This window comes from Pseudoalteromonas sp. J010, from assembly GCF_003934235.1.
GTDB classification, from domain to species: Bacteria; Pseudomonadota; Gammaproteobacteria; order Enterobacterales; family Alteromonadaceae; genus Pseudoalteromonas; species Pseudoalteromonas peptidolytica.
The window spans coordinates 1-82,266 of sequence record NZ_RDBW01000022.1 but is presented as its reverse complement, the minus strand read 5'-3'; the positions used below and the strand labels follow the sequence as shown (position 1 = coordinate 82,266).

65 protein-coding genes and 5 tRNA genes are annotated in these 82,266 nt (G+C 42.4%); 22 read left to right on the top strand and 48 right to left on the bottom strand.

Annotated features, from left to right (window positions below):
- From EAG18_RS13415 to nhaR, 10 genes are all read right to left on the bottom strand, one after another.
- Positions 1-2,634 (bottom strand): proton-conducting transporter membrane subunit (locus EAG18_RS13415; protein WP_125252887.1); only part of this gene is annotated, 2,634 nt, incomplete at its 3' end.
- Entirely contained in the window at positions 2,631-4,124 is a 1,494-nt protein-coding gene (locus EAG18_RS13410) for a proton-conducting transporter membrane subunit (RefSeq protein WP_125252886.1), read from the bottom strand. The genes EAG18_RS13410 and EAG18_RS13415, both read right to left, overlap by 4 nt.
- A gap of 2 nt (positions 4,125-4,126) precedes the next feature.
- Positions 4,127-4,414 carry an NADH-quinone oxidoreductase subunit K gene (locus tag EAG18_RS13405; RefSeq protein ID WP_125252885.1) on the bottom strand — a complete coding sequence of 96 codons (288 nt, stop codon included), beginning with the start codon at positions 4,412-4,414 and terminating at the stop codon, positions 4,127-4,129.
- The gene (mbhE, locus tag EAG18_RS13400; RefSeq protein ID WP_125252884.1) at positions 4,411-5,163 is read right to left on the bottom strand and encodes a hydrogen gas-evolving membrane-bound hydrogenase subunit E; all 753 of its coding nucleotides are present in this window, start codon (positions 5,161-5,163) and stop codon (positions 4,411-4,413) included. The genes EAG18_RS13405 and mbhE overlap by 4 nt, the downstream gene beginning before the upstream one ends.
- Before the next feature lie 53 nt (positions 5,164-5,216).
- The gene (locus EAG18_RS13395) at positions 5,217-5,447 is read right to left on the bottom strand and encodes a hydrogenase subunit MbhD domain-containing protein (protein WP_275557294.1); all 231 of its coding nucleotides are present in this window, start codon (positions 5,445-5,447) and stop codon (positions 5,217-5,219) included.
- Positions 5,448-5,469: 22 nt separating this feature from the next.
- The gene (gene mnhG / locus EAG18_RS13390; protein ID WP_275557293.1) at positions 5,470-5,811 is read right to left on the bottom strand and encodes a monovalent cation/H(+) antiporter subunit G; all 342 of its coding nucleotides are present in this window, start codon (positions 5,809-5,811) and stop codon (positions 5,470-5,472) included.
- A complete protein-coding gene (locus EAG18_RS13385; RefSeq protein ID WP_125252882.1) occupies positions 5,795-6,061 on the bottom strand; it encodes an MrpF/PhaF family protein in 267 nt (88 codons plus the stop codon). The genes mnhG and EAG18_RS13385 overlap by 17 nt, the downstream gene beginning before the upstream one ends.
- A gap of 2 nt (positions 6,062-6,063) precedes the next feature.
- Positions 6,064-6,621 (bottom strand): Na+/H+ antiporter subunit E, encoded by a 558-nt coding sequence (locus tag EAG18_RS13380; protein WP_125252881.1) that lies wholly within the window; start codon positions 6,619-6,621, stop codon positions 6,064-6,066.
- 10 nt (positions 6,622-6,631) lie between these two features.
- Entirely contained in the window at positions 6,632-9,385 is a 2,754-nt protein-coding gene (locus tag EAG18_RS13375) for a cation-transporting P-type ATPase (RefSeq protein WP_125252880.1), read from the bottom strand.
- 123 nt (positions 9,386-9,508) lie between these two features.
- Positions 9,509-10,414: a transcriptional activator NhaR gene (gene nhaR / locus EAG18_RS13370; RefSeq protein WP_125252879.1), complete on the bottom strand. Its 906-nt coding sequence runs from the start codon at positions 10,412-10,414 to the stop codon at positions 9,509-9,511.
- Positions 10,415-10,792: 378 nt separating this feature from the next.
- Here nhaR and EAG18_RS13365 point away from each other — a divergent pair, with 378 nt between their 5' ends.
- Positions 10,793-11,128 (top strand): hypothetical protein, encoded by a 336-nt coding sequence (locus tag EAG18_RS13365; protein WP_125252878.1) that lies wholly within the window; start codon positions 10,793-10,795, stop codon positions 11,126-11,128.
- 9 nt (positions 11,129-11,137) lie between these two features.
- Here the strand turns inward: EAG18_RS13365 and EAG18_RS13360 are convergent, their stop codons facing one another.
- Together EAG18_RS13360 and EAG18_RS13355 are read right to left on the bottom strand one after the other, a co-directional pair.
- Positions 11,138-11,422, bottom strand: coding sequence for a hypothetical protein (locus EAG18_RS13360; protein WP_125252877.1), 285 nt, complete (start codon positions 11,420-11,422; stop codon positions 11,138-11,140).
- A 378-nt stretch (positions 11,423-11,800) separates the two neighbouring features.
- On the bottom strand, positions 11,801-13,321 hold the full coding sequence (locus EAG18_RS13355) for an aldehyde dehydrogenase family protein (RefSeq protein WP_125252876.1): 1,521 nt from the start codon (positions 13,319-13,321) through the stop codon (positions 11,801-11,803).
- Positions 13,322-13,476: 155 nt separating this feature from the next.
- On the opposite strand from EAG18_RS13355, the gene EAG18_RS13350 reads away from it, so the two are divergent.
- Positions 13,477-14,376, top strand: coding sequence for a helix-turn-helix domain-containing protein (locus tag EAG18_RS13350; RefSeq protein ID WP_125252875.1), 900 nt, complete (start codon positions 13,477-13,479; stop codon positions 14,374-14,376).
- Between the two features lie 41 nt (positions 14,377-14,417).
- On the opposite strand, the gene EAG18_RS13345 is transcribed toward EAG18_RS13350, so the two are convergent.
- From EAG18_RS13345 to EAG18_RS13335, 3 genes are all read right to left on the bottom strand, one after another.
- Positions 14,418-15,935, bottom strand: a complete 1,518-nt coding sequence (locus EAG18_RS13345) for a trehalase family glycosidase (RefSeq protein ID WP_125252874.1) — start codon at positions 15,933-15,935, stop codon at positions 14,418-14,420.
- 8 nt (positions 15,936-15,943) lie between these two features.
- Entirely contained in the window at positions 15,944-17,206 is a 1,263-nt protein-coding gene (locus tag EAG18_RS13340; RefSeq protein ID WP_125252873.1) for an MFS transporter, read from the bottom strand.
- 291 nt (positions 17,207-17,497) lie between these two features.
- Positions 17,498-18,499, bottom strand: coding sequence for a LacI family DNA-binding transcriptional regulator (locus EAG18_RS13335; protein WP_125252872.1), 1,002 nt, complete (start codon positions 18,497-18,499; stop codon positions 17,498-17,500).
- A gap of 253 nt (positions 18,500-18,752) precedes the next feature.
- Here EAG18_RS13335 and EAG18_RS13330 point away from each other — a divergent pair, with 253 nt between their 5' ends.
- Positions 18,753-21,005: a TonB-dependent receptor gene (locus EAG18_RS13330; RefSeq protein ID WP_125252871.1), complete on the top strand. Its 2,253-nt coding sequence runs from the start codon at positions 18,753-18,755 to the stop codon at positions 21,003-21,005.
- A gap of 350 nt (positions 21,006-21,355) precedes the next feature.
- Here EAG18_RS13330 and EAG18_RS13320 read toward each other — a convergent pair whose 3' ends face one another.
- From EAG18_RS13320 to rlmE, 8 genes are all read right to left on the bottom strand, one after another.
- Entirely contained in the window at positions 21,356-23,599 is a 2,244-nt protein-coding gene (locus EAG18_RS13320; RefSeq protein WP_125252870.1) for a TonB-dependent receptor, read from the bottom strand.
- A gap of 787 nt (positions 23,600-24,386) precedes the next feature.
- Positions 24,387-24,471, bottom strand: a tRNA-Leu gene (locus tag EAG18_RS13315).
- Positions 24,472-24,493: 22 nt separating this feature from the next.
- Positions 24,494-24,838 (bottom strand): preprotein translocase subunit SecG, encoded by a 345-nt coding sequence (gene secG, locus EAG18_RS13310; RefSeq protein ID WP_125252869.1) that lies wholly within the window; start codon positions 24,836-24,838, stop codon positions 24,494-24,496.
- A 4-nt stretch (positions 24,839-24,842) separates the two neighbouring features.
- Positions 24,843-25,583, bottom strand: a complete 741-nt coding sequence (tpiA, locus tag EAG18_RS13305; RefSeq protein ID WP_125252868.1) for a triose-phosphate isomerase — start codon at positions 25,581-25,583, stop codon at positions 24,843-24,845.
- A gap of 80 nt (positions 25,584-25,663) precedes the next feature.
- Positions 25,664-27,004, bottom strand: a complete 1,341-nt coding sequence (glmM, locus tag EAG18_RS13300; RefSeq protein ID WP_125252867.1) for a phosphoglucosamine mutase — start codon at positions 27,002-27,004, stop codon at positions 25,664-25,666.
- On the bottom strand, positions 27,001-27,846 hold the full coding sequence (gene folP, locus EAG18_RS13295; protein ID WP_125252866.1) for a dihydropteroate synthase: 846 nt from the start codon (positions 27,844-27,846) through the stop codon (positions 27,001-27,003). The genes glmM and folP overlap by 4 nt, the downstream gene beginning before the upstream one ends.
- Positions 27,847-28,180: 334 nt before the next feature.
- Positions 28,181-30,139 (bottom strand): ATP-dependent zinc metalloprotease FtsH, encoded by a 1,959-nt coding sequence (gene ftsH, locus EAG18_RS13290; protein WP_125252865.1) that lies wholly within the window; start codon positions 30,137-30,139, stop codon positions 28,181-28,183.
- Positions 30,140-30,206: 67 nt separating this feature from the next.
- Positions 30,207-30,836, bottom strand: a complete 630-nt coding sequence (gene rlmE, locus EAG18_RS13285; RefSeq protein WP_099028807.1) for a 23S rRNA (uridine(2552)-2'-O)-methyltransferase RlmE — start codon at positions 30,834-30,836, stop codon at positions 30,207-30,209.
- Positions 30,837-30,922: 86 nt separating this feature from the next.
- Here rlmE and yhbY point away from each other — a divergent pair, with 86 nt between their 5' ends.
- Positions 30,923-31,219 (top strand): ribosome assembly RNA-binding protein YhbY, encoded by a 297-nt coding sequence (gene yhbY, locus EAG18_RS13280; RefSeq protein ID WP_099640497.1) that lies wholly within the window; start codon positions 30,923-30,925, stop codon positions 31,217-31,219.
- On the opposite strand, the gene EAG18_RS13275 is transcribed toward yhbY, so the two are convergent.
- Positions 31,216-32,463, bottom strand: a complete 1,248-nt coding sequence (locus EAG18_RS13275) for a serine hydrolase domain-containing protein (protein WP_125252864.1) — start codon at positions 32,461-32,463, stop codon at positions 31,216-31,218. The genes yhbY and EAG18_RS13275 overlap by 4 nt on opposite strands.
- A gap of 98 nt (positions 32,464-32,561) precedes the next feature.
- Between EAG18_RS13275 and EAG18_RS13270 the strand changes: the two genes are divergently transcribed.
- From EAG18_RS13270 to EAG18_RS13255, 4 genes are all read left to right on the top strand, one after another.
- The gene (locus EAG18_RS13270) at positions 32,562-33,365 is read left to right on the top strand and encodes a hypothetical protein (protein WP_125252863.1); all 804 of its coding nucleotides are present in this window, start codon (positions 32,562-32,564) and stop codon (positions 33,363-33,365) included.
- Positions 33,366-33,700: 335 nt separating this feature from the next.
- Positions 33,701-34,408: a response regulator gene (locus tag EAG18_RS13265; RefSeq protein ID WP_125252862.1), complete on the top strand. Its 708-nt coding sequence runs from the start codon at positions 33,701-33,703 to the stop codon at positions 34,406-34,408.
- Between the two features lie 21 nt (positions 34,409-34,429).
- Positions 34,430-35,716: an ATP-binding protein gene (locus EAG18_RS13260; RefSeq protein WP_125252861.1), complete on the top strand. Its 1,287-nt coding sequence runs from the start codon at positions 34,430-34,432 to the stop codon at positions 35,714-35,716.
- Positions 35,717-35,938: 222 nt separating this feature from the next.
- Entirely contained in the window at positions 35,939-37,285 is a 1,347-nt protein-coding gene (locus tag EAG18_RS13255) for a sodium-dependent transporter (RefSeq protein ID WP_125252860.1), read from the top strand.
- 228 nt (positions 37,286-37,513) lie between these two features.
- On the opposite strand, the gene EAG18_RS13250 is transcribed toward EAG18_RS13255, so the two are convergent.
- Positions 37,514-37,969: a GNAT family N-acetyltransferase gene (locus EAG18_RS13250; protein WP_125252859.1), complete on the bottom strand. Its 456-nt coding sequence runs from the start codon at positions 37,967-37,969 to the stop codon at positions 37,514-37,516.
- Between the two features lie 225 nt (positions 37,970-38,194).
- Entirely contained in the window at positions 38,195-38,938 is a 744-nt protein-coding gene (locus EAG18_RS13245; protein WP_125252858.1) for a sporulation protein, read from the bottom strand.
- 131 nt (positions 38,939-39,069) lie between these two features.
- Here EAG18_RS13245 and EAG18_RS13240 point away from each other — a divergent pair, with 131 nt between their 5' ends.
- Entirely contained in the window at positions 39,070-40,641 is a 1,572-nt protein-coding gene (locus tag EAG18_RS13240; RefSeq protein ID WP_125252857.1) for a cation:proton antiporter family protein, read from the top strand.
- Positions 40,642-40,918: 277 nt separating this feature from the next.
- Positions 40,919-41,206 carry a hypothetical protein gene (locus EAG18_RS13235; protein WP_125252856.1) on the top strand — a complete coding sequence of 96 codons (288 nt, stop codon included), beginning with the start codon at positions 40,919-40,921 and terminating at the stop codon, positions 41,204-41,206.
- Positions 41,207-41,317: 111 nt separating this feature from the next.
- Here the strand turns inward: EAG18_RS13235 and EAG18_RS13230 are convergent, their stop codons facing one another.
- From EAG18_RS13230 to ilvY, 6 genes are all read right to left on the bottom strand, one after another.
- Entirely contained in the window at positions 41,318-42,298 is a 981-nt protein-coding gene (locus EAG18_RS13230; protein WP_125252855.1) for a sterol desaturase family protein, read from the bottom strand.
- A 71-nt stretch (positions 42,299-42,369) separates the two neighbouring features.
- On the bottom strand, positions 42,370-44,577 hold the full coding sequence (locus EAG18_RS13225; RefSeq protein WP_125252854.1) for a TonB-dependent receptor: 2,208 nt from the start codon (positions 44,575-44,577) through the stop codon (positions 42,370-42,372).
- Complete coding sequence (locus EAG18_RS13220; RefSeq protein WP_125252853.1) at positions 44,570-45,841, bottom strand: imelysin family protein; 1,272 nt, start codon at positions 45,839-45,841, stop codon at positions 44,570-44,572. The genes EAG18_RS13225 and EAG18_RS13220 overlap by 8 nt, the downstream gene beginning before the upstream one ends.
- An 82-nt stretch (positions 45,842-45,923) precedes the next feature.
- Positions 45,924-47,753, bottom strand: a complete 1,830-nt coding sequence (locus EAG18_RS13215) for a DUF4856 domain-containing protein (RefSeq protein ID WP_125252852.1) — start codon at positions 47,751-47,753, stop codon at positions 45,924-45,926.
- 312 nt (positions 47,754-48,065) lie between these two features.
- Positions 48,066-48,761, bottom strand: a complete 696-nt coding sequence (locus tag EAG18_RS13210) for a response regulator transcription factor (protein ID WP_125252851.1) — start codon at positions 48,759-48,761, stop codon at positions 48,066-48,068.
- Between the two features lie 63 nt (positions 48,762-48,824).
- On the bottom strand, positions 48,825-49,718 hold the full coding sequence (gene ilvY / locus EAG18_RS13205) for an HTH-type transcriptional activator IlvY (protein ID WP_125252850.1): 894 nt from the start codon (positions 49,716-49,718) through the stop codon (positions 48,825-48,827).
- Between the two features lie 107 nt (positions 49,719-49,825).
- Between ilvY and ilvC the strand changes: the two genes are divergently transcribed.
- The 4 genes from ilvC to EAG18_RS13185 all read left to right on the top strand — a co-directional run bounded on the left by ilvC (position 49,826) and on the right by EAG18_RS13185 (position 55,938).
- The gene (ilvC, locus tag EAG18_RS13200; RefSeq protein WP_125252849.1) at positions 49,826-51,298 is read left to right on the top strand and encodes a ketol-acid reductoisomerase; all 1,473 of its coding nucleotides are present in this window, start codon (positions 49,826-49,828) and stop codon (positions 51,296-51,298) included.
- A 260-nt stretch (positions 51,299-51,558) separates the two neighbouring features.
- Positions 51,559-53,460: a methyl-accepting chemotaxis protein gene (locus EAG18_RS13195; RefSeq protein ID WP_125252848.1), complete on the top strand. Its 1,902-nt coding sequence runs from the start codon at positions 51,559-51,561 to the stop codon at positions 53,458-53,460.
- Positions 53,461-53,816: 356 nt separating this feature from the next.
- Positions 53,817-55,016 carry a tetratricopeptide repeat protein gene (locus EAG18_RS13190; RefSeq protein WP_125252847.1) on the top strand — a complete coding sequence of 400 codons (1,200 nt, stop codon included), beginning with the start codon at positions 53,817-53,819 and terminating at the stop codon, positions 55,014-55,016.
- A 7-nt stretch (positions 55,017-55,023) separates the two neighbouring features.
- Positions 55,024-55,938, top strand: a complete 915-nt coding sequence (locus EAG18_RS13185) for a M20/M25/M40 family metallo-hydrolase (RefSeq protein ID WP_125252846.1) — start codon at positions 55,024-55,026, stop codon at positions 55,936-55,938.
- Here the strand turns inward: EAG18_RS13185 and EAG18_RS13180 are convergent.
- Positions 55,866-56,210, bottom strand: coding sequence for a GIY-YIG nuclease family protein (locus EAG18_RS13180; RefSeq protein ID WP_343327578.1), 345 nt, complete (start codon positions 56,208-56,210; stop codon positions 55,866-55,868). The two genes, EAG18_RS13185 and EAG18_RS13180, sit on opposite strands and share 73 nt — an antisense overlap.
- Before the next feature lie 162 nt (positions 56,211-56,372).
- Here EAG18_RS13180 and bamE point away from each other — a divergent pair, with 162 nt between their 5' ends.
- The gene (gene bamE / locus EAG18_RS13175; protein ID WP_125252845.1) at positions 56,373-56,732 is read left to right on the top strand and encodes an outer membrane protein assembly factor BamE; all 360 of its coding nucleotides are present in this window, start codon (positions 56,373-56,375) and stop codon (positions 56,730-56,732) included.
- Between the two features lie 167 nt (positions 56,733-56,899).
- Here bamE and EAG18_RS13170 read toward each other — a convergent pair whose 3' ends face one another.
- Together EAG18_RS13170 and EAG18_RS13165 are read right to left on the bottom strand one after the other, a co-directional pair.
- Positions 56,900-57,238 (bottom strand): RnfH family protein, encoded by a 339-nt coding sequence (locus tag EAG18_RS13170; RefSeq protein ID WP_125252844.1) that lies wholly within the window; start codon positions 57,236-57,238, stop codon positions 56,900-56,902.
- Entirely contained in the window at positions 57,235-57,672 is a 438-nt protein-coding gene (locus tag EAG18_RS13165; protein WP_125252843.1) for a type II toxin-antitoxin system RatA family toxin, read from the bottom strand. The genes EAG18_RS13170 and EAG18_RS13165 overlap by 4 nt, the downstream gene beginning before the upstream one ends.
- Positions 57,673-57,813: 141 nt before the next feature.
- Between EAG18_RS13165 and smpB the strand changes: the two genes are divergently transcribed.
- Entirely contained in the window at positions 57,814-58,296 is a 483-nt protein-coding gene (smpB, locus tag EAG18_RS13160; protein ID WP_099640520.1) for an SsrA-binding protein SmpB, read from the top strand.
- 65 nt (positions 58,297-58,361) lie between these two features.
- Here the strand turns inward: smpB and fabB are convergent, their stop codons facing one another.
- Entirely contained in the window at positions 58,362-59,576 is a 1,215-nt protein-coding gene (fabB, locus tag EAG18_RS13155) for a beta-ketoacyl-ACP synthase I (protein ID WP_125252842.1), read from the bottom strand.
- A gap of 176 nt (positions 59,577-59,752) precedes the next feature.
- Here fabB and mnmC point away from each other — a divergent pair, with 176 nt between their 5' ends.
- The gene (gene mnmC, locus EAG18_RS13150; protein WP_125252841.1) at positions 59,753-61,738 is read left to right on the top strand and encodes a bifunctional tRNA (5-methylaminomethyl-2-thiouridine)(34)-methyltransferase MnmD/FAD-dependent 5-carboxymethylaminomethyl-2-thiouridine(34) oxidoreductase MnmC; all 1,986 of its coding nucleotides are present in this window, start codon (positions 59,753-59,755) and stop codon (positions 61,736-61,738) included.
- Between the two features lie 127 nt (positions 61,739-61,865).
- Here the strand turns inward: mnmC and EAG18_RS13145 are convergent, their stop codons facing one another.
- Together EAG18_RS13145 and EAG18_RS13140 are read right to left on the bottom strand one after the other, a co-directional pair.
- A complete protein-coding gene (locus tag EAG18_RS13145) occupies positions 61,866-62,321 on the bottom strand; it encodes a GNAT family N-acetyltransferase (protein ID WP_125252840.1) in 456 nt (151 codons plus the stop codon).
- A gap of 125 nt (positions 62,322-62,446) precedes the next feature.
- A complete protein-coding gene (locus EAG18_RS13140; RefSeq protein ID WP_125252839.1) occupies positions 62,447-63,943 on the bottom strand; it encodes a DUF3612 domain-containing protein in 1,497 nt (498 codons plus the stop codon).
- A 144-nt stretch (positions 63,944-64,087) separates the two neighbouring features.
- On the opposite strand from EAG18_RS13140, the gene EAG18_RS13135 reads away from it, so the two are divergent.
- The 3 genes from EAG18_RS13135 (at position 64,088) to EAG18_RS13125 (ending at position 67,602) form a co-directional block, all read left to right on the top strand.
- Positions 64,088-64,576 (top strand): malate synthase, encoded by a 489-nt coding sequence (locus EAG18_RS13135; protein ID WP_125252838.1) that lies wholly within the window; start codon positions 64,088-64,090, stop codon positions 64,574-64,576.
- 94 nt (positions 64,577-64,670) lie between these two features.
- Positions 64,671-66,857 (top strand): cation:dicarboxylase symporter family transporter, encoded by a 2,187-nt coding sequence (locus EAG18_RS13130; protein ID WP_125252837.1) that lies wholly within the window; start codon positions 64,671-64,673, stop codon positions 66,855-66,857.
- Positions 66,858-67,077: 220 nt separating this feature from the next.
- Complete coding sequence (locus tag EAG18_RS13125; protein ID WP_125252836.1) at positions 67,078-67,602, top strand: hypothetical protein; 525 nt, start codon at positions 67,078-67,080, stop codon at positions 67,600-67,602.
- An 18-nt stretch (positions 67,603-67,620) separates the two neighbouring features.
- Here EAG18_RS13125 and recD read toward each other — a convergent pair whose 3' ends face one another.
- From recD to EAG18_RS13100, 5 genes are all read right to left on the bottom strand, one after another.
- On the bottom strand, positions 67,621-69,510 hold the full coding sequence (gene recD / locus EAG18_RS13120) for an exodeoxyribonuclease V subunit alpha (RefSeq protein ID WP_125252835.1): 1,890 nt from the start codon (positions 69,508-69,510) through the stop codon (positions 67,621-67,623).
- On the bottom strand, positions 69,507-73,043 hold the full coding sequence (gene recB / locus EAG18_RS13115; RefSeq protein WP_125252834.1) for an exodeoxyribonuclease V subunit beta: 3,537 nt from the start codon (positions 73,041-73,043) through the stop codon (positions 69,507-69,509). The genes recD and recB overlap by 4 nt, the downstream gene beginning before the upstream one ends.
- Positions 73,030-76,290, bottom strand: coding sequence for an exodeoxyribonuclease V subunit gamma (recC, locus tag EAG18_RS13110; RefSeq protein ID WP_185745598.1), 3,261 nt, complete (start codon positions 76,288-76,290; stop codon positions 73,030-73,032). The genes recB and recC overlap by 14 nt, the downstream gene beginning before the upstream one ends.
- Positions 76,291-76,422: 132 nt before the next feature.
- The gene (locus tag EAG18_RS13105) at positions 76,423-77,448 is read right to left on the bottom strand and encodes a GGDEF domain-containing protein (protein WP_125252888.1); all 1,026 of its coding nucleotides are present in this window, start codon (positions 77,446-77,448) and stop codon (positions 76,423-76,425) included.
- A 305-nt stretch (positions 77,449-77,753) separates the two neighbouring features.
- Positions 77,754-78,794: an alkene reductase gene (locus EAG18_RS13100; protein ID WP_125252832.1), complete on the bottom strand. Its 1,041-nt coding sequence runs from the start codon at positions 78,792-78,794 to the stop codon at positions 77,754-77,756.
- A 155-nt stretch (positions 78,795-78,949) separates the two neighbouring features.
- Here EAG18_RS13100 and EAG18_RS13095 point away from each other — a divergent pair, with 155 nt between their 5' ends.
- Positions 78,950-79,534 (top strand): TetR/AcrR family transcriptional regulator, encoded by a 585-nt coding sequence (locus EAG18_RS13095; protein ID WP_125252831.1) that lies wholly within the window; start codon positions 78,950-78,952, stop codon positions 79,532-79,534.
- Positions 79,535-79,977: 443 nt separating this feature from the next.
- The gene (locus EAG18_RS13090) at positions 79,978-80,148 is read left to right on the top strand and encodes a DUF2986 domain-containing protein (RefSeq protein WP_125252830.1); all 171 of its coding nucleotides are present in this window, start codon (positions 79,978-79,980) and stop codon (positions 80,146-80,148) included.
- Positions 80,149-80,433: 285 nt separating this feature from the next.
- Here the strand turns inward: EAG18_RS13090 and EAG18_RS13085 are convergent.
- From EAG18_RS13085 to EAG18_RS13065, 5 genes are all read right to left on the bottom strand, one after another.
- A tRNA-Ser gene (locus EAG18_RS13085) sits at positions 80,434-80,524 on the bottom strand.
- Positions 80,525-80,613: 89 nt separating this feature from the next.
- Positions 80,614-81,657 carry a quinolinate synthase NadA gene (gene nadA, locus EAG18_RS13080; RefSeq protein WP_125252829.1) on the bottom strand — a complete coding sequence of 348 codons (1,044 nt, stop codon included), beginning with the start codon at positions 81,655-81,657 and terminating at the stop codon, positions 80,614-80,616.
- Positions 81,658-81,790: 133 nt separating this feature from the next.
- Positions 81,791-81,866 (bottom strand) — tRNA-Lys (locus tag EAG18_RS13075).
- Between the two features lie 95 nt (positions 81,867-81,961).
- A tRNA-Lys gene (locus EAG18_RS13070) sits at positions 81,962-82,037 on the bottom strand.
- A gap of 153 nt (positions 82,038-82,190) precedes the next feature.
- Positions 82,191-82,266 (bottom strand) — tRNA-Lys (locus tag EAG18_RS13065).

Genomic DNA, 82,266 nt, shown 5'->3' with positions numbered 1-82,266 from the left:
TTTTGATACAGCACCACTCGTAAACGGTAGTCCAGCCAAGGCTGCGGCTGGAAGTGAAATGACCAACCAACACAACGCCTTGTAGTTCTGCCATGGCATTTTTCCTACGATCCCCACCGATAAAAAAAGCGTAGCTTTTGCGATACCATGATGTAAGCTATATAAAATGATACAAGGTAAAAGAACAACCCAAGACTCAGGATATTTCAACCCAACGCCTATTGCTGCGATTAAAATGCCCATTTGACTGATGGTAGAATAAGCAAGAAGTGTCTTTGCATCTTTTTGCGAAACACCAATAAACACCCCATAGAATGATCCTAGTAAACCAGCCATTATCATCATTGATCCGAGCTCAGGAAAAGGTATTAAGCCTAAAGGAATAAATTTCAGCCATCCCAATAAACCTGCTTTTACCATAATCCCGCTCAGTAGTGCACTAGCAGCTACAGGAGCAACGGGGTGAGCCATCGGTAACCACACATGACACGAAAATAGTCCAGCTTTGATACCAAAACCAATTAGTAATAGTGTGATAGCCCACTTGGGGTAGCTAATAATCAGCTCATTTTCTTGTGCACTCAATGAACCATAAGCCAATCCAGCAAAAGCAGTAAATAGTAATAACTCTCCTAGAATAGCCCACTGCATGTAAGACTTTCCTGCTTTGATCGCTTTTGGCGTCCCGCTATGAACAACTAAACCATACGCTGATAAGCTCATCAAAGTAAAAAAGCTAATAAAGCCAGAAATATCTTGAGACAATATCAAACCGAAATTACCGCTCATTGCGAGGAGAAAAAAGAAACAAAAGCGTCCTTTATTTTTTTCATTTTTGATAGTATCAACAGCATATATAGATGCAGCAAGCCAAAGCACTGAAGCAAGCAAAAAGAAAGGTGAGGTAACATCATTTAACTCTAAGACGCTTCCGAAAAATAGCCACGGGGTAATATTTAAGCCTTGAGGAGAGACAAAGTAAGCCACAAAAGCGAATAGCGAAACTAAAACTGGTAACCAGTGGCTTTCTCGTTGTACTTTTTTATTAGCAATAAAACAACTTGCAATCAAAGGTAAAACTACCGCAATCCACATTAGGGGGACCTGTGTCACACCAACCTGAATGACAGAAATAAATTCCTCACCATATTCCCTCGCAGCAATCAGCTTGACCCAATTAATAGGACTAAATTGAGCATCTGCAAACAAACCTGCAGCAAGTGCTAGGCTAGCCGTGACAACTGGGGGGAATAACAACATCCAGTGGGTTTCAAATCGTCTACGAGGTTTCTCTGAGGGCCACTTYTCTTTTCGGTTTGTAAACCAAGCTGAGTATAATATTGGTAAGAAGTACATCGCATTTAGCAAGCTACTAACAACCAAAACCCCTAACACCCAATAAAAGCCCGATTCTAAAGCGCCTGTCCCCAAATACCATTTAGATACAAACCCAGCAGCAGGCGGTATGCCTATCATACCTAATACAGCCAAGCTAAAAGCAGCCATGGTTAGAGGCATTCGTTTTCCAATACCATCCATTTGTTTAACTTGAGTAACCCCAAGAGTTTCAGCAAAACTACCAGCGCAAAAGAACATCGTAATTTTCATTAGCCCTTGATGTACTAAATGTGCAATACCACCAATAGTGGCAATAGGTCCTGCAATTGCGGTACCCAACGCTATGTAAGATACTTGGCTAACGGTCGAATAAGCCAAACGTTTTTTTAAATCATTTTGAAATAGCGCCCGTATCGAGCCATAAACAATCGTTATTGAGGCCATGCCAGCAAGTAGCATAGTGAGCCCTAAGTCTCTAGCGAACTCGATTCCATATACATCATAAACAACTCTAACAATTCCAAATGCACCTGCTTTTACCACAGCAACAGCGTGTAAGAGTGCGCTAACAGGTGCAGGCGCCGCCATCGCGGATGGTAACCATCCATGAAGAGGAACAAGTGCAGCTTTGACCCCCAACCCCATAATAATGAGCACGAAAATAATTTTTAAAATATCAGGATCTAAGTCAGGCATGACAGCTAAAATGCCTGTTGCCGTAAAGTCAAGAGAGCCAGCAAGAGATTTAAGCCATACTACGCCCGCCAATAAACTAGCCCCACCCAGCATTGTATAGATGAGATACTTTCTTCCTGCAGCCATAGAAGCTTGGTTACCCTTGTGCACAACCAAAGGGTATGTGGTAAGCGTAAGTAGCTCGTAAAAGATAAGAAATGTGATTAAGTTACCAGCTAAAGCGACACCAATCGTTGCAAAAACACACAAACTAAAAAAGCCAAAAAATCGGTTTCTGTTTGGTGAGTTTTCAAGATAGCCAATTGCATAAATAGTAGTTAACAGCCATAACGCCACTGATAGCGCAACAAATAACAAAGAGAGCGCATCAGCATGTAAAACCAAATCAATATCGGGCAACAAAGGTAAACGTGATTCAAATACCTGCCCTTGATATACCCCAGTAATCAACAAGATGATCAGAATGATACAGATACCTGAGCCACCAAAATTCAGGATTTTTCTTAAGTTTGGCTTACTCTCATCGACAAAGAATATCGCTATTCCCGGGATCAATGCGCTCAAGAGAATCATGATGGGTAAAGTTGATTGCCAAATCATTCTCCACCTCCAGATAGTACTAGGTCAATTATCAGTTCAGCGTTAAAACCCAGCGCTATGGTGCAAAGCGCTAAAAATAACCCTGAATACAGCATATATGGCGATATTTTATGACTGTTTATCACGCTCGCGGGTTCTACCTTGCTTTCTTTTTTGATAAATGCCAAATCCAACACTCTGAATAAGGCTAGTGCAGCTAGCAAACCGCCCACAACCACGATAACGATCCACCACCACTGCCCCGTGTCAATTGCTGAGTTAAGCAAGAGCCATTTAGCAATAAAACCAGCACTTGGAGGCAATCCAATTAAGCTGCACCCAGCAATTGCAAAGGTAAACAAGCTGATGGGTATATATTTAGCCATTCCTTGAAGCTGTGAGATATTGTCATGTCCTAATACGGTAATAATATTGCCAGCTGCGATAAACATCGCTGATTTAGCGCACGCATGAGCGACAATAAAATAGGCTATCGCAGCTAGAACTTCTTGATGAATCTCTTTCGTGTCTGTCGCCAAAGTAGAAGTCGCAAGCATCGGAAACAATAAGAATAAATACCCAATTTGAGCAACAGTGGAGTACGCAATCATAATTTTCAGCCGCTTTGCTTTCAAAGCTTTGAAGCAACCCCAAAAAATTGCACCTGCACCAAGAAGTCCCATCAAATATAATGCCGAATTTGATGCTATGGGAGACAAAATTTCCATCCAAAACCGTATCAATAAATAGAAGGATGCCTTAACAACAAGACCTGAGAGGATTGCACTAACTGGAGCGGGAGCATTACTATGGGCATATGGGAGCCAAAAATGTAAAGGCACGATCGCAGTTTTTAAAGCAAGCCCCAATGACACCAGTACTAAAGAAATTTGATTTAGTGAGCTTTTTTCAACCTGCTCTGATAGTGCTGAAAACTCAAGTGTACCGTAGCTGTAGTAAATCAAAGCGACCCCTGCCAAGTAGAGCAGCGAACCAAGTAACCCAACAAAAAGATAACGCAATGCGGCAATTAACCCTTCTTTGCTCTCGCTCAATGCAACCAAAGCGACAGAAGCCAACCCAATGATTTCCAAAGTCACATATATATTAAAAAGATCTGACGATATAAATAACGCATTAATCCCTGATACTAATAACCACCATAGCGGCCAAAACTTACGTTCAGTGGGTTTATTTTTAAAATAAAAAGTACCGTAAAATGACAGGATGGCAATTAAAAAAGCACATAATGTAACCATTAAGATTGATAAACCATCCAATGAAAATTCAATCCCTAAAGGGGCTGCCCAGCCACCAACAACATATTTAAGCGCCTCAATGTTTTCAACTGTATCAATATGAAGTTGCGCTACCGTTAGGCACAAACCGAAAACAGTCAAAAAACAAATGACGGTTTGTATCAAATGCGTACGACACAAAAAAGAACACAATGAAGCTATCAAGGGTAAAAGAATAAGAATTGGGATAATTGACTCTGCTGAGCTGTTCATATTTATCCCTTTTTCTGTTGCGAAGCGTAGTCATTGATTCGACATATTAAAAATAACGCCAGCGCCGTGCCCGCGACAGCAACGACAATTCCTGTTAGGACAATCGCATGTGGCACATAGTCAACAGCCCCGGTGTCAGCTGTAGAGTTAGCTATGAAAATCATAAATATACCTACGCCACAAATGTTGAGTGACAAGATCTTTTTTAAAGCATGTGGAATTGCTAAGACACCAAATAACCCAATACCAAACATTGCCACACCAATTGCACTATAAAGTAAAGCACTCATTTTATGTGCTCCTTACTATCACTTACTGTACTAGCTTGATATCCAGTTAAACTGTGATAAAGCGACGTGAGAATAGTCGCGATAGATAACGTTGCAGCTGCTTCAATTATGAAGATCAATACACCTGCATAGTCGGTTGGGTAATCAAGAAAAACGCCCGTGTGAAACGTAACTCCAACCCCCACGACTACAAACACAACGACGCCAAAAATCATAAACAACTTTGCTAGGGTACAATTGAAGTTTAAGTGATAGCTACCCGTTAATATTAGTAAAATACCAGCTCCTGATAACAGCGCGCCAGCCTGAAAAGCACCACCAGGCAAGCTGGATCCGGTCCAAAGTAAGTATCCAGATGTCACAACGATACTTGGTAATAGCCATCTTAAAAATGCCTCTAGGACTTCATTTCTATTTGGATTTTTTACCTGTTTTACAAAGCGGTGATCAACCATGCTATTCATATTAGGCATCACAGCAAGTGCGACAATTAATAAAACAGCAATTTCTAACAAGGTATCTAAACTTCTGAAGTTCAACAAGACACTCGTGACTGGATTACTGACGCCACTACTTGCTAAATTTTGCGCAATCAACTCTGCTACAAGGGTATTGGAAGGCTGGGTTTGGCTAAGAGCGAAAAAGAGTAACAGGCAAAACCCACCAACAACTGCACCAATAAAGAACTGAGTCCCTATAGTAGTTTTTTGCGATCTTTTGTCCTCTTGTAAAACTATCATGTCAAACATAACGATACTCCGCGTCCATAACTAGCCAGATGTGAATAAGCGAATAGCTCCTGTTATCGCTCAGTATGGTTTTTTTGTTCAAGTCGGCGCCGAGCAGCAAGCAACAATGCTCCTGTCAATCCTGCACCAATTGCCGCTTCGGCAATAGCAACATCCCACGCTCCAAGTCGCGCCCATATTAATGTGACGATTAGACCCATACTCATAAATATTAATATCGACTGAAACAAATTTTTAAAAGACRAACACAAAGCGGCTGTGGCAACCGCCCCCAGGCCAAGCATACAGTCAATTATAATTTCATATTCAATCATCTGAATTACTCATAAAATTAGAATTCTCTACTTTTTTAGGGGCAGATTGATTGTGAACGTCGTCAGAAGAGCTCGCAAGGAGATAACAAGATATAGCGCCAGAGAGCATAACCGCCAACCAGATCACTATGAGTTGAATCGCGTCCACTACATCAGAAACCAGTGGAACTATACCTATAACAATGAATCCAAGCCCTAAGTTATCAGCCTTGGTAAGTGCATGGAGCCGACTTAACACATCAGGAAAGCGCCATAACCCAACAGTCCCAGCAAGAAAAAAGAACGAGCCTAATACAATCATTAACACGCTAAACCACTCAATGATGTTCATCATTATACCCCCCAAGCCTTACCAAGATTACGGTGGTGGTTGGTGCCAGTAGAGCCAGCACCAACGCCACGTTATATAAAGCACTTTGCTCTAAATAAACGGCAAGTAGCACCATTACTGCCACCCCCAACGTGCCAAATAATTGCAACGATGAAATTAAGTCTAGCCGTGTGGAGCTAAAACAAAGTCTTAGTAGCCCAATAAGCAATGCTAAAATTAATATTCCGATAGAAACACTCAGATACGTGGTCATATTTATTCCTCCAATGTTCCTCGATGAAGCTCAAAACCAAAAAGAAAGGCTATTTTCTCTTCACATCTTTGAATATCACGAATGTTAGCAGCGTTGACTTCTAGCATGTGTACCGCTAACTCATCACCTTCGATACAAGCACTCAGCGTTCCGGGCAGCAGACTGATTAAATGCATAAACCATAACCTCACTTTCCCTCTCGGTATACGTACTGAGTAATACACTATTCCTGAAGTCGTTACAGCTTTACGACGAAAAGCCAAGCAAGATGTTTGAACTCCTCCCTTGAATGAATTCATAAGGAAGTAAGGTAAGAGGCACAACAACCGAATAAAACTAAAACTGGTAATGCTCTCGGTGCTTTCCTTCTGAGCAGCGCTGTCCTTTTGCGGAATAAACAAACGCAGATTTAGCCATACGGCTATAGGTACTATTATGGCACCAAAAGCCCAGGCACTGAGCTCTCCTTTTGTCAACATTGACCAAAGGAGAGAGAAGAACACTAACTTCGCAACTACAGAGGTATAGCTTTGAAAATATCGTCGTTTACTGCGCATCATAGTTCCTTCATTAAATAGCTTGGGTGTCGCTCTTTACTTTTAGGCTGCTCTCATTCGAGGCTCGGTTCCGGTAGTGTTTTTCAATTCCCACAATAAGTGATATGAGCCAACCACAAAGAAAAACTCTCACCCACGATTCAAGCCCTATAGCTTCACTTTGGAACCACACATTCATTGATGGCGAGTAGGTGAATAATAGCTGTAGTGACATCATCATTATCAAACCAACCCAAATCCATGTATTCGAAAATAGCCCTATCGAAAAGACTGAGCGATGTAATGAGCGACAATTAAAGAGATAAAATGCTTCACCGACAACGAACATAGCAACGGCAACAGTTCTTGCCTGAGCATCAGTCGCTCCCAAGTGCAGCTCTAGTTCGTAAAGTCCAAAAGCCGTTATACAAAGTAAGGAAGACACTAATACAATCCGCCAAGCTAAAACTTTATCAATGATGGGCGCTGCGGGATCATAGGGGGGCCGCTCCATAATGCCTCGTTCTTTGGGCTCGAAAGCTAGCATTAACCCTAACAAGATAGCGGTGGTCATATTGACCCAGAGTATATGAACCGGAAGTAAGGGTAATGAAACTCCCAATAAAACCGCTAACAAAATAACTAAACCCTCTCCACCATTGGTAGGAAGTGTCCAAACGATAAACTTCTTAAGGTTATCAAAAACCCCTCGCCCTTCTTCAACAGCCGCTCTAACAGTGGCGAAATTATCATCGGTTAACATCATATCAGCGGCATCACGAGCAACTTCAGTTCCATTTAATGCCATTGCAACACCAATGTCGGCTCTCCTCAAAGCAGGAGCATCATTCACGCCATCTCCAGTCATGGCTACAACTTGTCCCTGTGATTGGAGCGACTTGACAAGTTGCAATTTGTTTTCTGGGGTTACCCGAGCGAAAACATCATACTCGTCAGAAATGCGTGAAAAATCACTTTGCGGTATTTTCGACAATTCATAGCCAGTAATGGTTTTTCCATTGCCATCTTCTTGCTCTAAAATACCAAGTTGCTTTGCAATACTGGTTGCAGTAAGGGCGTGATCTCCTGTGATCATTTTTACACGGATCCCTGCTTTGTGACATGCAGCAACAGCATCTATCGCTTCTGGACGAGGTGGGTCTATCATTGCTTGCAAACCCAAAAACTCCAGCCCTTCAGCAACATCACTATGTTCCAGCCCTCTTTTCTCTGAAGATACACTTTTACAAGCAAAAGCAAGTACTCTTAGCCCTTGACTCGCAAGCTGCTCAGCTTGTAGCTTAATTTCATCAATAGCTATGGCAACTGACTCACCATGGCTATCGAGCATCTTAGAACATTTAGGCAAAATGCTTTCTATTGAGCCTTTGATGTGGATGAAACACTCGCAGCCTACCAAGTCTAAAGTCGCCATGTATTGATATTCGGATTGGAATGGAATGCTGTCGACCCTTGAAGACTCAAGTGCATCAACATCCATACCTGCCTTAACTCCTGAGACAAGTAGTGCCGCTTCGGTAGGATCGCCATTAATCTTCCATTGATCACCAGCGGCAGATGGAGGGAGCAACTGAGCATCGTTACATAACACACCTGCTCGAATCATTTTGTAAAGCGCAGGATGTGATTTTTCCAGCGTTGCGGTTGAGGCAATTGAAGAGCTACTATCTCTAAAAATATCCCCGTCTGGGTTATAGCCGTTGCCGCTTAGGGTGAATAATTCGGCTCCCGTATATATCCGCTCTACTGTCATCTCATTTTTGGTAAGAGTACCTGTTTTGTCTGAGCAGATGATGGTCGTACTGCCTAACGTTTCCACGGCTGGTAAGTTGCGGATCACCGCTTTGCGTTTTGCCATCCTTGACACCCCTATCGCCAGCATAATTGTTACAGCGGCTGGAAGTCCCTCGGGGATTGCACCTACCGCTAAAGCAACCGCAGCCATAAATGAGCTCAGCAGTGGCTGACCATGGAGATACCCAATAGCTAAGGTAAGTGCTGCCAACCCAACAATCGCATAAAGTAATACATGGCTAAACTGCTTTATGCGTTTTGTAAGTGGGGTGTCTAAGGTTGGCGTTGTTGCAATTAACTTGGATATTTTACCAATTTCAGTGTTATCTCCAGTGCTCGTAACTACTCCTGTACCACTTCCATAGACCACTAAAGTCGATGAGAAAGCCATATYCTGACGGTCGCCAAGTAACACTTCTTTTTCTAGCTGCTGAGTATTCTTTTGCACAGGGACAGACTCACCAGTGAGCGCGGACTCATCGACTTGCAAATCTTTTACTCTAATTAACCGTATATCAGCACTGACTTTATCCCCTGCTTGTAACAGTACAATATCGCCAGGAACCAAATCTTCGGCTGGAATGGTCATCTTTTTACCATCGCGCAAAACTGTAGCTGACGACTTGATACTGCCAGATAGCGCATTGATGGCATTAATCGCCTTTGACTCTTGAACAAACCCAATAATGGCATTAAGAAGCACAACGGCGAAAATCACAGCTGAGTCTACCCACTCTTGCAAAGCCAAAGTCACTGCAACAGCGGCCAATAAAATATATACAAGAGGTTGATGAAATTGCAGTGCAAATCTCTTTAGTGCTCCGTCTCCTGTATGCTTAGTTAAGGAATTAGTGCCGTATTTTTGTGTACGCTCACTGATTTCTGCAACCTCTAGACCGGTATTCTGATCTACTTCAAGTTGTCGCAAGACTTCTTCAGTGTGATGACTGTGCCATTCTATCGGGTTTTTCATAAAACACCTCAGGAGCTAGTTGTATTAAAAATAGACTACACTGCTCAAAAGTAGTATAAAACTCGAATTATTAATGCCCAAAGCTCGAAAAAAACGATCCTTAGCCAATATCACCTAAAGCTTTCAATTAGCGAATAAAGACGCCCTAGCAGAATTAAAGATAGCTGCGATAGCTGGATGCCGGATTTTTCTTTCCGCGGAAATAGCGTAAAACTTTTGTTTTACATCCGGGAGGTCACCAAATGCTTCTACCCCAAATGTATCTTCGATGTTTTTCGTAATTGCTGTTGGCATAAAAAACGCTCCCAGACCCGACTGGCCAAATGACTTTAGCAAAGCGCTATCATCAAACTGTGCAACAATATTAGGTCGAATATTTCTATCGCTGAGCCAAAAATCAAATTCTTTTCTAATTTCATGTTGACTAGTGGGTAGTAGTAATGGTGCGTTATGTAAGGACGCAGGGAATGTTTTTCTATATTTCTGTGCAAGCTCAGGTAGGGCAAAAAATGTAATACCACTCTCTCCTAAAAAGTGATTATATGCCTTCACACTTAATGCGCCTGTCACGGGGATATCACTTAAAACTAAATCAACCTTGTGTACTGCCAAATCTGCCAATAGACTCTCTACACTACCCTCTAAGCTACTTAGTCTAATTTCATGATCTATTTTGAGCGCTGGCGCAATGATTTTATGAACAATGGTTTTTGGAAGGCCACTGGATGCAGCAACAATAAAATCAGCAGGACCGACTCCCCGACTCCCTAGGATGACATCAGCCAACTCACTGCCTAATTCAAAGATTTCGTCGGCATAACGCAGTACTAATCTGCCGTCATCGCTCAGCCTTAAACCTCTTCCTTCTTTTTCAAATAGTGCGCAACCAATTCGCTCTTCAAGTAAAGACAATTGACCGCTGATCGTTTGAGGCGTAATGTTTAATCGCGAACTAGCTTGAGCAATACTTCCTTCATGAGCAACAACCCAAAAGTATTTTAAGTGTTTGTAATTGATCATATCTTGCATAAACCCACTCCATGAAAAGCTTCGAATTATTCGAACTATATAGTTATAACAAACGATTTAACTTTAATCTGTATAGATTGTAAGTTAGCAGTGTCGTAGCCATATGGGATAAGAGCAATTTGTCGTTCGAACGTACGTGGGGTTGCAGCCATATTCCGTTTTTGCTAGCTCATGTCATTCCGTAACTACACTGTGAACGTTAACGTTAGTAGCTGGCTGCGAGCAATATATGATATCGATTAGGCTGAATACTCTGTCAATCTGAAAGAGTAAACTTGACGCTAACTGCATTAAAATTTTGCCCAGTTACCGAAAGCTCCAAAATCTGCTTACATTTTTTGAGATTAAAGCCCTAGAGAGGAAGAAAGATAAGCCAAGATGATTATTGATTTTTCTGCTCCAGAATTCACAGCAACTTCAAACCAAGCAGCTCGAAAGGAACATGTAGAAGCCGAGGTGTGGTTGATACTTGGCAGGTATCAATATGATATTAAAAAACTAGTTATAAATGTACATACTGGCGTTTCAGCGGCTCAGCGCTACAAACAGTATGAATGCGCCCTTCAAGCAACACTCTTCTCAGGCCAGACAATAGAAGTACGGGAAACCGCTGCCGAACTAGACTTTGTGCTAAGTATCGCTATGCACAGAATGAAGAGGTATATCAGCCGAACGATTTACCTCATTCAAACATTGAAACAAACTAAAGGCTAGATAGCGCGATTAGACAATAATATTGCCCCATTGAGATACCAAACTCAGCCCTGCAAGTGAAAATGCAACTAAGAAATTAATGACTTCCTTTGAACTGAGAGAATGTGATTCATTGGCAAAATGCTTAGTATGTAAGCGCATTCCCAATGGTTGCAGCTCAGTATCACGCTTTGGCAAAGCAATAAGCCCTGCGAGTAGTAGCACCACACACAGCGTGTAATGGCCTTGCGTGATAAAAAAGAAAGACAGTGAAAATGCGGTGATCGAAAAGATCCAAGAGATAAACTTAAACATAGCAGCTCCGTTTGCTATCAGTGATATTTGCGGTGTAGACCTCGAGCTTCTTAATTAGAACGCTTAAGGTTGTGAAAATTCTAGAGTTATTAGTTTAAAAAAACAAGTATACCAAAGTATTAGCCAATATTTTCGAACAATGTTCATAATACACATGATAGTGCACTTAGAAGCAAGAAAAACAATAACACACTGTTATATAAGGAATAATTTTAAAAAGTTAGCGCTTTAAATTTAGCGAGTATAGGTACTAGATTACTACTTTTTACGTTATTTCTGTTAGGGGTGTGAGAGATTGCCCTATCACTATACCGTTGTATTTAACCCGAGCTAGGCAGAGTAGCGCTTTAAGATTGCGGGAGGTATCTCCCGCTATGGCTAAAAGAAACCCAGTGGACTGGTACTATAGCTCACCAGTAGGTTTTTGGTTTGTTGATAATGATCTAAGGCCTTTTTGTGCGTTTCACGGCCAATACCCGACTTTTTGTAGCCACCAAATGCTGCGTGCGCTGGATACATATGATAGCAATTAGTCCAAACGCGGCCTGCTTCAATTTGACGACCAAAGTGATATGCTCGATTCATATCTCGCGTCCAGACGCCTGCACCCAAACCAAACTCTGAGCTATTCGCTAATTTTAATGCCTCAGCCTCATCTTTAAAGGTACATAAAGAAATGACCGGGCCAAAGATTTCCTCTTGGAATACACGCATCTGGTTGTTGCCTTTTAACAGGGTTGGCTGGATATAAAAACCTTGATGATAACCTTCACCAAGCTTTTCTACTTCGCCGCCTATTAAAACTTCAGCCCCTTCTTTTTTACCTATATCTATATAGCTAAGAATTTTATCAAACTGTGCTTGTGAAGCCTGCGCACCAACCATAGTTTCGGTGTCGAGTGGATTACCGCGCTTGATGGCTTTGGTTCGCTCAATTACTTTTGCGATAAAATCATCATATATGTCTTCTTGTACGAGTAATCGAGAAGGGCATGTACAGACTTCACCTTGGTTGAAATAAGCCAGTACCGCCCCTTCAATACACTTACTTAAGTAGTCATCATCCGCTTGCATCACATCACTAAAGTAAATATTAGGAGATTTACCGCCTAACTCGACGGTTGAAGGAATAATATTCTCCGCCGCGCATTTCAAAATATGTGAACCAACGGGAGTTGAGCCTGTAAATGCTATCTTTGCGATACGCTGGCTAGTAGCAAGTGCTTCACCGGCTTCTCGACCAAAGCCGTTAACGATATTAACGACACCATTTGGTAGCAAGTCGGCTATCAGCTCCATTAGTAACAAAATAGAGACCGGCGTTTGCTCTGCTGGCTTGAGCACCACGCAATTGCCTGCTGCAAGCGCCGGAGCAAGTTTCCAAGCAGCCATAAGCAATGGAAAGTTCCAAGGGATGATCTGCCCCACTACACCTAGAGGCTCGTGAAAATGATACGCGACGGTTGACTCATCAATTTCACCTATTGTCCCTTCTTGCGCGCGTATACACCCTGCAAAATATCGGAAATGATCCGCCGCTAAAGGCACATCTGCCGCCAATGTCTCGCGCACAGCCTTTCCGTTATCCCACGTTTCTGCAACAGCTAAATATTCAAGATTTTTTTCAATCCGATCGGCAATTTTAAGTAAAATATTACTGCGTTCAGTGACGGATGTTTTACCCCAGGACGCTTTAGCTGCGTGCGCAGCATCTAGTGCAAGTTCAATATCAGCTGCGCTTGAGCGTGGAACTTTACAAAAAACTTCACCGTTTACTGGGCTTATATTATCAAAGTAATGCCCCTCAACAGGTGGTCTCCACTCGCCACCAATAAAGTTGTTGTATTGTGTTTTAAAGCTGACGACAGCACCCTCAGTATTTGGATTTGCGTATATCATTTTGACCTCTGCAACTTGTGTTATTTATCCTGGATCTTACTGTTCCAGATTTGTTTTTCTGTTTGACATTAGCCAAATTCAGCTTTAAAAACTTAACAAGGCGTCTTGGAATATATACACACAGTCCAAAAAATATCGGATAAGGAGAATATTGCTTGCAGATTGCGAAACGTGTTAGTCACATTGATCGTTTGATCGAGAACAAAGTAAGCTTTGCTGCCAACAATGTTGAGCTAAGTATCTATGACACATATGAAAGTGCCAATAAAGTAAAGCTTACCTCCAGTGAAGTGCTGTTTTGCGCTATGGTAAGTGGAAAAAAAGTGATGCATGTAGACAGTTGTGATTACCATCAACCGTTTTTGCCACATCAAAGCTTTGTGCTGGCACCCGAGCAAACTGTACATATCGACTTTCCAGATGCGAGCTTATCTTCGCCAACGACCTGCTTAGCCATTGAGATCAGCCGAGAGAAAATTAAGGCGGTTAGCGACAGATTATCTCTGAGCCTCTGCGATGAAGTGACTTACCAAACACAGCTAATTCATACCGAGCACAACTGGCAAACCCAACACTGTTTGGCAAAGCTGTTCCACCTGTTTAGCGAAAATGAAAATAATCGAGAATACTTTATCGATTTAGCAATGGATGAACTGATAGCGAGGCTCCTACAACAACAAAGCCGAGATCTTCTGCTCAATGCGGTCAAACACACTCCAGATCACAATGGGCTACACCAAGCAGTGCATTATTTAGAGACGCATTTAGATCAGCCTTTGGATGTAGATAAACTCTGTAAGCTCAGCTGCATGAGTCGCAGTCGATTTTTCAGCCAATTCAAAAAATCATTTGCAACTACGCCACAACAGTGGCTACAAGCAAGGAGGCTTACAGAGGCTAAGGCAAAATTAAAAGCTGGGGCTCAGATCACCGCAGTTAGTTTTACACTCGGCTTCAAGCACCCGAGTCAATTTAGCCGAGCGTTTAAACAAGCCTTTAATGTCACCCCAAAAAACTATCAACTTCAGACGCTCAAAGTCGATAAAAGCGACTGATAACGCCATTAATCTTGTACACAGTCAAACGGACCTTAACATCACGTCAAAGTACTCGCATTTTCAAGTGATAACAGTCGATAAAAGCGACTGGTAACGCCATTTGTCCACCCAAAGCCTTGTTGCACAACATACTCTCCTCCTTCTGCCTGCTTGTCTGGCTCTACCACGTTATACTTTTCCAGCAAACAACCCAGATGTGCAAAGCTTGTTTCAACAGCATAAATCCATGCTTGCATAATTTCGCTTGCAAGTTGGTTTTGACCATATGCTCTTAGCCCCGATACCGCAAACCATTGCAGTGGTGCCCAACCATTTGGACTATCCCATTGTTGTGAGGTAGGGGTTAGCGTACTGACGAGCCCGCCTGATTTTAAAAAATCGAATCTTAGTTTGTCACCCATTCGCTGTGCTTGTGCTGGTGTAACCTGCTTAGCAAACATGGGGACAACCCCTGCCAGTGAAACAATTTTGGTTGGTTGATAATCATCAAGGTTAACATCATAAAACCAGCCTGTTTCATCACACCAACAGTAGCGCTGGATAAGTGCACTGCGTTTTGACGCCAGCGAATCATAGTGTTCGGCTTGTGTTTCATTATTTAGTTTCTTTAAACATCTTGCGAGCTGCAATTCAAGCAAGACCAGCAGTGCATTTAAATCTACGGGGATAATTTGGGTTGTGCGGATACTTGCCAAGTCATCGGGGTTTGCAAGCCAACGGCTACTAAAATCCCATCCCGACTCGCATGCAGCCCGAATATGTTGATAAAGCACGCTTGGGTCTACTGTTCTACTAGCCAATTCAACATCTTCTACATACGACTCCGGACGTGGTGCTGCCAGCGGATCCCAATAACGATTCAATGTACCGCCACATGGCATTGTGACGACACGCAGCCGCGCATTACCCTCAGTGCTGCCAACATCACCACCGGTTTGCCAAAAGTTATATTCCTTTATTAACCCTTCGGTAACTCGCTTGAGCCACTGCATATCGTCAGACTTTTGTCGCCACAGCAAATCCACCATTAATGCCGTCACAGGTGGTTGTGAGCGGCTTTGATAATAATCTCGATTGCCGTTTGGTACATGCCCGATACGGTCAATCAAACTGATAAAGTTGTCTAACATTCCCTCAACGAGATCGTTTCGATTTGCATCTAATAGTCCAAGTGCAGTGAAATAGCTGTCCCAGTAATAGATCTCAYTGAAACGCCCACCCGGTACCACATAAGGGTAAGGTAACGGTAATAAAGAGCCTGTAGCAACCGTGCTCGGTTTTCTGGATAAACGTGACCAAAGCGCACTGATGTAATGCTGTGCACAAGCAAAGTCAGGCAAGGCCTCTAACTCTTTGCTGGCGACAAAATCAAAGTGCGTATGAACAAAGTTCAGCAGCGCCGCTCCTGTTGGTTTTTGCTTGGCGTACAGCTGCTCAATCTCTGCCAGTGGTATTTTTGCGATGGCGTCAGCAAAGGCTTTACTATCTGTAAACAAACCGGCCTTTTGTACTGCCTTAAAAATTTCTGTGTTGTAAAAATCTGATTGGTACTGCATGTAAAACCTCAGCTCACCTTTTGTTGACTTGGTGTGTGAGCTGGATTTGCTTGGCTAGACTCACTCATCGATTTGAAAAAATATAAACATACCGCAATGACACACATAGGAATAAGCGCGCCATAAAACGCTTGCTGCCCCCCAAAGTGCTGAAATACGAACCCTGTTATCATAGAGCCAGTGCTACCACCAAGGGCTGAAAATACCACGATTAACCCGGTCATAGAGGCATGTTGAGCGGTAGGTAAACTGCTTAGCATTACCGAATTAATCACCGGATATATAGGCGCCATAAAGAGTCCAATCAAAGGCATTAAGAAAGCTACCAGTGGCGCGTCAAATAAAGACGTTATGGCTGCCTTTTCAATATTTTCCGTCATGGGTAGAGTCAACACCACAAGCACAGCCATGGCGATAAGGCAAACATTTAACACCACATACCAGTGTACTTTGGTAAGCACAACTCCAGCACCAAGCCGACCTAGTGCTAAACAGGCTGCAAAAATACTGGTAATTTGCACGCTTATATTAACTGGTAAAGACAAGACTTCATTGTTAAACGTAGGTAGCCAAGTTCCGATACTTTGCTCAATCAATACATATAAAAATGCGGAAATGACAAACACCAGTACCAAAGGTTTTGTGACGAGCTTCAACATTGCCGTAAAAGCCGAAATATTAGATCCCGCCGCTTGTGTCGGCTCTGGTTTTGCAATGGGCGAGATCCATACAATGATTGCAGTAAATGCACTTAATACCGCCAATACAAAATATACATTTAGCCAGCCAAGTGTGTTATCACCGCTATCGATAAAGGCCGCAAAAACCCAGTACCCGCCAAGCACTCCCAGCATAAACACACCTTCAATAAAATTAAGGAGGCTTGAATGCTGATTACTCCCCTCGGTTACTTGCCCAACTAACGCGTAAACGGACACTTTCACTACCGCGAAAGCAGCGCCCACAGAAGCAAAGACCAGTTTTAAAATCCAAAACTCAGCAACCAGTGGTGTAATGCTACAGATCAGCGCCACAACTCCTAGCACAACAGTCAAAGCGATTTTAAATCCAACTCTTGGAATGACGGAGGCAACTAAAAATGACACGATAGCAATGGGAAGATCTTTAAATGCTTCCAATGTCGCAGCTTGTGGTTTTGTAATTCCAAAGGAATGAATTGATTGTAAAATGACTGTTCCAACACTATTGAGCAAAATAGCGAACAGAAAGTAACTAACAGCCATCGCAAGTATTATACGTGCTCGGTTCATTGTTATTCTCGTTAAGACACTGTGATTCCTTTTTAGTCTAGACAGACTTTTTCGCTTTTGCAATCGTTTGCATTTCAAAACCATTAAGAGTTCCTTAACGTTATGATTGCGATAGTAATTGTATTTTTTGATTTAACCTGAACCAAAGCTAGAACTAGTGAGTCAACTAAAATACCTCTGCTTGGAAACATGCTATCACGCTACCCAGAGTGTTATTTCCTAATACGAGTTGAAAAATTAAGCTCTGCTTTAACAGCAATGAGTTAGTTCATCTCATAACCGACCTTCAGGTTAACTAGATTGCCTGATAAGCAGTGACGAAGGTACTTCTTGAGATTCACACATCTTACCACTTAGCTGTATGAGTAGTTTTTCTACTAGTAATTGCGCTGCTGCATGGGTGTCTTGTTTAATTGTTGTGAGCGCTGGGAAACTTATCTGCGCCATAGCAATATCATCAAAGCCTACAATTTTGACATCATTTGGCACGCTGACATAGCGCTCTTTTAATGCTTTTAATGCCCCAAGCGCAACCATATCACTACACGCAAAAATACCATCAAAAGTCAGCCCATTTTCTCTTAGCAATTTATTAATACTGGCATAGGCGGCTTCTGAGGTAATATCAATTCTAACCAGCTTTGCAGTAACATCGGCCTTCTCCACTCCGTGGCAAAAGCCTCGATAGCGCTCTCCCAACTCTGCATGTGCAGGATCTCCCATAAACAGCAGTTTAGAAGCCCCCTTGGCAATTAAGTGCTCGGTAGCTGTTAACCCTCCGACAAAATTATCACTACCTACAATCGGATAGTTTGCAGAGGTTTTCGGGTCGCCCCACACTACAATGGGAGTACCAGCTTTTGCAGCTAGTTCGATTTTTGCCTGCTCCTTGCCTTGCCCAACTACGATTACGCCATCGGCTCTACGACCAGAAATAAAGTAGCCGTGCCAATCCTCACCTGCCATATGTGAGTTAGACAGAAGCAACTCATACCCTTGACGATTCACGGCACGGTTTATATCACTGACAACTTTTAGCAAGAAGGGATCATCAACCGATTGCTTGGTTTCTGCTTCAAGATTGATGATAACAGCGATAACTTTGGTTTTTTGCATCCGCAGGCGACTTGCTGCAGCATTGATACTAAAGTGATGTTCTTTCGCTAACGCCTGAATACGCTCTCGAGTTTCTTTTTTTATCAGTGGGTTATCGTTGAGTGCACGGGACGCCGTCGAGGTTGAAACACCAGCTAATTTTGCCAAGTCTGATAACTTTAATTGTGTTGAAGCCAAGCAAATCCCCTTACTCGTGCAGTTAACTAGAGTAGTATTCTTACAATTTTTTTGATCTTAAACCATAACTAATTGAATCTCCTATCCTAAATAAGCATAAAAGATAACCAATCAAAGTATATTTGCCATGCCTTTCATCGTTTTATGACAAATTTTTAAACAACATCATTGCAAACGTTTGCATTAAGATCTATTTTAAAAAATAGACAGTCGTAAAATACCAGTCTATGACAACAACAAGAGGGCTTTAGCCGTGATAAAAACGAACTCATTAAGCTTGATCGCCGCTGCTGTAACACTTGCGTTAAGCACAACAGCACAGGCTGAGCAACAGTCGAATAAAAACAAAGAAAAAGTAGAAACAATTATTGTATCAGGTACCCCTGGCGGTGCCGGTATAAGAAAAATTGATGCCAGTTTTGCGGTAACCAATATTGATGCCGTACAAATCGATAAGCTTGCACCCAAAAGTACAGCTGATTTACTTAAAGCTGTGCCAGGGATATGGGTTGAAAGTTCAGGTGGTGAATCCGGTGCTAATGTTTTTGTTCGCGGCTTTCCGGGCGGTGGTGACGCGCCTTTCTTAACAGTGAGTTTGCAAGGTAGTCCTATTTACCCTGCCCCTACACTCTCTTTTTTAGAAAATACGTCAATCTTCAGGCTCGATGAAACCATTAGTATGATGGAAGGCTTGCGTGGTGGCCCAAACCCAGTTGTGTCTAACGGACAGCCGGGGTTGACCACGAACTTTCAGCTTAAACGTGGTCAATCAGATACAGAAGGAACCTTCAAGTACACCACAACAGATTATGGCCTCAATAGAATAGACGGCGTATTGAGTGGCGAAATATCCAATGATCTCTATTACATGGTCGGAGGATATATCAAACGATCTTCGGGGATCCGCGATGCCGGCTTTACTTCAGAAAAAGGCCATCAATTCACAATCAATCTTACTAAAGAATTCGCTAACGGTGAGTTTAACCTTTATACCCGTCAAACCGACGATACTGGTGCGTGGTACCTACCAACTCCACTTAACGTTGAAGGTGTCGATGCTGGCTTTACTCAGTTAGGCACAAATAATCGCAAGGCAACAATTTATTTTGGTCAGCATAACACCGCCATGAACATCGATATAGGAGATGGTCGCGGCTGGAAAGGCCATGTATCAGGTGGTAGTTTAAAAGTTAATTTCGATAATGGTTGGCAGCTAAACGACCGCTTTAGTCTTACTAAAGGCGACGCTAATACAATTGGCTTAGTGCCTGCAGGCGCCGCGGTACGCTTAAGTGAAGTAGCTGATAATGGGGAAACAGCGACGGGAAGCGTCACTGGTAATGAATATAGTGGCGATACCATAGTGCAACAATATGGCCGATGGGTCGTTTTAAAAGATATTGAAGCTTTCACAAATGATTTAGCCTTGAGTAAAACCTATGGCGACTGGTCGAGTGCGTTTGGTATTTATACCGCTACCACCTCGGCACAGGATTGGTGGAGCTTAGGGAATAGTGCTTATCATGTTTTGGAGCAAGGCGGAGAAGCACTAAACGCAATAGCATGTAATAGCGATGTGACGGGTTGTGCTTTTAACTATGATATTAGCAGCTCGGGAGACGCTACTACATGGGCTGTATATACAACGCAGAGTTACCAAGCCACTGACGCATTAAAACTGGATTTAGGTCTACGCAGCGAACAGCATCAGGTAGAATATTCAGTAGATGAAGATTTGGACGGTGTGATCACCAAGACAGTTGACTATGATGAGCGAAAAACTTCATGGACCCTTGGTGCTGATTACAGTTTAAGTTTGGATTCAGGGGTATTTGCTCGCATGAATAAAGGCTACAAAATGCCTTATTTTGATGATTTTCGAGACAACTACAACACTTATAAATCAGGTGAGTCACTTATAAAAGAAGTGACACAAGCAGAGCTTGGTTACAAATATATGAGTGAAACTGGCGACCTCTTTGTTACTTTGTTTACCAATGAGGTAAAGGGCGACACATTCGTTAGACGCCCAGGTGTACCTGCTGAGATCCTAACCAATGAAGCCACCGGCGTAGAAGTCGATTATAGCTATAACCATGAATCAGGTTTATCGGTCAACTTAAATGCGACATGGCAAGACACCGAAATCACTGACAGTCCGACCAATGAAGGCAACAAAGCACAACGTCAACCTGATTGGATGCTGCGTATTACCCCAAGCTATGACTTTGAAATGTCAGGTATGTACGCCACCTTGTATGGTACGCTTTCAGCTGTGGACGACCGCTTTGGTGATAATGAAAATACCGTCGTGTTAGAAGGCTACGAAAAACTGGATATTGGCCTGATCGTTGAGCCTGCGGAAGGGGTAAAACTGCAACTGGCAGTGGATAACCTCACTGACAAACAAGGGATAACCGAAGGTGACCCACGTAATCCAACCTCACCCAACGGCCGCTATATCATGCCAAGAAGCGTTAAGTTCAGTGTTGCTTACACCTTTTGATAATAGTAATGATAACTTTTGAGCATGGGTATTTTAGTTGATTAACTCACATTTTATACCAATTTTCTTAATTAAGTGGTCTATTTTGAGGTGAGAAAATCTTGTCGATAACACCGCTACCGCGTCCTGCTATCGCCAAGGTGCCTGCATCTGTGTAGGCAAGGTAAAAATTTTGCTATTTAGTTGTTCTAAATAAGAAATTTTTAACGCTGTTAGCGTCAGATTTACGCCTTCATATTGAGCAAGTATTAAGTCAAATTGATATTATCCTAAGTTCAGATTAGTTGGAAAATAAAAAGCCGCTTAGCAATTAAACTAAGCGGCTTTTTTGTATTGAAATTAGGGCTCGATTAATCTAGCCAAAACTCTTTTTTAAACTTAATACCAAACTCACTTCTATCATTACTGCGCATCACACCAACGAAGCCACTTTGTTGCAATCGGCCAACATCGTAGACTTCATTTAGCACATTTTCGCCGTAAAGCGTCACTTCCATATCACCTTCAGCATTGGTATACGAGATGTTAAAACCTAGTAGTTCACGAGAGTCAATATACTCGCTTGCCCGAGTAACAGACTGCCCCTGCATATCCGAGCGGTATGAGTAACTTGCATTTACAGCGATGGTTGCACCATGTTCTAGATCATGGAAGTATGATGGTGCTACCATCACTGTCCAACGTGGCGTCAGTGCTGGAGCGTCACCTTTACCAATTCCAATCACCCCTTCATCAACGTGCGTAATTTCAGAGTCTAAGTAGCCGATTGAACTACGAACTGAAAAATCGTCCGTAATTGCTATCGTTGTTTCAAGTTCAATACCCTGTGCTTTTGACTCACCTGCGTTTTCTACGATAGTAACGAAGCCGCCGCCCGCTGTTGGGTCATTAAATGGTAACGCAAGATCAGTATAATCAGTTACGAATGCCGCAACCATCATAGACACATTATCGTGAACTTGACCTTTGAAGCCGACTTCGTAGTTAATCGCTTTGGTTTCTTCAAATGCAGCAAATTGATCTGGCCCACCAAATGGGCGTGGTGGGAACCCACCACTTTGGTAGCCTTTTTGAACTTGTGCGTAAACGTTAATGTCACGAGTTAGCTGATATGACGCATTCACATCCCACGTCACTTCGTCAAAATCTGCACTTACGTATTTACGCGTACCAAAACTTGGGAACAGTGCATCTGCTTCTTTTTTGTCTTCAGAGTAGCGTAAACCACCACCAATGCTGAAAAGTTCAGTCACATCAAAGCTTGCATTGATATACGCCGCATAAGCGTCAGTCTCTTGATTGATATCGAAATAACCGTAACCACCAAAAGAAGCTGTCTGACCATCATTTAATAAGCCACTTGGTGTATTCCATGGACTAAATACAAATGGGCCAGAGCTGGTGAAGCCGTCTTCGTTAAAATAATAAAGACCTGATACGAAATCCCAAGAATCATAAGTACCATTTAGCTGTAGCTCAARTGAATACTGATCAGCACCACCTTCTTCAGGAAACTCAGAGAGATTAAGCGCCACGGCATCATCATCAAGACCACCGGTGTATTCAGAGCTACGCTTGCTGGCAATAAATTTGACAGAATAAACGTCACTTGCTTGCCAATCTGCTGTAATTGACCCACCCCACCCTGAGTAATCAGTGCTTTCGATGCCTGCAACTGTTGTTGCCAAATCATCAGGATTGTCTGGTAACATTGACGCATCTAATAGTGGGAAGTCACCATTAAATGGATCGTTAGGGTCTAATGGAGCTGTTAACTCAATGGTATAAGGAGACTGACCAGACTCATTTTCAACACCATCGAACGCTGCTGAAATCACTAAGTCGTTAGTTGCTTGCCATCTTACGGCTAAACGACCGCTATACTCTTGCTCCTCGCCAATTTCTTTTTCAGGATTAGCTAAATTTACGGCTTTACCAACACCGTCACGCTCTTTATAAGATGCACTAGCAGAAAAGCTTAGTGTGTCCGTTAACGCTTGGCTTGTGTATAAATCTGTCGCCAAACGGCCTCGAGAACCTATTTTTGCCTCAACACGTGCAACTTCTTCTGCACCCGGTTGTTTTGTGATCACATTGACAGCGCCACCAAGTGTGTTGCGACCGTATAGCGTGCCTTGAGGACCACGCAAAACCTCTACACGTTCAATATTTGGTAGTGAAAGGTTAGAGCCCATCTGGCGACCAAGGTAAACACCATCGACGTAAACACCCACCCCTGGATCAGTTGTGATCACGTGATCTTGTAAACCTATACCACGAATAAACACAGAAGCATGCGCCGCATTACCAACGCCATAGCGAGTGATGTTCAAGTTCGGGACGAATTTACCAATATCGTCTAGGTTACTGATGTTTGCCTTATCAATATCACCTGCACCGATTGAAGTAATAGCGGTAGGTGTTTCGAACAAGCTTTCTGTACGCTTACGAGCGGTTACTTCAATTTTTTCAAAAACTTGTTTTTCTTTCTCTACATTAGCTTGCTCAGCCAAAGCTGTGCTAGGAAGGGCTACCGCTGCTAATACAGCAGCTGAAATCGCAGATAAACCAAGACGAGGTAAAACTGTAATCATATAATCTCCAAAGGAATCACCGTGTGTGAACTAGTTACGAGAGGTCGTAAACTAGAGAAGCAAGGGTCTATTACCATTGCTTCTGCCTTATACTTTGTTCGAGTAAGGATAAGCACGATACAAATTTCAGGCATAAAAAAAGATGCGTTAGGTGCATCTATTTCCTCTGGAAGGGTATTATAGTCAGAGTTGAGTAAAATTGAAATAATTATTTAATAAAAATTACTTTTTAGGTTTTTGTAACCAAAACAATACCAATTTTGGAAATTTAATTTTTAAGAAAAGTCTATATACAACAAGATATTATACCAAAAACCAGTACTATATATTAAAAAATTGAAATTGCTGCTGCTATCTAGCAGCTCATACTAGCTATGGCACTATCCATCAGATAGTTGAGGTCAGTCATACCAATTAGGGTAATACCAATTAGACTTGATAGTTGCTCAATTTGAAGGAGTAAATCTGACGCTCACAGCGTTAAAAGTTTCTTATTTAGAATAACTAAATAAACTGAGCTGCGGATAATTAATACCTTTCTAGCAGAAAGTTTTAGCGCTAGCTGCATTGACTTCACCTCCAATAGCCAACTATTGGTGCGTAACTTCGCCTTGCCTACAGGATGCAAGTACCTTAGCGAGAGCAGGACGCGGTAGCGGAGTTATTGGCAAGATTTTCTCGACTCATAATAGACTACTTAATTAAGAAAATTGGCATAAATTAACTCGAGAGCGGTGTAGCTAAATTAAAGACGAAAAAAAACCAGCATAAGCTGGTTTTTTTATTTTGGTGCGAATGGGGGGACTTGAACCCCCACGGCCGAAGCCACCACCCCCTCAAGATGGCGTGTCTACCAATTCCACCACATTCGCAAATTCGGTGTTTTCCTAACTCTTAGTTAGGAATATCAGAAGCTGGATTTTCTTCTGATGCTGGCACATCGCTGTCAGCAGGTACTACTGTTGCAGCTGGTGCCTCTAGGTTTTCCCATTCACTAGTTTTCTTTATTTGACCAGTTGTTAAGTTACCTAGAACAATACTTAGTACAAAAAATACTGTAGCTAATATTGTCGTTGTTTTAGTCATAAAGTTGCCTGCGCCTGACGAGCCAAATACTGTCGCTGATGCACCAGCACCGAACGAAGAGCCCATGTCTGCGCCTTTACCTTGTTGAATCAGCACCATACCAATGAGCGCTAAAGCAACGATTAAGTAAACAACCATTAAAATTTCGTACATTTACTTATCCTTTTGCACTTTTACATATAGAAAGGAAGTTTTCAGGTTTTAAGCTTGCGCCACCAATTAAACCACCATCTATATCTTCTTGTGCGAATAATAATTCACTATTTTTTTCATTAACACTGCCACCATAAAGTAAGCGTAGTGTTTTTGCAATTTGCTCGTCTTGCTCAGACAGCAAATTGCGTACAAATTTGTGCACTGCTTGCGCTTGTTCAGGAGATGCTGTTTTACCAGTACCTATTGCCCAAACCGGTTCGTATGCTATCACAGAGTTAGCTAGTGCCGCTATACCTAATTTCTCGATAACTGCGTTTATTTGCCTAGCTACAACTTCTTCTGTCTGCTCACTTTCTCTCTCTTCTTCAGTTTCTCCAACACATAGTATCGGAGTTAAACCTTGTTCTTGAGCGTGGGCAAATTTATTCGCTACAACCTCATCACTTTCGCCATATAAAGCGCGTCGCTCGGAATGTCCGACTAAGGTGTAAGTCGCGCCTAACGAACTAGCAAGTGATGCCTGATTTTCTCCAGTGTATGCGCCTTCTTTATATTCTGAAACGCTTTGCGTTCCTACAGTGAGTCCCTTTTCAACAGCTTGTTCAATTAACATTGCTGGGGGAAATATAATTACATCCGCTTGGAATGATTCACTGTTTAATGTTTCTGACATTTGGCTAAGTAGCTCTTTTGAGCCATTCATTTTCCAATTACCAGCAACAATTTGCTTCCTAGTTGCCATTACGATACTCCGTAGCAGAAAGCGGGTGAGATACTAACGCCACTCACCCGAAGTTACAAGAAATAAATTCAATTTTTAATTTAATTGCTCACAGATTCAACAACTTCAGCGATTTTTTGTGCAAAATCGATGACTTGCTTCTGTTGTTGTGCTTCAACCATGACCCTTACGACCGGTTCGGTACCCGACTTCCGTAGTAACACTCTTCCCTTTCCAGCAAGTAGTGCTTCGACTTCAGACACCGCTTCTTTTACTGATTGGTGTGCTGTTGGGTCATCTTTGGTACTGTAACGCACGTTAATCATTTTCATCGGGTATTTACTGAACCCTTCACCTAAGTCCTTCAAGGTTTTGTTTTGTGCAACCATTGCGGCGAGTACTTGTAAGCTCGATACTATTCCATCACCAGTACTAATTAGGTCAAGATTAAGTACATGCCCTGAACTTTCACCACCAATTTTCCAGCCCTTTTCAGCGAGCAACTCCATTACATAGCGATCACCCACTTTACTGCGCTCAAATGCAATACCTCTAGCTTTAAGCGCATTCTCTAAACCCATATTAGACATAACGGTACCAACAACACCACCACCGAGTGTACCATCACTATGGGCTTGGCAGGCAATAATGTACACAATATCATCACCATCAAATACATGGCCATCATGGTCCACCATCATCACTCGGTCACCATCACCATCATATGCAATACCAACATCAGCTTGATGCTCCAGTACAGCTTTTTTTAATGTTTCAACATGCGTTGCGCCACATTTTTCATTGATATTCACACCATTAGGTTCACAAGCTGTGGTGATCACCTCAGCACCTAATTCACGCATTACACTCGGTGCAATATGGTAAGTTGCGCCATTTGCACAATCTAACACCACTTTCAACCCTTCAAGAGAAAGCTCTTTTGGAAATTGGCCTTTACAGAATTCAATATAACGACCATCTGCACTATCTAAGCGCTTGGCTTTGCCCAGCTTTTCTGATGTTACGCACGTCATTGGCTCATCGAGCTTCGCTTCTATTGCAAGTTCCACTTCATCTGGCAGTTTTTTACCGTCACCACCAAAGAATTTTATGCCATTGTCATGGTAAGGGTTGTGAGAAGCACTGATGACGATACCAGCCTCAGCTCTGAAGGTTTGTGTTAAATATGCAACAGCAGGAGTAGGCATAGGCCCTAACAAGATCACATTGATCCCAGCGGCTATCAACCCCGCCTCTAGTGCCGTTTCTAACAGGTACCCTGATATTCTGGTGTCTTTACCAATGATAACTTTTTTGGTTCCTCTTTCAGACAGAACCTTTCCGGCTGCCCAGCCTAGCTTCATTGCAAATTCTGGTGTAATTGGGAACTCGCCCACCATACCTCTTACACCATCTGTACCGAAGTACTTTCTTGTTGTCATTGAGTAACTCCATTGACCGACGCTAACCATACGTTAAGTACGTCGCTTGTTTCTTTTACGTCATGAACACGAATGATATGTGCGCCCTGCTGTGCACATATTAGCGCACCAGCAAGACTCGCAGCGACGCGCTCATGAGTTTCTCGATTAAGTAGTTGTCCAAACATGGACTTTCTAGAGAGTCCCGTCAGAATAGGTAAATTGAACGAATTAAATTGTTTCAGTCCACCTAAAATCTGAAAGTTATGCTCCAGAGATTTACCGAAGCCAAAGCCTGGATCTAAGATCAGCCTACTGGTATCAATTCCGGCTTGCTTGCACGCACGGATCCTAGCTTCGAAAAACTGACTAATGTCTGAAAATAGATCATTATATTTTGGATTATTTTGCATTGAGCGAGGTTCACCCTGCATGTGCATTAGGCAAATAGGTACCTCTGCGTACTGAGCTGCTATCTCTAATGCACCTGGCTCCTGTAAGGCTCGAACATCATTGATGATATCAGCACCAGCTTCAATAGCTTGCTTCATTACTTCAGCTTTACTGGTATCAACTGAGATAACACAGTCAGATTGTGCCCTAACAGCCTTGATGATCGGGATCACGCGCTCAAGCTCTTCCTTCAACTCTACATCTGGCGCCCCTGGACGAGTAGACTCACCGCCAATATCAATAATGGTAGCTCCGTCAGCAAGCATCATATTTACCTGCTCAACCGCACTATCTAGGTGAATAAATTTTCCGCCATCTGAAAATGAGTCAGGAGTAGCATTCAAAATCCCCATTACTTGGGGTTTCTTTAAGGAAAGGCTGCGGGCTCTTGGCAAGCGTAACTCGTACATTCTATACCTACATTATTACTATGTTTTGGATGATCTCGAAAGGGGCGTAGCAGTAAAACTCAGGTCTCGTTTCATACCAAGCGCTAAATGACACTATATTTTAGGGCAAGAAAACCTGATCAATAACTAGGCAAAAGTTTTGTTATTTAGTCGTACTAAATGAGATACTTTTAACGCCGTTAGCGTCAGATATACTCCTTCAAATTGAGCAAACATTAAGACTAACTGGTATAAGTGTGTACTTATTCATACACGCATAATCCAATAATAACACCCTGAATCTATTGATACAAAAAAGCCCCGATTGCTCGGGGCTGTCGTATTCTACCTGACCTTACGATTTGTCATCAAGCTCTGAGTTTGATGTGCTATCACTAGGCTGGTCATCTGCTGGCTTTTCAGCTTTTGACTCAGGTTTTAACTCTGTCACTTTGGCAGATTCAGACTCTACCTTTTTTTCTGGCTTGACGTCATGCGCATCCCTTGGTGGACGAACATCACGGCGCTCCATTAAGTCATCAATCTGCAATGCATCAATCGTTTCATATTTCATTAACGCATCTTTCATTGTGTGAAGAATATCCATATTGTCTTTTAGGATTTGCTCAGCACGTTGATAGTTACGATCGATGAAATCTTTAATTTCCGCATCAATAAGCTTAGCAGTTTCATCTGACATACCAGACATACGGTGAGAACCACCACCCATGTACATCTCGCCCTGCTCTTCTAAATACATTTGTGGTCCAAGCTTAGGACTTAACCCCCACTGCGTAACCATTTTTTTGGCAATATCTGTGGCACGTTCAATGTCGTTACTTGCACCTGTCGTGACTTTGTCGTCACCGTAAATCAACGCTTCAGCAATACGACCACCGTATAAGCTTGAGAGCATAGACTCTAGATGTTGCTTTGAGTGACTTACGCGATCTTGCTCCGGCAAATACATGGTTACACCTAAGGCGCGACCACGAGGAATAATGGATACTTTATAAACCGGATCATGTTCAGGTACTAGGCGACCAACAATAGCATGACCAGCTTCATGATACGCCGTCATTTCTTTTTCTTGCTCACTCATTACCATAGACTTACGCTCAGCGCCCATCATGATTTTGTCTTTTGCAGCGTCAAACTCAGCCATGCTTACCTTACGCTTATTGCCACGAGCTGCAAATAAGGCGGCTTCGTTTACAAGGTTAGCTAAGTCAGCACCAGAGAAGCCTGGTGTACCACGTGCAATTACCGATGCTTCAACGTTATCATCTAATGGAACTTTGCGCATGTGAACATTTAAGATTTGTTCACGACCACGGATATCTGGAAGACCCACAACAACTTGGCGGTCAAAACGACCAGGACGCAATAACGCAGGATCTAACACATCTGGGCGGTTAGTAGCAGCAATAACGATAATACCTTCATTACCTTCAAAACCATCCATTTCTACTAGCATCTGGTTTAGTGTTTGCTCACGTTCATCATGACCACCACCCATACCTGCACCACGTTTTCGACCTACGGCATCAATTTCGTCAATGAAGATGATACAAGGTGCTGCTTTTTTCGCTTGTTCGAACATATCACGAACCCGAGAAGCACCAACGCCCACAAACATTTCAACGAAATCAGAACCAGAGATGGTAAAGAAAGGTACTTTTGCTTCACCTGCTACCGCTTTAGCAAGTAAAGTTTTACCCGTACCGGGAGGACCTACCATCAATACCCCTTTCGGGATGCTGCCACCTAACTTTTGGAACTTTGATGGATCTCGTAAAAAGTCCACCAGTTCAGTCACGTCTTCTTTCGCTTCGTCACAGCCTGCAACGTCCGCAAATGTTGTTTTGACTTGATCTTCACTCATTAAGCGAGCTTTGCTCTTGCCGAACGACATTGCGCCTTTGCCACCCCCGCCTTGCATTTGGCGCATGAAAAAGATCCATACACCAATGAGCAGAAGCATTGGGAACCAGGATATAAAGATATTTGCCAAGAAAGACTGCTCTTCTGGCGCTACACCTTTAATATTTACATCGTTCTTAAGCAAATCGTTGACCAAGTCTAAATCAGTCAAAGGGATCACTGTTTGGAAACGATCTCCGCTAGAACGAACGCCACTAATTACGCCTGTTTGACGGTCAATACTGACCTCACGAACAGAACCACTGCGCACGTCCTTCACGAATTGTGTGTAACTCGTTTGGCGATCATATTGTTCGCCACCGTTAAAGCTCTGGAACACGGTCATTAGTACAACCGCAATTACTAACCAGAGTATTAGATTTTTAGCCATATCGCTCAAGGAGTTAACCTCTTGTATCCAAAAAAATTCAAATTCAACTTGATGCTTTCCAACTGTACTACAGTTTGTAACCTGTCGCCACTACATATACTTCTCGTGATCGAGGACGAGACGCTTTTGGTTTACGGATCTTTACAACCTTAAAACAATTACGTACTTCTTGCACAAATTGATCAAAGCCTTCGCCTTGGAAAACTTTAACCGCAAATGCCCCGTTTGGTTTTAGCACTTGATGGCACATATCTAATGCTAGCTCGACCAAATACATACTGCCAGATTGATCGGTAGACATATTACCGCTCATATTTGGCGCCATATCTGAAAACACCACATCCACATTTTTGCCGTTAATTCTATCAAGCAGTGCATTTAATACCGCTTCTTCTCTGAAGTCTCCCTGAAGGAAGTCAACGCCCGCTAACGAGTCCATAGGTAAAATATCACACGCTATTACTTGCCCATCGATATCTACTTGTTCAGCTAAATATTGGGACCAGCTACCCGGCGCGGCCCCTAAATCAACTACCGTCATACCTTTACGGATCAATTTATCCTTTTGCTGAATTTCTTCCAGCTTAAAAACCGCTCGTGATCGATAGCCACGTTTTTGGGCTTCATGTACATAAGGGTCTTCTACGTGTTCTTTTAACCAACGTTTAGAACTGGCGGAGTGTTTTTTATTTGCCATATTAACTATAACTCATTAGTAATATTGTCTAGATGGCGTTAGAATATCGATAATTCAAGCCTTTTAATAAATAAGATTGTATCAATATGACCTTATCAAATAAACAAAAGCAGTTCCTAAAAGGGCTCGCTCATAACTTAAATCCAGTTGTGCTTCTAGGCGCTAATGGCCTCACCGAAGGCGTAATGGCCGAAATTGAGCAAAACCTAAACATTCACGAGCTGATCAAAGTGAAAGTACCAACAAACGATCGTGAAACTAAGCAACTGATTTTTGAAGCAATTGTTCGTGAAACAAACGCGCACAAGGTACAGACGATTGGTCACATCATCGTGTTATACCGTCAAAGCGAAGACAAGAAAATTCAATTGCCACGTAATTAATTTTCTTTTGTCACGCTGCCTTGCGTCAAAGGTGGCGTGATACCTTCAAGTAGCTCAGCTTCTTCCGCCTTAACTCTTTTAATCTCTCGCTCACTCAACACCGGCATTAAAATGGCATCTCCCGTGAGTACATCTATCAAAAAGTCATTGGTGAGTTGATTTATTACACCGCTTTCAGCATTTAGCAACAAACTAAAGCCAATGCCTAGCTCGGGAATAATTACCACGTCTGTTCTATACCCTTGCACCCAACCACTGTGGTAGTAAAGGCGTTTACCATCATATTGATAAATTCTCCAACCCAGACCATAGTATGCGGCCTCAACATGTTCACGCCATACCCGTCGACGTAACTCACGCTTAGTTAAAGTATAAGGCATTGATTGTTTACTTAATGCCTCAGGCGATAATACGCTCGGATATAAGCCCAATTGCGCTTTCAACCACTGTGCCATATCTGTCGCACTAGCATTCACACCGGCCGCTGGTAATACTTTATAATAGTGTTGCTTCAATTTAGCAGTGTGCCAACGTTTTCTTCCCCTGACATGCGGCCACGCAAAATTATTATCCTTCGTCATTTGCTCGACTCCAAGGCCTGCATCTCGCATATTAAGCGGAGCAAATATGAACTCCTGCATCCATGTTTGATAGCTGATCCCCGTTGTTTTCTCGATAACATCACCGATCAAACTAAACATGACATTCTGATACCCGTAACACTGGCCGGGCTGACACAGAGCTTCAACCTGTAATAAGCGCTCTACAATCTGTGGGTACTCCATTCGCGATTCAATTAAATTATCGTACGCGTTTGGTACCAAGCCACTGGAGTGACTCAGAAGGTGGTAAAGTTTAAGTTGGCTATAGTCACCATCGATAAACTGCGGAAGATATAAGCTTACTTTGTCATCGATATTAAAATGACCTTCGCTCGCCAGCTTCGCTGCTAAGCTTCCTGCRAATGTTTTGGAAACCGAGGCTAGCCGAAAGCGAGTATGTTCATCAACACGACTGCCTTTTCGGCTTTTTGTCTGGCCAAACCCCTTTACGTAACTACCATGCTCAATATGCACAACAGACAAAGCAGCACCAGGTACCGATTTTTCTTTCAGTTTACGCTCGACTTGCTTAGAATAGCTCTTTAAAAATTGTGACCATTGCTGGTTTGGAGTTTTCGCGACCGTTATTTTTGAATAACTACAGCAAAAAATACAAACTAATGTGAGAATTAGCGACTTCATAATGACTCATTTCATTAACACTCGCTCGCCATACTAACATGATGAATTGGCGGAACTCACTAAATATAAGAAAATAACTGTTTATTTGAGGTATTTTAATGCGTTTAGTGCTAGCAGCTCTATGTACAAGTCTACTTATTGGATGTGTCACCACAGTGCCATTAGCGCCGAAACTAGCGGTGCCACAGAAGCCATTACTGAAAAAGTCAGTTTACCAAATCAGCTATAGTACTGAACTGAATTCGGCACGAATTAAGTCTGTACAACTGCCTGCACACCCACTCATTCAAGGTAACACCATTGCTATCAACGCGGCTAAAGTCAGCCTTACAGATACCTTACGAAAACAGATTGTTAGTTTATTAGAGCAAAAAGGGTTACAGGTTGTCGCCACAAAACAGGCAGACTACACGCTCACTATTCACCAGCTAGATTTAGAGTTCGCGGCGAATAAAACATATGCACTAGATAGGCCTAGAAATCCGCACCCACACATTGCGGAGCTGGCACAAAATTCTCCGGCATTTCAATGTAGCAATATTGTCGCTTCAGTAAGTATGCGCTTATCACACCAAGCATCTTCTGATGTTGTCTGGTTTGCTAAGTCATCAGTCGATAGTGCTGGATTTCAAGGGATCCCCTTACAATTTACCTTCACTGAAGAAGAAAAAATTGCCAATGAGCGTGAAATATTGTCATTTATTGCTGCTCAAAACACTGAAGAAGCTCGCCGTCAGCGCTCAAGTTCTCCTGTTGAGATACCAAGCTACAAAGTAACTAAAACGCTGTCTTCGCTGGAAAAAACAGCTGGTGCGTGTACGCAAACTGAAGTTTCAGCTCTAACAGCTGACATGCAGGTACATCTTGCAGAGAGTTTGATTGAAAAGCTCAACGTCAAATAAGTACAGTGTTAAACTCAATATTTAGGAAAAGCAATTTGCCGTAGCGTTGCGACCAAAGTTTTTGCTTTTCCTAGACACTTTCCTAAACCTTTCTGCTGTCTATCTAGCTTGCTATATGAGCTGAGGTTTGGATAAGGAATGTTCCAACTCATTGTTGTTGCTAAAGCACAAGTTAACTTTTCCGTGTCCAGCTTTCGCTAAGGTACCTACGTCCTGTAGACAAGTTGAATTTAAAAAATGGAATAAATTTTAGATTACCAACCTACACTTATTTACAGACACAAGCGCTTCTGTGATTATACTCGACAGGGAAATACTAAAGTTTGGAGCAAAAGATGGAGCAATACGGTACTATTTTACTGGTTGAAGATGATATCTCACTGGCACAGTGGGTAGCGGAATACCTCGATAATCAAGGCTATAAAACCCATTGCTGTTATCGTGGTGATGAAGTCATTGAGCGCGTTAAGTCTTTAGACCCCGATCTTGTACTGCTCGATCTGATGTTACCTGGTAAAGACGGCATTAGCGTTTGTCGAGATTTACGTCAATTTTATAATAAGCCGGTAATTATGCTTACCGCCAAAGATGAAGAAATGGACGAAGTCATCGGTTTAGAAGTCGGTGCGAGCGACTATGTGATTAAGCCTGTTCGCCCTCGTGCTCTCCTTGCTCGGATAAAAGCTAACGTAAGAGCAGCACAAGAAAAGCCCCTTGACCATCAAGCAGCAAAGCATGAGTTAGTCGTTGGTCAACTAACGATAGATACGCAAGCTCGCAAGGTATCTGTCGGCGCTCAAGAGGTTATCGTTTCGAGCGCAGAGTATTTATTGCTACAATTTTTAGCAAGCCATGCTGGGGAAGTCGTATCTCGTGACGCTGTATTTAAAGCGACAAAAGGACGTGAATATGATGGCCTTGACAGAAGTGTTGATGTATTGATTTCTGCATTGCGCAAAAAGTTTAATGATGACCCTCAAAACCCTGAAAAAATCAAAACCGTGTGGGGAAAAGGTTACTTGCTTGTCCCCTCAGCTTGGTAACGTCTAAAGCATACCGTTATTGTGAAAAAACTTTATATTTACCTGCTTGCCGGAGCGCTGGTTTCTATTTTTGCGCTCGGCTGGGTTATAGATACCTATAATCAACAAACTGCCCCAATTGAAAATAGCTTTGAATGGCAAAGTAAATTAATGTCAGGTTTAGCGATACAAGTCGCTGAAAAGAAACCAGATGCTCGCCTTGCGGCTACAGCAGTTATTGCCGAACAATTTGGTCTTCATATCACCTATAAGGATGGTGACACCCTCGCCATGCCCACTGAGCTAAAGCAGCAAATGCTATTACCTGAAGGGCTGGTAATTGAAAACGAAAATGTCTATCTACTCAAAACAACGCCCGACATGGCACCAGATTATATAGAGCTGGAGTGGCGTCCTGAAGTCGAACAAGCGGATTATGACGTTTTACTGACATTATTTTTCTATGGCGGCATTTGTGCAATTTTGTGGTTCATCTTATCACCGTTAGTTAAGCGTTTAATTGTGCTCAATACCGCAGCAAAGCATTTTGCCAGCGGCAACCTGAGTGCACGTATTACTCCAAATCACTTCACTTACATACGAGATTTAGAAAACACATTTAATCGCATGGCCAGTCAAATAGAAAAGTTAATGGCCGAAAATAAACTCATGGCTTCAAGTTTATCTCATGACATAAGAACACCAGTTGCATGTTTGAGGTTTGGGCTAGATGCGGCCCTAGATGAAGACGACATTAGCGCAATACATGATTATTTGGAAAGGATGGAGAAAGATTTAGACCAAATGGAAGACATGCTGTCTAGCTATCTTTCCTTTGCTACGCTTGAGCAAAAGTCACATTTGCTAAAACATGAAAGTACTAGCCTATCTCGCTACGGTAATGACCTTATGGAGCAAATGCAGCCCAAACTGCAAAAAAACCAACTATCAGGTCGCGTTGAGGTGCCTGACACGTTATCAATCACAGGCGATCTCCATTGGCTCGCCCGCGCTATCAGTAACTTGATTAGTAACGCCTGTGACTTTGCTACCAGTACAGTATTACTCAGTGCCTATCGTTCTGAGCATTGGTTAACGATTACTGTTGAAGATGATGGCCCTGGGATCGCAAGACAAAACTGGGACAAAGTTTTCAGTCCGTTTTTCCAAGAACAAACTCATCGTAATAGAGCTGGAAAAAGCTATGGTTTAGGCCTTGCTATCGTAGCCAAGGTCATGGATTGGCACCATGGAAAAGCTACCGTGAGTCAATCAGAGCGGTTAGGAGGGGCAAAATTTGTTCTTTCACTCCCCTGTAAAGAAAAATAATTAATGTAAATAAGTCGCTACACTGTGACATACCCATTGTAGAATTAATTGTGAAAACATTAAGTTATAAGTGCTTAAACGTGCTTTTGGTGCAACATACGAGTTACGACTAAAAATCCGCCTCAACCTTGCGCCAAATCAAGGTAATTTACTCTTTTTATTTCTTTTTAATTACAGTAGATTGTCATCGCCGTTAGCAATTTTTAGAGAAGTATAATAATTATGAGCAATATCCGAGGAGAGTTCAGCTCTCGCTTTGGTTTTATTATGGCTGCCGCAGGTTCTGCGGTTGGCTTGGGAAACATTTGGGGGTTCCCGACACAAACCGCATCAAATGGTGGTGCAGCATTTGTTCTCGTTTATCTAGTTTTGGCGTTCTGTCTCGCATATCCAGCGTTAATGGCAGAGTTAGTTATTGGCCGTCATGGTCAAGCGAACGCAGTTTCTTCGCTGCGCAAGCTCACCAATACAGCCTGGCAGAGTAAGCTTGCCTTTGTGGTGGGCTTTGGTGGGATTATCTGTGCGGGTCTGATCCTGAGCTTTTATGCCATTGTAGCTGGCTGGATGTTTAGTGCGACGCTAGAGCCAATTGCAGAAATCACCGGCGCAGTGCAGGCACAGTCATGGCTAGAAGACGCTTCAATGTCACGCAATATTGTCTTTACGGCGGCCTTTATTGCGCTTACTGTGCTTATCATCAGTAAGGGAGTTGAGAATGGCATCGAAAAATGGTCAAAACGACTCATGCCAGCACTTATCGGCATTCTGTTTTCATTGATAGCGTACGTATTAACACAAAATGGGGCTGTTGAAGGGTTAAAGGTTTACTTAGTGCCTGATTTTTCATCTGTGCTCAATCCGCAGTTATTAGTCGATGCACTGGGGCAAGCATTTTTCTCACTATCACTTGGTACGAGTGTAATGATTATCTATGGCTCCTATATTAGTAAGAAAGAGAACTTAGTATCACTCGGTGCCATGGTTACACTTATCGATGTGTTTATCGCATTTGTCGCAGGTCTATTGATTATTCCAGCGATGTACGTTGCACAGGCTCAAGGCGTTGAGATTTTTGCAGCTGATGGTGCTCTGCTCAACGAAGACACCTTAGTCTTCCAAGTACTTCCAGCGTTGTTCGATAGTATGGGTAGCATTGGTCTGTTGGTAAGCTTTGCATTTTTTGCGTTAATGAGCATTGCAGCGCTAACTTCTTCAATCTCAATGTTAGAAGCACCAGTTTCTTATGCTGTTGAACGTTTTGCTTTAGGCAGAGTTCAAGCAACTTGGATTATTGGAGCGCTGGTAACCGCTGTCAGCTTGACTATTTTGGTCAATATTGAAACGTTATTTGGCTTCACGGTTAGCCTGACAACCAAATTTGGTCAACCGTTATTAGGTATGCTTTGCTGTGTATTTGTCGGCTGGATTTGGCACCGTGCAAAATTGCTCAAAGAAATTGAATCAGGCTGCCCCGAAGTCGCAAATGGCCTGTTTTGGAAAATTTGGCCTTGGTATATTCGCTTTGTCTGCCCAGTTGCGATTGCTGCAGTATTCTTAAACTCATTGTAAACACAATTTATACCAAGCTTTTCAAAAAGGGGCAGAACTTCTGCCCCCGCTATAATGAGCTATGTTGTTATACCAATTTTCTTAATTAAGTGGTCTATTTGAGGCGAGAAAATCGTGTCGATACCTAGGCGAAATTTTGCTATTTAGTTGTTCTAAATAAGAAATTTTTAACGCTGTTCGCGTCAGATTTACTCCTTCAAATTGAGCAAGTATTAAGTCAAATTGGTATTAGCTATGCTTACCCTGTGTGTACACCATATCCTGATGTGGGATCCCATCTTCCAGGTATTCTGATCCTTGTTTCACAAAACCTATTCCCGAATAAAATTTATCAAGATAACATTGCGCCGAGATAACTAAGCGTTGATGCGGTATTGATTGCTCACAGCTGGCGATGGCTTTTTCCATCAATGTATGGGCGACGCCCTTACCACGCATCTCTGCAGAAACAATGACACGACCAATTGAAGCCACCGAATCTGACTGTCGATAACAACGTGCGTAAGCCAATATTTTCGTGTCCCTTTGCAAAAATAGATGCTGTGTTTCTGGTGCTCTATCTACATCATCAATCTCAGGGTAAGGGCATGCCTGCTCGACAACAAACACATCCACCCTTAATTTTAAAATCTCAAATAGCTCATCTTTCGTGAGCGTATTATAACTTTCTACCCGCCAATCCATTACTGCCTCAATAAGTTGTTATAGCCATTTGAGCTTGATGTACGTCAATCTAGGAAGTGATTCTAGCTTCACGGCTTTAGTTGCTGCATGCTCAAGGCCATGAGATTGACTGACCAGCTAGGACAAATGGTATGGTTTAAAATAAAAGCGCCCAAGCATCGTTGGGCGCAAAAATATACTTGTGTCAATATGGGTTAATACCCTCTTGGTTTGCCGAGTTGCCCCTTATGAAAACAAACGTTCTAGCTGATCGCAAAGCTGAGAAATATTGACATGATCGTGCTCAATCGTTAGATCGACGTACCCATCTCCCCTAAACGCTCTGTCAAGTTCAATCAAAACATGGGTTTTATGTGCCTCTGGCACAAAAGAAAGTTCAACTTCTTGCAAACCAAACAAAGAACGTGATTGTGGCCTATATTCCAGTTCTTGATAGCAACCAGAGACAGACTGAAACTCTGATGCTCGCAAGTAGCCTTTTTCCACATCAGCCTTAACCAAGTTAAAGCCCAAACGTTCCATCGCTGTCATACATGCTTTAACAGCTTCGTTAGGATAAATATGCAGTGCATCTTTATCTGTAGGGTCAAGAGCTAGATCAATGTCCAATCCAGTTTCGACCCAAACATGGCAGCGATTAAATCCAGCATTAATCTCTGTGATTGGGGTTTCTGAATGAAGCCTTGCTTCAAACGGGATCACCTTTTGCTCCCCAGGCTCTATTGTAAAGCTCCCACCTACTCGCCATCGATCAATAACATGGTTGGTAAAGTACTCACCGTCTTCACCTTCAACTTTTACTCTCGTTAATAGCGCAAGCTCTAGGCCAGTTACCTCTTGGCTAACATCACCACCCTTTACTACAATTTGCGCTTGAAACTTCTGTCCCGGGTGCAAATGCTCTGTTTCCAATACAGTATCAACTTTTGCCGCACCGATACCGACAGATGCTAGGATCTTCTTAAACATTACGTCTCCTGTCCGGTATGTCCTTACCAGCATCATAACCATATTTTTTCACACTTGTCAGCGAAAATTTATAATTTATATATCAGGATGTTTTGATACACTGCTGTTATCTTGGATTAAAATATTAAGTTATGGAACTGCTCTATTTTGCTGTCGCGTTTGCATGTGGGTTTTCAGTTTACCAGTTGAAACTTCCCCCTCTCATTGGTTTTTTAATGGCTGGCTTTGTCTTAAACTTGCTCGGTCACAAAACCACAGATCTACTCACCCAACTCGCTGATCTTGGCGTCACACTGTTATTATTTAGTATCGGTTTGAAATTACGTGTTGGAAACCTAATCAAACCACAAGTTTGGGCACCAGCTAGCATGCACATCATCACGAGCACCGCATTCTTTGCAAGCCTTTTACTGATGTTAGGTGCGATGAGCTTACCACTATTTACTGATCTTGACTGGCAAAGTGCATTGCTCGTGGGTTTCGCCTTTAGCTTCTCTAGCACGGTGTTTGCGGTAAAGGTCCTTGAGGAACGARGAGAAATGGCAAGCCTACATGGTAAAATATCGATTGGTATTTTGGTTATGCAAGATATTTTTGCTGTTATTTTTCTTGCGGTGAGCACCGGGAAGGCACCAAATATCTGGGCGTTAGCATTATTGATCACACTACCTTTGGTTCGCCCCGTGATGTTTTGGATATTGAGTCGCTCGAAACACGGTGAGTTACTCCCTCTATTTGGCTTCTTTTTTGCCTTAGTGGCAGGTTATCATGCCTTTGAGTTTGCAGGTCTAAAAGGTGACTTAGGCGCACTAATAATGGGCATGATTTTCGCGCCTCATAAAAAGGCGGGTGAACTTTCGAAGGCGCTGCTCAATGTGAAGGACATTTTACTCGTCGGGTTTTTCTTAAATATTGGCTTGAATGCCACTATCACATTAGATGCGTTACTTATCGCTATGTTACTTGTGCTGGTATTGCCAATAAAAGTGTCTCTATATTACCTATTCACCAATATGTTTAAGCTACGTGCTCGTACCTCCTTGTTAAGCGCTTTTACCTTAACCAATTATAGTGAGTTTGGCCTCATTGTTTGCGCTGTAGCTTCAGCATCTGGCGTTGTTGCTGCTGATTGGTTAGCCGTTGTTGCTATCGCCGTATCTATCACCTTTGTCGTTGCATCCCCTTTGAACAAACGCTCAAATGAGATATATGTCAAGCTGGAGCCTTGGCTATTAAAATTTGAAAGCCAGGACCGCTTAGAAGAAGAGCTTCCTGTTAATCTTACCGATACTAAGATTGTTATCTTTGGCATGGGCAGAATTGGTACTGGTGCCTATGAAACCATTCAAGCAAGCTTTCCCAATACCGTCGCAGGCGTAGATATAAAACCTGAAGTAGTAGACAAGCACGTATCTCGAGGTCGTAGAGTATTAACTGCCGATGCCACAGATCCTGATTTTTGGCAGCGGGTAAATCACTCTGAAGTAGAAATGGTCATGCTGGCGATGCCTAAACATATGCAGAACATTTACGCCTTAGAGCAGCTGAAAGCATCAGGATACGATGGACAAGTTACCGCTATTGCTAATTATCCAGATCAGCAAAGAGAGTTAGAGGAAATGGGAGTAAATTCTACCTATAACTTCTACCTAGAAGCTGGTAGTGGTTTTGCAGAGCATGTGAAAGAAAAATTGTTCACTTAAATTCGATAGTCAGTTCTCAGTATCATTATTGGTACTGAGAACTATTTCCATATTCATATCATTAAGTTACGTCTAGACGTCTATTCTATTATTTCATTCTACTCATTATTCGATTTACAAAGCTTTACATCCAAGATGGTAATTGACACCAACTTCAGAGTAAACTGGACACATCGGATTTGCCGTAAGTATCTATTTTATGAACATAAATTGATAATTAGTGGCTTTTTTACTTCTGCTCGCCGGATTGTGAGCAAGCTATACCTTTGGGGGTTTCATGATGAAAAATAAATCAAATGGTCAATTTTCTGCAGTAGTGGATGATGTCAAGGCTGCGCCTTTTTCAGACCTCCAAGATAGACTTGATGCAATACAGGACGGTGGAATGACAGCGCTAACAATTCGCAGTGTTTTGTTCCATAAAATGCTAGATCTACACTCGGTGCCGTCAGATCACTTTCTAAGAGATCAAGAAGCACCTAGCGGACTAGAAGATCCAAAAATGCTGATAAAAAAACTAAATGAATTGGGATTCTACCGCAGTTCGGCTTCACAGTTACATTAAAACGATTTAGGGAGCCTACTCTCCCACATAGGCTGACAATGCCCGTCGTCAGCCTATTTTCCTCTTTCTATCTTCAGTTCCTATTTGCCTTATCAACCTGAAATCCTGCAATTAGCGGGGCTTTAACGGAGGATGATTTTTCTTGTTCTTTGGCAGCAAGGTTTTCCAAGCCAGCTTAAAAGGCTTTAAATAGATAGCCGTTAAGGTGTCATGACCTGCATCGTATTGTCCAACACCAATCGTTATTTTTCCTGCCTTGGAAGCTTTAATCAGTGAACCATACATTCTATCCCAGATGGCCAAAGCAGATCCTAAATTGGTATCAAAGTGCGCAGGGTTATCACTATGGTGCACCTGATGTTGTGCAGGACTAATAAACCACCCCTCTATCTTATCTCCCCAACTCAGCCAAATATGAGAATGCCGTAAATTGGCACCACAAATATTAAAGATAAAAACAAACGCGTTCGCACCAAGAATGTCGTACATACTGAGGCTACTACCGAATACATAGTATCCGCTACCAACGACAATTCCTTGGGTAAGCGCCATACGGCACGCATATAGGTAACTCTCAATAGGGTGAGAGCGATAGATAGTAAATGGTGTTAATACACTTGCAGAATGATGTACTTTATGAAATTCCCATAAGAATGGAATTTTATGCAGCATAAGATGTAATAGAAAACGGGTTAGATCGTCTACTATAAATAAAAATAAAGTGAAGAGTAATACAACTACCCATTCGGGTGCGTCCAAGTGTAATGCAGGACCAAACATCGCTTCAAGTGCACTAGACAGAGCGAGCGCTACAGGCACCATAGTCAATACGATTGGCGTAAAAGTCGCAGCTTTTATTAAACGATTAGTCACGAGCAAACAATAATCTAATTTTGCACTTTGACACCACCAAACCCGCTTGGGGAACATAAATCTTAAAAAACCTTTGCCGCTTCTTGCTTGCTCTGCTGCAAAGTACACGGGAATCGCCATTAAGATAGCACTAAACAAATATGGCAAATACACTCTCTTATTAGCATCAAATAAATAACCTGGGAGATCGATAATGCTTTGCCATAGTTGCTCTAACATAGTTACTTCCATCACAAAATAATAATATGCTCAACTGGGCGGCTCTAGTATAAGAGCCGCCAAAAGAAAGCTTAGAATTGGTACTTATACCCCAAACTAAACTGCCTAGGTTTACCCGGGCGTGCACCATAAGGTCGACGACTGACGATTTCTGTTTCGTCAAAAAGGTTGTCTACTTTCGCATATACTTGGCCATATCGACCTAATTCATAGCTGGCTGATATATCAACAATCGTCGTATTAGGCACTTCTGCGCCCTCTAGTACAAGCTCGAAGTCTTCTGTACTTCTGCCCGCAGCTTCAGACATTTCACTGATGTATTTCACCGCTACATTTACTTTCCAGTCACTTGCAGCTAGCCCTATATTAAAGGTTGCTTGATGCGATGGTAAGTATGGAAGCTCATCGCCCGCTTTGATATAACCCCACTGAGCGAATGTTGTAGCACGCTCATTTTGGAACTCACCTTTGGTATAGGTGTATGTCAAACTATACGGAATATCTATCTGCAGATTTAATGGGTAACGCTGTGCAAACTGCATTTCTAGACCATAAACATCAACTTCACCACCACTAAACTGTTGGTCTTGCTGATCGTTTACGCCACAGTTCGATTGACCGCAGCTTTCGTTCAAGTTTTCATAGTCATTAAAGAAGCTCACAATTTCAAACTGCGTTACGCCATCATTAAAGCGACCACCAAACTCATAGTTGACACTTTTCTCTAACTCTATATCTGGATCTTGCAGTGGTGATGAAGGCACAAACCCTTGATGCACCCCGAATAACAGACCCGCATCATCAGAGAGTTGATAAAAACCACTAAGGCTTGGTAACCAAATTCTAGTTGTTTTATCAATCCACACATCTGCGTCTTTGTTATCTTGATATGACATATCCATCAGCTCACCACGCAAACCCACACCGAGAGTCAAGGCATCAAGTTGCACTTTATCTTCGATGTAGACTGACCAAGCCTTGGTGTTTTCTGTGTTGAGAGAAGTGAACTGTTTCGACCCCTCAATCAGTGTCGAGATCCCATTTTCCATGGCATAGGCTTGTTCAAAATGCTTACGCTCAATTTCATCTTCATGAAAACGAACCCCGACTGAAATATCGTGAGTCAAGCCAAACATTGTTAGGCTACTATTAGCGTCGACTTGCAGCCCTTGAGAGAAATACTCGCGGTCATTGGTTCCCATATTCAAGAAAATATTTGAGCCAGCCACAACTGAATCCCGTGCTCCTGTGATCACACCATATTCATTTGCAAACGATTCCGGGTTTGCAATAATTTTGGATAATGAAGCACCACCTTTAGCGCCTACACCATTGAGCTTTAGCCATGCACGCTCATAGTCATTGCGATAAAGTCTTGTGGTCACGTTTACGCCGTTACCGTCAAGTATATGCGAAAGCATGATTTGAGAGTGCTTAGTATCCATTTCAGCAGGTTGAGAAGCTGCGTATCGGCGGTAAGGATTTTGAGCAAAGTCTTCCTCTGTTAAGCCAAGGTATGTTTCATCAGATAGTTCATCTGCATAGCTTAGCTTCAGCCCAAACGTGTGGTCATATCCACCTTGAGAAAGTTTATAATTAAACTTTGCCAATATATCATTTTTTTCAAACCCAGTATCTCCACCGCCATCTAGCTCTTTAAAACCATCGGCTTGCAGATTTACCGCTTCAAATAGAAAACCAACATTATTCACCACTGAGCCGTAGTAACCATGTGCTTTGGCGTAGCCGTCACTACCAACAGCCACGTCAATTCCGCCTTCGGTAAACTCAGGAACTTGACGGGTTACTAAATTAAGTGCGCCAGCTACCGTTTGTGGGCCATGTTTAATTGCCGCTGGTCCTTTAAAGACTTCCACAGCTGTCATTCTAGTCGGTACAGGAAAATAGTAGGCAGCGGGAGCCGAGTAAGGAGATGGGCCGATTAACACGCCATCTTCCATAATCGTGATCTTCTTGCTGCGCTCTGGTGTCACACCGCGAAATCCAATGTTCGGCCTCAAGCCATAACCATCTTCTTCACGGATATTAACGCCAGGCACGTTCGACAGAATACGGTGAATATCATCATATTCATATTCCGCCAACTGCGCCTCTGAAAGCAAAGTTGCAGAGCCTGCTTCTTTTCTCAGTTTATCATGATGGCTAATAATAGAGATATGTTCTATATCTTGTTTATCGTCTGCAGCTTGTGCTTGAGGTAGCGCGATTATCACCGCTGCCGCCAGTAAAGATTTCTTTATTATAGTGCGTTTAGTCATTGTCACCTGCCGAAGTTTTTGGAAGCTCTAATGCAAGTTTCTCAATAAATTCTGTTTTCAGATCGTCAGTTACCTTTTTAACATCTGAGTGTGCCTGCGTAACTTGTTCAGCAGATGTCGCGAGCTCTGCTTTTAAGCTCCCCGTCATTGCCAACAAAGTTGCTTCTGCGGCATCAAGACCTGCAAGCATACGCGCCTTGACCTCATCACCTTGCTCAGCTTCGAGGAAGTCGTCAAAGCCCAGCGTATTTTTTGGATCTTGACCGTTACCTGTAAAAATATTCCTAAATGCACGAATATTCGCCAGTAGGTTTTCTTTTGAATGTTCAGCAATTGGCGACTCAACCGCTTCTGGGCACGCTTCTAATCCACAAGCATTCGGAAAGCCCAAACCAAGAGGCGTTGCAATTTTGCCGTCTTTGAGCTCTTCAGTCATATAAAAAAGTGCTTTGGAGATTTCATTCAGTGCCAAATGTGGGGTGTCAAATGCTGAGCCTGGTTGACCCGCATTCAGTAGTTGCTTTGCGTAGCCATTATCACCACTCCATTGAGTGAGTAACGTGTCACTATGCCCTTCGATGTCTTTAGCAACAGCCGTTGCAAATTCGCAGCGAGCAATACGCTTTTCTTGATCAGGACGGTTATTCCATGGTGCCAGTGCATCATTCACGGTTGAACAATTATGCGCAAGGTTGGTGCTAAATAATAAATGTTCAAGTGCAGTTAACCCTTTGCGATTCGCGGTACGCTGTGTAATGTCGTAAGGGTTGTTGCTATTCCCATTAATCACGCCAGCTTCAAAATACACCACATCTAAATCTATGTCACAAAGAGAGCCCGTTGCAGGCCAGACATAAATATTATTTTTTAATTCTTTACTGTTGGTGGTAAGCGGTCCCACCTGCATCAACTCAACGTATTGCCACCCCATCATGGCTGCGCGCCAGCTGTCTTGAGCTCTTTGCTTCAACGTCGCTACATTTTCTGCTGAGTTTTTTTCACCTGAACAGTAATTTGCAACTTCCAGCTGTTGCGTTACAGCTAGTTCGTTAAACTGTGTTACCGCTGGGGTCAGCACATTGTTTACCAAATTAGCAACCAAGGCAGCTTCATCAAACTGTGTCGGTAAGGTCGGGTTGTCAGTGCCTGAATTGTCATTGTCTTTTACCCCAGACCCTTGACTGCTTGAAGTGCTTTCTCCACAGCCCGACAATATTAACGCGACCGCAAACGCTGCGGCGCTTAAACGTGTAGATACTCTCATTAGCGCTCTCTATTATCTATATACAACAAAAGGTTAGCTGATACATCGGCTAACCTTTTTACGTTATAAAGCAAATTGTAGATTACCAGTTGGCAACATTCTCTGCATCAAAGCCATAGGCATTTGCAATAATGCTACGAGCTTCTAGTAATGCGCTCTTATATGCTTCTACTTTATCAGCAGCAAGCTCTGGCTTATCACCCATTAGCTCATGAATTTTAGCAAAGTCAGCGTCTGTTACTGGAGAAAATGGATTAAACTGGAAGTTCAAAGCAAATCCTTTCATCTCAGACCAGTGCTTCGCGACAGTATAGAATTTATCAGCGTCAAAATTACCAGATGCAATATCGTCTAAATCGCCGTCATCATCAGAGATTGTGTCGTTAATGTAGTGTACAACTGTTGCTGCAATTGACTTTTCCCACGCAAGCAGTGCTTGGTTACGCAGTGTCTCTAAACGCGCTTTATCTTCGTCTGACCACTGAGCAACATTAGTACCAAAGTTATCTGCGATAAGTTTACGTGCTTCAATAAAGGCTAGCTGAGCCTCAGCGGTAAGATCTGTAGGTTTTGTGTTTGACTCTGTACCACGGTCTCGCTTCGCAGCGTTAGTTGAGTTACCAAAGTTATACTCTGACAGTAGGTTAATTTTACCGTCTTTGTCTAAATCATGATAACCACTGCCATATGCTTCACGGCCACCTTTTCCTGCAATTTCATCATCGGTGTAATCAAGATAGTCGATAGCAGCGCCAAAGTATCCATAACCTTCGTCAAACTTGTGCTCAAGGTCAGTATAGCTCTTGCCATCCGCCAGTGCTGCATTATTTGCTGATTTATCACCAATTAGTAAATCATCAAGGTAGTCATCTGCAGCTTGGGAAAGAGATACTGCACCGTTTAAGTGCTTTTGTACCAATTGAGCTAAGTCTAGGCCTTCTGGTGTCACGTACAATTTATTAAGGGTCACTTTTGTGCCATTGTGCTCAGCTTCGATGGTCGAGCCATTTTCAAATTGAGTCAGTTGAGCTTCTAGCAGGTCTAGATAATGTAACACTAGGCCTTCAGGAGTTTTTGGCTGCGTGCCAAAATCACTCCAGCCGACCATATTGCCGTCTTCTTCCCATGCTTTATGCATGTAAGTGCTATCGCGGCCTGCAATTTTGCCACCTTCACCAGCTACTTTTTTAAGTGAGCTAGAGATTTGTCCAAGCGTGGTTTGTTGTGCGTTAATTGCTGCAGCAAAGTCAAGTGTTTCGTCAAGTACCACTGCGTCTGTTGGCATTAAGAAGTTTTTGATTTGTGTTATTGCCGCAGCCGCTGTTTTCTGATCTGCCGCATTTCCAATCGTTTCGTTGTCTAGCTTACCCATCAAGCTCTTAACATGAACCATTGCTGCATGACGAGCAATCTGTCCTGAGTAAGATACCGAAGAAGCGCCTTGAGTATTGTTGAAAGCATAACGGTTAACGCCTGCTTTATTTTCTTCGCTGATCTGCTGAACTGAAATCTCGGTTTCAACTTCTGTTTTTGCACCTTTGCTGTCAGTTGCAGTGATAGTTACCGACACTTTTCCGCCCTCAACCTGCTCAAAGTTTAGCGCGTTTGCAGCTTTCAGTTTTACCACACCTTCCACAATTTCAAAGCGATTATCTGAGATAGTCAAAGTTAACGCGTTAATTGCATCACTGTCGTCAGCGAAAGAAATATTTGCAACCGCAGCGCCAAGACTGTCTTCAGAAACTGAAGCGCTTTCAACTGTGATAGTTGGTGCAGCATTGGTAGCCGGTGGGGTTGTGTTGGTATTGTCATTATTGTTTGAATCGTTGCTAGAAGAGCTCCCACCACATGCAGTGAGGCCTAAAGTAGCAGCAAGGATAGCAGTCGTTAACAGAGACTTTTTAAGTGCCATTGATTTGTTCCTTTGAGACTAATTATGTTTATATTTTTTCATAACTAGGCGTAAAGTATACACACACCTAAATAGCAATCAATATTATTTGCATTGTATAAATAACAATTTTTCCAACTTTGCTACCTTGATACACTTCTGCAGATCACCGTAGCTGTGGAATAAGATTGATATTATCTAATAAAAAACAACAGCATAAACTTATTAAAATAAGTTTATGCTGTTGTTTAATCGATTAGTTTAACAAATTTGTACGAAGTGTATCTTCGAAAAATTCGAAGTATCTTTTGCGCTAAATCAAATTATATTTTGCTAGTTCCAGACATCTGTTACAAACAAGTAACCTTGGCGCCATATTGTTTTTATTTTTTCAGGCCGACTTGGGTTGTCATATAACTTTTTGCGAAGGCGAGAAATTCGAACATCTATTGTGCGTGTGTCTGGTCGGTAATACTTACCCAAAATCTGTTCATATACAAACTCCCTTTTCACCACTTTGCCACCGTTACTGGCGAGTAGCCACAATAATTCAAACTCATGGGTGGTCAGATCGATGCGCTCTTGCCCATAACTTACCCGACGCGTATTTTTGTCTATATGCAGTTGACCAAAACTTAATTGTTGTGGTGCATCATCATAGTGTGCATTCGCTGATTGCCTTCTGAGCAGAGCATCAAGTCTTGCTCGCCATAACCTAGGCTTGGCATCTTTAGAGATAACTTCATCTGCACCTAATTCTAAAAACAAGCTATGAACATCTTCATCATCGCTATCAAGACTCACAATAACAGGCGCTTTAAACTTTTGTCTAAACTGGTTAATTGAGTCACAGGTCGGCACAGACGCAATAGTCTGATCCAACACAATGCCGTTTATCGACTTACCAGAAAGGCCATTTAATTGACCTAACTCTCTTAACAACTCAACTGTATAGCCCTGCTCTTCGAGCATTTTTTGTTGCGATGTCAATATATTATTATTGCTTTGTGCAACCAAGATAGTAGACACGGACGCACCTCATTCATTCAACATGGATGGGCACAGTGTAGTCACGCAACCTGAATGGATGCTTTACAGCTTAAATAATCCTTTTGCCGTACCCCAAAGGGCTTTTACTACTGGGTCATATAATCTTTTATTCTTAGTTACAAGCCCTATTTCGATCTCATCCGATCTAAGCTGTAGCAACTGAACTTGATTTTTAAATGGGCTTTGGCTGATCACAATCTCTGGCACACAGGCAATCCCAAAGCCCAAACTTGCAAGTGCAACCATTGCTTCGTGGCCCGAAACATGCGCATATACTTTCGGTGAAAAGTTGTACTTTTTGCAAAAGAGATCAATACGCTCTTTTAGTACGCCTTGCTCTGGCATGATAAAAGACAGGTGCTGCCAAGGCATTTCACCCTGACTATGTGTTTCAATCAACTGTTTCAGCGGGCAATCCATCGTTGGGCCAATAAAGACTAACCGTGAACGCCCGATTGGTAAATACTCAATGCCACTTGGTAAGTGTTTGGGCTTAACCGCGACAGCAACGTCCTCCTTACCACTGGCAACCTCTGCAATAGAATGAGCCGGATCTCCGGTAATCAAATTCAGCTCAACGTTTGGATATTGTGCACGAAACTGTGCAAACAAATCATAAATAAAGCTGTATGTCGCGGTTACTGAGCAAAACAAGCTAAGCTCACCAGTTAAAGGCTTATCATCATCCAAGCACTCGGTTTTAAATTGACGCCAACTCGCAAGCGTTGACTGAGCATAATGCACAAATGCTTTGCCTTGCTGGGTTAATTCAACCGTTCGGTTGTCTCGTAAAAATAAAGCGGCACCAACTTCTTCTTCTAATTGTTTAATTTGTCGGCTTAAGGTCGGCGGACTCACAAAGCAGCGTTCACTTGCTCTTGAAAAGTGTAATGTATCTGCTAGCGCCAAAAAATATTTTAATTGTTTATGGTTCACGGCATTTCACCTTTTGAAACACTATGGTTCAAATATATCATTTTACGTAATTAAAAGTTAGCCCTACTCTGAGCTTAATTTATTTCTATCTAGAGTCAGGAAATACCATGTCGAATTACTTTAATACTTTATCTTTACGTGAGCAATTGGCTCAACTTTCGCAATGTGAATTCATGGATCCCAAAGAATTCGAACAAGGTGTCGACGTGCTAATCGGAAAGAAGCTAGTCATTGTCGGCTGTGGCGCACAAGGCTTGAACCAGGGGTTAAATCTACGTGACTCGGGGCTCAATGTAAGCTACGCGTTGCGTCCTTCTGCCATTGAAGAAAAGCGTCAATCTTTTTTAAACGCTTCAGAAAATGGATTTGTAGTAGGCACGTATGAAGAATTGATCCCGGATGCTGACTTAGTGCTTAATTTAACGCCAGATAAACAGCACACCGCGGTAGTTAATGCAGTTATGCCGTTAATGAAACAAGGTGCAACACTCGCTTATTCTCATGGCTTCAATATCGTCGAAGAAGGCATGCAGGTGCGTGAGGACATCACTGTCATTATGGTTGCGCCAAAATGTCCTGGCACTGAGGTACGCGAGGAGTACAAACGTGGCTTTGGTGTACCTACGCTGATTGCAGTTCATCCAGAAAACGATCCTCAAGGCAAAGGTCTGGCGCAAGCTAAAGCTTACGCAGCAGGAACCGGTGGCCATCGTGCCGGCGTGTTAAAATCTTCATTCATCGCAGAAGTAAAATCGGACTTGATGGGCGAGCAGACTATTTTATGTGGCATGTTACAAACTGGCTCACTGCTATGCTTTGATAAAATGGTTGAAGAAGGAATACCGCCTGGATACGCATCGAAACTAGTACAATACGGCTGGGAAGTAATCACTGAAGCACTAAAGCATGGTGGTATAACCAACATGATGGATAGGCTTTCAAACCCTGCAAAAGTAAAAGCATTCGACTTAAGTGAGCAACTAAAAGCGCTGATGCGCCCTCTGTATAACAAACATATGGATGACATCATCAGTGGTGAATTCTCTTCAGGTATGATGGCTGACTGGGCTGAGAATGACACAAAATTACTCACTTGGCGCGCTGAGACCGCACAGACAGCATTTGAAAAACAAGCCAATGCTGATACTGAGATTTCAGAACAAGCATTTTTTGACAAAGGTATTTTAATGGTGGCAATGGTAAAAGCAGGTGTAGAGCTTGCCTTTGAAACCATGACAGCCGCGGGGATCATTGAAGAGTCTGCGTACTATGAATCACTTCATGAAACCCCATTAATTGCCAATACTATTGCGCGTAAAAAGCTATTTGAGATGAACCGAACTATTTCCGACACAGCTGAATATGGCTGCTATTTATATAACCATGCCTGCTTGCCTTTGTTAAAGCCGTTCATGGAGGCCATTACAAAACAAGAAATTGGTGAGGGGTTAGCTGGCGATGATAATTATGTTGATAACCAGAAGCTCATCGCAGTCAATCGAGCTATCCGCAATCATCCGGTAGAAAAAATTGGTGAAACACTGCGTGGTTACATGTCTGAGATGAAGAAAATCGTGTAATCAGTATAGATAAATTTGCAACAAATACAGTTCGCTTGTTAGTAACCAAGGCCGCCTTCTTCCCTGAGATCGTGGCCTTTTATCACCTACTCTCAACCTTAACTCTCATTTATCTCATCATGATTTAACACTAAGTTCTGATATTAACGTTATTTTATAATTCTAAATTATTTTTTCGAAACTAACGCCGTTACTTGTTCCGAGCTGGTTATTTACTATGCTAGAATAATCGGTTCCACGGGATTACACACACAAATCGAATGCAAAACACAGGCTTAACAATTACTCAGAGAATTACCCTGCTGGGTAGTATCATTGCGATTGCTGTCGCTTGTTTAATCGGGTTTACCTCGCTTTACAGCGCCAAGACATTAATCAACGAACGAATGATGCAGTCGGAGTTACCTAGTAAAATCGAAAGCATCAACAAGTCGTTACACATGCAAATAGATACACTGAAAAACGCAGCTCAACAGCTTTCTAGTAACCTGCTTATCACACAAGCAGCAAAACAAAATACCTTAAATGAGCAACTGCTGGTTGACGAACTCAAGCGTATCGCAACGCAATATGACTTGGTTACAGCATCTTGGGCAAACCGCGATACCCGCCAGTATTGGAATCAAAAAGGCTTTTTACGTGTCTTAGACCGGCAGCAAGATGGTTGGTTTTTTGGCTTTACTAACAGCGCTGAAGCTTACTCAATCAGCATCTACCAAGAAGCACCAGGGGATGTGAAGATGTTCGTTAACCACCAGCAATTAGCTGGGGTAGGTTTAGCTGGACTTGCAAAAAGTATTGACGATATGCAGTCAATGCTCGCCAACATGAAAATCGAGCAAACAGGCTTTGTATTTGTTGTCAATAAAGAAGGGGTTGTGCAATTACACCCTGACGCAAGCAAAGTCGCAAAATCTTCACTTGAGGATTTCTATGGCCAACAGAGCCATGACCTAACTTCATCAAGACAATTTATTGTTAAGGAGCTCGAAGTTGATGGCGAAGCTAATTTAGTTGCCGCAAGCCCAATTCCAGAGACCGATTTATTTGTGATTGCTCAGGTCCCAACCAGTGAAGTTAACAGTGGGATCACGGCTCTGCAATGGCAAGTTATCGGCTTTTCGCTGGTGATAGCTTTAGTTGCCAGCATCATTAGTATGTTATTAGCTAAAAATCTCAGTGCACCACTGAAGAAAATGGCTGAACTTTTCGAGCAGCTAGGAAGTGGCAATGCAAAACTAAACTATCGCTTGCCAGATTCCGCACAGCCTGAATTACAAGCGCTAGCTGGCGGCTTTAATCAGTTTATTAGTAAAATTGAGGAAGCGATCCACTCAGTAGCTGAAGAGAGCCGCTCAATTCGTATTACTAGTGAAGCTGTGTTTAAACAAAGCCAACAAAACTCACAATCTTTGGACGATCAAAAGTCACAAACTATGTCTGTTGCTGCCGCGATTAATGAGATGGGTGCAACAGTACAAGAAATTGCCAGCAGTGCAACGAGTACAGCCAAGCTCACTGAGCAAAGTAAAGCTTCAACCAAAGACAGCAGACTGGGGGTTCAACAAAGCCAAGAAACACTTCATCTATTGGCTGGAGATATTGATAATATGGCAGGTCAAGTGGCGACATTGGCACAAAAGACCCAATCAATTGCTAATATTGTTGACGTCATTAGAGGGATCTCTGAACAGACTAACCTGCTTGCCCTAAATGCGGCAATAGAATCAGCTCGAGCCGGTGAACATGGTAGAGGGTTTGCAGTGGTAGCAGATGAAGTGAGAGCCTTGGCAAGTCGAACTTCACACTCTACAGATGAAATTCAAGCAACAATCTCTGAACTCACTCAAGTATCTGACAACATAGTCAATCAAATACAACAGTCTAGCACTCAAGCGGAGCAAAGTGTCCAAACTATGCAAGCCTCAGTAGAGCTAATGCTTGAGATTTCAGAAACTGCAAATCAAATAAACGACATGACTGCACTGATCGCAACAGCAACGGAAGAGCAAAGCAACGTAGTGGCCGATGTGGGTCGTAACATTGAGCAAATTAGTGAAATTAGTGATGCTGTAATGAATGAACAGCTCGACACTGAACAAGCGATTCAACGTTTGGCGGATTCTGCCAAAACGCTGGATGACTTGGTCGCCAGCTTCTAAACAGCCAAAGTAACAGCGCCTGCACGACATTGTGTGGGCGCACTTCTATTGGGTACCCTCCCCGCTGTTACATCAGGTAACAAATATAGTCGCGCATTCATAGCGCTTTTAGTCTACATTCATAACTAGAAACAGTTAATCTGTGACTTGATAAACCAAAATCGATGATACCATTTTAGCGTTCTATCAAAATAATATATGGTGGAAAATTCGACACCGACTGCCTGAAAAGCTTATAGTAAAAACTTAATTGGAATATTTTTTAGCTCATACGGATAACTACTTTAGCGATATCAGGACACGATAGCGGAGTTATCGAGTTAGTTACAGCGAATAGAACACTGCTAGGAGGTTGTATGAAGGCGGTTACTCAGTGTTTAATGGTTATCCTAACGGCTTTACTCAGCGGGTGTAACAGCACACCCAAAGCGACTATCGATACCTCAATTCTAAACTCAACACATCACTTTAATATCCAACAAGTTGAATCTCACAAAGATGTTTTTCAGTTGAATAATGAGATCAAGGCTAAACTAGAGCACTACTTCCATAATGAAGAAATTGGGGTAAAACGTGCAAAAATGCTAATGGAGTTTTTGGTCAATAGCGGAGATGATTCATTATCCTATTTATCAGGTGCAAACCTAACCGCTAGCCAAGCATTCAGTAGTATGAACGCCAATTGTTTATCGCTGTCAATTCTAACGCATGCCATCGCAAAACAAGTGGGGTTGAAAACTCAGTTTCAGCGCGTACATATCCCAGAATATTGGGATGAAAGCCAAGGCTATAGTCTGCTCACAGGCCATGTAAATATAAAAATATTTGAAGTAGACAATACTCAAGATGCTATTAAAACCCTATACGTAAAACCCACCTCGGTAACCGTTGATTTTGATCCAAACAGTCGAAACCAACACTTTAGCACCAGTTCAATCTCGACAGGCACTATTTTGTCTATGTTTTACAATAACAAAGGTGCAATGGAGATGATCAAAGGCGATCTAGATATGGCGTACAGTTACTATCGTGCGGCGATAGAGAGTGACCAATATCACGATGGAGCTTGGGGCAATCTCGGCATTCTCTACCGGATCACAGATCAATACCAGCTCGCGGAGCGGGCTTACCGGCAGGCCATTGCAATTAATAAGGATAATCGTAATGCTCTTGGCAATTTAGCAAAGCTATATTATTTAACCGGCAGAAACGATGACGCAAAGACGATTGAAAGAAATATTCACGAACAAAGAAAAAACAACCCCTATTATATGCTGGTGCTAGGCAACGAAGCATTTAACAGTGGTGATTTTAGCCGCGCTAAGCATTTTTACTTACAAGCAAGGGAGCTGGATAAAAACCTTCATGAAAGCTATTTTGGCTTAGCTAAAGTTGCTTTTGCACAAAATGACAAAAAAGCTGCGGACCGGTACCTAAAAAAAGCATATAACACAGCATCATTCGAGCACGACAAGCTGCGTTATGAAGGAAAGTTAGCACTACTCAAAAGTATCGCAAATAACCAACCTTCTGAAAACAATAATAAAGAGAGGTAAACTTCGTATGTTAGGACGTAACTTAGGCATAGCTTGTGCGTGTGTTCTATTCGTCTGGGGGTCACTACCAAGCGTTCAAGCTCAAAGTGGCTCACTGATAACCGATTTAGAAACGCTCACAAGTGTCAGTCATCGTGGAAGGAAAAGTGGCAGCAAAAGCCCAAACATTAGCGCGCAGTATATTTATGACGCCTTTCGGGCGTCAGGCGCCAATCCTAAATATCAACAATTTACTTTTAGAGCAGGCATTTTTAGCAAGGATACCGGCCATAATGTCACCGCTACTCTCCCCTGTACACAGCCTCGCTGTGAGACCCCGATTGTGATCAGCGCTCACTATGATCATTTGGGCACGACGGGAAGAAAGCACTACCCAGGCGCAAATGATAATGCCTCAGGTACAGCCGCAATGCTTTACATCGCAAGACAACTAGCTAAAACGAATCGCTCTAGAGATATTTTATTCGTCGCAACAGATGCTGAGGAGCGCGGCCTTCATGGGGCTAAGTTTTACGCTAAACAATTAAACCAAGACATCGCCGTTAATATTAATTTAGATATGTTAGGAGTAAACAAGAGCAACCGCCTATTTGCGTTATTTTCTCCAGGGTTTAGTCAATTCAAATCGCAATTAAAGAGTATGAAGCAAGCACCGCTGAAATTAACTGTCGTTTCATCGCAGCGACAAATGGCACGCTATGCCGATAACCCCCGTATCGATTGGCATAAAGCCAGTGATCATTACGCTTTTTATCGCAACGGAATACCCTATATTTATTTTGGTATTGGAGAGGACAAGCATCACCACACTACCAAAGACACTGTAAAAAACATGGATATTGATAAATATCAGGCTGGGGTTGCGCTCATCAGTGACTTTATTTTATCGTTGACACGCTCTCCTTTAGACTCAACCAGCTGAACTTTTTGAGCCTTGGTGAGCTGCTTAATTTGCCACTCGAGTTTGGAGGCATGCCTTCTAGAGCCCACAGCAAATTGGAATTTAAGGACAAGAGGTCCTTTTCCTCTTAGGCTTTTTGCTCCTTTACCGCTTTGGTGTTGATGAAAACGCCTCTCTACATCAGTCGTGATACCGGTGTACCAATGCCCAAAGCGTGTTTCTATAATATACAAACTCCACACAGCCTGATGATTTGCCCTGTCAGTTTGATTAAGTAAAGCTTGCCCAAGCAATTTACTTACCTCCTTAATTTGCACCTAAAACGGTTTTTTGCACCTATTGCAACTTACAGACGAACTTTTTACACTTAACGCAGTCCAAATCCGCTAAGAGACTTTACCTTCTCTGTGCAATCGGTATCATGCTAACAACTGATAATAAGGATACACAATTTCATGCTGTCTAATAAAACCCTTTCTGTTTGGCTCAGCGCTGTAGTTATGACTGTGTTTTTGTCTGGCTGTTCAAGCTGGATTTATCGCATCAACGTGCCACAAGGTAATTTCTTAGAGCAGTCAGATGTAGATAAGCTTCGAGTGCAAATGACCAGAGAGCAAGTATTATATGTACTCGGCACACCATTGGCGAAAGACGCGTTTAACAATAATATCTGGCACTACCAATATGTGTTTAATATTGATAGACCATCAGAGGTAAGAAAATCATTCAGTGTCTATTTTGAGAATGACAAGCTAGTGCGGATCAGTGGTGACTTTGAAGAACCTGAAGAATTTAACACGCCGCTAGATTCATAACTAGTCGGTCAGTATTTCGTAGTCAAAGGGGAAATGATTTCCCCTTTTTTAATGCTCAACACCCATTCAGTGCTTGAAGCTAAGTAACCTGAGCTTCGGATAATTAATGCCTTTCTAGCAGTCAGTTAGCGTCAGATTTACTCTTTCAAATTGAGCAAATATTAAGTCTAATTGGTATTATTTCCAGGTGTCGTTGGACGACCTCCAGTGATTTTACTCGCTCGCCCTTCCTCTTTTGCTTTTTCTGCTCGACGTCTGCGCGCTTCTTTTGGATCGGCTATAAGCGGACGATATATTTCTATTCTATCGCCATCATTCACTACTTGATGTAGCTTCACCGTGCGATTCCAAACTCCGAGCGTTAAATTATTTGCATCAATCTCTGGACACTTATCCAATATGCCCGATTGTAAAACCGCTTGCTCAGCCGAGGTTCCCTCTGGTACGTCAACTGACACAGATGTCGCTTTGTCAGGTAATGCAAAGACCACTTCAACTTTTATCATAATCTTGCTCCGTACACGATTTTAGCGCGCTGAGTAAAAGCAGATACCATATTTTTGGCTACTTCATTGAATAATTTACCAAATGCCATTTCTATCAATTTACTGGCAAATTCAAACTCCAATTTTAAGCTCACCTTACAAGCCTGATCATCCAGCTCAGTAAACTCCCAATAACCATGCAGTGATTTAAATGGGCCGTCAACTAAGTACATTCTCACACGATTACCATCGAATTCATTTTTGGTGGTAAACCATTTTTTTAAGCCTGCTTTTGATATTTCCAAGCTAGCAGTCATTCCCTGTTCATCGCTATTGATTACCTTGGCATCTGAGCAATGAGGTAGGAAATTAGGGTACGCATCAACATCATTCACAAGTTCAAACATTTCTTTGGTGCTATACATCACCAAAGCACTTTTTTCTATCTGTGGCATATACACTCCAACTCTTAATAAGGGGATTTTATCAAGGTTTTGCAGATTTATCTTGTTTGCAGCCACTGACTAGGTAAAAATACACCACATTGATGAAAAAGCGCTGTCTTAAAACAGGATTTATAGGTAGACTAAGCCATTATGGCAAAGAAAAATTCAAGTAAATCAAATAGCAATACTATAGCGCTAAATAAAAAAGCGCGTCACGAGTATTCACTACATGAAAAGTTCGAAGCAGGTATCGAATTACAAGGCTGGGAAGTAAAGAGTATCCGTGCCGGTAAGGTTAATATCTCAGATACTTATATCCATATCAAAGATGGTGAAGCGTATTTGTTGGCAAGTCAGATACAGCCATTAAATAGTGCTTCAACCCACGTGATATGCGATCCACTTCGTTATCGTAAACTACTACTAAATAAACGCGAAATCTCTCGTCTGATTGGTGCAACAGAACGTGATGGCTACTCTTTAATCGCCACAGCAATGTACTGGAAAAAGTGCTGGGTCAAACTTGAGTTTTATCTTGCAAAAGGTAAAAAGCAACACGACAAGCGTGCCGATATAAAAGACCGCGACTGGTCACGAGATAAAGAACGTTTAATGAAACATAAAGTGCGTTAAAGCACAAAGTATTAAAAAAGCAGGCCTAGCCTGCTTTTTTTATGTCTGATACACAGTGTATAAACTTAACCTTTATACTTTTGCATCACGAGCGTCGCATTTGTACCACCGAAGCCAAAGCTGTTCGACATCACGGTTGTCAATGGGCCATCACGGCGCTGCGTTACAATATCTAACCCTTGAGCTTGCTCGTCCAGTTCATCAATATTGATCGACGGTGCAATAAAGTCATTTTCTAACATTAACAAAGAGTAAATCGCTTCGTGTACACCAGCTGCGCCAAGCGCATGGCCTGTCATTGCTTTAGTTGCACTAATAGCTGGTGAGTTTTCTCCAAATAGCTCTTGAATTGCGCCAAGCTCTTTTACATCACCAACTGGCGTTGATGTACCATGCGTGTTTAAGTAATCGATTGGTGCATTTATGTTTTGCATCGCTTGCTTCATACAACGCACAGCGCCCTCACCTGAAGGTGCAACCATATCATACCCATCTGATGTTGCGCCGTAGCCAACAATTTCAGCATAAATGTGTGCGCCTCGTGCCAGAGCATGCTCCAACTCTTCGACCACAACAATACCGCCACCACCAGAAATGACAAAACCATCTCGGTTTGCGTCATAAGTACGAGATGCAAGCTCTGGTGTCTCATTATACTTGGTTGACAATGCACCCATTGCATCGAACTCCATTGCCAGTGTCCAATGCAGCTCTTCACCACCGCCGGCAAAAAGTACATCTTGTTTGCCTAACTGAATTTGCTCAACCGCGTTACCGATACAATGCGCAGAGGTCGCACATGCAGAACTGATAGAATAATTTAGGCCTTTAATTTTAAATGGAGTGGCCAAACATGCTGATGTTGTACTAGCCATAGTACGCGGAACCATATAAGGCCCAACGCGCTTAACTCCTTTCTCTCGACAGATGTCAGCAGCTTCAACTTGATACTTAGATGAACCACCACCAGAGCCGACAATTAAGCCGGTGCGTTCATTTGATACCTGTTCTTCTGATAAACCTGAATCTTCAATTGCTTGCGCCATCGCAATATAAGAAAACGCTGCCGCGTCTCCCATAAAACGGTGTGCCTTACGGTCCACTAGAGATTTTACGTCAATATCTATATTACCAGACACGTGACTACGTAAGTTGTTATCTGCAAACTCCTGATTAAAAGCGATGCCGCTTTTACCAGCTTTTAATGACTCTAAAACTTCTTGCTTGTTATTGCCGATGCTCGAAACGACACCGATCCCCGTAATAACGGCTCTTCTCATGGGTATATTCCCTTCGATATTACAAATTATGCGTATTATACGCTGAATTCTAGCGTCAAGTGGTCAGCTTTCCAGCGTACACATGTACTCTGAACCTAAATAAACAAAAATGCAACCAGACTATTGCGCAGAAAGTCAGTAAAATACACTATAACAAGTCAGATATAGAGTCTTTCATGATAAAAAACGCTCAAATACACTTCAATGATGCAGGTACACCAGTTGCAAATAGTTTTGACGATGTCTATTTCTCTAATGATGATGGCCTAGCGGAATCACATTATGTTTTTTATACTCAAAACCATATCGACGAGCGATTACAAAATCATGGCAAAGATCGATTTGTCATCGCAGAGACGGGTTTTGGTACTGGTTTAAACTTCCTCAATGCTTGGCATCAGTTTAACCAGCGTAGCAAAGACGCCAGTGTTAACCAACTTCACTTTGTATCTTTTGAAAAGTATCCAATTCATATCGATGATTTAGTTAAAGCACTTCAAGCTTGGCCAACTCTAGCGCCACTTGCCAAAAAACTTTGCCAACAATACCCTATGGCACTTGAGGGCTGCCACAGGCTAGAATTTGATAGTGGCTCAGTGACATTAGATTTATGGTTTGGAGATATTCACGATAACCTACCGCAGATAAGTTTTGAACAAAACGGGATTATTGATGCTTGGTTCTTAGATGGTTTTGCGCCGAGCAAGAACCCTGACATGTGGCAACAAAGCTTATTTAACGCCATGGCTAATATGAGCCGAGACAATGCAACTTTTGCGACTTTTACTGCCGCAGGTTTTGTCCGTCGAGGACTACAAGAAGCAGGGTTTGAGTGTAAAAAAGTGAAAGGATTTGGCCGCAAACGCGAAATGGTTGTGGGCAAGCTCAAACACGCAAATCAACAATCTAATACGCCACAATATTACTCTGTTCAGCCGCGTCAGCTTAATAATATAGCAGTGATTGGTGGTGGTATTGCGTCGAGCTGCTTGCTCTACCATCTCAGTAAAAGAAACCTAAATGCAACACTATTTTGTCAAGATGATGACCTGGCAAAAGGCGCATCACACAATCGCCAAGGTGCAGTTTATCCAAACTTACAAGCAGATAACACACCACCAAGTGAATTTTACGCTCACAGCTTTTTGTATGCTAAGCGTCTATATCAACACCTAGCAAGCAGTGGTTATGAATTTGCACACGACTGGTGTGGTGTACTATTGCAATCAGTAACCAAGGCTAAACAAACGCAACACCAAAATCTAGTCGATAAAGCAGCCTGGCCACATGCTTTAGTATACCCAGTAGATAGCGAGCAAGCGTCAGCTATTGCTAACACACCGCTACCATACGGTGGACTTTTTATTCCCGAAGCGGGCTGGTTAAACCCGGCAGAAGCAACAAAAGCGTTATTTGACGCAGCCAACTCTCTCACCCCAATTGAGGCACATTTCGATACAGATATTATCAAACTAGAAAAAGTGACCCAAGGTTGGATACTTCATACCGAAGAGCAGACGTTTGGGCCTTTTTCAGATGTCTTTGTCTGCGGTGGTGAGCACTCAGATCGCTTCGAACAGACTCAGCATGTGCCACTGCATGGTGTTCGTGGTCAAGTTTCTCATATTGAAGCTGGTCAAGCGTCCAAGGCACTTACAACTGTACTTTGTCATAAAGGTTATTTTACCCCCGCGATGGACGAGCTACATTGCATGGGAGCCACCTTTGATAAAAACACTAAAAGTCGGGCAATAAAGGCTGAGGATAATGTGACCAACCGTGCGCAACTTGAAGGCTTTTATCAAGATACAGATTTGGTAAACAGTCTTGGTGATATTGTCTCAGAAAAGGCTGCGGTACGTTGCTGCTTCAACGATCACTTACCTATGCTTGGTCAAGTGCAACATAATGAGGAATTTTGTTCCGCGTTTGCCAATTTACGAAAGGGAAAACACTACGGCTTTGATGAAGCTGCGCAGCCCTATCAAGGAATTCACATTGTTACAGGTTTTGGCGCTCGAGGACTGTGCAGTGCACCACTTGCAACAGAACATTTAGTTGCTGGTCTACTTGGCGAGGCAAGACCGTTTAGCGAGCGTGTTCATCAAGCCATTCACCCAGCGAGGTTACTTGTCAGAGATTTAATTAGAAGCAAAATTTAATAGTACAACTAGAGCCTGTTGGCCTTCGCGGTTTGATTTTTGTTCCCCTAGTGTGTTTTATCGCGGCGCTCAACTTGCCCTAGGCAAAACATCAACTTGATTTTATGCCTGGGGCCACACAGGGCAATTAAATGGTAAATACTTGCCTGTTTACTTCACCCCAATAATCGTCTTGATATTGAGATTCGATGTAATCAATGCTGTTTAATGTCAACACACTACGCCAAAAACTAATGGCGTGATCAGCACCTTGAATTTGCTTAATTTGCCAGTGGCCGGGGTACATTTGCCACACTCTGGACATAAAAGCAGAACCGAGTTTACGTTTCCTCGCCGCAGGTACAATATAAAATTCACATACCTCAAAGTTGTTGTGTGCTTTGAAGATATTGATAAAACCAACAGGAAATTCATTTTCATATGCCAAATAGCCAAAGTGTTGTTCATCAAGTGGCGTATCTAACTGAAACACACCATTACTATCTGGCAACTTTTTCGTCAGAGCCGAAAACTCTGCCTCATAAGCTTGTACTAAATTAAAATAGACTTGTGTTAATGGACCCACTGCTTGACGAATTTCCAAAACCCTGACCTTTGTTCGAATTTAATCAACACAATTTATCGCAATATTACACAAAACAAAACAACCATAAAGTAATAAACATGTTCTTTACAGCCGTTAATAGCACATAGTTTAGAGCACAGTAACTATGTAGCGTGACAGGTAGAAGAGAGTTCATAACACCCCGGCTTTCTGGGGCAACTTTTGCCGCGAGTACATATGACTCGGACAGCGCCTTCAAGCCCCCTCTCAACCCACTGAATATTCAAAATTTTTGCAACCCTCAATAACTGTGTTTTCATATGGTATGGCACAACACTTGAACCTCCATAACTGATACACGCTTGCTGTAGCTCTCCCACTAAAGTGTCTGCATCTATACCTTGAGCCCGAATGGCAGGATTTAAGTCAAGACCTGCGCAGAGCACCCTAGGACGATTTGCCACATCTGTGATTTTCACTGATTCACAGCAATATAACCTTGGCTTGCCATTAACATTCAGAATAGAAAGCTGGGCACTGGCGGCATTACTATCATCATGGAACTTTCTGAAGACGGCCCAATGCTGACAAGGATCGGCAACGCTGCGCATATTGCCCCACGGTAATGGGATCCCATTACCTCGGTATACTGCTTTTAGCTTTCCAGCCTGATATGCGTCAAAGTAGTGCCAATGCGGGTAAGGTGATACGGAAGTCATCCGACGCATTGCTACTGACGCAGAAATCCCCAACGACTCATGCACACGAACATCATACCCTCTACTTTCAAGTAGCTGTCGAAATGGCGTGCGAGGGCACAGCAGTGCCCCAGCGAAAAAACTTGATTCAAAGTCTTGCCAAGCACCAAGAATATCCTGTGCATTTGGCGTATCGTGGTCTGGGTTGTCACTATTCTTACGGCTTTCTCCTGTACTTAGTACACAGTCTAGTCCCTCATTATTGTGTAGCACTGCATGACCAATATGAACGGCTAAGTCATATTTCATCCTCGCCGGATGGGATTGTAGTATGCGATTTATAAACACCACATTTGGCTCTTTAAAGTAAGAAGTCACCATTCCCTCATTGAGACTTCCTGATTGCTCGAACCACTCTACTTTTCGTCCCTTGGCCTGTAAAAGAGACATCAGGTCTTCACAACTTAAATATAAATTTTTACCGCCAACTTCATCGGCTACACGCTCCAAATCTGGAAAATGATTTTGGTGATGCTCTTGATGGGCACGGATCAGAAGGTGCGCAAACTGCCTACCACTAATACCAGCTTGAGAGAGCATTTCTGGAATAGCGATTTGTAAAATGTCTTTCTCAAATAAAAAATTGGGCTCTAGCGCCATCCCCACGATACCACCAGAGCTGCCCTTATCAGGTGCAATCTCAGGTGCCTCAGGTTGACTATCTAAAAACCACTCAATCGGCTTTTGAAATACGTTAGAGAAGTTTTCTAGCATCGCTTCGCTTGGCGTACGCTGACCCCGTTCAATCATGGATAAGTATGAAACGGATGGTGCACTACTCGGGTCTTGCTTAACACACCTTGCCGATAAATCTTCCAAAGTTAGGTGGTTACGCTTTCTTAAATTTCTTATTTTCGTACCCAAAAAGTGAGATTTTCGAATTAAACTTGCAGCTTTTGCCATTATTTCACACCCCTTTTTGTGAAATTCACACTGTGAAATTCTTTTTGTGAAATTATTTAGATATTTAACTTACACTCAAGATGTATACAAAACAACCAGAATATATTTCCCAATTTATGACAACATGAACAAGAGAGGTGGATCATGGCAGCGCAATTACAACCGCATACAGAGCAACTAATTGACGATACGAAAGCGCAACAGTCAATGCTGGCAAAACAGTATCTTGATGAACAGTGTCCTTTAGAATTTGGTTCACACATGGAGGTGACAGACTATGTGATTTACTACAACCACCTGCTTGCGTTTTTTGCCAACGGCACCCATTGTGGCTTAAAAAAGTGTAGCCAATTCGTCGCGCTTTGCGGTCACCGTGAAGCGCCGGAAGCTATTTTATTAAAGCAAGACGATGGCTTACATATTGAAGTTACCTTCAATCGCTGCGGAGCACTTGGCCAATTTGATAATGCACATATCGAAGATATCATCGTTGAAACACCATTGGCATCTGTGGTTGGGAAAAAGACTAAAACCCAGCTTCAAAAGCTGTGGATGAGCTTTTATCATGGTGTGCAACAACCCGCGGGAAGAGCCTGCTATCGTGCCAAAAATGGGGATGATTATGAACTTTGAGTAAACACTCAATGATTTGTAATCAAATCGCTCAAACATTCAGTAAGTTTTAAGCTAAGCTAATTAAAATACCGCTCTTTTTTCGACTGAGCACATGACGAAATTGCTTAATTTTCTAAAAAACATTAACTGGATGCTTTGGGCGCTCATACTTGGTATTTTTGCTGGTTTAATTTTCGGTGAACGGTTATCATTTTTAAAGCCTATCGGTACAGGTTTTGTGAACCTGATGCAAATCACTATTCTTCCTTATATCGTCGTCAGCCTCATCGTGGGGTTGGGGAAATTTAATCCAGAACAAGTTAAAAGCATTCTTGCAAAAGCGGCGCTAGTCATGCTCTCTATTTGGGTGATAGGTCTTGCCGTGATCTGGTGCTTTATTATGACATTACCAGCGCATGATGCTGGCACCTTTTTCTCCCCTGCGCTGGTTGCAGCAGCGCCCGAAATAGACTTTGTAAAACATTATATTCCCTCAAACCCTTTTGCTTCTATGGCAGAAGGTAATGTACCGGCCTTAGTCATATTTTGTATCGCTCTGGGCATGGCGCTTATTTCTAACCAAAAGAAGAACCGGTTACTCGATGTATTAGAAGTCGTCGGTCAAGGTCTGTCGGTCATTTCGAAGAAGATCATAGCCATCTTCCCTATCGGTATTTTTGCTATGACAGCAAGCACGGCAGGCACGATGAGCGCTGAAGAACTGTCTGAATTACAGGTGTACTGGGTTGTGGTTTTATGTGTCGGCGTGTATTTGATGTTAGTGCTGCTCCCTATGCTTGTTGCCGCACTCACCCCTGTAAAGTATCGCGACCTCATCATGGTTATGCGCAATGCGTGGATCACCGCATTCAGTACCGGCAACGTTTTTATTGTATTACCAGTGATCACCGAAGGGATAAAAGACCATTTACGCAAAATCAAGCAAAGCGATGAAAACTCTGATCACATTGCTGAGGTGCTCGTACCTATCGCTTATACCTTCCCAAGTTTAGGTAAGCTAACTACCTTAATTTTCGTCTCTTTTGCAGCATGGCTTACCGGCAACCAAATCGGCTTCGAACAAATCCCTAATGTGTCTTTGTCGGCGATGCTGAGTTACTTTGCGAATGTGCATATTGCTATTCCCTATTTACTGGATATTTTACGCGTTCCCGCAGACACTTATCAGCTGTACCTCTCTATGTCTGTACTGACTGCCAAAGTGGTTTCTCCTACCACTGTGGTATATATCTTTGCTTTTGTATTTTTGTGTATTTTTATCAACCGTAAACAGCTCCACTTGAAACGAGTAAGATCAGTTTACTATTTGACCTTACTATCAGCTTTACTCCCGGCATTTATGTTGTTGAGCTTTACAGCAAATAATTACCTCGGCAAACAAACTAAGTCGGCAGATGAAGCGATTGCTAATATGGTGATTTCAGATACTGTGCCAGCGCATGTACTTAGCTATGTACCCAAGGCATACCAAAGCGGTGAATTATCACTTACCAATATTGATGTGATCAAAAAGCGTAATCTACTGCGTGTTGGATACCTCGTTGATAATGTGCCGTTTAGTTACTTCAATCAAAAAGATCAACTGGTCGGTTTTGATGTCAGTTTGGCTCATAGATTGGCATCTGATTTGGGAGTACGAGTAGAGTTTATTCCATTTAAAAAACCGCAATTAGCAACCTACCTCAATAAGGGCTATTTTGATGTTGCAATGTCAGGTCTTGAAATAAATATAACTGACTTACAGAATGTACGTTTTAGTGACAAAGTACTGGAATTACAACTGGCTTTGTTAGCAAAAGATCATGATTTAAAAAGATTCACAGACAAGTCCGCATTACTTACTTTGGAAAAGCTGAAGCTTGCACACATGGAGTATGCGCCAATACTCAAACAATTAGCCCTGCAAAACCCAAAAGTGCAAGTATCCAGTATTAACAACCTACAAAGCTATTTCGAACATCCAGATCAATATGACGCTTTGGTGATTAGCGCCGAAGCTGGCTTTGCTTGGAGTATGTTTTACCCCCAGTTTGGGGTTGTAGTACCAAAGGGTGCTGACTTGAAATATCCCGTAGGCTTTGCAGTGGCAAAACGCAATCAAGACTTACTCAGTTATGTTAATTCTTGGCTTACTATTCAGCACACCAATGGCCATATCGATAAGACCTACGATTATTGGATTTTAGGTAARGGCAGTATTCAGAAACAGACCCGATGGTCTTTAATGGATGAGCTGGAAATTGACCCCAATACTCTTATAGAGAAAATTAAGTTTTAAAAAAACGCCATCAGTTAATGTGTTAACTGATGGCAAGTCTACTCACTGGGCGAGCTAGCTCTTAAGCTCTCTCTAACCTTAGAACACCTCAAAAATAAAACAAGTTAATAACAAAAAATTAATAATAAAATAGATAGATTCAGATACGGCTATTTATTGTTCAATGTGGTTGCTTGTGATACCGTTAACTAAAATTGTATCTATAATAAGGATAATAATAATGACATCAGTATACTTACGTCAGTTGATAGGTGCTCTGGTTGCGACTTTTCCGTTGTTTAGTGTCGCATCTGTAGATGACAACAATCAGCAAGTGATTGAACGTATAGAAGTCATTGGCGAAAAGCCTCAATATGTCTTGAAGCTCGAAATGGAAAGTGCCAAAAAAGACTTTTATGATTTGTACAACAAGTTTGCCTCGGATGATTCATTCAAGACTAAATGTGATAAAAAGCCGCGACATGGCAGCAAAATAAAATCATTCAAATGCGAAACTCGATTCACAAAGGAAAGTTTTCACAGCCTCACCAAGCAGCACATACAGCTTAATATCCAAGACTTAAAAAACCCCGCTTATTCTTTAAAGTATCTCTCCATGCCTGATGCTTCAGATGTTCGTTCAGTCACTAACACCAAAAGAAAGGCACAAAAAGCCGACATCCTAACGCAGATCAATGAAAACCCAGAGCTAAGAGCGGCATTTGAACGATTTGCCAAAAAGTATGATGCGTATGAAAATCGCTAACTAGCCTGATGTAATGGCTCATTCCGTAAACGAGAGTCGCTCCCGAAGGCCACTACTGCGACTCACACTGCGGTTCATGCCACTGAGTAAAACCTTATATTGTGCAACTAATTCAAAGTGTTTTTTAGCTCGAGTAATACCGGTGTAAATGAGCTGCCGATTAATGCCCTGCTGAGCGCGTTGGATTGGAGGCAAGATCATCGCGGTATGGGCGAACTCCGATCCTTGAGACTTGTGTATTGTCATTACATAAACTCGGTCAAAGCTCGGTAATCTCGCAGGGTAAAAGCGCCTCACGTTACCTTGTTCATCTATAAAGGAGGCCTGTAAGTCTCCTTGCTCATCTCGCAGAATAATGCCGATATCGCCATTAAAAAGTTTCAGCTGATAATCATTTTGCGTGATCATAATCGGCATACCAACATAAAAACGACCTGTAGGCTGGATAAGTCCCATTTGAGCGAGCTTAAGTTCAATTCGGCGATTTAGTTCGTTAACGCCATATGGCCCTTCGCGTACGGCGGCGAGCAGTTGATAACTGGCAAATTCACTGTGTATATACGCTTCGCTTTGTGCACTATTAATTGCCTCAAGATAACGTTTATAATGTGCTGCTGCACGAACAATAAGCGCATTATAAGCATCGCTATTGAGCTCATGTAGTTGCAGATCAGCAAAGCCTTGCTTAATCACTGCGTCTAATTTTCGTTTATTGTTGCTATTTACCGCATATGCCAGTTGGCCAATACCGCTATTACTATCGAAACGGTGGCTTTTTTGTAAAAATGCGAGATTGTCCTCAAGCATAAATTGGGCAGGTTCATGACCGCCTTTTGGTAACGCTTGCCTACTTAAGCTGGTCAATTTAGTGCTTAGTTCATGGCTATAGTTTGGCACTTGCCCCAGCGTTAAATTCTCACATAAATCACTAAGTACATTGCCTGTATCCACCGATGCCAACTGGTCTTTATCGCCAAGTAGGATCAACCGAGCATGTTTTGGTAACGCATCCACCAGCTTTGCCATTAAAGACAAGTCAACCATAGAGGCTTCATCAACAATCAGTACATCCAAGTGTAATGGATTATCTTGATTATGACGGTAGTGCAAACTATTCGGGATCACGCCGAGCAGACGGTGAACTGTTTGCGCTTGCTCTGGAATTAATTCGGCTAAATCAGAAGGTAAGGTTAGCCTGGCTTTTGCACCAATGATAGACTCACTTAGCCTAGCCGCAGCTTTACCCGTTGGTGCGACAAGTTTAATCGTGAGAGGGGCACGTGCATACAGTGACTGCAAAATCGCTAATAGCTTAGTGACTGTGGTCGTTTTGCCAGTGCCGGGACCACCCGTGATCACACAAAAGCGCTTTACAACTGCAAGCGTACAAGCCACTTTTTGCCAGTCAAGCTCTTCTGTTCCCTGTTGCGGTGGAAAGTAGAAGTCTAACAAGCTGCTGAGTTTTTCTTCATCTAATGTAACCTGAGCTCTTGCTAGTGTCTCAAAATAACCGGCGAGTTTCGCTTCGTAATTAGCTAAACGAGCCAAATAAAGCTTACTGCCGTAAAGCCTGAGCGGTTTATCCTCACCAATAGCCGGGTGTTGCAAGCGCGCCTGTACTGTCATGGTCGTATTTATAAAAGGTGACAATGCTTGGCTGGCATCTTCAACAAGATAGTTCAGCTCAAACGGGTCTTGCCAATTAATCTCTTCGAGCGCTAAACAACTATGCTGGCGTGAGTGCGCAATTAACAACAACAAAAAGACATATAAATAATCATCTAGGCGCTGTTCATTTAATAACTTAGCCAGCGCTAAGTCGGCTTTTCCTATACGTTTATGCTCTACTAATAGAGAGATAAAACTATCATGGTCAAAGGCATCAAAGTCCATACTTAATTGACTCATACCGACTCCTCAAACAACGCATCCAATTGTAAAACTTGCTCTACACTCAATTGATTAAAGAAAATACCTTGGTTATCTGGAAGCGCGCGCAAAAACAGATAATAGTTCCCACCTAGATGCTGCTGCACTTGGTAGTCAGGTAGGCGTTGCTTTAATAATCGATGCAGCGCAACGGTATAAATCATATATTGTAGATGGTATTGATGAGAGGACATCGCCGCACTTAAGTTATCATGTTGATAATCGTCTGAACTATCACCTAAATAGTTCGATTTATAATCGAGAATAAAGAATTGCCCTTGCCATTGAAATATCAAATCAATAAAGCCTTTTAGCGTACCTTTTACATCATCAAAGTTTAAAAATGACTTTTGCCCGGTAATATCACTCAAGATCTTGTTAAGTTTCATGGCACTGAGAGGCTTTAAAGGCAAATAGAATTCCATTTCAACGATACAATGTTCTGGTTTAAGCTGAGCAAGTTGTAGTTCAGTATGAGGAAGTAGTGGCGTAGCTAAGCTACTAGCTATCCACTGCTCTGTAGGAGTTTGCCAGTCACCGGCAATACCATATTTGTCCAACGATTTGGCTACCGCCTCTGTGAGCGTGAGTTTGTCGTCCCCTTGTGGCACATGCGGTGCTGTAAAATCAATCAGCTCAAAAATTTCGTGCAAGCAGCTTCCAGGTTTTGCCCCTTTTGGAAAAGTATAGGCATTCTTTTCCCTTTCTTGGCGCTGCTCGGGTAAATCGAGTAAATGGTTTTCATCTACTGCGCCAGCGGGTTTATCACCATGGTGGGTATGATAACTAAGCTGACTAAAGCTGGTAGTACGCCAGTGCCTTTCTATGTTACCGGTAAATACTTTGGCAGTCAGTCGCGATGGCGCTTCATTTGCCGAGGTGGTAATAATTTGATTGGGGTATTGCGCTTGCTCTACCAAAGTGAAGGCCATTGCTGTGTGTGTATCACAAAGCTGTGATAATTCTCTTTGCCATTCATTTTCCGTATCAAACGTCTGCGCGCCAAATAACACAAAGCCCAGCGCAGTTTTATGAAGCGCCGATTTTTTACTTCTGCCTTGCTGTATGTCGTATAGACCCAATTCACAGTAATGCACTGCTCGGGTGAGCGCAACGTAGAGTAAACGAATATCCTCAGCTAAGCGCTCTTGTTCAGCACTTTCTTTCGCTTCCTCACCCGCATCAAGGTCAACAACGAGTTTTCCTTCTTGATGGTACACACAGGTATCTGATTCTCGATAGCCCAGCGCAAACGGCATAAAAACAAGAGGATATTCTAGCCCTTTTGAAGCGTGCATCGTCACTATCTTGACTAAGTTAGCATCGCTCTCTAGTCGAATTTGACTGCTATCACTTTGCGCATTATTCAATTGTGATAAGAACCAGCGTAACACTCGACCGCTGCCATCCAACTCCAGCTGCTTATGCTGTAACAGCTCTGCCAAGTGGCGAAAGTCTGTGAGCCAACGCTCAACTTCAATCCCCTTTTGCCGCCAAACAACAGGAAGCTCACATACGCAAAGCAGGTGCTCTAACATCGCCATCGCACCAGAGCGATACCACAACTGAGTTAACTCACTAAATAGCTGCAAATAATGCTGCCACTCTTGTTCGTTAAATTGCAATTCAAATAATGCACGATGCTCAAGGTTAAACAAAGGCCCAGCAAGCACACCTCTAAGGGCAGCCTCATCATAGCTACCATGCAGCACTTCTAATAACTGATACAAGGCAATAGCTAACGGCTGGCTAAACACACTATCTCTGGCAAGATAAACACTGGCAACACCACGCTGGTTTAAAGCACGTTTCATTAAACTGGCTTCAATACGGTCACGTACCAAAATACAAATATCGGCAGGTACCACTGGCTCTTCACCAATTTTAGCAAGCCCTGCTTGTCCTTTTTCTATCAAGGCTGCCACTTTCGCAGCAAACGCTTGGCTCAACCCCGCTTGTGCTGCGCTTTTATTGAGAGCTTCATCGCCATTGGGCAGTGCACTAAAACACAAGGCGGTGTGTTTTTCACCGTTAATGGTAAAGCGTGCATCCTGCGCTTTGCCTTTAGCACTGACTTCAATAAAAGGAATGTCTTGGTTATAGATAAAGCTGTTTGGGTGACGCGTGAAAATAGTGTTTACCGCAGCCACCACATCACTGTCAGAGCGATAATTAGTGGCTAGCGTAAATTGGTTGTGACTTGCAATCCCTTTTTTAGCGCCAATGTAGGTGAAAATATCTGCCCCTCGAAAACCATAAATTGCTTGCTTTGGATCGCCAATCATTGTCAGAGCGGTCTGCTCACGCTTGTAAATTTCTCTAAAAATACCGTACTGCACAGGATCGGTGTCTTGGAACTCATCGATCATAGCAACAGGATATTGCTGCGCTATCTTCTCACCTAGAGCTTCACCGCTATCACCTAGCAATGCTTGATGTAACTGTTTCAATAAATCGTCAGGAGAAATTAGTCCATATTCTTCTTTGTGTGCACGTAGCAATGCACTAACCTCAGTTACTGCTTGGCGCACCAAGGCAATATTGAGGCCACTACTCACTAAATGATGTAATTCAGCTAAGGTATCAAAATGGCGAATGAGTTCATGCTGCAAAGGTGTAGTATTCTTTTTATACTGTTTAGGATCAGCTAAGCTTTCGCTGCCCCACAAACCAAAGGAGTGATTGCTAGAACCAAACTCAAACCACCACTGTTCACTATTTACATAGTCTTCAAGGGCTTGTAAATTTGCCTTTCGGCCAGGCGCACGATTACCTGCCAAACCTGCATTTTTAAGTACGTTAAGATAATCCGCTTTGACTATCTCGGCCTTTAGCCAAAGTGCTAGCGTTTGGTACTTTTCGCGCGCGGCAAACACCGCATCTAACGACATCGCAGGTTTAATATCAGCGTTTTCTTTACTAAGTAGCGGCTTGACTTGCTTGGCAAGTGCATAAGGCGTAGCAAATTGCTCCACCACCGCTTGGGTCTTTTCTTCGTCTAGAGGGTAAACAAAACGCCGCCAATGATCTGCCATTGCAGCTTCAATAAGTTCACTTTCATCAAGAATAAACTCTAGGTTAAATGACACTTTAGATTCAAAAGCATGTTGCTTTAACATTCTTTGACAAAAGCCGTGAATGGTGAAAATCGCTGCTTCATCCATTGATTTAGCCGCCGCATCGAGTAGATCAAAAGCCCGCTTTTTATCTGTAACTTGAGCTAAAATTGCGGCTATCAAATCATCGTTAACTGTTTCACCAAGCAATACATCTCTGGCCTGGATGATACGTTTGCGCACTCTGTCTTTGATCTCTTGCGTCGCGGCTTCAGTGAAAGTAACCACAAGAATTTGTTCAACACTTAATGGAGTGGTTTGCTCACCCGGTGTTCGCAAACCAAGTAAGTAGCGCAGATAAAGGCCCGTGATAGTATAAGTCTTTCCTGTGCCGGCACTGGCTTCAATAAGGTTTAACCCGCTCAGCTGCATAGTGACGGGATTAAGCATTTCCATGAGCCACCTCCGTTGCAGTCTTTAATATCGGCTCAAGTAGAGCGAGGCTTCGTTCACAAAAGCGCAACTCATGAGTAGAGAGATCATTAAAGCAAAGCTGCACATAGGGATCCTCCCCCTCGCCACGACCAATATATTGCGGCTTAAATTTACTCGCTGCTTTTTTGAGGTCTTGTGTTTTGGCAAACTCCATGCTGGTATTTGCAAAAAAAGGAACTGGTTCGCTGAGCGCTTGTTTATAAAACGCTAGCCACTGTTGTAGGTATTCAAGTGATTGCTGCTGTCCCAACACAGCAAATTTAATGCTCTGATCTAGACCCACAATATAAGTCGTCACTTCCTGCCCTATCGCACAAGCAGCACAGTGGTTTAGAAAGCCCTTAATCAAATCTTTAGCCTTAATACTGGCGCTGCGGTAATACACTTGGCGATTTTCATATAAACTATCGAGCCATCCCACTATAATATGACTATCGAGGTGCAACTTGAGCTCAATGGGCTCTTTAGCTTCGCAGAGTAAAGGAGTCAGTACTCTTGTCATAGGCTCAATACGCATCAAAAGCCCATCTAACTGAAGTTTACCTATGTTCGCTTGTGGTAATGACCCCCGCTGCAAAATTTGCTCAATATTGAGAGGCTTTTGTCGCAGTTGTGCTTCAAGAACTTCATCCAGATATTGATAGCGCTCCAAGGCATTTAATGCAAATGGTTCCTCGTCTGGAGCAAGTGCCTCTATGGGCTTTAGTTTTACACCAAGAGATTGCTGATAAAATAACTTTTGTGGTTCGCAGACTCCGCGTAGCAAATCACTAAACTCAATTTCGGTATCCAGCGGTACCTCAAGCGGCGCGTCCTCAGCCTTATTTTCAATCGCTGTATGTTGCCATAACCAGGTTTTATTATAACTTTGCAGCGAACCGGCTTTAAAATGTTCGGGATTGAATGGTTGCAATGGCAGCTGTTGCGTTAATCTCGATACGACAGGCTGCTCAGGCGTATCCTCAAAATAAAAGCTACGCGCCAGATACTCAGCCAATTCACTGACCAATACTGAGGGCACTTGCACTTCATTATTGAAGCATGACCGACCGATATAACTGATATAGAGATTTTCTCTGGCACTTAGTAGCGCCTCCAAAAATAGATATCTGTCATCTAACTTTCGCGAGCGGTCACCTTTTCTTCGTGTTGAATGAGCAACTAAATCAAAGCCTATGGGCTGCACCGTGCGGGGATAGTCCGCATCATTTAAGCCAAGCATGCAAACCACTTTAAATGGAATTGCCCGCATCGGCATCAGTGTACAAAAATTAATAGCGCCAGCTAAAAAGCGTTGTCCTACTCCCTTCTCTTTTACACCTTGTTTGACCAAATAAGCCAATATCTTTGCCGACACAGGCTCTTGAATATCACCATTCTCATAATGCTTTTCAATATTTTCGATGATCTGTTCAAGCTTGAGCAAATCCCAACTCTGCTCTGACTCAGCAAAATAAAATAGTGCCATTGCTTGACGCAAAATGGTGGCAAAATGCGCTAACGTTTGTTCCTTACTTAGGGCTTGCTTCAACCATATCAAAGCATCAATAAAACCGATCAGCTTGTTTAGCACAGCCACCGACATGCCTTCAACTTCATCAGCTGGGTAAATTGATGCAAACGAGGTAAGCTCGTCGTTAGTCGCAACACCTAAAAGCAATCTGTTTAGACCGTGTTGCCATGTGTTTAGCGATATTTTAGGCAGCCCATACTCATTCTTATGCTGCTCGTTCAAGCCCCACTTTACGTTCACCTGCTCAAGCCAATAGCGGATCAGGTCAAATTCATGTGCTTCAAGATCGAACTGCTCCGCAATCGGTGCCACCCCCAACAAATCTAAAATGTCAGACACACAAAAGCGATTATGAGGTAGGTCGGTTAAAGTAACAAAGGATGTAAGTATAGGTCGCTCTTGTTCAATCGCTAAATCCGAGATCGCGTATGGAATGCGAATTGCTTCATCCGTACTATCAAAAACAGCTTTAATGAAGGGTGAGTAGGCACCAACATCAGGCATCATTACGATTACATCTTTGGGGGTAAGTGTTGGATGTTGCTCAAAAAGATTCAGTAAATAATCATGTAACCGTTCCACTTCACGCAGTGGAGTATGGCAATCTTGAAATACTAAAGTGCGGTCATGCGCTGGAATTGGTAATTTGCCTTCTTCAGAGACAAACCAGTTTGGATCGGCAGTTAATGATTCACCCTTAAATGCCAATTGGTAAATTTCTCGCTGTACCAGACCCAACAGATGATCGTTAAATTCACTATCAAAGCCATCAATCCAACTCGCGTCTAACTGTAGTAGCTGTTCAAAGTAATCTCGCCCCAGTTTCCCCCACGACGACAATAGCGGATTACCAATGTAATAATACTCACCATCTTTCGCTTCAAGCTCAGGCATTTTGGCATATTTTGCTGCAACTTTGGCCTGTGTTTTTTCATCAACCAAATCCCCCCAATAATGTTCACTGGGATTGAAAAAAAACAAAAATACATTGGTTTTCTTACCAAGCGCTTGGAAGATCTCTAGCTGGCTTGTCGCAATGGCCGACAGTCCAAAAATACAGATCCGCTCTGGAAGTTGCTCTGCTTCAGCGTGATCCAATGCCTGTAACAATTGCTCATGCATGTTAGCGCGATGATATGGGCTTTGCTCAAGCTTAGTCACGTGATTTACCAAGCGCCGCCAAAGATCTGGCTGCCAAGGTGCAATAGCAGCCACATCAACATCTAGGAGACTATCGTGACCTTGTTCCCAAAGTTCTATCCACTCAGGTCTGTACATCAAATATTGGTCAAATACGTCAGCAATTTTTTCACATAACGCAAATAGTTTGATTCCTGAAGGGTCTTCTCCCAAATAGCGCTTTAGCGCAACGTAATTTGGGTTGTCAATGCAAGTAGGTAATATCGTAAAAAGCTTCCAAGCCATGTTACCTTTGTTAAACGCGGACTCACTTGGCACATCGTCGATAAAACGTTGATATAACTTCCAAATAAAACTGGAGGGTAAAGGAAAATCTACTTGTGCGCTGATCCCCAAGTGCTGACTCATACCAAGTTTTAACCACTCGGACATACCTGGGGACTGTACCAATACCGTTTCTTTGGCAAAAGGATTGGTAAGCGGAGCGGATTTTATCAACGTGCAGAGTTGCGCCTGCAAGATTTCCATTCTGTTTGATTGAATGATGTGTAACATGTTGTCTGCCATGCAGTTTAACGCTAGGTTAAGTGTATCTGAATCTCCCTGTGAGCGGTAGTAATAGCACCTTTTAGGCTGTTAGGTGCATATAAAAACGACATACTCAGTGCTTTATACTAATAAGAGTCACTAGAACAGATCAATATCCGTGTTACCTTCTGGTATTTCTATTTTATGCTCTGAAAGAAGTGCTTCATAAAAACATAGCATGTCACGCCCATTTTCTTTAGCGTAATATAATGCTTTATCCGCATTTTCTAAGACCGTAATAGGAAAGTCATAAGGGCTTATTCGAGACATGCCAACGCTTACTGTTAGCTTTTTCACGAACGGAAAATGTGTACTTCTGACAAGATCCATAAACTCGTCCATTTTCGCTTTTATCGAGTCATAATCGGTCGGTTCAAATACCAGCACAAACTCTTCACCGCCGAAACGAAAAAGTAAATCAGTAGAGCGAAAAAACTGGCGCATACGCTGAGCAAGCAAAAGCAAGACTTCATCTCCGCATACATGACCGTAGTTATCGTTCACTTTTTTAAAGTGGTCAATGTCCATTATCGCAAGCCAAGATGTCGCCCCTTTATGAATTGAGCGCACGTCACCATGCCATACGGTTTTATGCTGCTTTATAACTTGCTTTTCAATGAGCTGCTTTAAGCGCTTTTCAAAGGTTTGACGATTGAGTAGACCTGTCAGCTTGTCTCTCTCGTTTTCATGAAGAATAGTGAGGTAGTTTTCGAAAATACGGCAAAACGCATTCAATAGAACCTGATCAGAACTCGACAGACCGTTACTCACTACGGCAATGGCACCGACGGGCTTATCGAGCAGACTAATAGGCACCCAGCGACGCTCGGTACCGTCCTTTGCCTGCACTGTGATAATACATGCTGACTGCAAACAAGAAATAAGCTCTTTATCAGGCTCTTTTATCAAGCTTCTTTCTTCCCAATCAAACTCTTTATCAGAGAGCTTTCTCAGCAATAAGCTTCTTTCTATTGTTATCTCACCAGGTACAAGTAGGTCTTTAAAAACAGCGACCTCTTCACACCCTATAAACTCTTGAATGGTTGATACCAAGCTATATTCGAGAGAATCAACATCTCGCGTTTTTGTGATTTTGATAACTGAATTAAGTAAATCTTCTTGCATGTTTGACGCACTCACAACTACTCTGCTTGCGTATTATTACATAACTGGTGAACAAATAAACCGAAAAATACGCCTTTATTCGTACCAATGTTAATAATAAAGCTCTAAGCAGTTGAATAATGATTAGCAAAATATTGAGTTAATAGCCTACCTCACTCAAAAAAACAGAGCACCTATATTTAACACCATAAGTGATAGCATGTCGGATATGCGTTAAGCTTATGCCACAAATAAAAAAATGCCAAACGTAAGGGTTCGGCATTTTTAGAGTTGATTCCTTTTTATTGACGAAAATCGTCGCCTCTTTATTCTAGTGACGCCAACATAGACTCGTTATATTCCACGAGTACTTCTCCTGCTCTTATCTTTTCAACATAGTCTCCATTTGCAATAAAAGGTCGGCCAATTGCTAACAAGTCAAATTGGTCGTTTTCAATTGCTTTAGCACCAGTTTCCGCTGTATAACTGCCGACTCCTACAAGAGTTCCATCGTATACTTTGCGTAAATAAGCAGATGCACGTCCGTCTAAATAGTCAAACTCCATAGCGTCATCAAAAATACCAAGATGTAAATAAGCAAGATTACGAGCGTTCAATTCGGTGATTAAGTAATCGAAAACGGCTCTGTCTCTTTTATCGCCCTCCATATTAAAGTAGGCACCAGGTGACACTCGTAAAGCAACTCTGTGCGAACCAATGCGCTCAATCACAGCATCTGTTACTTCCAGTGCAAAACGGCTCATATTTGCTGGTGTTTCACCGTACTCATCTGAGCGCTGGTTTGCTGCATAGTGTAGAAACTGATCAATCAAATACCCATTAGCACCATGGATTTCAACGCCATCAAAACCTGCTTCAATGGCATTCTCTGCCGCCTTTGCATAGTCATCAACTAACTGCTTAATGTCTGCTTTTGTTGCCGCTTTTGGAGTTTGATAAGTCAGCTCACGCATTCTAGGAACAGAGCCTTCAATACCAATTGCAGAAGGGGCTAGTACTTCTCCATCAAAAAAATGCGGATGCGCAACGCGCCCCACATGCCATAACTGTGCAAACATTTTACCCCCTTCAGCATGCACAGCATCTGTTACTTTTTTCCAGCCCGCAATTTGCGCTTGAGTGAACAGCCCTGGAGTATTCGGGTAACCTTGGCCATCAGGGCGAATAATCGTCGCTTCGCTAATGATCAAACCAGCTCCTGCACGCTTGGCGTAATATTTCACCATATCGGCTGTTGGCACGAGTTCATCATCAGCCATACAACGCGTTAGAGGTGCCATTAAAATGCGATTGTTCAATGTGATGCTGTCGTTGAGAGTTAGCGTCTCAAAAAGTACTTGGGTCATTTGGGGATCTCCTTTTTTGAATATACATTCAAGATATGTATTCTTGAATCATTATTCAAGTAATTTCCTTTCTTTTATTTTTATTGCTACCATCAAACCCAATGACATTTGTTATAATGGCGGCGGAATTTGTAGTTGATAGTCATAGGTATGCAATGAGAACAGCAGAGTTTAATAGAGAATCCGTATTAAGAAATGCAATGCAAGCATTTATGACATACGGTTACAACAAAACCAGTATGCCCAAACTGACTGAAGTCACTGGGCTACACCCTGGCTCTATTTACTGTGCATTTAAAAACAAAAAGGGGTTGTTACTTGCTGCAATAGAACAATATCAGGCAGATAGACGAGCGCATTATCAGCAACTATTTGAAAACAGTACAAGCCTTCGCTGTGCACTTGAGCGTTTTTTGCAAGATCTAACCAATGAGTGTGTTGGCGACGAGTCAAAAAAAGTGTGCTTATTGACTAAAACGCTCAATGAAATTGGTGAACAGGATAAAGAGATCCAAAGTGCACTAAGCACCCACTTGCAACAGTTTGAATCGTTGATAAAACAGCAGTTTTTGACTCCATGGCCTGATAGCGAAGTCATGAGTGAGGAAGCTGCAACGAACAAAGCACGATTTTTTATTATGTGTGTTTACGGTATTCGAACATACTCTGCAACCCAGTGTAACAGCGCTGAATTGCAAGCTCTCGCTGATCAAACCTTAGCCGCTTCCCTTACCCCTTGATAAGTAGACCAAGCTGAAGCACCACCGTGCCAATATCCATTATCAGCAATTTGACTAAAGGCTCTGTATAATACGATTTTTATACTAGTTATCTTTGTTACGCTGTCTATTTTGAAGGCGAGAAGACCTTGCCGCTAACTCCGCCCCCCCTGCTGACGCTGAGCTCACTATACCCATGTGGGCAGAAAAAACTTCTTATTTACTTGTTGTAAATAAGAAGTTTTTAACGCTGTTAGCGTCAGATTTACGCCTTCAAATTGAGCAATTATTAAAATTAATTGGTGCTAGTCACTATTTGCTAATATTAAGCGGGAAATTTTGTCACCTCTCCTTTTAATAGTATTAATTATCCACAGCACTGATAAGAGTGGCATTACATTTACCATTGTTGAACCGATTTACTCTGAGGTAAAATAGTCTTTCATTTACCATGAGCTTCGAACATGAATCGCAAAAAGAAAATTTACGAAACACTAAAGAAAAAAGACAAGCGTGCAAATGCTAAACTTCATAAAAGCAATAAGCCACGCTACATCTCAAAAGCTGAACGTGAGAAAATTGCAGCCCAACAAGATGCCAATGAAGCATCAAATAGTGACGAGGGCGAGCATTAATTGCTCCAGTTTTATATCAGTTGGTCTAACAGATTATGCTAACGCTCCGAGAGCCGGAGTATTAAACACACAGCTTTTCCAAAATACCTTTGTTCGGTGCCTGTAATACCAATTTTCTTAATTAAGTGGTCTATTTTGAGGCGAGAAAACCTTGTCAAGTCGACATGCAGGAGCACGCATTGAATTTGAGAAAGTGTTATCGTTGGTGATTAAAACTCAGTTTTAAACTTTTGCGACTAAAAAAGAGGGTAAGTGATATAAGTGATTGGTTCTAATCAGGAAGAATGGCGGAGAGAGAGGGATTCGAACCCTCGATACGCTACAAACGTATACACGAGTTCCAGTCGTGCGCCTTCAGCCACTCAGCCATCTCTCCGCACTGAATTGCGGGGCTAATACTATGAAAAGCCTCGCACTTTATCAAGTAGTTTTTTACTTTTTGAATTTATCTGGCTATAAATCCAACTACTTTGGTATTGAAGCTGAAAAATCTAGCATACGATTTAACGAACGTAGCGCACCTTCACGCAGTTCCATATCAACAAAGACTTCTTTTCCTTTTGGACTGATAAGTGCTTCTTCAATTGCTTGTAAGCCGTTCATTGCCATCCACGGACAGTGTGCACAGCTACGGCACGTTGCACCTTCACCAGCGGTGGGCGCTTCGAAGAACTCTTTCTCTGGGCAAAGCTGCTGCATCTTGTAGAAGATGCCGCGGTCTGTCGCTACGATAAATTTTTGATTCGGCATTTCTTGTGCCGCTTTAATTAACTGGCTTGTCGAGCCTACTGCATCTGCTAAATCTACAATTTCCGCAGGTGACTCAGGATGAACAAGCACAGCAGCATCCGGATGAAGCTGTTTCATGTCTCTTAGCGCTTTAGTTTTGAACTCGTCATGAACAATACAAGCGCCATTCCACATAATCATGTCCGCACCGGTTTTCTTTTGGATATAAGAGCCTAAGTGCTTATCTGGTCCCCAAATGATTTTCTCGCCTTGTTCGTCAAGGTGCTCAACAATTTCAAGTGCACAAGAGGACGTTACGATCCAATCAGCTCTTGCTTTTACTGCAGTTGAAGTGTTTGCGTAAACAACGACTTTTCTATCTGGGTGCTGATCGCAAAATGCTGAAAATTCGTCAATTGGACAACCGACATCTAACGAGCAAGTTGCATCAAGTGTTGGCATAACAACTGTTTTGTGCGGCGTTAAGATCTTTGCTGTCTCGCCCATAAAACGAACACCGGCAACAATGATCATATCCTTGTCTTCTTGCTTAGCACCAAAGCGTGCCATTTCTAAAGAGTCGGCCACACAGCCACCAGTTTCTTCGGCAAGTGCTTGGATCTCAGGATCTGTATAATAATGGGCAACGAGTACCGCATTTTTTTCAACTAACAGCGCTTTGATACGCGCTTTATACTCTGCTTTTTCTTCGACGGTAAGAGGGGCAGGTTTTGGTGGGAAGATATAATCTTCCGGCATAATACGTTCAGCTAGACTCATTTCTCAACCACTAGTCCACATTGCATAATTAGATGGAATTATACGAAAAATAGCGTATGAATCCTAGCGATTGTTTAGCTCAAAGTGACGAGTTTAAGGAAGTAATTTGAATAATATATGAAGCTTGTGAGGATGGTGGGTCATGATGGACTCGAACCATCGACCAATGGATTAAAAGTCCACTGCTCTACCAACTGAGCTAATGACCCGCTCAAGCATTTAAAATGCGAATGATGCTTTTTAAGAAAAGGTTTAACTCACCTTCCTGATTTACACTAAAAGATAAGTTTTTAAGCTTATAACGTGGTGGGTCATGATGGACTCGAACCATCGACCAATGGATTAAAAGTCCACTGCTCTACCAACTGAGCTAATGACCCGCTCAARCATWAAAAGTGYCATTAATTCRTCCTGAARGWGKGTTCCRRCTCGYCGTCCTGACTCGYGTTYAAAAGCTGCRAAGCGAWGCTTCGGTCTTTTTCACCCAACTGAGCTAATGACCYGCTCARAYRTGAATTCTAAARCTTATAAMRTGGTGGGTCATGATGGACTCGAACCATCGACCAATGGATTAAAAGTCCACTGCTCTACCAACTGAGCTAATGACCC

Coding starts and splice junctions, on each gene's coding strand:
- EAG18_RS13190 (WP_125252847.1), top strand. CDS start 53,817: ATGAAGGCGGTTACTCAGTGTTTAATGGTTATCCTAACGGCTTTACTC.
- EAG18_RS13255 (WP_125252860.1), top strand. CDS start 35,939: ATGAGCAATATCCGAGGAGAGTTCAGCTCTCGCTTTGGTTTTATTATG.
- EAG18_RS13165 (WP_125252843.1), bottom strand. CDS start 57,672: ATGCCACAGATAGAAAAAAGTGCTTTGGTGATGTATAGCACCAAAGAA.
- EAG18_RS13140 (WP_125252839.1), bottom strand. CDS start 63,943: ATGGCAAAAGCTGCAAGTTTAATTCGAAAATCTCACTTTTTGGGTACG.
- EAG18_RS13135 (WP_125252838.1), top strand. CDS start 64,088: ATGGCAGCGCAATTACAACCGCATACAGAGCAACTAATTGACGATACG.
- nhaR (WP_125252879.1), bottom strand. CDS start 10,414: ATGCAAGATATGATCAATTACAAACACTTAAAATACTTTTGGGTTGTT.
- folP (WP_125252866.1), bottom strand. CDS start 27,846: ATGTACGAGTTACGCTTGCCAAGAGCCCGCAGCCTTTCCTTAAAGAAA.
- secG (WP_125252869.1), bottom strand. CDS start 24,838: ATGTACGAAATTTTAATGGTTGTTTACTTAATCGTTGCTTTAGCGCTC.
- nadA (WP_125252829.1), bottom strand. CDS start 81,657: ATGAGTCTAGCTGAACGTATTATGCCGGAAGATTATATCTTCCCACCA.
- mnhG (WP_275557293.1), bottom strand. CDS start 5,811: ATGATGAACATCATTGAGTGGTTTAGCGTGTTAATGATTGTATTAGGC.
- EAG18_RS13270 (WP_125252863.1), top strand. CDS start 32,562: ATGCGTTTAGTGCTAGCAGCTCTATGTACAAGTCTACTTATTGGATGT.
- EAG18_RS13105 (WP_125252888.1), bottom strand. CDS start 77,448: ATGCAAGAAGATTTACTTAATTCAGTTATCAAAATCACAAAAACGCGA.
- EAG18_RS13410 (WP_125252886.1), bottom strand. CDS start 4,124: ATGAACAGCTCAGCAGAGTCAATTATCCCAATTCTTATTCTTTTACCC.
- yhbY (WP_099640497.1), top strand. CDS start 30,923: ATGACCTTATCAAATAAACAAAAGCAGTTCCTAAAAGGGCTCGCTCAT.
- EAG18_RS13250 (WP_125252859.1), bottom strand. CDS start 37,969: ATGGATTGGCGGGTAGAAAGTTATAATACGCTCACGAAAGATGAGCTA.
- EAG18_RS13355 (WP_125252876.1), bottom strand. CDS start 13,321: ATGATATACGCAAATCCAAATACTGAGGGTGCTGTCGTCAGCTTTAAA.
- EAG18_RS13185 (WP_125252846.1), top strand. CDS start 55,024: ATGTTAGGACGTAACTTAGGCATAGCTTGTGCGTGTGTTCTATTCGTC.
- EAG18_RS13245 (WP_125252858.1), bottom strand. CDS start 38,938: ATGTTTAAGAAGATCCTAGCATCTGTCGGTATCGGTGCGGCAAAAGTT.
- mnmC (WP_125252841.1), top strand. CDS start 59,753: ATGATAAAAAACGCTCAAATACACTTCAATGATGCAGGTACACCAGTT.
- rlmE (WP_099028807.1), bottom strand. CDS start 30,836: ATGGCAAATAAAAAACACTCCGCCAGTTCTAAACGTTGGTTAAAAGAA.
- EAG18_RS13360 (WP_125252877.1), bottom strand. CDS start 11,422: ATGTTTAAGTTTATCTCTTGGATCTTTTCGATCACCGCATTTTCACTG.
- bamE (WP_125252845.1), top strand. CDS start 56,373: ATGCTGTCTAATAAAACCCTTTCTGTTTGGCTCAGCGCTGTAGTTATG.
- EAG18_RS13380 (WP_125252881.1), bottom strand. CDS start 6,621: ATGATGCGCAGTAAACGACGATATTTTCAAAGCTATACCTCTGTAGTT.
- EAG18_RS13230 (WP_125252855.1), bottom strand. CDS start 42,298: ATGTTAGAGCAACTATGGCAAAGCATTATCGATCTCCCAGGTTATTTA.
- mbhE (WP_125252884.1), bottom strand. CDS start 5,163: ATGTTTGACATGATAGTTTTACAAGAGGACAAAAGATCGCAAAAAACT.
- recB (WP_125252834.1), bottom strand. CDS start 73,043: ATGGAAATGCTTAATCCCGTCACTATGCAGCTGAGCGGGTTAAACCTT.
- smpB (WP_099640520.1), top strand. CDS start 57,814: ATGGCAAAGAAAAATTCAAGTAAATCAAATAGCAATACTATAGCGCTA.
- tpiA (WP_125252868.1), bottom strand. CDS start 25,583: ATGGCAACTAGGAAGCAAATTGTTGCTGGTAATTGGAAAATGAATGGC.
- EAG18_RS13100 (WP_125252832.1), bottom strand. CDS start 78,794: ATGACCCAAGTACTTTTTGAGACGCTAACTCTCAACGACAGCATCACA.
- EAG18_RS13170 (WP_125252844.1), bottom strand. CDS start 57,238: ATGATAAAAGTTGAAGTGGTCTTTGCATTACCTGACAAAGCGACATCT.
- recC (WP_185745598.1), bottom strand. CDS start 76,290: ATGTTACACATCATTCAATCAAACAGAATGGAAATCTTGCAGGCGCAA.
- EAG18_RS13215 (WP_125252852.1), bottom strand. CDS start 47,753: ATGGCACTTAAAAAGTCTCTGTTAACGACTGCTATCCTTGCTGCTACT.
- ftsH (WP_125252865.1), bottom strand. CDS start 30,139: ATGGCTAAAAATCTAATACTCTGGTTAGTAATTGCGGTTGTACTAATG.
- glmM (WP_125252867.1), bottom strand. CDS start 27,004: ATGACAACAAGAAAGTACTTCGGTACAGATGGTGTAAGAGGTATGGTG.
- EAG18_RS13265 (WP_125252862.1), top strand. CDS start 33,701: ATGGAGCAATACGGTACTATTTTACTGGTTGAAGATGATATCTCACTG.
- EAG18_RS13090 (WP_125252830.1), top strand. CDS start 79,978: ATGAATCGCAAAAAGAAAATTTACGAAACACTAAAGAAAAAAGACAAG.
- EAG18_RS13405 (WP_125252885.1), bottom strand. CDS start 4,414: ATGAGTGCTTTACTTTATAGTGCAATTGGTGTGGCAATGTTTGGTATT.
- fabB (WP_125252842.1), bottom strand. CDS start 59,576: ATGAGAAGAGCCGTTATTACGGGGATCGGTGTCGTTTCGAGCATCGGC.
- EAG18_RS13220 (WP_125252853.1), bottom strand. CDS start 45,841: ATGAGAGTATCTACACGTTTAAGCGCCGCAGCGTTTGCGGTCGCGTTA.
- EAG18_RS13385 (WP_125252882.1), bottom strand. CDS start 6,061: ATGACCACGTATCTGAGTGTTTCTATCGGAATATTAATTTTAGCATTG.
- recD (WP_125252835.1), bottom strand. CDS start 69,510: ATGAGTCAATTAAGTATGGACTTTGATGCCTTTGACCATGATAGTTTT.
- EAG18_RS13125 (WP_125252836.1), top strand. CDS start 67,078: ATGACATCAGTATACTTACGTCAGTTGATAGGTGCTCTGGTTGCGACT.
- EAG18_RS13235 (WP_125252856.1), top strand. CDS start 40,919: ATGATGAAAAATAAATCAAATGGTCAATTTTCTGCAGTAGTGGATGAT.
- EAG18_RS13340 (WP_125252873.1), bottom strand. CDS start 17,206: ATGAACCGAGCACGTATAATACTTGCGATGGCTGTTAGTTACTTTCTG.
- EAG18_RS13095 (WP_125252831.1), top strand. CDS start 78,950: ATGAGAACAGCAGAGTTTAATAGAGAATCCGTATTAAGAAATGCAATG.
- EAG18_RS13195 (WP_125252848.1), top strand. CDS start 51,559: ATGCAAAACACAGGCTTAACAATTACTCAGAGAATTACCCTGCTGGGT.
- ilvC (WP_125252849.1), top strand. CDS start 49,826: ATGTCGAATTACTTTAATACTTTATCTTTACGTGAGCAATTGGCTCAA.
- EAG18_RS13365 (WP_125252878.1), top strand. CDS start 10,793: ATGATTATTGATTTTTCTGCTCCAGAATTCACAGCAACTTCAAACCAA.
- EAG18_RS13225 (WP_125252854.1), bottom strand. CDS start 44,577: ATGACTAAACGCACTATAATAAAGAAATCTTTACTGGCGGCAGCGGTG.